Source organism: Xanthomonas boreopolis (genome assembly GCF_046529185.1).
Taxonomy (GTDB): domain Bacteria; phylum Pseudomonadota; class Gammaproteobacteria; order Xanthomonadales; family Xanthomonadaceae; genus Pseudomonas_S; species Pseudomonas_S boreopolis.
In genome coordinates, this window is the sequence record NZ_CP097162.1 from 733064 (window position 1) to 843682 (window position 110619).

The following is a 110619-nucleotide window of genomic DNA, read 5'->3' on the forward strand; positions in this document are numbered from 1 at the left end:
CAGCGCCTGCGCGCCGACCGCCGCTTCCAGGTCGGCGAACTCCGCCAGCAGTTGCACCGCGCGCTGGTAGTAGGCGGTGCCGGCGCTGGTCAGGCTGACCCGGCGCGTGGTGCGGTTGAGCAGGCGGGTACCCAGGCGCTGCTCGAGCGCCGCGACCTGGCGGGTGACGCTGGCGGTGGACCGGTCCAGCGCCTCGGCTGCGGCGCTGAAGCCGTTGCGTTCGGCGACCGCCACGAACACGCGCATCGCATCCAGGGTGTCCATTTGTTGCGCTTTTAGGAATAAACAATGGATGTAGCCGGTGTTTTATCAGAAAAGCGGCGGGAATAGCCTGCACGCACTTCCGAATGCCTCCCCTGGAGACGCCATGAATACCCCGGTCCGTTCAACGCTGCCCGCCTACGGTGTCGCCCTGCTGCGCGTTACCCTGGGCGGCCTGTTCCTGGTCCACGGCCTGACCAAGCTGCTGGTGTTCACGCCGGCCGGTACCGCCGGCTACTTCCGGTCGCTCGGCCTCCCGGGCGGCCTAGCCTACGTATCGATGGGGCTGGAGCTGCTGCTCGGCCTCACGATGGTGCTGGGCCTCTACGCGCGCTGGTTCGGCCTGCTCGGCGTGCCCCTGCTGCTGGGCACGATCGCGACCGTGCATGGCGCCAACGGCTTCGGCTTCGCCAATCCCGGCGGCGGCTGGGAGTACCCGGCGGTGTGGGCGATCGCCCTGGTGGTGCAGTTCCTGGTCGGCGACGGCGCGTTCGCGCTCAAGTCGCGCTGAGCACGTCGGTCCTGGTCCATGGAGACATCGATGCACGCCCTGCCTTCCCTGTACATCTCGCACGGCTCGCCGATGACCGCGCTGCGGCCCGGCCTGGTCGGTGAGCGGCTGGCCGAGCTGGCGGCGGCGCTGCCGCGCCCGCGCGCGATCGTGGTCGCCTCGGCGCATTGGCTGGGCCGGCGCCCGCTGGTCGGCGGCGCCGCGCGGCTGCCGACCATCCACGACTTCGGCGGCTTCCCGCCCGCGCTGTACGAGATCGAGTACCCGGCGCCGGGCGAGCCGGCGCTGGCCCGGCAGGTCCATCGCCTGCTGGAGCGGGCCGGCCTGCATCCGCAGCTGGACATGCAGCGCGGCCTCGACCACGGCGCCTGGGTACCGCTGCGCCTGCTGTATCCGCAGGCGGACATCCCGGTGGTGCCGCTCTCCATCCAGCCCGACCTCGGGCCGGCGCACCAACTGGCGCTGGGCCGCGCGCTGGCGCCGTTGCGCGACGAGGGCGTGCTGCTGGTCGGCTCCGGCTCGATCACCCACAACCTGCGCGACTGGCGCGGCGGCCGTGCCGACGGCGGGGAAGCCCCCTACGTACGCCCCTTCATCGAATGGGTGGAGCAGCGCCTGCAGGCCGACGACGTGCCCGCCTTGCTCGACTACCGGCGCCAGGCGCCGCATGCCGAGCGCGCGCATCCGACCGACGAGCACCTGCTGCCGCTGTACTTCGCGATGGGCGCGGCCGGCGGCGACGCGCTCGGCGCGCAGCGGATCGACGCCGGCATCGACATGGGCTTCCTGGCGATGGACAGCTACCGCTTCGACGGCGACCGGCCGCAACGCCGGATCGCGGCGGGAGCTTGACGATCCGCCTGCGCGGCGCGCATCCGCGCAGCCATGCATGAATGCGCGGTGTCGCTGCCCGGCGGCATCCGCGCGCGGCGGTTTCCATCGATCCCCGCGAGCCGTTATGTTCACGGGTGGCGCCGCCGCGTGCGGCGTCGCTCCCCGCGATGGCCCGCCGCGGCGTGCCGTCACCCGTCAAAGGCATACGCGCTCCAACATGCACTCGATCGACGTCGTCCTGGCGATGCTGCTGGCGGTGGCCGCCAGCGGTTACCTCATCCGCATCCTCCCGTTCTCGCTGCCCTTGCCGCTGGTGCAGATCGCGCTGGGCGCGGTGATCGCCGGCGTGTTCGACCGCGGCCACGAGCTGGAGCCGGAACTGTTCTTCCTGCTGTTCCTGCCGCCGCTGCTGTTCCTGGACGGCTGGCGCATCCCCAAGCAGGGCCTGTTCCGCGACAAGGGCGCGATCCTGGAGCTGGCGTTCGGCCTGGTGATCTTCACCGTGGTCGGCGCCGGCCTGCTGATCCACTGGATGATCCCGGCGATGCCGCTGGCGGTGGCGTTCGCGCTGGCGGCGATCATCTCGCCGACCGACCCGGTGGCGGTGTCCTCGATCACCTCGCGGGTGCCGATCCCGAAGCGGCTGATGCATATCCTGGAAGGCGAGTCGCTGCTCAACGACGCCTCCGGCCTGGTGTGCTTCCAGTTCGCGGTGGCGGCGGTGGTCACCGGCACGTTCTCGCTCGCCAATGCCTCGCTGACCTTCCTCTGGGTGGCCCTGGCCGGGCTGGCGGCCGGCGTGGCGGTCACCTTCGGCCTGAGCAGGGTGCAGAGCTGGATCTGGCGCCACTTCGGCGAGGAGCCGGGCTCGGCGATCCTGGTGAACCTGCTCACGCCGTTCGCCGCCTACCTGCTGGCCGAATGGCTGCACGCCTCGGGCATCCTCGCCGCGGTCGCGGCGGGCATCACGATGAGCTACGTGGAACTGCGCGGCAACGCGCCCGGCATCATGCGCGTGCAGCGCTGGGCGGTGTGGGACACGGTGCAGTTCACCTTCAACGGCATCATGTTCGTGCTGCTCGGCGAACAGTTGCCGGGCATCCTGGACGGCGCCGTGCACAGCGTGCGCGAGGCGGGCCACCTCAACCCCTGGTGGCTGGCGGTGTACGTGCTGGCGATCAGCGCGACGCTGGCGGCGCTGCGCTTCATCTGGGTATGGCTGTCGTTGCGCTGGAACCTGTTCAAGGCGCAGCGCCGCGGCGAACAGCGCGCGAGCCCGCCCTGGCGGGTGATGGTGGCGGCGTCGCTGGCCGGCGTGCGCGGCGCGATCACGCTGGCGGGCGTGCTGACCCTGCCGCTGCTGATGCCGGACGGTTCGCCGTTCCCGGCGCGGCAGCTGACGATCTTCCTCGCCACCGCGGTGATCCTGGTCTCGCTGGTGGTGGCCAGCATCGCGCTGCCGCGCCTGCTGAAGGGCCTGGAGCTGCCGGAGGAGCCCAACCACGAGCAGGAGGAGGACCTGGCGCGCACGGCGTCGGCGCGCGCGGCGCTGGAGGCGGTGGAGCGGCTGCGCCGGAAGTACGCGGACGACGAGGCCTTGGCCGAGCGCTACAACGCGGCCGCCACGCAGGTCAGCGCGCTGTACCAGCGCAAGCTCGGCGCGAGCGAGGATGCGGCCGAGCGCGACCCGGTGGAGGCGCGGGCGTACGAGCAGGCGGTGCGGGAGTTGCGCGGCGCGGGGTTGAAGGCGGAGCGCAACGAGTTGTTCAAGTTGGCGCGGGAGCGGCGGATTTCCGATGAATTGTCGCGGCGGTTGGTGCGGAACCTGGATCTGATCGAGGCGCGGCAGCGTAGTTAGGGAGGGGGCGTGTTGCTGCGGCGCGGCTGCGTTGTTGTTCGGGGAATACGGCGTTCTCTCTCCCTATCACCGTCCCCGCGCAGGCAGGGGTGAAGCGACGCTGGTTGCGAGCCATTGGCTCGCGTGGCGCTGAACGCCATCGGGCTATGTCCGATGGCCGGGGGCGAAGACCCAGCGACTTTTTCGCTATCTATCCGGTCCTCGTAATCTCTCTATCGTCATTCCCGCGAAGGCGGGAGGCGCTTTCCAGCAGCCGAACGGCTGATCATCCAGGGACGTTGCTTTTGGCCTTTTGGGCCTTTGGCAATAAAGCCAAAAGCTTTCGCCTTTGGCGAGTCACTTTTCTTTGCTTGTGCACGCGCGCCGCAGGAGCGGCGCCGCACGGCGGAGCCGGCCCGAAGGGCGCGGCACAAGGATGTGCCGCGTAAAGAAAAGTAACCAAAAGAAGCGCTTCACAGCAGCCGAACGGCTGATCAAGCACCCCCCGCCTGCGCGCCCTCCGCTGCGCTGCGGGTTCGCGGAGCCGGCGGGATTTTTCGACGCGACTCGCCCGCTATGCGGCCGAGCCCGGGGCATTCGCCGCGCGGCGAATGCCCGCCCGCCGGGGCGAAGCCGTGCTTCGCCTCTTCCGGCGAGCCCATGTGCGTCGCCCCGCGGGGTTTTCCCGCCAGCTCCGCCGCTTAGGAGGGGCCGCGCCGCAGCGATATTCGTAGGCCGTGGAGGTTGGCGCGCCGCCGCGCGGGGAGGTGTTACCCATCTCGTGAAAAATCACGAGCAACGGCAACAGCAACGGCAACAGCCGCTCCCCGGCTGTCGCCAGTCGTCTGATGAAGAACCAGACGGGACTTGGTCCCGCTCGCCATTCCGCCTAGCCTATGCGGCGACTTCGTCGTTCTTCCAGGGTTTTACGTGAATCCGATCGTTTCCATCCAGGGATTGAGCAAGACCTATGCCGGGGGCTTCCAGGCGCTCAGGCAGGTCGATCTGGACATCCGGCAGGGCGAGATCTTCGCGCTGCTCGGCCCCAACGGGGCGGGCAAGACCACGTTGATCAGCATCGTCTGCGGGTTGGTCAACCCGAGCACGGGGCGGGTGCTGGCCGATGGCCACGACATCGTGCGCGACTACCGCGCGGCGCGGGCGGCGATCGGGCTGGTGCCGCAGGAGCTGTCCACCGACGCGTTCGAGACGGTGTGGGCGACCATGCGCTTCAGCCGCGGGCTGTTCGGCAAGCCGCCCAATCCCGGTTACCTGGAGCAGGTGCTGCGCGAGCTGTCGCTGTGGGACAAGCGCGACAGCAAGATCTCCACGCTGTCCGGCGGCATGAAGCGGCGCGTGCTGATCGCCAAGGCGCTGGCGCACGAGCCCAAGATCCTGTTCCTCGACGAGCCCACCGCCGGCGTGGACGTGGAACTGCGCCACGGCATGTGGCAGATGGTGCGGCGGCTGCGCGAGCAGGGCACCACCATCATCCTGACCACGCACTACATCGAGGAAGCCGAGGAGATGGCCGACCGCGTCGGCGTGATCAACCGCGGCGAACTGGTGCTGGTCGAGGACAAGCACACGCTGATGCGCAAGCTCGGCAAGAAGCAGCTGGCGCTGACGCTGCAGGCGCCGCTGGCGCGGTTGCCCGAAGAGTTGCAGGGGCTGCCGCTGGAACTGGCGGCCGGCGGCGCTACGTTGGTCTACACCTTCGACGCGCAGGCCGAGGACACCGGCATCGCGCCGCTGCTGCGGCGGCTGGAGGCACTCGGCATCGACTTCAAGGACCTGCATACCAGCGAGAGCTCGCTGGAGGAGATCTTCGTCAGCCTGGTGCACGGGGCGCGCCGGCCGGAGGTGCGCGCATGAACCTGCATGCGATCGCGGCGATCTACCGCTTCGAGATGGCGCGCGCGTTCCGCACGCTGATGCAGTCGATCGCCTCGCCGGTGCTGTCGACCTCGCTGTACTTCGTGGTGTTCGGCGCGGCGATCGGCTCGCGCATGGGCGATGTCGACGGCATCGGCTACGGCGCCTTCATCATCCCGGGCCTGGTGATGCTCTCGCTGCTCGGCGAAAGCATTTCCAACGCTTCCTTCGGCATCTACATGCCGCGCTGGGCCGGCACGATCTACGAGGTGCTGTCCGCGCCGGTGGCCTGGTGGGAGATCCTGGTCGGCTACGTCGGCGCGGCGGCGACCAAGTCGGTGATCCTGGGCGTGCTGATCCTGGCCACCGCGCGCCTGTTCGTCGACTACGAGATCGCCCATCCGTTCTGGATGGCCGGATTCCTGGTCCTGACCGCGGCGACCTTCAGCCTGTTCGGCTTCATCATCGGCATCTGGGCCGACGGCTTCGAGAAGCTGCAGGTGATCCCGCTGATGGTGGTCACGCCGCTGACCTTCCTCGGCGGCAGCTTCTACTCGATCAACATGCTGCCGCCGCTGTGGCAGAAGATCAGCCTGTTCAACCCGGTGGTGTACCTGGTCAGCGGCTTCCGCTGGAGCTTCTACGGCAAGGCCGACGTGCACATCGCGGTCAGCACGGGGATGACGCTGGCGTTCCTGCTGCTGTGCCTGGGCATCGTCTGGGCGATCTTCCGCAGCGGGTACCGGCTCAAGCCGTGATGCGCGAACCCGGGGCGCCTTCGCGCCCCGGCGCCGCGCTTACTTGGCGGCCAGGAAGTACGGCTCGACCGTGCCCTTGAGCTTGAGCGTCATCGGGTTGCCGCGGCGGTCGCGCGCCTTGCCGGCCTGGACGCGGATCCAGCCTTCGCTGACCGAGTATTCCTCCACGTCGTCGCGCTCGATGCCGTTGAAGCGGACGCCCACGCCGCGCGCCAGCACGTCGGCATCGTGGAAGGGGCTCTGCGGGTTCACCGCCAGGCGGTCGGGAGGGGTATCGCTCATTCTGGATCTGCACGAAAGGGCCGTTGGGAGGGCGCAAGTTTAAACCGTGCGCCCCGGGGCGGCTTCCCCGATGCGGGCGCGAGGAGGAAAATCGCGGAGTTTCCCCTTGCGATGCCGCCCATGCCCGACAACAGCGCCGATTACGAAGAGTTCGACGAGCTGCCGTCCGATTTCGACGAGGACGACCACCCCGCGCGGGTCTGGAACCTGCTCGTGCTGATCAACCCGGGCGACGAGGAAGGCGCGCTGCGCCAGTTCGACGCCTGGCGCGAGGCCATGGGCGGCGAGGTCGCCGACGGCGGCGACGAGGCGTGGCTGTGGGCGCTGAAGGATGCGATCGACTGGCAGTCGGGCTTCTACGTGGACTGGAAGGACGTGGAATCGTTCGTGTCCGCCATGGACGAACTGGCCGCGCGCTGGAACCTGCGCATCGACTGGGGCGGCGACCTGGACGACGAGGACTTCGTCGCCGGGGTGGACGTGCCCGCGCTGATGGCCACCGCCTACGACCGCCTGCGCGAGCACGGCTATTCGCTGTGGAACTGGAACACCGGCGAGGACGCCTACGCGGGGTGGATCGCGCTCAGCCGCGACGACGAGGCGATGCTGGCGCTGACCTCGCTGCTGGGCGTGGAAGTGCGGCCCGGCAACGACGCGTTCTGAACGCGCGCCGCTAGCGCCACGCCTGCCGCAGTCCCGCGGCCTCGCCCAGCAGCGGGTCGCGCGCGGGAAGCGGTACCTGCCCGATCCGCGCGTCCGCGGCCGGGCGTTCCTCCGGCTCGCCGCGCATCAGGTCGGGTTCGCGGCCGCCCGGATAGGCGCCGACCACCTGGAATTCGGCGCTGGCGTCGAGGCGCTTGTGGCCCACGCCGGCCGGGATGACCAGCACGTCGCCGGCCTGGACCCGCACGGCGCGGCCTTGCTCGCCGCCGAGCTGCAGCGTGGCGGAGCCGGCGTGGACGCCGAGCACTTCGTGGGTGTTGCTGTGGTAGTGGTGGAACGGATAGATCGTCCAGCGCCAGGCGCCGGTCCAGCCGTTCTCGGCGAAGCGCCGTTCCAGCCAGGCGGCGCCGGCGTCGCCGCGCGCCGCGAACGCATCGCGGTACAGCAGCAGCGGCAGGCGGCTGTTGGGGATCGCACCGTCGTCGGCGAAATGCAGGTGCTCGGGCGCCGGCGGCGTCGCCGCGGCGGGAGCGGCGGCCATGGCGGCGCCCAGCAGGGCGGTGGGGAACGAGGCGGGCATTGCGACCTCCGCAGGCATTGTCGACCGGGAGGCCGAGGATGCCCTGGCCGGCGTCGCCGCGGTGTCGTCGGCCCCCGGGGTCGCGGCTACGGGTGCTCGCCGCGCGCCTGCGCGCGCGCATTGGCGATCAGCGCCTTGAGCCGGGCGCGGTCGGTGTGGCGGGAGATCGGGATGGCGCCGAACAGGATCGCCTGTTCGCGCATTTCCGCGGTCACGTCGTAGTGCGCGCCGCTGAGCTTGTTCTGGAAGGCGCGGCGGGGAATGCCCAGCCGCGCCGCCATCGCGTGCAGTTCGTCCAGCGTGTCGGCGAGCAGGTGCGCCCAGCGCTGGCCGCGCCAGGGGTGCACCGCATCGTCGATATAGACGGCCATCGCGCAGGTCAGGACGCCGGCTTGGCGTCTTCGCCCTCGGGGTGGGCGTCCTCGGTCCCGGTGGCGGCGTCCTCGCCTTCCCCGTCGCCTTCGACGCCCTCGAACTCGGCGACCAACCCGGCCAGGTATTCCTCGGCGCTCTTGCCTTCATCGGCGGCGAGGTCGTCGATCATCTGCTGCAGCTGCTCGGAGTAGTGCAGGCTGACGGTTTTGCCTTCCTTTTCCTGCACGTTGGCCAGGTGCTTGAGCATGGCCAGCATCGGCACCGGGTTGTCCGCGCTGCCCATGGTCTGGCCGCCGATGCCGAGCAGCCATTCGCCGCCGGCCTGCTGGCCGATCGCGGCCACCACGCGGCCCTCGCCGTCCTGCAGCACGGCATGGTTGGCGACCGGCTGCTCGCGGTCGAGCCGGGCGAACGGGCGCCTGGGCTGCTTCTTCTTGCGCTGGTCGCGCTTGGCCTTGGAATTGCGGGACACGTGAACCCTGATGTCGTGGCGGGCGGCCATTCTAGGCGTTCGCGACCGGGGCCGCAGGCGGCCTGCGCGCAGCGCGCTTGACTACAGGTGTAGACAGGCATAGTGTGTCTACACCTGTAGTCAAACCGGAGGCCCGCATGCCCCGCAAGACCATCGGCGACCAGGAACTGGCGCTGCTGCAGTACGTGTCCGAGCTCGGCGACGCTTCCGCCAGCGAGGTGGCGGGAGCGTTCGGCGAGCCGCGCGGGCTGGCGCGCTCGACGGTGCTGACCATGCTCGAGCGGCTTCGCGGCAAGGGCTACCTGCGCCGGCGCCAGGTCGGCGGGGTCTACCGCTACGCCTCCGCCGCGCGCCCGGACGACGTGGTGCGCTCGGCGGTGGGGCGCTTCGTCGCGACCACGCTGCAGGGATCGGTCTCGCCGTTCGTGGCCTGGATGTCCGAACGCCGCGACATCAGCCAGGACGAACTGGCCGAGCTGGAGGCGCTGGTCGCCACGCTGCAGTCGCGGCGCAAGGAGGACTGACATGGACGCGATGGCGGGATGGGCCGGGGTGGTGCTGGGACGGCTGGCGCTGGCGGTGCTGCAATCGCTGCCGCTGGCGGCGCTGGTGTGGATGCTGTGCCGCTGGCTGCCCCGGCTCGGCGCCGCCCGGCGTTGCTGGCTGTGGTGGCTGGTGAGCCTGCAACTGCTGGCCGGGTTGGTTTGGCCGGCGCCGGTGATGCTGCACTGGTTGCCGGCGCCTGCCGCCGCCGAGCCGGCCGTGGCGATGCCTGCCCTGCCGCCGATGCCGGCGGATGCGCTCTCCCTGCCGCCGGCATCGGCGCCGGTCGCGGCGGCCGGCACCGCCTGGTCCGGCCTGGTTCCCCTGGTGCTGTTGTCGATATGGGCCGTCGGTGTGCTGTGGATGGCATGGCGCAGCCTGCGCGACTGGCGCGCGGTGCGGCGGCGCATCGCCGAAGCCTCGCCGCTCGTGCCCGGGCCGGTGCAGCAGCGCTGCCGCGAACTGGCGCGCCGGTTGCGGGTCGCGCCGCCGGCGCTGCGCCTGAGCGGAGCGATCGATTCGCCGCAGCTCGTCGGCGTGCTGGAGCCGCACCTGCTGCTGCCGGCGCGAATGCTGCCGCTGCTCCCGGACGATGCCATCGACATGGCGCTGCGCCACGAACTGGCGCACCTGCAGCGCCGCGACCTGCTGTGGGGCTGGTGGCCGGCGCTGGCGCAGCACCTGTTCTTCTTCCATCCGGTCGCGCACCTGGCCGCGCGCGAGTACGCGCTGGCGCGCGAGGCCGCGTGCGACGCCGCGGTGCTGGCCGATCCGCGCGTGGCGCCGCAGGACTACGGCCGCCTGCTGCTGCAGTTCGGCGTGGCGCCGCGCGCGGTCGCCGTGGCCGGCGCCGCATCGCCCGATTTCGTCGCCCTCAAGAGGAGGCTCGTCATGTTGCAATCGCATGTTCCCGCCTGGCGCGTCGCCGGGCCGCTGCTGGTGGCGGTGGTCGGCGCGCTGGGCGTGATGCCTTACCGCGTCGTCGCGCAACCGGAACTCGATCCCGCGCAGCGGGCCAACCAGGCCGCCTCGTCCAGGCCCGCTGCCTCGCCGGCACCGGCACCGGCGGCGGCGATCGCCGCGCCCGCGCCGGCTCCCGAACCGGCGGCGCTGCCGCGGCCTCCCGCGCCGCCCGCCGCGCCCACCGCGCCCGAGGCGCCACCCATGCCGGAGCCCCCGGCGCCGCCGAAGCCGCCGCGTCCCGATGCCGGCATGTCGTTGATCGAGCTCGACGACGGCCGCGCGCTGGCCTGGGTGCTGATCGAGGATGGCCATACGCACGCGGTCGGCCAGTCGCCGGACGTGGCGGCGGCGCGCAGGCTGCGCGAGGGGAACGCGCCGGTCTGGTGGTTCCGCCAGGGCGATGCGCGCTACGTCGTGCGCGATCCGGGCACGATCGCCCGCCTCAAGCGCGCATACGAGCCGGTGACCGCGCTCGGCCGGCAGCAGGGCGAGCTGGGCCGGCAGCAAGGCGCGCTCGGCGGCAAGCAAGGCGAGCTGGGAGCGCAGATCGCCGCGCTGGCGGCGCGCCAGGCGCAGCTGGCGACCGGCGGCGGGCGCGACGCCGCCGGGCAGGAGGCGCTGTCGAGCCGGATCGAGGCGCTGGCCGAGCGCCAGCGCACGCTGGGCGAACAGCAGCGCGAACTGGGGGATCGCCAGTCGGCGATCGGCGAGCGCCAGAAGGCGGCCGTGGAAGGCCTGCTCGACGAAGCCAACCGCCTGGCGGCCGAGACCGTCCGCAACGGCACCGCGCAGCGCCTGTAGCCGCGCGCGCGGGCCTGCCGCGGTTTCAGTGCTGCGCGGGCGTGCCGGCTTCCCGCTGGGCACGGGCCGCGACTTCGGCGGCCCGCGCCAGCGACGCGGCCGCCGCCACCTGGCCGGCGGTCGAAACGGCGGCGCGATCCGCGCCGGTGCCGCTCGCGGCGACGGGAGCGGCAGGCCGGGCGGGTGGCGTGGAGGAGCCCTGCGACGGTTCCGGCGGCGGCGCGGGTGCATCGCCGCGAAGTTCGGGAACCCGGGTGTCCGCATCGGGCTGCGCCGGCCCCAGCGCGAGCGGCTGCCCGCTGCCTGCCAGCGCGGCCTGCTCGGCGGCGTGCGTCATCACCACGATGCTGATGCGGCGGTTGATCGGATTGTGCGGATCGGCCTTGTCGAACAGCACCGACGACGACAGCCCCACCACGCGAACCACCTTGGCGTCCTCCATGCCGCCGGCGACCAGCGTGCGCCGCGCGGCATTGGCGCGGTCCGCGCTCAGTTCCCAGTTGCCGTAGCCGGTGCCGGAGCTGTAGGCGGTGGTGTCGGTGTGGCCGGTGATGCTGATGTGGTTGGGCACCTGGTTGATGAAGCGCGCCAGCTCGCGCAGGATCGCGCTGGTGTAGTCCTTCAGCCGCGCGCTGCCGATGTCGAACATCGGGCGGTTCTGCTGGTCGACGATCTGGATGCGCAGGCCCTCGGGGGTCAGGTCCAGCAGCAGCTGGTCCTTGAACGGTTCCAGCGCCTGGCTGCGGCCGATCGCTTCCTGCAACTGCCGCATCAACGCCTCGAGGCGCCGTTTCTCCTGCTGGCGCTGCTGTTCCGGCGATTGCGGGTCGACCTTGTTCAGGGCGAAGTCGCGGCCCGGCCCGCGCGGGATCTCCATCGTGCCGCCGAGCTTGATCATCGAGCTGCTGGCGCCGCCCGGGCCGTTCATGCCGGGCGAAGGGGCCGGGCTTTCGCCCGCCAGCGGCGAGGGATTCCGGAAGTATTCGGAAATCGCCGCGCGTTGCCGGGGCGTGGTGGCGCCCAGCAGCCACAGCACCAGGAAGAACGCCATCATCGCCGTGACGAAGTCGGCGTAGGCCACCTTCCACGCGCCGCCATGATGGCCACCGCGGCGCGCCTTCCTGACGCGGCGGACGACGATCGTCGGTTTCTCGGCCATCGCGCTACTTGATCGTCTTCAGGTGGGCCTCGAACTGCGAGAAGCCCGGGCGCACGTCCGACGGCAACGTCTTGCGGGCGAACTCGAGCGCGATCTTGGGGTTGTAGCCGCGCAGGCAGGCCAGCAGGGCGGTCTTGACCGATTCGTAGATGCGCGCGTCCTGTTCGGCGCGCGCTTCCACCGCCGCCGACAGCGGGCCGATGAAGCCGTAGGCGAGCAGGATGCCCAGGAACGTGCCCACCAGCGCCCCGGCCACGTGCGCGCCGACCTCGGTGATCTCCCCGCCGATCGATCCCATCGTGATCACGATGCCGAGCACCGCGGCGACGATGCCGAAGCCGGGCAGGCCGTCGGACACCTTGGCCAGCGCGTGCGCGGGCGCCAGGGCCTCGTGGTGGTGCTTCTCCAGTTCCAGTTCCAGCAGCGGTTCCAGCTCGTGCGGCTCGATGTTGCTGCCGATCATCAGGCGCAGGCAGTCGGTGATGAAGTCGACCAGGTGCGGGTCGGCCAGCACCTTGGGATAGGTCTGGAACAGCGCGCTCTCCTGGGGCCGCTCGACGTGGTCCTCCAGCGCCATGAAGCCCTCGCGGCGGGCCTTGTTGAGCAGTTCGTAGACCAGGCTCAGCACGTCCAGGTAGTCCTGGCTCTTGTACTTGGGGCCCTTGAACACCGCGGGGACGGCGGCGAGCGTGGCCTTGACCGTCCTCGCCGGGGTGCCGACCAGGAACGCGCCGAACGCGGCGCCGCCGATGATGACCAGTTCGTAGGGCTGCCACAGCGCGGCGAGCTTGCCGTGCGCACCCACGTAGCCCCCCAGCACGCTGAGGATGACGACGACGAGTCCGGCGAGGATGAGCATGGCGGCAGCGGAAAACGGGGGGATCATCCCGTTTTCGGCGCTGCGCCTGCTTTCTGAAGCCCGGCGGCGCGATCGCCGCCGTCCCGGTTACCCGGCGTTGTTCCCGCCGGCGGGCGTGCACTTCAGCTTGTTGCCGCCGGTGGACAGCGTCGCTTCGCCCTGGTGTTCCCAGAACTCGTTGCCCTGCGTGTCGGCGTAGCGCGCGCCGGAGCCGGACTGCGCCGACGGCAGCTCCAGGGTCTTGCCGTCGATCTCGACGCGCACGGTCTGGGTGCCGTTGTCGAAGGTGGTGGTCGCGGTCTTGTCGCCGCAGTTCCAGCGCGTGGCCGCCGCGGCGGTGCCGGCGGCACCCGTGGCGGTACCGCCGGCGTCGTTCTTGGCGGTGTCCGGGCTCAGCGCCTCGTCGTTGGCCGGGCTGGTGGCGCCGGCGGTGCTGTCCGGGGTCTGCGGGGCGGCCGGATCGCCCGCGGCGCCCGGCGCCGTCGCCGGTGCGGCGTTGCTGGTGTCGGCGCCGCCCGAATCGGGGCGGCCGCAGCCGCTCAACGGCAGGACGCACAAGGCCGCGATCAGTAGCAGATGCTTGTTCATGGGCATTCTCCTGTGGGGATCGCGCCCCACCGTAGCGGCGGCACGGTAGCCGGGCGTGAATGCGCCCGGCCGCTTCTTCACGCCGGCTGCGCTTCGGCACCGCCGCGCTGCAGGGGATCCGGCAGGGGGCGGCCCTGTTCGGTGAAGCCGAGCGACACCGAGTTCAGGCAGTGGCGTTCGAACGTCGGCGGCGGGCCGTCCGGGAACACGTGGCCGAGATGGCTGCCGCAGCGCGCACAGGTGATCTCGGTGCGGATCATGCCGTGGCTGGTGTCGCGGACCTCGCGGATGTGCGCGGGGTCGTACGGGGCGAAGAAGCTGGGCCAGCCGGTGCCGGAGTCGAACTTGGCACTGGAGCGGAACAGCGGCAGGCCGCACAGCCGGCAGGTGTAGACGCCGTCCAGCTTGTTGTCGAGGAACACGCCGCAGAACGGCGCCTCGGTGCCGTGGTGCAGCAGCACGCGCTTTTCCTCGTCGTTCAGGCCGGCGACCAGGCGCTGGCGTTGTGCGTCGTCGGGAGGGGTCAGGTCGAACCGGGTCATGGTGTCCTCTGGGTCGCGCCGGCATGCACCGGCGGTGTCGATCATGGATGGGGTCGGGCGGCTATCATCCAAGCATCGCATCCGAACCGGAATCCCAGGAGCCGCGCCATGAAACAGCACGCCACCGGCCGCTTCGAGGTCAAGCTGCAGCCGCAGGCCAGCCGCCAGGTCGAAGGCAACACGCTGGCGCGGATGTCGCTGGACAAGGTGTTCAGCGGGGACCTGCAAGGCGAGGGCAAGGGCGAGATGCTGGCCGCGCGCACGGCGGTGGAGGGCTCGGCGGCGTACGTGGCGGCGGAAGCGTTCACCGGCAGCGTGCATGGCCGCAGCGGCAGCTTCCTGCTGGTGCATCGCGGCTGGATGGAGCAGGGCACCCAGAGCCTGCTGGTCAGCGTGGTGCCCGACTCCGGTACGGGCGAGCTGAAGGGCATCGCCGGCACGCTCGGGATCCGCATCGAGGACGGCGTGCACTACTACGACTTCGACTACACGTTGCCGGATGCCCGAGCCGCCCCCATGTAGTCGATCCCGTCCCCGGGAAATGCCATGAAACCGCTTTTCTGCCTGATGCTGGCCGGCCTGTTCGCCGCCGGCGCGGCGCATGCGCAAGGCTTGCAGAGCACGACGCCGGCCACGCAGAGCCGTTCCACCACGCGCGTGGAGCCGGTCCGCAGCCCTGCGCCGCCCCAGCGCCAACCCGTGCCGGCGCCGCCGCCGCGGCCCCTGGTCCCGCCGATCCCGAGTTCGCCCGACCAGCGTCCGCAGCCGCCGGTGCCGGTGCATGGCGCTTCGCGTACGCAGGACGCCGGCAAGGCGGCGGGCACGGTGCCGGCACCGGCGCCACCGGCGAAGGTGTACGACCGCAACGGCCGGTTGATCCCGGGCATGCGTCCCGCCGGCGCCAACCGCGTGCTCGACACGCGCACCGGTCGCTACTACGACACGGTGCCGAGCGGCGACGGCCAGCGGATCGTGCGTTGACCGGCGACGCGGGCATACAGGCTTCTGAATCGTTCAATCCGTTGGCGTGCGCTCAGCGCGGTGAAGCCGGCGCTGACCAAAGTTTTTCGCGTGGTTAACCGGAGCGGGGACAGCCTGTACGGGCGCGGGTCGGCTGGGTTTTCCCTGTCGCCTGTGCTCCTTCCACACAGAGAAATGCAGTCATGGCTAACCAGAACCAGCAGAATCGCGGCCAGCAGGGCGGTCAGCAGGACAAACGCGATCAGCATGGCCGTCAGCAGAACCAGCAGCAGTGGGACGACGAACAGAACCAGCGGGGCGGGCAGCAACAGCAGAAGCAGCAACGCGACCAGAACCAGAAGCAGCAGCGGTGATGGGATGTGAGGTGATGAAGTAGAAGGTGGCGGCGCGCTTCGGCGCGCCGCTTGCGTTTTGGGGTTGGGATCGTGGGTTGGGTTCGCTGTCGTCCTGCAGGTGTGGGACCGGCGTCGCCTTGGCCTTCCGTCGTTATCGCCTGAAGCAAGAGCTTTCGCCCTGCGGCGGGTTACCTTTCTTTGCTCGTGCACGCGCGCCGTCTCCGCCGCTACGGAGGGCCGCGCCGCAGCGACGTTCGCAGGCCATGGGGGTTGGCGCGCCGCGTGCGAGGAGGTGTTGCCCATCCAAAGCAACATCACGAGCAACGGCAATGGCGGTTGTTGCTCAATCGGCGATGGGTAGGCTCAGCGTTTCCTTGACTTCTTCCATCACGATGTAGCTCTTCGACTCGCGCACGTGCGGCAACGTCAGCAGGGTGCTGCCCAGGAGCTTGCGGTAGGAAGCCATTTCGTTGATCCGTGCCTTGATCAGGTAGTCGAAGTCGCCGGAGACCAGGTGGCATTCCAGGACGTTGGGCAGTTTCAGCGCGGCGCGGCGGAACTCCTCGAAGATGTCGCCGGACTTGTAGGCCAGGCTGATCTCTACGAACACCAGCAGGCTGGCCTTCAGGGCGTTCGGGTCCAGGCGTGCGTGGTAGCCGGTGATCACGCCCTCGCGTTCCAGGCGGCGCACGCGCTCGGTACAGGGCGTGGTGGACAGGCCCACGCGCTCGCCCAGTTCGGTGAAGGAAATGCGCCCTTCCTGCTGCAGGATGCGCAGGATCTTGCGGTCGGTCTTGTCCAGCTCGCGGCTGCGTGCGGCCATGTTCACGGTCTCCGGTCTGTTTCCGGTGAATTTTCCTGTGCTTCATGCGAAAGGCGGAAAATAGCACTGGCTTGGCGGGAATATACTGCCCCGAATTGCCGACCCATGGGGCTTGCCGTGGGAAATGATCTGGTCAGAGGTCCGCAATGCGCATACTGGTGCTGGGAAGTGGCGTGATCGGCACGACGAGTGCCTGGTACCTGCGCCAGGCCGGGTTCGAGGTCACCGTGGTGGACCGCCAGCCCGGCCCGGCGCTGGAGACGAGCTACGCCAATGCCGGGCAGCTCTCGTTCGGCTACACCTCGCCCTGGGCGGCCCCGGGCGTGCCGCTGAAGGCGGTCAAGTGGCTGTTCGAGGAGCACGCGCCGCTGTCGATCCGGCCGACCGGCGAGCTGCGCCAGTACGTGTGGCTGGCGCACATGCTGCGCAACTGCACCTCCAAGCGCTACGCGATCAACAAGGCGCGCATGGTGCGCATGTCCGACTACAGCCGCGACTGCCTGGACGAGCTGGTCGCCGCCACCGGCATCGCCTTCGAGGGCCGCCATCGCGGCACCACCCAGCTGTTCCGCACCCAGCAGCAGCTCGATGCGGCGGCGAAGGACATCGAGGTCCTGGCCCAGTACGGCGTGCCGTACCAGGTGCTGGCGCCGTCCGAAATCGCCCGCCACGAGCCCGGCCTGGCCGATGGCGGCGCCAAGATGGCCGGCGCGCTGCACCTGCCGCACGACCAGACCGGCGACTGCCGGCTGTTCACGCAGCGGCTGGCGCAGTTGGCGGCGCAGGCCGGGGTCGAGTTCCGCTACGGGCAGACGGTCGAGCGCATCGAGCACGAGGGCGGCCGCATCACCGGCGTGCGGATCGACGGCCGCCTGGAGACCGCCGACCGCTATGTGGTCGCGGCCGGCAGCTACTCCTCCGACCTGGTGCGGCCGCTCGGCCTGGCGCTGCCGGTGTATCCGCTGAAGGGGTTCTCGCTGACGATCCCGATCGTCGATGCCGCCCGCGCGCCGACCTCGACCATCCTCGACGAGAGCTACAAGATCGCGGTGACCCGCTTCGACGACCGCATCCGCGTCGGCGGCATGGCCGAGGTGGCCGGCTTCGACCTGTCGCTGAACCCGAAGCGCCGCGCCACGCTGGAGATGGTGGTCAACGACCTGTACCCCGGCGGCGGCGACCTGGCGCGCGCCGAGTTCTGGACCGGCCTGCGCCCGGCCACGCCGGACGGCACGCCGGTGGTCGGCGCCACGCCGTATTCCAACCTGTTCCTCAACACCGGCCACGGCACGCTGGGCTGGACGATGGCCTGCGGCTCCGGCCGCTACCTGACCGACCTGATGAGCTCGCGGCGTCCGCAGATCAGCAGCGAAGGCCTGGACATCTTCCGCTACCTGCCGGCCCGCCTGGCCCGCCCGCACCACGAGGCCGCTTCGTGCGCCCAGCCCACGCTCTGATCGATCTCGGCGCGCTGCGCCACAACTATCGCCTCGCGCGCCGCCTCGGCGGCGGCAAGGCGCTGGCCGTCGTCAAGGCCGACGCCTATGGGCACGGCGCGGTGCGCTGCGCGCAGGCGCTGGAAGGCGAGGCCGACGGCTTCGCGGTGGCCTGCATCGAGGAGGCGCTGGAGCTGCGCCAGGCCGGCATCCGCGCGCCGATCCTGCTGCTGGAGGGCTTCTTCGAGGCCGACGAACTGCCGCTGATCGCCGAGCACGACCTGTGGACCGCGATCGCCTCGCCCTGGCAGGTGCGCGCGCTGGCCGCGTTCAACAGCCCGCGCCCGCTCGGCATCTGGCTGAAGATGGACAGCGGCATGCACCGGCTCGGCCTGGACCCGGAGGATTTCCGCGAGGCCTGGCTGCGCCTGCGCGGCCTGCCGCAGGTCGGCTCGATCGTGCTGATGACCCATCTGGCGCGCGCCGACGAGCTGGACTGCAGCCGCACCGACGAGCAGGCGGTGGCGTTCGCGCTGGCCTGCCGCGGCATGCAGGCGGAGACCAGCCTGCGCAACTCGCCCGGCCTGCTCGGCTGGCCGGCGTTGCGCAACGACTGGTCGCGCCCGGGACTGATGCTGTACGGCGCCAATCCTTTCGGCCAGGAAACCGAACTGACCGCCCAGCTGCGCCCGGTGATGACGCTGTCGTCGCGCATCATCGCCACGCGCGAACTGGCGGTCGGCGAGCCGGTCGGCTATGGCGCGCGCTTCGTCGCGCAGCGCCCGACCCGCGTCGGCGTGGTGGCGATGGGCTATGCCGACGGTTATCCGCAGTTCGCGCCGAACGGCACGCCGGTGCTGATCGATAGCCGGCCGGGCGAGCTGATCGGGCGGGTGTCGATGGACATGCTGACCGTGGACCTCACCGACCACCCGCAGGCCGGCGTGGGGACGCCGGTGCAGCTGTGGGGCGATGCCCCGCGGATCGGCGCGCTGGCCGCGCGCTGCAATTCCAGCGCCTACCGGTTGCTGTGCGGCCTCAAGCGCGCGCCGCGGCACTACGTCGAATGACGATCCGCCGGCGCCGCGGACGCGACGCCGGCCACGCGGGCGCCGGCGCGGCTCAGCGCTCGGCGGTATAGCGGTCGTCGCGCAGTTCGCGGCGCAGCCAGTCGTCGATCATCCGCTTCTCGTAGCGCAGCGGATCGCTGTCGTTGAACGAGGTGCTGCTCATCAGGAAGGCGGTATCCACCAGCTTCTGCTCGCCCTGGTCGATGACCCGGCCGGAAGCGTCGGTGCGGGTCCAGGTGAACGACAGGCGCGGCGGATAGATGTCCTTGATGATGCGCACGTCGTCCAGGCGCGGTCCGTGCCACGGTTCGTAGTCGCCGGCGCGCTTGATGTCGGTGATGGTGACCTGCATCTGCTGGCCCTCCGGCAGGCGCTTGGCGGCCGCCTTCTGGAAGTAGCTGGCGAGGTCGTTCACCCAGTCGCCGCGCTCGGCTTCCCAGCGGTTGCGGCTGTAGCGGATGTCGGTGAACTGGGCCGGGTCGGTCCAGCTGACCTTGACCGGGCTGTCGGCGTTGCTGGCAAGCGCCCGCGGCGCCTGCGGGTCGGTGACCGAGCGCACGCGCGCATCGGCCGCGCCGGCGGTGGCGAGCGCGGCGAGCAGCACCGCGGCGGAAACGAAGGTCTTGTTCATGGTGTCCTCCAGGCCGGGACGATGGATCCAGTCTGCTCCGGTAAACGCACCGCCGCAACGACCGGCCGACCGCCCTCCGGGCGCCGTTGCCCGGCATTAATCCCGCTTCGAGAGCGATGACGGCGGGTTCACCGGGCATCGGCGTGCGCTTCACGGCCAGCACAGCACCATCGCGGCGAAACCGCCAGAGACGTCCCGCCATGAAGGCCCCGCCCGCGTTCCTGCCTCCTTCCGACTTCAAGCTCCAATTCATCGACTGGGCCAAACAGCATGGCCACAACCCGGAAACGGGGGCGGCGGCGTTCGTGGCATTGCAGAGCGACCGAGACCTGCGCGAGCGCCATCCCGCCCGCGGCGAGGGCGTGGACCTGCGCGCGGCCCTGCGCCGCGAGCTGGAGGCGCTCGCCGGGGAGGACGACGTGGCGGTGCAGTTCCCGCCGGTCTACGCCTATCGCGCCGCGGGCGGGATCGACTATCGCTACTCCCTGATGCTGGTGCTGGCCGAGGACTGCGTGGAGTGGACCGCGCGCGTCTGGCGGGGGCTGGACTACCAGGGGATGCTGGTCGGGCGGGGGCAGGGACCCCGGACCAACTACACCCGGCTGGCCCGGGTGGCGATCGAGCGCGAACTGGACCGGCCCGAGCCCGGCTACCTGAAGGAGTGAACGGCAGGCAAACGGGGCGCGATCCGCTGCGTGCCTTGTACTGCAAGCCTGCGATGGCGTTTTCCTGGCCATTCCCCGCTTGCGCGGTCGGTCCGGCTTGACGCGCCAGGGCGCTCTTTCCACCCTATGACGACATCGGTTGTGGCTTCATGCGCGTTCCGTCGCGCAACGACCTCGCCCCATCCAGGCCCGGAATCCCGCTTGAGCACGCCTCTTCCGTCTCCTGAAGTGCCGTCCACGCATGTCCCCCGGATACTGGAGGAGGGCGTCTATCGCGACATGTTCGCGAGCATGGACGCGGGCTTCTGCGTGATCGAAGTGGTGTTCGATGGCGAGCGCCCGGTCGATTACGTCTTCCTCGACATCAACGAGGCATTCGAGCGCCTGACCGGCCTGGACTGCCCGGTCGGCCGCTCGATCCGCTCGCTGCTGCCGGACATCGAGGACGAGTGGATACGGCGCTACGGCGAAGTGGTGAACACCGGCCAGCGGCTGCGCTTCGAGCTGGAGGCGCGCTCGCTGAAGCGCTGGTTCTCCGTGGATGCGTTCCGGGTCGGGCTGCAGGAGCAGCGGCGGGTCGGCGTGCTGTTCCTCGACATCACCGAGCGCAAGCGCATCGAGCGCGAGCTGGCCGAGAGCGAGGCGCGCTTCAGCGCGCTCGCCGACGGGCTGCCGATGCCGGTATGGGTGCTCGATGCGCATGGCGTGATGCGCTTCGTCAACAGCGCCTACGGCGATTTCTTCGGGATGGACATGGCCAGCGGCACCGTGCCGGCCTGGAGCGAGCTGCTGCATCCGGAGGACCTGCCGGTATTCCAGTTCGAGCTCGCCGCGGCGCTGGAGCAGCAGCACGGCATGCGCGCGCTGGTGCGCGCGCGCCGCCACGACGGGCGCTGGCGCTGGATCGAGATGAGCGCGATGCCGCGCTATTCCGCCGACGGCCGTTTCATCGGCCTGGCCGGCAGCAGCCCGGACGTGACCGAGCGCCGCGAGATCGAGCTGGCGCGCGAGCAATTGCTGGAATCGGAGCGCATCGCCCGCAACGAGGCCGAGAGCATGGCGCGGCTGAAGGACGAGTTCCTCGCCACGCTCTCGCACGAGTTGCGCACGCCGCTGACCACGATCCTCGGCTGGAGCGAACTGCTGCTGCAGCGCCTGGACGAATCCGATCCCAGCCACAAGGGCCTGTCGGTGATCGCCAGCAGCGCCAAGGCGCAGAAGCGGCTGATCTCGGACATGCTCGACCTGAGCAGCATGCTGCTCGGCAAGGTGCAGCTGGAGGTGGAGACGCTGGACCTGGCCGAGCAGTTGCGCGAGGCGATCGGCTCGCAGGAGCCGGTCGCCGAAGGCAAGGACCACGCCATCGGCCTGCGCGTGCCGGACGGGCCCTGCCTGGTGCTGGGCGATGCCACGCGCCTGCAGCAGGTGTTCTGGAACCTGCTTTCCAACGCGATCAAGTTCACCCCCGCGCACGGCAGCATCGAGGTTGCGGTCGCACGCGAGAGCGGCCACTTCGTGGTCAGCGTGCGCGACAGCGGCGACGGCATCGCGCCGGAATTCCTGCCGCACCTGTTCGGCCGCTTCCGCCAGGCCGACGGCACCACCACGCGCCGGCACGGCGGCCTCGGCCTGGGATTGGCGATCGTGCAGCAATTGGTGGAAATGCACGGCGGGCAGGTGAGCGCGGCCAGCGACGGGCCGGGCAAGGGCGCCACGTTCACGGTGCGCCTGCCCGAGTACACGCCCGACTGGCGCAAGCGCCCGCGCCGCGAACCCCGCCGCAACGTCGCCTCCGAGCAGGTCGTCGAGGCCAAGGCCTTGAATGGGCTGCGCCTGCTGGCGGTGGAGGACCAGCCGGACATGCGCGAGTACCTGCGCCGCCTGCTGGAGGAGCAGGGCGCCGAGGTCGCGGTGGCGGGCAACGCGACCGAGGCGCTGGAACTTCTGGACGACGGGGCGCACGCGCGCTTCGACGTGATGCTGACCGACATCGGCATGCCGGGCATGGACGGCTACGGGTTGATCCGCACCATCCGCGAGAACATGGGGCTGGACGCGACCGCGCTGCCGGCGGTGGCGGTGACGGCGCTGGCGCGCAGCGACGACCGCGACCGCGCGCTGGCTTCGGGGTTCCAGGGGCATCTGGCCAAGCCGTACAGCGTGGCGCAACTGGTGGCCGCGGTGCGCGATGCGCGCCAGCGCTAGCGCGTAGCGGGCCTGAGACGGCGCCGGTCCACGCCGGATCGCCGCGGGGCGGCGGCATCTCTTGCATGCGTGAATGCCGCCGCGGCCCGGACCCGCGGCTTGCTGCCGGGTTCACGGGCGCGCCTCTACGGTGCGACGGTCGAAGGCAGCAAGCGGACCGCATCGGGTCCGCAGGCCCGTCCAGGAGTCTCGCCATGAGCCGATATGCCCCCCACGTCTACACCGACCAGCGCCAGATCGCGATGATGGAGCAGTGGATGAAGCAGCTCGACGACGAGGCCCGGGTGGTGGTCACGCTCGACGACGGCACGCGCATCGCCGGCACGGTGGCGGTGCGCCCCACCGTGCAGAGCTACCTCGACGAGAACGAGCGGGAAGGCATGAACGGGGAACTGCGCCTGGACGCGCTGGACGCCAGCCAGCGGCCGCGCTGGATCTGGCTCGACCGCATCGTCGATGTCGCGCCGTTCCCGCTGGGGCACGATCCGCAGGTGATGCCGTGAGCGCGCGCACGCTTTGACGGGGCGTTTACGCTTGGGCGCGGCGCTGCCGGCATCATGCGGCGGGCAGGCGGATGTCGGCCTGGAGCGTGTGATGGTCTTCGGGATGAGATACGGTGGTCGCCCGCGGCACGGGCTCCGCGCCTGGGCACGCCCATGGCCGCTCCGCACCATTCCGCAATCCACACGACGCTGTAGGGGCAAAAACCGATGAAGTCCGTTGCGTTCGGCGCCACGCGCCACCTGCTCGCTTTGCTCGCTGCCGGCGGGCTCGCCGGGTGCGGCGATACCGCCAAGTACCCGGTGGAACAAGGCATCGGGCCCGACCCGGTGCTGCCGGAACCGGTCAAGCGGTTGATTCCGACCGTCAAGGTGGCGCCGGTGAAAGGCTGGGCCGACGGTGCCGCGCCGGTGCCGGCCGAGGACCTGCAGGTCAACGCCTTCGCGCGCGACCTGGACCATCCCCGCTGGCTGTACGTCCTGCCCAATGGCGACGTGCTGGTCGCCGAGACCAATGCGCCCGCGCGCCCGGACAAGGAGCCGTCGCTGAAGGATCGCATCGCCGGCGCGGTGATGAAGAAGGCCGGTGCGCGCACGCCCAGCGCCGAGCGCATCACGCTGCTGCGCGATGCCGACGGCGACGGCGTCGCCGAGACCCGCACGCAGTTCCTGACCGGGCTGTATTCGCCGTTCGGCATGGCCCTGGTCGGCGACCGGTTCTACGTCGCCAACGCCGATGCGCTGGTGCGCTTTCCCTACAAGGACGGCGACACGCACATTTCCGCGCAACCGGAGTTCGTCGCCAACCTGCCCGGCGGGATCAACCACCACTGGACCAAGTCGCTGGTGGCCAGCGCGGACGGCAAGCAGCTGTACGTGGGCGTGGGTTCCAACAGCAACATCGGCGAGAACGGCATGGACGCGGAACTGAACCGCGCCGCGATCCTGCAGGTGGACACCGACGACGGCGGCATCCGCGTCTATGCCAGCGGCCTGCGCAATCCGGTCGGCATGGCGTGGGAACCGTCCACGCAACGGCTCTGGACGGTGGTCAACGAGCGCGACGAGATCGGCAGCGACCTGGTGCCGGACTATCTCACCTCGGTGCGCGAGGGCGGGTTCTACGGCTGGCCCTACAGCTACTACGGGCAACACGTGGACGAGCGGGTGCAGCCGCAGGACCCGGAAAAGGTGGCCCAGGCGATCAAGCCCGACTATGCCCTGGGCGCGCACACCGCCTCGCTCGGCCTGAGTTTCTCCGGGAGCGCGCTGCTGCCGGCGCGTTTCCGCAACGGCGCCTTCATCGGCCAGCACGGTTCGTGGAACCGCAATCCGCCGAGCGGCTACAAGGTGATCTTCGTGCCGTTCGTGGACGGCAAGCCGCAGGGCATGCCGATCACGGTGCTGGATGGTTTCCTCGACGACGAGGGCGGCGCGCAGGGCCGGCCGGTCGGGGTGACGCTGGACAAGCGCGGCGCGCTGCTGGTGGCCGACGACGTGGGCAACGTGATCTGGCGGGTGACGCCCAAGCGGGCCGGAACGCCGTGATCCAGCCGCATCGGCCGGGCTGCGGCGGGAACCCGATGAGGGATCCGGGCGGCCCCGATGTCCCGCGCGAGGACTTCGGTCCCGATCGCGTGCAAAGGCGTTGCGTCCGTCCGCCACGCGGCCGACGACAGTCGTACCGGTAGCCCCGGTCGTTCGTCGGCGCGCGGTGGGCTACGACTGCCTCAACGCATCCGGCGATTCGGGCGTGGCCTCGAAGCGGCGCGCGTAGCCGCGCTCCTCGGCGATCCGCGCGATGTCCTCGTCGGGCATTTCCGGCGCGCCGTAGACGGCGTAGGCGATGCTGCCGTCCTCGCGCGTGCCGATCTGGTGCAGCCGATAGCGCGGGCGGCCGCTGCCGGTGTTGGCGGGGTAGTGCAGGGGCGGCGGCGCATCGTCCATGTCCATTTCGCTGTTGTCCACGACACCGCCGACGAACAGGGCTCGCATGATGTTCTCCGCAACGGACGAGTGCCCAGCCTAGGCAGGGCCGCATTCGCCGCAGGTCAAGGACGCGTACATAAATCCGCAAACGTGACCGGGCCCCCGGTCGTCACGGCGCGCGGTCGGCGCGGACGTGCACGGCGAGGGCGCTGGCGATCGCGTCGAGCTTGCCCCGGGCGGTCTTCGCCCCGAACAGGCCGAAGGTACGCGCGAGCAGCCGCAGGCCGAAGCCGGCGGTGTCGCCATGGCGGCGCGGGATGCAGTGCAGGTGGAGGTGCGGGATGTGCTGGTTCGCGGCGATGCCGTCGTTGAGCAGCAGGTTGCCGCCGCCGGCGGCGTAACCGCTGGCTTCCTGCGCGCCGAGCACGCGCTCGGCGAGCGCGAACAGCGTCTGGCGTGCGGCCAGGTCCAGTTCCGCGATCCTGCCGACGTGCCGCTTCGGGATGACCAGCGCGTGGCCTTCGCGGATCGGATGGATGTCCATGACCACCAGCCAGTCCGGGTCCTCGTGGACCACGCTCGCCGGCAGCCTGCCGCTGGCGATGCCGCAGAAGATGCACCGTGTCGCCGCCTGTCCGTTCATTCCACCCTCGCCTTGTCCGTGCTCCGATGCGTGCGCGCCGCCGGCGGTTTCGCCTGGAGGCGCGCGGCCAGGGCGGCGTAGTCGGTCTTGCCGTTGCTGTTGAGCGGGAGCGCGTCCAGCGCGTGGATCTCCGAAGGCACCATGTAGGCGGGCAGGCGCAGCTTCATCGCGGAGAAGGCCTCGCGCACGTCGAGTTGCGCGCGGACCACGAACGCCGCGATGCCGCTGGCGGCCTCCCCCGGATGGGCGAAGACCGGAACCACGGCCACCTGCGCCGGATGTTCCGGGGTGGAACAGGCCTCGCGCAAGTGCGCCTCGACTTCCTGCAGCTCGATGCGGTAGCCGCGCAGCTTGATCTGGCGGTCCGCCCGGCCGCAGAAGAGCGCGGTGCCGTCGGCCTCGATCCTGGCAAGGTCGCCGGTGCGGTACCAACGCGTCGCCTGCAGCCCGGCAAAGCGCGCCTCCACGAAGCGGGCCGCGGTCTGCTCCGGATCGCCCCAGTAGCCACGGGCCAGCTGCGCGCCGCCGAGCCAGAGTTCGCCGGTCTCCCCCGGTTCGCAGCGGCTGCCGTCGCCGCGCGTCGTCACGATCTCCATGCCGGCCAGGGGCGTGCCGATGGGCACCACGGTGCGTTCGCCGTCCTGCACGCCCACGCGGTGCGCAGTGCAGGCGATGGTGGCTTCGGTGGGGCCGTACAGGTTCTCGCAGCGGGCATGGGGGGCGGCCGCCAGCCAGGTCCTGGCCAACGGCCCGGGAAGCGCTTCGCCGCAGAACAGGGCGAGCTTCAGCGTGGGCAGCGCGCCGGCGTCCAGCAGCCGGTAGCGTTGCAGCGTGGCGGCCAGGGACGGTACCGAGAACCAGACGGTCAGGCGATGCTCGTTGACGAAGCCGGTCGGCATCATCAGCACGGACCGGGGAATGCTGTACAGGCACGCGCCCGCCGCCCAGGTGACGAACATGTCGTGCAGCGAGAGATCGAAGGTGGGCTCGAAGAACTGGGTGCAGCGCTGCCGTTCGTCGAGCTGCGGGTAGCGCGCGAGCACGGCCTCGACATAGGCGCACAGCGCCGCGTGGCCGACCGCCACGCCCTTCGGCTGGCCGGTGCTGCCGGAAGTGAACAGCACGTAGGCGATGTCGGCGTCCGCGACCGGGAGTTCCGACGCGGCGGGGGCGCTTGCCGCGAAGGGAAGCGGCGGCGGCGGGGAAACCTCGTCGAGGTCCGACTCCGGCGACATCACCACGACCGGGAAGGCGAGTCTGGCGAGCAGGCCGGGCAGGTGCTTGCGGCCGGGTTCGTCGCAGACCAGCACCGCCGGCCGGGTCCGCTCCAGGATGTTGGCCATGCGCGCCTCGGGGAAGCTGGCGCCGAGCGGGACGTGGATCTTGCCGGCGAGCATGCAGGCGAGCGGCGCGCAGTAGGCGGTGAGGCTGCGCTCGCCCAGGGTCGCGCAGACGGGGCCCTCGATGGCGCGCAGGCGCGCGGCGAGCTTCTGCGCGTGCGCCTGCAACGCGCGGTAGGTATGGGTCGTCCCGTCGACCCACAGCGCCGGCCGGTCGGGATGGCGGGCAGCGGAGCGCAGGAAGTAGTCGGCGGCGTGGAGCGTGTGCATGGAGGCTTACCTGGTCAGGCGGCGTATTGCCGGTCGGGCGCGAGATGCTGGCGCACGAGTTCCGCCACGCGCTGGTCGTAGTAATGGCTGAAGTGGTCGCCCTCCGCGTCCTGGTGCAGGCGGCCCTGGCGCAGGCCGTCGCACAGCGCCCGGCCCACGTCGGGATGGGTGACCGCGTCGCGGTCGCCGACGTAGACCAGGACCGGTTGGGTCACGTCGCGGGTCCAGGCATCCGGCCGTTCGGCGAACAGGGTGCGCATCATGTTGGCGTAGCGGTACAGCGACTCGGGCGTGCGGAACGGCAGGCTGGTCATGTACAGCAGGTAGGGATCGGTGCTGGTCAGGATGCCGCTCAGCATCCGGCTGTCGCCGGCATCGGAGGAGGCCGCGCCGTAGATGAGCTCGCAATACTTCTCCGCCATGCGGTAGTTGCCTGCGATCTTGTCGAACAGCGAGCGGATCCCGGTCTCGAAGCGGGTCACGCGGACCGTCTCCGAGGGCGGGATCGACACGCCGGGATTGAGCAGCAGCCCGGCACGGATGCGGTCGGGGAAGGCGGCCATCGCGCGCAGCGCGACTTGCGCGCCGCTGCTCCAGCCGACCACGCTGGCCGACTTCAGCGCCAGGGCGTCCTGGATGTCGATCATGTCCCGGGCATGCGCGAGCGAGCTGCAATCGCCCGGGTCGAACGGCTGCCCGGCATCGGGAACCCAGCGGCACTCCCAGGTCACCACGTGGAAGTGCCGGTGCAGGCGCTGCGCGAGCGGCAGCATGAACTCGGCCGGCATGCCATAGGCATTGGCGATGAGCAGCGGCGGCAGCCTGGGGCTGCCGTAGGAGAACACCTTCAGCGTGGCGCCGTCGCGGGCCGACACGGTCTGCGGGCGGAAGCCCACGCTGCCGACTTCCTCCTGCTGCAGTTCCTGCAGGAACGATGCCAGGTAGCGGTCGACGTCGTTCCAGTCGAGCTGCGGCTGGGGCGGCGCCTTGCGCGCGAACCGCTTCTCGCCCTTGTAGTAGCCGGCATAGAACCGCGTGCGCTCGTCGAACAGGTCCTGCAGCGGACTGCCCTGCTGGCTGCGCTCGGAAACGAAGGCCAGGCGGTCGGCGCCGGTCTTGCGATCGACCATGGCGATCAGCCCGGCCATGCTGACGCCTTCCGGGTTGCACAGGTGGAAGAAGCGCTGGTCGCCGAACCCTTCCGCGGACAGCCGGAGCATGTCGTACACGCATTCGTCGACCGGCGTCAGGTTCACGGTGGCGCGGGCGCTGCCGAGCAGTTCCAGCGGCTGCTTCAGTTTCGCGAGCGTTTCGCGGAGCCGGTAGACCTCCTTGGTGAACCCGTACACGCCGAACCGGGTGGTGCCGCTGTGATGGCTCGCGCGCGGCCCCATCACCACCGACGGGCGCAGGATCCGGTAGCTCAGCCGGTGGGCCTCGCAGAAGTCGACCACGCGGTTCTCGGCCAGGTTCTTGCTCTCCTCGTAGGCGTTGTTGTACTCGCGATCCGGGGCATGGCGCGCTTCCTCGATCACCCCCTGGGTCGCCCCGACGCTGTAGGCGGTGGAGATGTGCACGAACTCCGCCGGTCCGCCGTCGCGCGGATGGACCTTGCGGAAAAGCTCGAGCATGTTGGCGGTGCCGCCGATGTTCTGGTCGAAGATCTCGCGGCGGTGCCGGTCCTCGAACTTCAGGCTGGCCGCGCAATGCCAGAAATCGCGCACGCCGGCCGCCTGCAGCCGCGCCAGCGCGTCCGCGTCCAGCCCGCAGTCGGGCAGGGTGATGTCGCCGGTCACCACCCGCAGCCGGGTATCGAGCAGCTCCCGGGGCAGGGGCCTGGGGTACGAGGCGGCGCACTCGGCGAGATGGTCGTAGAGCCGCGCGCGCGCCTGGGCTTCCGACTCGCCGCGGACCAGGGCATGGACGATGCCCGGCCACTCGATCCTGCGCAGCAGGAAGTGGCCGCCGAGGAAGCCGGTCGCGCCCGTCACCAGGATCGCAGGCACCGCATGGGCGGGAACGAAGGGGCTGGGGTCTCTCACTTCGGGGCGCTGCATGGGAACTCCTTGTAGGTCGGCGCGATGGGTACTGCGGAAAACCTCCTCGCGCGGCCCCTTCATGGGACCGGCGTCCACGCTCTCCTCCCCAGCGCGCCTCCTCGGCGCGCGTTGCGCCCGTCAGGCACCGGCGAGGAAGTTGTCGCGCACGCGGGCGAGCGTGGACGTCCTCGGGATCAGGTCGGGCGTGACCGGGATCTCGCGGTCGATCAGCTCCTCGATGATCAGGATGTATTCCACGAAGTTGATCGAGTCGAGCAGCTTGCGCTCGAACAGATCGGTGTCGTCGTCGATGCGGGCGATGTCCGGATGCTTCTCGAGCAGCCACTCGCGCAGGGTCTCGATCCCCGATGCCTGGATGTTCAAGCGGGACTCCCTTCCAGTCTGATGCCGATCTCGCCCATGAACTTCAACGGGCGCCTCAGCAGGGCCGATGCGTGGTGCTCGCGCCGCGCCGGGTGCGCGAGCAGCTTGCGGCGCAGCGCCACGCCGCCTTCGATGCCGCTGTCGCGGTACATCGCCGGCTGGTACAGCGCCTCGATCGAGACCTGCACGAACCGTTGCAGGTGGGCGACGGCGGCCTCGCGTTCCCCGGGCGTGCTCGCGGAGAAGGCGATGTCCTTCGCCTGGGCCAGGATCGCGCGGCCGAACGTGATGTGGCGTGCCTCGTCGGCATGGTGGACCTGGTGGATCAGGCGGACGAAGGGCGAAACGCGCTCGTCGCCGCCGGCGACGACGTTGTAGTAGCCGCCGATCTCCTCGAACAGGAAGATGCGCGCGAACAGCAGGAAGAACTCCATCTGCATGCCGAAGCGCTCGTCGGCCAGGCCGACCTTCTTGCTGGAGTAGATCTTGCCGCCGTAACGGCGGCAGAACTCGCCGAAGAACCACAGGTGCTTGTTTTCCTCGTCGATGAAGTGGTGGATGTAGGCCTCGATGTTGGGCAGGTCGGGCGCGTAGAGCTGCGCGGAGAGCCGGTTGATCAGCTCGCGCTCGCCTTCCACGTTGAGGCTGAAGGCGTTGACGCACTCCCACTTCGAAAGACGCTTGAGCTGCGCTTCGGGCAGGCTGTCCATGTACTCCGTGCCATGCACGCTCAGCAATTCCGGGGACAGCCACCACTCGTCGTCCGGGATGGATTCGGGCCAGTCGATCTGCGAGAACGAATTGACGTGGCGCTCGCGGGAGAGCTGGACCAGCTTCTGCATCCGCGAGGCGAACACCGGGTCGTCGTCGATCCGCGTCAACGTGCCGGTGGAAGCGAGATTGGCTTGCGGAAGCATCCTGGCTCCTGTTCTGCGATGCAGGCTTGCAGCCTGTCGTGGAATTCCTTGCACGAGGCGCGATGCGCCGCGTCTGCCGCGGGGCCTAGCATACTTGGGGCAGCCGCGCGATCAAGCGGGCATGCGATGCGGTGGCGCGCTTTGGAGTCTTCACGCGGAAGCGCGCGGCGCAAATGGCGCGCCTGGCTGGCGTACGTGCTTCGTTTTCGTGATGGACAGCGCTTTTGGCGGGTGCGTTGCTTCAAGCTCTTCATCGCCGCTTGCGCGGCGACGAAGATATTTCAGCATCGAACCATCGTCGCCTGAATTCGCGCGGGTTCACTGCGCCGCGGCTTCGGCGCGCAATTCGCGGCGCAGGATCTTGCCCACATTGCTCTTGGGCAGCTCGGTGCGGAACTCCACGTACTTGGGCTGCTTGTATCCGGTCAGGTTGGCGCGCGCATGCGCTTTGACCTGCTCCTCGGTGAGGTGGGGATCCTTCCTGACGATCACGACCTTGACCGCCTCGCCGGACTTCTCGTCGGGCACGCCGAACGCTGCCACTTCCAGCACGCCGGGCATCAGGGCGATGACGTCCTCGACCTCGTTCGGATACACGTTGAAGCCCGAGACCAGGATCATGTCCTTCTTGCGGTCGACGATGTAGAAGAAGCCGTCGCCGTCCATGCGCGCCATGTCGCCGGTATGCAGCCAGCCCTGCTCGTCGATGATCCTGGCGGTCTCGGCCGGCTGCTGCCAGTAGCCCTTCATCACCTGGGGGCCGCGGATGCACAGCTCGCCGATCTCGTCCGTGCCCAGCACGTTGCCGTTGTCGTCCATCACGCAGGCCTCGGTGGACGGCACCGGCAAACCGATCGAGCCGTTGTACTCGGCGATGTCCATCGGGTTGATGCAGGCCGCCGGCGAGGTCTCGGTCAGGCCGTAGGCCTCGACGAGGGTGCAGCCGGTGACCTTCTTCCAGCGCTCGGCCACCGCGCGCTGCACGGCGGTGCCGCCGCCGAGCGAGAGCTTGAAGTTGGAGAAGTCGAGCTGGTCGAAGCCGGGCGTGTTAAGCAAGCCGTTGAACAGCGTGTTCACGCCGGTGATCGCGGTGAAGGGCACCTTGCCGAGTTCCTTCACGAACCCGGGCATGTCGCGCGGATTGGTGATCAGGTGGTTGCGCCCGCCGAACTTCATGAAGACCAGGCAGTTCGCCGTCAGCGCGAAGATGTGGTACAGCGGCAGCGCGGTGACGATGACTTCCTCGCCCATGCGGGCATTGGTCCCGATCCAGGCGGAGGCCTGCTGCATGTTGGCCACGAGGTTGCGGTGGGTGAGCATCGCCCCCTTGGACACGCCGGTGGTGCCGCCGGTGTACTGCAGGAAGGCGATGTCGCCCGAAGCGATGTCCACGTTCGGCAGCGGATGCCTGTCGCCCAGCGCCAGCGCCTCGCGGAAGCGGATCGCGCCCGGCAGGCGGTAGTCCGGCACCATCTTCTTCACATGCTTGAGCACGAAGTTGACGATGCTGCCCTTGGGGAACGGCAGCATGTCGCCCAGGCCGGTGGTGATCGCCTGCTTCACCTGGGTCTCGGCGATCACGTCCTGCACGGTCTTGCCGAAGTTGTCCAGGGCCAGGATGGCGCTGGCGCCGGAGTCGACGAGCTGGTGCTTCAGTTCGCGGGCGGTGTACATCGGGTTGGTGTTGACCACGGTCAGGCCGGCACGCAGGGCGCCGAACAGCGCGATCGGGTACTGCAGGCAGTTGGGCATCATGATCGCGAGGCGATCGCCCTTCTTGAGTTTCAGTTCGCCGGCGAGGTAGGCCGCGAACTGCCTGCTGTAGGCGTCGACCTCGGCGTAGGTGATGGAACGTCCCATGTGGGAGAACGCGGGACGGTCGCGGTATTTTTCGAGGGAGGATTGCAGGACAGATACGATGGACGGGTATTCGTCGGGGTCGATCTTGTGCGGCACGCCGGCGGGATAACTCTTCAACCACGGTTGCTCGAGAATCATTCTGTCCCCCTCCATGTAGTCGTGTTGCGGCTTATGGATTGCAGCTTCGTGCTGCGATCCGATTGGAGCATAGGGATTTGAAGCGTCGCAAGGCGATTTCGTGCTGCGCGGCAGCAGGCGGGCTGTTTTTTTCGCGTTTCCGCGATGCGTGCGCGGTGATATTGATGATGGGTTCCTTCATTAGTGGAGGAATTCGATGCCGGTGTCGTTTCTCCAGGACAAGGATTGCGGCTGCGCTGCGGACCAGAGATTCGTGGATGGAACCCGCGGATGAACATGTGGGAGGGACTTCAGTCCCGACGGGTTTTTCCCGGTGCGGTTTGAGTCGATTGTGTTTGCCTAGAGCAAAAGCTTTCGCCCTTTCGGGCGAGTCACTTTTCCTTGCTCGTGCACGCACGCCGCAGGAGAGGTCGGCGCGCCGCTGCGCGAGGAGGTGTTATCCAGGGCAAGATCAGGAGCAACAGCGACAGCAAAGACAAAACCAAGGAGGGCGCTGGCTCGGGGCAGATAGTGGGCCGGACAGCGGCCTTCGTCCGCAATCGATAGAATGTGCGGCTCCCCGTTGTCGTCGCCCGCAATGCCCGCCACGCAAGACGCTCCGCTCGAAACCCTGTTCCTGCCGTTCGCGCAAGGCGCATTGCGCTGGCCGGCCGGGCGCGTGCTGTTCCTGCGCGCGCGCGAGGGCTGGCCGCTGCGCCAGCATGCCGCCGCCGAGGGGCTGTTGTGCGAGCAGAGTTTCCGGCCGTTCGCCGATGCGCTGGAGCGGGGCGGTTGGACGGTGCTCGACGAGGCCGCGGTCGAGTCGGCCGGGGCGCGTTATCCGCTGGTGCTGGTGCTGCCGCCGCGGCAGCGCGACGAGGCGCGGGCGCTGTTCGCGCGGGCCGTGTCGTTGGCGGCGCCGGGTGGCGTCGTGCTGGCCTGCCAGGCCAACGATGAGGGCGCCAAGTCCGGCGAGAGCGACCTGCAGCAGTTGGCGGGCCTCGGCGGCAAGCTGACCAAGAACCATTGCCGCGTCTACTGGACCGCACCGCTGCAGGGGCGACATGACGGCGACCTGCTGGCGCGCTGGCTGGCGCTGGACGCGCCGCGCCCGATCCTCGATGGGCGGTTCAGCAGTCGCCCGGGCGTGTTCGCCTGGGATCGCATCGATGCGGCCTCGGCGCTGCTGGCCGGGCAGTTCCCGCCCGATCTGGCCGGACACGGCGCCGACCTGGGCGCCGGCTACGGGTACCTGTCCAGCGAGCTGCTGCGGCGCTGCCCGCAGGTGCGGGCGCTGGATCTCTACGAGGCCGAGGCGCGCGCGCTGGCCTTGGCGCGGACCAACCTGCGTTCGTTCGAGGACGAGGTGCGGCTCGGCTACCACTGGCACGACGTCACCGCCGGGTTGAGCGGGAGCTTCGATTTCATCGTCAGCAATCCGCCGTTCCACGCGCCGTCGCGCGAGGAGAGGCCGGACATCGGCCGGCGCTTCATCGAGGTGGCGGCCCGCGCGCTTCGGCCGGGTGGCCGGTTGCTGCTCGTCGCCAACCGGCACCTGCCCTACGAGCAGGTGCTGGGCGCGCAGTTCGACGCGGTGCAGGTGCTCGCCGAACGCGACGGTTTCAAGGCGATCGCCGCGGTGCGCGGGGCGCGCGCATGAAGCTGGTCAAGCACATCGCCAACCTCGGCTACGGCAGCCGCAGGCAGGTGCAGCAGATGTTCCGCGAGGGCCTGTTCACCGACGCGCAGGGCGAGGTGCTGTACGCCGACGACCAGGTGCCGCACGAGGCGATCCGCTTCGACGGCGAGGCGCTGGACCCGCCGCCGGGCTTCGCGCTGATGCTGCACAAGCCGGTCGGCTACACCTGCTCGACCAAGGACAGCGGCCGGCTGGTCTACGACCTGCTGCCGCCGCGCTTCCGGCTGCGCTCGCCGCTGATCTCGCCGGTCGGGCGGCTCGATCGCGACACCAGCGGCCTGCTGCTGATGACCGACGACGGCGCGCTGCTGCACCGGATCGTCTCGCCCAAGTCGAGGCTCGGCAAGGTGTACGAGGCAGAGCTGGCGCAGGACCTGCGCGGCGACGAGGCGGAGCTGTTCGCCAGCGGCACGTTGATGCTCGAGTCGGAAACCAAGCCGCTGCTGCCGGCGGAGCTGGAAGCGCTCGATGCCCGCCGCGCCCGCCTGACCCTGCACGAGGGGCGCTACCACCAGGTGCGGCGGATGTTCGCCGCCACCGGCAACCGCGTCGTCGCGCTGCACCGCAGCCGCATCGGCGGGCTGGGGCTGGGCGGCCTGCCCGAGGGACAATGGCGCGCGCTGGCGCAGGCCGATCTCGACGCGTTGTTCGCAGGAGAATCCACATGAACGCGGTTTTGCCGCTGCCGTCGTTGCCGAGGGCGGTGATCTTCGACATGGACGGGCTGATGCTCGATAGCGAGCGGGCGATCATCGAATGCCTGGCGCAGGCGAGCACGCTGCTGGGCGAGGACATCGCGCCAGACTACTGGCTCGGCATGGTCGGCAAGGGCGATGCGGCGTGCCGGGCGATGCTGGCCGAACGGATCGGGGAGGTGCGCGCCGATGCGCTGCTCGGCCGCGCCCGCGAGCTGTACGGCGATGTCGTCGAGCAGGGCATTCCGCACCGGCCGGGCATCATCGCGCTGCTGGAATGGCTGGCGGCGAACGGCATCCCGCGCGCAGTGGGCACCTCGACCCAGCGGCCGCTGGCGCTGCGCAAGCTCGAAGCGGCCGACCTGCTGTGGCGCTTCGACGCGGTCGCGACCAGCAGCGACGTGGAGCACGCCAAGCCGGCGCCGGACATCTACCTGCTGGCCGCGCGCAAGCTGGGCATCGCGCCCGAGCACTGCCTGGTGCTGGAGGATTCCCCGACCGGCGTGCAGGCCGCGCTGGCGGCGGGCATGACGCCGATCCAGATTCCCGACCTGGTGGCGCCCGACGAGGCGGTGCTGGCCTTGGGGCATCGCATCGTGGCATCGCTGGACGAGGCGCAGCGGTTGCTGGAGGAATGCCGGTCTGGATGAGGCCGGGACTCGGGTTTCGGGACTGGGGACTCGGCAAGGCGACAAGCCTGCTTCGATCGAGCGCTGTTTGTAGGAGAGGCTTCAGCCTCGACGGGCTTTACCTGAGAAGCCGGGACCCGGGACCGGGACCCGGAAAAGCAACAAGCCCGCTTCGGATCGAGTGCAGGTATGGGAGGGACTTCAGTCCCGACAGGCCTTGCCGGCCTTCTGTCGGGGCTGAAGCCCCTCCCACAAAAGAGCAAGAATCGGCGCAAAAAGCCTAAAAAAACACTTGGCAGGCAATCGAGGCCGAAGCTCCTGTTTTGGAGTCCCGAGTCCCGAGTCCCGAGTCCCGAGTCCCGAGTCCCGCACGTCCAAATACGAAGGGCCGGCTGCAGGCAGCCGGCCCTTCGTGAATCACCGCCCGCGGATCACGGCCAGTTGAGGTTGAACGACACGCCGACGATGCGCGGTTCGTTGTACACCGCGGCCATGTAGTTCTCGATCACGCCCTTGAGGTTCTTCTCGTTGGTGATGTTGCGCGCGAACGCGGCCACTTCCCAGGCGCCGTAGCCGCCGGTGTAGCCCACGCGCAGGCCGCCCTCGAAGCTGCCCTTGGCGTTGAACTCGGTGCTGTCGTACAGGACGAAGCTGGTGTAGCCCTGCTTGTTCCAGTCGGTGGCGACGAAGTACGAACCGCCGTCGTCGACCGGGATGTCGTAGCGGGCGCTCAGGTTGAGGTTGTACTTGGGCGCGTTCGGCAGCGGGTTGCCGTCGATCTGGGCGAAGGTGTTGGCGCCGACCTTGATCGTCGGGTCGTCGACCGTGCACACCACCACGCCGTTGAGGCCGCAGACCTGGGCGTACACGCGCTTGTCCTTGATCTCGCTGTGCAGCAGGCTCAGGCCGGCGCTGATCGCCAGGTTCGGCACCGGGCGCCAGTCGAGGTCGGCCTCCAGGCCGTAGGCCTTGGCCTTGTCGGCGTTGAACAGCACGCCGTTGCCGTTGGAGTCGTTGCCGTTGAGCTGGATGTCGTCGACCGTGTAGGTGAACGCGGTGGCGTTCAGGCGCAGGCGGTTGTCGAACAGGCTGCTCTTGATGCCCGCTTCCCACGACAGGATGGTTTCCGAGTCGGCGGTGGTGAAGTCGGCGTTGAACACCGCCGAGCGGCCCTGGATGGTCGGGCCGCGGAAGCCGCGGGCGACGCGCGCGTAGGCGCCGAACTCGGGGGTGAACTGGTACATCGCGCTCAGGTCCCAGCTCGGCTGGGTGTCGGCCATCTTCACGTCGCGGCGGCCGGTATAGGTGACGGTGCCGTCGGCGCGGTCGGCGGTCTTCAGCAGGCGCGTTTCCTTGGAGTCGCGGGTCTGGCGGACGCCGGCGGTCAGGGTCAGCTGGTCGGTGGCCTTCCAGCTGACCTGGCCGAACCCGGCCCAGGAAGTGTTGCTGTTGCGCAGGCGCACCCAGTTGTTCGGGTTGCGCGCGGCGCCTTCCAGGAAATAGGCGCGCTGGTAGAAATCGGTGGTGTCGCGGCCGTCGAACCAGAACGCGCCGACCTGCCAGGACAGCGGATCGGTCTCGTCGCTGGCCAGGCGCAGTTCCTGGGTGTACTGGTCGAGGTCGCGGATCTGGCCCATCGACTGGCCGTAGCCGTTCGGCACGCCGTTGACCGGGTAGTCGGCCGCGGCGCCGCCGTCGGTATCGCCGCGGCTGTAGCCGGAGGTGGTCTCGTAGGCGCTGATCGAGGTCAGCGAGACGTTGCCGAAGTCGTAGACCGCCTTGATCGAGCCGCCGTGGGTCTTGTAGGCCTGCGGGTTGTCGTGGGCTTCGTCGTAGGCGACCTTGTCGCGTGGCACGTCGACCTTGTTGGAGCCCTTCGTGAGCGCGCCGCGCAGGAACAGGGTGGAGGTGCCGTCGTAGTCGCGGGTGTGCGCCGAGGCCAGGATCGAGAACTCGTCGCTGGGCTTGAGCAGCAACTGCAGGCGCGCGTTGCGGTCGTCGTAGCCGCCCATCGCGTCCTTCTTGGGCGTGACCGTGCCGTCGGCGCTGGGGCCGCGGTAGGTGTTGTCGACCCAGTCGTCGCGGTGCTGGTACAGCGCCGAGACGCGGAACGAGAGCACGTCGTTGATCGGGCCGCCGAAACCGCCGTCGAGCGAGACGGTGTTGTAGCTGCCGTAGCTGGCGCTGACCCGGCCGGCGTACTCGTCGCTGGGCTTGATCGAGTCGAACTTGACGATGCCGGCGGTGGTGTTGCGGCCGAAGAGCGTGCCCTGCGGGCCGCGCAGCACTTCGACCTGGTCCAGGTCGTAGACCGGGTTGGACTTCAGCACGACGTGCTCGAGCACCACGTCGTCCTGGATGATCGAGACCGGCTGCGAGGCGCCGAGGTAGAAGTCGATGTTGCCCAGGCCGCGGATGTAGAAGCGCGGGAAGATGCGGCCGGTGGTCGTCTCGGCATAGAAGCTGGGCACGCGGCCGGACAGCGCCAGCAGGGTGTCGTCGCCGCCGGCGGTGATGTTGCGCATCGCCTCGCCCTGCATCACGCCGACCGAGACCGGGACCTCCTGCAGGTTCTGCTCGCGGCGCTCGGCGGTGACGGTGATCTGGTCGAGCGAGGTGGCCGTGTCGGCACCGCGCGGGGCGGCGTCCTGCGCCGAGGCGGCGGCCGAGGCCAGCAGCAGGCCGGCGCAGGCGCAGGCGAGCGCGTTGCGGCGCAGGGCCGGGCGAACGGGGGCGGCAGCGCCATGCGGCGCCGGGAGAACGGAGGGGTGCAACGGCATGGATCGGGTCCTTTGGTGCGCTGGCTGGGTTCCTTCCGGCCCTGCGCAAGGCCGGCGACCGCGCGGTGTCTTTCCGCGCCGCGGCACTGTATGTCGAAACCTTTGCGAAATGTTGACGGAATTTGAACGAATGGCCGCGCGCGCCATCCGATGGCGCGGAACGGCAACCGGCAGGCTCAGGCGTACTGCATCTTGCGGGTCATCCCGCCGTCGACGACGAAGTCCTGGCCGGTGACGAACCCGGACAGCCCGGGCGAGAGCAGGTATACCGCCAGCTGGGCGATGTCCGGCGGTGCGCCGACCCGCCCGGCCGGGTGCTGGGCATGGTCGCGGCGCGACAGCTTCGGCGTGCGCCGCCGCGCGGGGGCCTGCCAGTCGTCGGTGGCGATCCAGCCCGGCGCGATCGCGTTGACCCGCACCGCAGGTCCTTCGCTCAGGGCGAGCGCGTGGGTGAAGGCGAGCAGGCCGCCCTTGGCCGCGGCATAGGGCTCGCTGTGCGGCTCGGACTGGTAGGCGCGGGTCGAGAGGATATTGACGATCGCGCCGCTGCCCTCGGCTTCGCGCAGCGCGGGCAGGGCGTGCTTGCTGCACAGGAACGCGCCGTGCAGCGACGACAGCCGGCGCTGCCATTCGCTCCAGTCCAGCGCGTCCAGCGGCGGCACGTGCGGGTCGGCGATGCCGGCGTTGTTGACCAGCCCGTCGATGCGCCCGAACCGGGCCAGCGCGGCCGCGGCGAAGCGCGCGGCGCTGCGTTCGCTGGCCACGTCCAGCCTGGCGAACGCGCACCGCCCGGGCAGGTTCCACTCGCGCAGGCAGGCCTTGCCGGCTTCCGCGTCGAGGTCGCCGATCAGCACGCGGCCGCCGGCGCCGAGCACGGCCTGGGCGATGCCGCGGCCGATGCCCTGGGCGCCGCCGGTGACCAGGATCACCCGGTCCTGCAGCGGGGCGGCGGGCCAGGCGGATATGAGGGGCGTCAGTGACATGGGATTCCTCCGAACGGCAAGAGAGGCAGGCACGGAATGGCTGGCGGAACAACCCTGCAGGAGCGGCTGAGGCCGCTCCCGCGAAAGCCCCTTCTACGCACGACCGGGCGGGGCGGAATTCAGCGGAACAGCTTCTCCCAGCCCTCATGGCCGAGCTTGTCCAGCGTTTCGAGGTTGCGCTCCACGATCACGTCCGGGTCGGGGAACGCGGCGACGGCGCGCTCGACGCTGTCCTCGCGCAGCAGGTGCAGGGTCGGCCACGGCGAGCGGTTGGTGTAGTTGCCGATGTCGTCCGGCGCGGCGCCGGCGAACTGGTAGTCGGGGTGGAAGCTGGCCACCTGAAGCACGCCCTGCAGGTCCAGCGCCTCGACCGCCGCGTCGGCGTTGTCGAGGAAGTCGTTGTAGTCGAGGAAATCGCCCAGCACGTCCGGATGCACGATCAGCGTGGTGTCGATCCGCTCGGCCGGGGTATCGCGCAGCAGCACCAGTTCCTCGGCCAGCTGCTCCAGCAGCGCCTCGGGCGTGGTGGCGTCGCTGAGCACCAGCCGCACCTGGTCCTTGACGTAGACCGCCTTGGCGAACGGGCACAGGTTCAGGCCGATCACCGCGCGCTCGATCCAGCGGCGGGTATCGCCCAGGTAGTCGGGCCTGGCGGCGGGAGCGTCGTCGTGCTGCATCGCCCGCCTCAGTCGCGGAAGTTGTCGAACTGCAGCGGCACCTCGAACTCGGCCTTGCGCAGCAGGGCGATCGTCTCCTGCAGGTCGTCGCGCTTCTTGCCGGTGACGCGCAGCTTGTCGCCGTTGATCTGGCTGTCGACCTTGAGCTTGGCCTCCTTGATCCTGGCGGCGATCTGCTTGGCGACCTTCTGCTCGATGCCCTGCTTGACGGTGATCTTCTGGCGCGCGCCGGCGAGGTTGGTCTCCACGTCGCCGAATTCCAGGCAGCGGAAGTCGATGCCGCGCGCGCCCAGGCGCTGGCGCAGGATGTCGGTCATCTGCTTGAGCTGGAAGTCGCTCGGCGCCGACTGGGTGATCAGCTTGTCGTCCTCGAGCACGAACTTCGCGTCCACGCCCTTGAAGTCGAAGCGGGTGGACAGCTCGCGGTTGGCCTGGTCCACGGCGTTGGTCAGCTCGTGCTTGTCGACCTCGGAGACGATATCGAAGGAAGGCATGGCGTATTCCCGGGAAAAACGACGTCCAGTTTAGAACCGGGCGGCCGCCGTGGCGACCTGGGGCACCGCGCCGGCGCCCTGCGCACGCGTCCGGCCGGCGATGCGGTGCCTTCGCGGCCGTCGCCGGCGATAATGAGGCATGCCCAACACTCGTTCCCCTGTCCGCGCGGTCGCGTGGATGCTGGCCGCGGTCGCCAGTTTCTCGCTGATGGACGCCGCGATGAAGCTGCTGTCCGCGCATTACCCGCCGTTGCAGGTGACCATGCTGCGGGGCGGTGCCTCGCTGCCGTTCGTGCTGGCCTGGGTGCTGGCCAGCGCCGGCGTGCGCTCGATGGTGCCGGTGCGCTGGGGCCTGCACCTGCTGCGCGGCGCGCTCGGCATGGCGATGATCGGCTGCTTCGTGTACGGGCTGAAGCGCATGCCGCTGTCCACCGCCTACACGATCTACTTCGTCTCGCCGCTGCTGGTGGCGGCGCTTTCGGTGCCGTTGCTGGGCGAGCGGGTGGGGCCGCGGCGCTGGACCGCGATCGCCATCGGCCTGGTCGGCGTGATCGTGGTGCTGCGGCCGGGCGTCGACGGCATCATCTCGTTGCCCGGGCTGATGGTGCTGCTGGCGGCGGTGTCGTACGCGGTGGCCTCGGTCACGGTCAGCCTGCTCACCCGCACCGACACCTCGCAGTCGATGGTGGTGTGGTTCCTGCTGATCATGACGGTCGGCGCGGCGGTCCTGGCGATCCCGGTCTGGGTGCCGCTGCAGCCGGCGCATGCCGCGCTGATCGCCGGCATGGGCCTGGCCGGCGCGCTGGGCCAGGTCGCGCTGACCCGGGCGTTCCAGTCGGGCGAAGCCTCGATGGTGGCGCCGCTGGAGTACACCGGCCTGGTCTGGGTGATCGGCTGGGACTGGCTGCTGTGGCGCGTGCTGCCGGACCGGGCGACCTGGATCGGCGCGGCGATCATCGTCGCCAGCGGGCTTTACCTGCTGCGGCGCGAGCGGGTGCGGAAGGTGAAGCCGCTGCCGCCCCTGGACCATCCGTAGGCCGCCGGTCCGACGGAGCTCAGCGGCCGTCCGGCTTCCGTTGACGGCGGCCGCGGCGCGACGGCCGGCGTTTCGCGGACATCGCCTGCGCGGCCAGCCACAGGCCTAGCGCCGTGCACAGCAGGCCCAGCCCGCCCCAGATCAGTGGCGTGCCCCAGGTACCGACGAATCCGCCGACGATCGCCTGCTCCGGCGCGTCCGGGCGGTAGTAGACCTTGACCTCGGCACCGACCGCGGGCGATCGCTGCGTCGAGCAGGCCTCGCCGACGAACTGGACCGGCTGGCCGCGCGCGGTTTCGAACGCCACCTGCGGGCAGTAGTACTTGACGAGGCCGTCCTCTCGGGTGTTCAGCCAGCGCTCGCGCAGGGCGACGACCTTGCCGGTGGTGCGCAGGGCATCGTCCAGCGAGGCATAACGGCCCTTCACGATCAGCGCGGTCACCACCAGCACCGCCAGCCCCAGCGCCAACGGCGTGGCCCACAGCCAATGCGGGCTGATCTCGTAGTCCTTGCCGTCCGGTCCTGGCGCGCTCACGGTCCTGCCCCCTGGTCTGCCGGCCGTCACCCTAGCAGCCGGACCGGGGCGCCGTAACGAAGCCGCCGCCGGGCACGGTCCCGCGACGGGGCCGCGACCCTGGCCTGGCGGGGCGCCTGAGAACCAATGGGAATAAGATTCCACCTTTCGAAGCCCCCGGCGCCGGCCCTGCGCTGGTAGGCTTCACGCCCCCCCCGTTCCCCGACCCGGTTCCCAGCGCGGTGATCCAGTTCCAGCGCCTGCACAAGTCCTATTCCGTCGCCGGCCGCGAGGTCGTCGCCCTGCATCCGCTGGACCTGGAGATCCGGGCCGGCGAGGTGTTCGGCATCATCGGCCATTCGGGCGCCGGCAAGTCCACGCTGATCCGGCTGATCAACCGGCTGGAGGAGCCCAGCGGCGGGCGCCTGCTGATCGACGGCCAGGACGCCACGGCACTGGACCGCGACGGCCTGCGCGCGCTGCGCCGGCGGATCGGCATGATCTTCCAGCACTTCAACCTGCTGTCCTCGCGCACCGTGGCCGGCAACGTCGCCTTCCCGCTCGAGCTGGCCGGCACGCCGCGCGCCGAGATCGACGCGCGCGTGGCCGAGCTGCTGGGCACCGTGGGCCTGCAGGCGCATGCCGGCAAGTACCCGGCGCAGCTGTCGGGCGGGCAGAAGCAGCGCGTCGGGATCGCCCGCGCGCTGGCCACGCGTCCGCGGATCCTGCTGTGCGACGAGGCCACCAGCGCGCTCGACCCGCAGACCACCGCCGCGGTGCTGGCGCTGCTGGCGAAGATCAACCGCGAGCTGGGCCTGACGATCGTGCTGATCACCCACGAGATGGACGTGATCCGCCGCGTCTGCGACCGCGTCGCCGTGCTCGATGCCGGCCACCTGGTCGAGAGCGGGCCGGTGACGCAGGTGTTCCTGCATCCGCAGCACCCGACCACGCGCCGCTTCGTTTCCGAGGCCGAGCACGTCGACGAGGGCGAACTGCACCGCGATTTCGACGCGGTGGCCGGGCGCATCGTGCGCCTGACCTTCCTCGGCGGCGACACCTACCAGCCGCTGCTGGGCCGGATCGCGCGCGATACCGGCGTGGACTACAACATCCTGTCCGGCCGCATCGACCGCATCAAGGACACGCCGTACGGCCAGCTGACCGTCGCGCTGGTCGGCGGCGACATCGCCGCGGCGCAGGCGGGATTCGCCGCCGCCGGCGTGCACGTGGAGGAATTGCGCGCATGAACGCCCCGCTGATCGCCGCCGCGGACGGCTTCTTCCGCAACCTCGATGCCGCCAAGTGGGGCGAGATCGGCCGCGCCACGCTCGACACCCTGTCGATGCTGGCCGGTTCGCTGCCCCTGACCCTGCTGATCGGGCTGCCGCTGGGCGTGCTGCTGTTCCTCAGCGGTTCGCCGCAGCTGCGCCGCCGCCCGGTGCTGCACGGCGTGCTGGCGCTGGTGGTCAACCTGCTGCGCTCGGTGCCCTTCATCATCCTGATGATCGCGATGATCCCGCTGACGCTGGCGCTGATGGGCACCTCGCTGGGCGTGCGCGGCGCGATCCTGCCGCTGGTGGTCGGCGCCGCGCCGTTCTACGCGCGGCTGGTCGAGACCGCGCTGCGCGAGGTCGACCGCGGCGTGGTCGAGGCCAGCCAGGCGATGGGCGCGACCACCCGCCAGCTGGTGTTCAAGGTGCTGCTGCCGGAAGCGCTGCCGGGCCTGATCGCCGGCGCCACCGTGACCACGATCGCGCTGATCGGCTTCACCGCGATGGGCGGCGCGATCGGCTCGGGCGGACTCGGCGACGTCGCCTACCGCGAGGGCTACCTGCGCTCGCGCTCGGATGTCGCGCTGGTCACGGTCGTGCTGCTGCTGGTGCTGGTGCAGGTGCTGCAGATGCTCGGCGACCGGCTGGTGGCGCACTACAGCCGGCGTTGAGCCGGTTCGCCTGCGGGTCGATCCGCCCGTGGGAGCGGTTGAAACCCTTCCACAGGCAGTCTGTTTTGCTACGGTTTCCCACTCTCCCCCCTTGGAATCGCCGATGAAGACCTTCCTGCTCCGTCCGTTGTTGCTGGTCGCCTCCGCGCTGGCGCTGTCCGCCTGCGGCGGCGCGTCGTCCTCCAAGGGCGACACGCTCAGCGTCGCCGCCACCGCGGTGCCGCACGCCGAGATCCTCGACGTGGTCAAGCCGCTGCTGGAAAAGGAGGGCGTCAAGCTCGACGTGCACGTGTTCAACGACTACGTGCAGCCCAACGACCAGGTGGTGCAGAAGCAGATCGACGTCAACTACTTCCAGACCGAGCCGTACCTGGACGCCTACAACCGCGACCGCAAGAGCGACCTGGTGACCGTGGTCGGCGTGCACATCGAGCCGTTCGGCGCCTACTCGCGCCGCTACAAGTCGCTGGCCGAGCTGCCGCAGGGCGCGGACGTGGTGATCCCCAACGACCCGAGCAACAACAGCCGCGCGCTGATCCTGCTCGACAAGGCCGGGCTGATCAAACTGAAGGATCCCGCCAATGCGTTGTCGACCCAACGCGACATCGTCGAGAACCCCAAGGGCCTGAAGTTCCGCGAGCTGGACTCGGCGATGCTGCCGCGCGTGCTCGACCAGGTCGATCTGGCGCTGATCAACACCAACTACGCGCTCGATGCCGGCCTCAATCCCACCCAGGACGCGCTGGCGATCGAGAGCAAGGACTCGCCGTACGTGAACTACCTGGTCGCCCGCGCCGACAACAAGGACGACCCGCGCGTGCAGAAGCTCGCCAAGGCGTTGACCAGCCCGGAAGTGAAGGCCTTCATCGAGCAGAAGTACCACGGCGCGGTGCTGCCGGCGTTCTGATCCCGGGCGCGCGACCCGGTTTTCTCCGCGGAAGGCGTGCCCGTATGCGGGCAGCCGGCGCCGGCGCGCACCGCGGCGCCCGGCGTGGAACGGGCGTTCCGGGGCCGCCAAGAAGAAACGGGCCTTGCGGCCCGTTTCTTCCGAGATCGCGATGGACGATGCGGTCAGAACCGCGCGCCGATGCCGACGCCCACGGTCCACGGATCCAGCTTCAGGTCCTGGCCGGTGCCCTCGCCGCCGACGGTGACGTCCGGGCGCGCGTGCATGTAGCGCGCATCGGCACGGGCGAACCAGGTCGAGTTGATGTTCATGTCGACGCCGACCGTGCCGATCGCGCCCTTGGCCTTGTCCACGCCGACCCGGCCGTCGGCGCCCGCCAGCGCGTCGATCTTCTCGTTGCTGAACTTCGACTCGTAGTAGCCCACGCCGACGAACGGGCGGAAGGTGTTGTCGGCCTGGCCGAAGTGGTACTGCGCGCTCAGCGCGACCGGTTGCTGCTCGACCGTGCCGATCTTGCCGGCGTCGCTCTTGACGCGGTGGTTGAACTTGTCGGCCGCGCCCCACAATTCGACCGCCCAGTTGTCGTTGATGAAGTAGCTGGCGCTGATCGTGGGCGCGACATCGCCGTCGAGCTTCTTCACGCCCGTGGCAGGATCGCTCTTCGGCTGCAGGATCGTGGCGCTGCCGACGACGGCCCAGTGCTTGCCCGAAGCGGTTTCGTTGCTGACCGGGTTGCCGTAGATGTCCTGTTGCGCGGTGGCCGTATCCTGCGCGAACGCGGCAGGCGCAAAGGCGAGGGCAGTGACGGTGGCCAGGCTCAGGATGGAAATCGAACGCATGAGGTGACTCCTCTTTCTTCTCGTAGGCCCGTGGAGGTGGGCGCGGCACACCGTAGTCCGGCCGATATGAATCGATGCCGACCCCGGGCGGCACGCCGTCGTTTTCATTCAGCAATTCGCGGGAAAACCCGCGGCGTCGCTGGTTCCATGCCATTGCCGATGTTCATCCAGATGCAGCCATCGTGACGAAGAACACGCTCCTCCAAGGCTTGCCCGCGCAGCTCGACGCGCATTGCCGCGTGCTCGTGCTCGGTTCCATGCCCGGCGCGCAATCGCTGGCGCAATCGCGCTATTACGCGCACCCGCGCAACCGGTTCTGGCCGTTGATGGCGCGACTGCTCCGGTTCGATCCGGCGCTGGATTACCCGGCCAGGATCGCCGCGCTGAAACGTTCCGGCGTCGGCGTGTGGGACGTGATCGGGCAATGCGTCCGCAACGGCAGCCTCGATGCGTCGATCGACCGCGCGAGCATCGTGCCGAACCCGCTGCCGGAGCTGCTGGCCGCGTTGCCCGAGATATCGGTGGTGGCCTGCAATGGCGCGACCGCGGCGCAGGCGTGGCGCCGCCATATCGCACCGCAGCTGGCGGCGTCGCCGCGCGCGCCGGCGGTGCTGGCGCTGCCGTCCACCAGTCCGGCCAATGCGGCGTTCACGCTGGCGCGCCTGGAACGGGCCTGGAGCGCGCTGCTGCCGTACCTGCGCGGCTGAGCGCGGCGCTGCCGGAAGTCATGCCCGCCTTCGGCACGGGCGGCGGGCGGGCGGTCCCGGCAACATGCCGGGTAATGACCACGCGGAGCCGTGCCATGTTGCGATTCCTTGCCGTGTCCACCCTGCTGCTCGCCAGCCCGGCGCTTTACGCCGACACCCGCCTCGGCAATGTCCGCTGCGACGTCGAAAGCGACTACGACCTCACCCTCAACGATCGCAGCCTGATCCTGATCAAGCAGGACGGCGCGCCCCGGCGCATCGTGATGCGCCAGGGCCGGATGTTCGTCGACGACGCGTGGGTGGCGCTGTCGAAGGAGGACGGCGAGCGGGTCGCCGCATTCGAGCGCGAGACGCGCCAGACCGTGCCGCTGGCGCAGGAAGTCGGCCGGCAGGCGGCCGACATCGCGTTGACCGCGCTCGGCGAGGTCGCGGCCGGGTTCAGCCGCGATCCCGCCAGGACCCGCGACCAGCTCGGGCAGGTGCGCGACAAGCTCGACACGCGCCTGCGCCAGGACTTCAGCGGCGGCAAGTTCACCGAGGTGGACATCGACGGCGAGATCGGCTCGCTGGTCGAGGAGCTGCTGCCGCAGGTGATCGGCGATGCCGTCGCAGGCGCGGTGCAGGTCGCGCTGGCCGGCGGCGAACCGCGGTTGCGCTCGCTGGACGGGCTGGACGCACGCATCGAGAAGATCGTCGAACCGCAGGCGCGCAGGCTCGAACCGCTGGCCTTGCGCCTGTGCCAGCGCATGCAGGCGCTAGACGCCCTCGACAATGCGCTGGCGTATCGTCTCCCTTCGGGCGCACCGCTGGATCTGTTGCGCGTGGAACTGAAGTCGCGCGATGCCGGCGATGCCAAAACGGAATGAGGGCCATGCCATTTGCGCAGCTTTCCCGGCAATGGTTGGCGCTGCGCCCGCGGCCGGCCACAATAGGGGTTTCCCATCAGTTGCCGGAGTACCGTAATGGCCGAAATCAAGGAAGCACTTGTCCCCGATATCGGTGACTACAGCGATGTTCCGGTGATCGAAGTGCTGGTGTCGGTCGGCGACACGGTCAAGAAGGACCAGAGCCTGGTCACGCTCGAGTCCGACAAGGCGACGATGGAAGTGCCCTCGTCGGTGGCCGGCGTGGTCAAGGAGATCAAGGTCAAGGTCGGCGACACGCTGTCGCAGGGCAATGTCGTGGCGCTGATCGAAGCCGCCGAGGAAGGCGCCCAGCCGGCCGCGAAGGCCGCCGCCCCGGCGCCCGCGGCGAAGTCCGAGCCGGCCCCGGCTGCGCCGGCGAAGGCCGAGGCCGCCAAGCCCGCCTCCGGCGGCGTGGTCGAGGCGCGCGTGCCGGACATCGGCGACTACACCGACGTGCCGGTGATCGAGGTGCTGGTGTCGGTCGGCGACACGGTCGCCAAGGACCAGGGCCTGGTGACGCTCGAGTCGGACAAGGCGACGATGGAAGTGCCCTCGTCGGTGGCCGGCGTGGTCAAGGAGATCAAGGTCAAGGTCGGCGATGCGTTGTCGCAGGGCAGCATCGTCGCGCTGATCGAGGCCGAGGGCGCCGCCGCGGTGCCGACGCGCGGCGTGGCGTCCGCCGAGACCGGCGCCCAGGTCGCGCCGGTGGCGTACCCGGCCCAGCCCGACCGGCTCGCCGAGCGCGAGATCCGGCAGGAGCAGGCCGCCCCGGTGGCGGCGGCGCCGTCCGCCGGCGCGCCGAGCACCCCGCCGGTCACGTTCGACGCCGACAGCGTGCTGCCGTCGAAGGTCCCGTACGCCAGCCCGGCGGTGCGCGTGTTCGCGCGCGAACTGGGCGTCGACCTGAACCAGGTCAAGGGCACCGAGAAGGGCGGCCGCATCACCCGCGAGGACGTGCAGAAGTTCGTCAAGGCCGCGCTGAGCGGCCGCGTGCCGGCCGCGGCCGGCGGAGCCGCCGCGGCGGGCGGCGGCCTCAACCTGCTGCCGTGGCCGAAGGTGGACTTCGCCAAGTTCGGCGAGGTCGAGACCCAGCCGCTGTCGCGCATCAAGAAGATCTCCGGCGCCAACCTCGCCCGCAACTGGGCGATGATCCCGCACGTCACCCAGTTCGACCAGGCCGACATCACCGAGCTGGAAGAACTGCGCGTGCAGCTCAACAAGGAAGCCGAGAAGGCCAAGTCGGGCGTCAAGCTGACCATGCTGGCGTTCCTGATCAAGGCCAGCGCGGCCGCGCTCAGGCAGTTCCCCGAGTTCAACGCCTCGCTCGACGCGGGCGGCGAGAACCTCACGCTCAAGAAGTACTTCCACATCGGCTTCGCCGCCGACACGCCGAACGGCCTGGTCGTGCCGGTGATCCGCGACGTGGACAAGAAGGGCGTCAACCAGATCGCGCAGGAGACCGCCGAGCTGGCCAAGAAGGCGCGCGACGGCAAGCTCGGCCCGGCCGACATGAGCGGCGGCTGCTTCTCGATCAGCTCGCTCGGCGGCATCGGCGGCACCGCGTTCACGCCGATCGTCAATGCGCCGGAAGTGGCGATCCTGGGCGTGTCCAAGTCCTCGATCCAGCCGGTCTGGGACGGCAAGCAGTTCGCCCCGCGCCTGATGCTGCCGCTGTCGCTGAGCTACGACCATCGCGTCATCGACGGTGCGCTGGCCGCGCGCTTCACCACCTACCTGAGCCAGGTGCTGGCCGACATGCGGCGCGTGCTGCTGTAACGAGGCGCCGCGCCCGCTCCGGCGCCGCCTGGCGCCGCCCCTACACATGCTGCAATACCCGTCGCCGCGACCCGCCGGCGGGGCAATGAGGAGAATCCCATGGCGGAGATCGAGGTCAAGGTTCCGGATATCGGCGACTACAGCGACGTGCCGGTGATCGAAGTGCTGGTGGCCGTCGGCGACACCGTCGCCAAGGACCAGGGCCTGGTGACGCTGGAGTCGGACAAGGCCACCCTGGAGGTGCCGTCCTCGGCGGCCGGCGTGGTCAAGGCCCTGAAGGTCAAGGTCGGCGACACCCTGTCGCAGGGCGACGTGGTCGTGGTGCTGGACAGCGAGGGCGAGGCCGCCGCCAAGCCGGCGCCGGCCAAGGCCGAGGTCCCGACCAGCAAGCCGCCGGTGACCCCGTCGCACCGCGCGCCGGACCCGGCGGTGGTCGCGCAGGCGCTGCCGTCCAGCGGCCGCAAGGCCGACATCGAATGCCGCATGGTCGTGCTCGGTGCCGGCCCCGGCGGCTACACCGCCGCGTTCCGTTCGGCCGACCTGGGCATGGATACCGTGCTGGTCGAGCGCTACGCCTCGCTCGGCGGCGTCTGCCTCAACGTCGGCTGCATCCCGTCCAAGGCGCTGCTGCATGCCGCCGCGGTGATCGACGAGGTCGCGCATGCCGGCGATTTCGGCGTCGAGTTCGGCAAGCCGAAGATCGCGCTCGACAAGCTGCGCGAGTACAAGGAAAAGGTCGTCGGCACCCTGACCAAGGGCCTGGCCGGCATGGCCAAGCAGCGCAAGGTGCGCACCGTCACCGGCGTGGCGAAGTTCGTCTCGGCCAACGAGCTGGAGATCGCCGGCGCCGACGGCAAGACCCAGTTGCTGCGCTTCGAGCAATGCATCATCGCCGCCGGCTCGCAGGCGGTGAAGCTGCCGAACTTCCCGTGGGGCGACCCGCGCGTGATGGATTCCACCGACGCGCTGGAGCTGGCCGAGGTGCCCAAGAAGCTGCTGGTCGTCGGCGGCGGCATCATCGGCCTGGAGATGGCCACCGTGTACAGCGCGCTGGGCAGCCAGGTCACCGTGGTCGAGTTCATGGACCAGCTGATGCCGGGCGCCGACAAGGACCTGGTCAAGCCGTTGGCCGACCGCCTGAAGAAGCAGGGCATCGAGGTGCACCTCAAGACCAAGGCCGCCGGCGTCAGCGCCGACAAGAAGGGCATCACGGTCAGCTTCGAATCGGCCACCGAGGGCGAGAAGCCGGCGCTGGAGCAGGGCACCTTCGACCGCGTGCTGGTCGCGGTCGGGCGCGCGCCGAACGGCAAGAAGATCGATGCCGAGAAGGCCGGCGTGCAGGTCACCGAGCGCGGCTTCATCCCGGTCGACCGGCAGATGCGCACCAACGTGCCGCACATCTTCGCGATCGGCGACATCGTCGGCAATCCGATGCTGGCGCACAAGGCCACGCACGAAGGCAAGCTCGCCGCCGAGGTCGCCTTCGGCGAGAAGAAGGAATGGGTGGCGCGGGTGATCCCGTCGGTGGCCTACACCAACCCGGAAATCGCCTGGGTCGGCGTCACCGAGACCGAGGCCAAGGCCAAGGGCCTGAAGGTCGGCGTGGCCAAGTTCCCGTGGGCCGCCAGCGGCCGCGCGATCGGCATCGGCCGCACCGAGGGCTTCACCAAGCTGATCTTCGACGAGGAGACCCACCGCGTGATCGGCGGTGCCATCGTCGGCGTGCACGCCGGCGACCTGCTGGCCGAGATCGGCCTGGCGATCGAGATGGGCGCCGAAGCCGAGGACATCGGCCACACCATCCACGCCCACCCGACCCTGAGCGAATCGGTCGGCATGAGCGCCGAGGTCTACGACGGCACCATCACCGACCTGTACATCCCGAAGAAGAAGTAGGCGGAACGCTTCCGCCGGACGCGACGACGCCCCGCCTGCCGGGGCGTCGTCGTTCCTGGGGTGCCGGTCCCGGGCGGCGCGGGCATAATCGGCTTTCGACCACGCATGGAGCGGTGCGGATGCGACGGAAGATCGCGATGGCGTTCCTGGCCTGGGCGGGCACGGCCATGGCGCAACCGGCGGACGACCCGGCCCTCGTGGCGGCGCTCGCCCAATGCCCCGGGGCCGCGGAGTTCGTCCGCGTGCATGGCCATCCCTTGCAGCGCAAAGGCCCCGGCACGGAAACCGCGCCGCCGAGCGAGCCGGAACTCCGCCGGCAATTGCTGGACATGGAACGGATCGACCAGGAGGCCCGCAACGGCGATTGGTCGCAAGCGGCGGTGCAGCGGATGGCCGAGGTCGATGCGGCGAACCTTTCCAGGATCAAGCGCATCGCCGCCGACCACGGCGGGCTGCCGGACGTCGCCAAGGTGGGGGAGGACGGCCTGGCTGCCGCGTGGCTACTGGTGCAGCACGCGGACCGCGATCCCGGATTCCAGGCCGACGTGCTGGCGCGGCTGGCGCCTTTGCTCGACAGCGGACAGGTGACGCCCCGCCAGTTCGCGATGCTGACCGATCGCGTGCTGGCCGCGCAGGGCAAGCCGCAACGCTACGGCAGCCAGCTCCTGGCAGTGGACGGGAAGTGGGTTCCCAAGCCGATGGAGGCACCGGAACGGATCGACGAACGGCGCGCCGGGATCGGCGAGATGCCGCTGGCCGACTACATCTGCGTCGCCACGCACCTGATGCCTCCGCCCGCCGCGAATCCGTAGTCCGCGGGGCGCCCGCTGCCGGGCGCCCCGCTTCGCACCCCGCCACCGGTTCAGAAGGCCAGCGTGATGCCCGCCACCGGCCCCTTGAACTCCTGTTTCAGGCCGATGGTCGTCACGGCGTCCTCCTTGCGGTCGACGTCGAGCTTGAACCAGTCGTAGCCGACGAACACGCCGAAGTTCGGCGTGAAGCGGTACTCGACGATCGCGTTGGCGCGGCTCAGGTCGCCGTCGTAGTCGCCGAAGTCGCCCCAGTCGGTGTTGAGGTACTGGCCCTGGATGTTGAACAGCCAGCGTTCGCCCGGATGCGCGGTGAAGCGCAGGCCGACCACCGGCGCGGTGCCGTCCTCCTTCTCGTCGGCGAAGGTGCCGGTATAGAGGTCGCCGAGGTCGGCATAGCCCTTCGCGGACACCTTGGCCCACTCCGCGCCGATCTGCAGGCCGAGGCTGGCGCGGGGCGTGTCCACCACCGAGTAGTCGTAGACCAGGCTGGCCACCTGGTACTTCAGCTCGCCCTTGACGAAGCTGCCCGACGGCACCGTCACGCCGCCGTAGCTGACCGTCTCGCCGAGCGTCTCGCGGCGGTCCTTGTCGTACTTGAAGTAGTCGAAGATCAGGCGCTGGCGCTGGCTGATGCGGAACAGGCCATCCACGCGCGGCTCCCATTCCTTGCCGCCGAACGAGAAATCCTCCGAGCCGGACAGCGATCGCCCGTCGATCTCGGTGTCGCCGCGCAGCGTGTTGTCGTTGTCGATGTTCATCGCGCCCAGGCGCAGCTGGAAACGGTCGTCGCCGTCGGCGGCGTGGGCGAGCGGGATCGTCGCAGCGGCGAGCGCGCATGGCAGGACGAGGGCGAGCAGGTGTTTCATCGGGGGCTCCGTGTTCGATGGCGTGGGCGATCGCGCCCGGAGCCCCGACTATGCAAAGCGCGTTCGTCCAACATCCGTGAAGGTATGGTCTCCCGCTGCCCTCGCGTTCATGGCGGGGTCACGGCGGTGGACGCGTCGTCACGACGGGCCGAATGGAGGCGGATCCGCGCGCGGAGCCTTGCGGATCCCGCAAAAGGAAGCCCCGGTTGCCCGGGGCTTCACGGCCTGCCAAGGAGCTGTCGACGAGGAATGGAAGCAGGCCCGCAAGCTCAGACAGGCCGCTCCGGCAAAAGTTCCGCGCGAAAAAACGCTTACAACGAGCGGGTTTGGCGATTTTGCGCCGCAGCAAATCCATGACTTGTCCCGGTTGTCTCGCAAATTGCGGCATTGCTATAATTTCGCGGCTCGACGAGGCGCATCCGCGTCTTACCTCCATCTTCAGGTCAAAGGAACTCACGTGCTGAACCCCGTGGAAACGGGTCGGCGGCTTATGCTGCGCGCAGCGGTATATCCGTTGGTCGCGGTAGCTATAGCCAGTTTGTTGTTCCTTCTGGTGGGAGGCAGGTACGCGTTCGGCGTCGCGCTGACCGGCATCGCCACCGTCGCCGGTGGCTGGGTCGCGGCGCGTACGGCGCTGGGAGGCGGGGTCCAGGCCGCAGGCGCGGCGATGACCCGGCTGGTCCTGGCGATGGTGCTCAAGTGGGTGCTGGTGATCGTGGCGCTTGCGCTGGGCTTTGCCTGGTGGCGGCTGCCTGCAACGGCCCTGCTGGCGGGTATCGCCGTCGCGATGATCTTTCAGGTTCTGGCCCTGGCCAGACGTTGAACCAAATTCAAGTTAAAGGGCTCCGGACAACATGGCAGGCGAGGCACTGACCCCCACCTCCTACATCCAGCACCACCTGCACAACCTGACCGTTCCGCTCAAGGAAGGCAGCAAGTTCTGGGTGCTGCACGTCGATACGCTGGTGATGGCCGTGCTGATGGGCCTGCTGATGGTGTTCGCGTTCTGGCTGGCGACCCGCAAGGCCACCGCCGGCGTGCCGGGCAAGTGGCAGGCGTTCGTGGAGATCTGCCTGGAGTTCGTCGACCGCCAGGCCAAGGACACCTACCACGGCAGCAGCAAGCTGGTGACGCCGATCGCGATCACCCTGTTCTTCTGGATCCTCCTGATGAACCTCATCAAGATGATCCCGGCCGACTTCATCGTCGCCCCGCTGGGCTGGGTCGGCATCCACGCCTGGAAGCCGGTGCCGACCGCCGACGTCAATGCCACCCTCGGCATGTCGATCAGCGTGTTCTTCCTGATGGTGTTCTTCTCGCTGCGCTCCAAGGGCATCGGCGGCTTCGTCCACGAGTTCCTGACCGCGCCGTTCGGCAAGTGGATGATGCCGTTCAACCTCATCCTCAACATCGTCGAGTGGCTGAGCAAGCCGATTTCGCTGGCGATGCGACTGTTCGGCAACATGTTCGGCGGCGAGATCGTGTTCCTGCTGATCTGGGTGCTCGGCGGCGCCGGCGTGTTCGGCGCGATCGCCGGTGGCGCTTTCGGCTTCGGCTGGATGCTGTTCCACCTGCTGGTCATTCCGCTGCAGGCCTTCATCTTCATGATGCTGTCGATCGTGTACCTGAGCCTGTCGGAAGACAGCCACTGAGTTTCGCTGCACCCTTCATCCGCTTCATCACCCTTAAGCAACTTCGTTCCTGGAGAAAACCATGTACCTCGCCGTCCTGACCAACCTCGCCCAAGTCCAGAGCTCCACCGTCCTCGCCGTCGGCATCATGATCGGCCTGGCCGCGCTGGGTGCTGGTCTCGGTCTGGCCATCATGGCTGGTAAGTTCCTCGAGTCGGCTGCCCGCCAGCCGGAGCTGATCCCGGTGCTGCAGGTCCGCATGTTCATCACCGCCGGCCTGATCGACGCCGCGTTCATCATCAGCGTCGCCGTCGGCCTGCTGTTCGCCTTCGCCAACCCGCTGGTCGGCGAGTTCGTCTCGCGCCTGCCGCAGATCGGCGGCTGATCCAGCGATAGCGGGATGTGGCCGGAGCGCCTGGCGCGCTCCGGTCGCGGATGAAGGCCCGGCCTGCGCCGCCACGGCGGCGCGGCCACCCGTAACTATCGATTGAGCGACCCATGGACATCACCTTTACCATCATTGCCCAGGCGCTGGCCTTTGCTGGCCTGATCTGGATCGTGGCGACCAAAATCTGGCCGCCGCTGCTGAAGGCCATCGAGGAGCGCCAGCAGAAGATCGCCGAAGGCTTGGCCGCGGCCGATCGCAGCCAGAAGGACCTGGCGCAGGCGCAGGAAAAGGTCAACGAGGCCCTCAAGGACGCGCGCACCAAGGCCAACGAGATCATCGACCAGGCCCACGCGCGCGCCAACCAGATCGTCGAGGCCGCCAAGTCCGAAGCCATCGCCGAGGCGAACCGGCAGAAGGAACTGGCCCAGGCCGAGATCGAGGCGGCCGCCACCCGCGCCCGCGAGGAACTGCGCAAGCAGGTCTCCGCGCTGGCGGTGAGCGGCGCCGAGAAGCTGCTCAAGCGCGAGATCGATGCGAACGCGCACAAGGCGCTGCTCGACGAACTGGCCTCGGAGATCTGATCGATGAGCCAGGCTTTGACCCTTGCCCGTCCCTACGCGCGCGCCGCCTTCGCGGTCGCGCGCGGCGAGGGCGGCTTGGCCGCATGGTCGCAGGCGCTGCGCTTCTCCGCGCAGGTCGCCGCCGACCCGCGCGTGGCCGGGCTGCTGGCGAACCCGGAGCTCGACCGGTCGCAGGCGATCGCGTTGCTGGCCCCGGAAGCGGCCGGCGAGTCGTTCGTCCGCTTCCTCGGCGTGCTGGCGCAAGCCGGGCGCCTGGCGCTGCTGCCGGAGGTCGCCGGGCTGTACGACCAGCTGCGCGCCGAGGCCGAGCGCGTGGTCAAGGCCACCGTGACTTCGGCCGGCGAACTGTCGCAGGCCGAACTGGACAAGATCGTCGCGGCGCTGAAGAAGCGCTTCGGCCGCGAGGTGGAAGTCACCACCGCGGTCGATGCCTCGCTGATCGGCGGCGCGGTGATCGACGCGGGCGACGTGGTGATCGACGGCTCGCTCAAGGGCAAGCTGGCGCGCCTGCAGAACTCGCTCGCGAACTGAATTCACTTGAACGCACGGCCCTGGCGGCCGGCACCTAGGACTGAACGATGGCAACCACGCTCAACCCCTCCGAAATCAGCGAACTGATCAAGACCCGCATCGAGCAGGTCAAGCTGTCCGCTGAATCCCGCAACGAAGGCATCGTGACCAGCGTGTCCGACGGCATCGTGCGCATCTTCGGCCTGGCCGACGTGATGCAGGGCGAAATGATCGAACTGCCGGACAACACGTTCGCGCTGGCGCTGAACCTGGAGCGCGACTCGGTCGGCGCCGTGGTGCTGGGCGACTACGAGCACCTGCGCGAGGGCGACGTGGCCAAGACCACCGGCCGCATCCTGGAAGTCCCGGTCGGCCCGGAGCTGCTGGGGCGCGTGGTCAACGCGCTGGGCGAGCCGATCGACGGCAAGGGCCCGCTGGGCGCCAAGCTGACCGCGCCGGTCGAGCGCGTCGCGCCGGGCGTGATCTGGCGCAAGTCGGTCGACCAGCCGGTGCAGACCGGCTACAAGTCGGTCGACGCGATGATCCCGATCGGCCGCGGCCAGCGCGAGCTGATCATCGGCGACCGCCAGACCGGCAAGACCGCGATGGCGATCGACGCGGTGATCAACCAGAAGGGCACCGGCATCAAGTGCGTGTACGTCGCGATCGGCCAGAAGGCCTCGACCGTGGCGAACATCGTGCGCAAGCTCGAGGAGAACGGCGCGCTGGCCCACACCATCGTGGTCGCCGCGACCGCGTCCGAGTCTGCCGCGATGCAGTACATCAGCGCCTACGCCGGCTGCACCATGGGCGAGTACTTCATGGACCGCGGCGAAGACGCGCTGATCGTCTACGACGACCTGTCCAAGCAGGCCGTGGCCTACCGCCAGATCTCGCTGCTGCTGAAGCGCCCGCCGGGCCGCGAAGCCTACCCGGGCGACGTGTTCTACCTGCACTCGCGCCTGCTGGAGCGCGCCGCGCGCGTGTCGGCCGAGTACGTGGAGAAGTTCACCAACGGCGAGGTGAAGGGCAAGACCGGTTCGCTGACCGCGCTGCCGATCATCGAGACCCAGGCCGGCGACGTGTCCGCGTTCGTGCCGACCAACGTGATCTCGATCACCGACGGCCAGATCTTCCTGGAAACCGACCTGTTCAACGCCGGCATCCGCCCGGCCGTGAACGCCGGCATCTCGGTGTCGCGCGTCGGCGGTTCGGCCCAGACCAAGATCATCAAGAAGCTGTCGGGCGGCATCCGCATCTCGCTGGCCCAGTACCGCGAGCTGGCGGCCTTCGCGCAGTTCGCCTCGGACCTGGACGAAGCCACCCGCAAGCAGCTCGAGCGCGGCCAGCGCGTCACCGAGTTGATGAAGCAGAAGCAGTACGCGCCGATGTCGATCGCCAACCAGGCGCTGTCGATCTACGCCGTCAACGAGGGCTACCTGGACGACGTGCCGGTGGGCAAGGTGCTGGCGTTCGAGGAAGGCCTGCACGCCCACTTCGCCAATACCCAGGGCGCGCTGATCGAGAAGATCAACGCCACCGGCGCGTGGGACAACGAGATCGAGGCCGCCTTCAAGAAGGGCATCGAAGAGTTCAAGACCACCGGCAGCTGGTAACCCAGCGTGATTCGTGATTCGTGATTGGTGATTCGCAAAGGCGCTTGCCTGGCGGATTCCACCACGAATCACGTATCACGAATCACTAATCACGGCGAGCGAAGCGAGTATGGCAGGCGGACGCGAAATCAAAACCAAGATCAAGAGCGTGCAGAACACCCGCAAGGTGACGCGCGCGCTCGAAATGGTCTCGGCCTCCAAGATCCGCAAGGCCCAGGACCGGATGAAGACCTCGCGCCCGTACGCGCAGGCGATGAAGCAGGTGATCGGCCACCTGGCCCAGGCCAGCACCGACTACCAGCATCCCTTCCTGGTGGCGCGCGAGCAGGTCAAGCGCGTCGGCTACATCGTGGTCTCCTCCGACCGCGGCCTGGCCGGCGGGCTGAACAACAACCTGTTCCGCAAGATGCTCGGCGAAGTGCGCCAGTGGCAGGACAAGGGCGCCGAGGTCGACGTGGTGACCATCGGCCAGAAGGCCTCGACCTTCTTCCGCCGCATCAAGGTCAACATGGTCGGCAGCGTCACCCACCTGGGCGACACGCCGCACGTGGAGCAGCTGATCGGCGTGATCAAGGTGATGCTGGACGCGTTCACCGAGGGCCGCGTCGACCGCGTCTACCTGGTCTACAACCACTTCGTGAACACGATGACGCAGAAGGCCAGCTTCGACCAGCTGCTGCCGCTGCCTGCGTCGGAGGCGAAGGTGGCCCACCACGACTGGGACTACCTGTACGAGCCCGATGCCGCGACCGTGCTGGAGCACGTGATGACGCGCTACATCGAGTCGCTGGTGTACCAGGCGGTGCTGGAGAACGTGGCTTCCGAGCATGCCGCGCGCATGGTCGCGATGAAGGCGGCCAGCGACAACGCCAGCAAGCTGATCGGCACCCTGCAGCTGGTCTACAACAAGGCCCGCCAGGCCGCGATCACGCAAGAAATTTCCGAAATCGTCGGCGGCGCCGCCGCTGTCTAAGGCGCGCAGTCAAGTATTCATCTAGAGGATCCATCAATGAGTCAGGGCAAGATCGTTCAGATCATCGGCGCGGTCGTCGACGTCGAATTCCCCCGCGGTGAAGTGCCGAAGGTGTACGACGCGCTGAAGGTCGAGAACACCGCCATCACCCTGGAAGTCCAGCAGCAGCTCGGCGACGGCGTGGTGCGCGCGATCGCCCTGGGCTCGACCGACGGCCTGAAGCGCGGCCTGGTCGCCACCAATACCGGCAAGGCCATCGCCGTGCCGGTCGGCGCCGGCACCCTGGGCCGCATCATGGACGTGCTCGGCAACCCGATCGACGAAGCCGGCCCGATCGATGCCAGCACCACGTGGGAAATCCACCGCGACGCCCCGAGCTTCGACGAGCAGGCCTCGGCCACCGAGCTGCTGGAGACCGGCATCAAGGTGATCGACCTGATGTGCCCGTTCGCCAAGGGCGGCAAGGTCGGCCTGTTCGGCGGCGCCGGCGTCGGCAAGACCGTCAACATGATGGAGCTGATCAACAACATCGCCAAGGCGCACTCGGGCCTGTCGGTGTTCGCCGGCGTGGGCGAGCGTACCCGCGAGGGCAACGACTTCTACCACGAGATGGCCGAGTCCGGCGTCGTCAACCTGGAGGTCCCGAAGGACTCCAAGGTGGCGATGGTCTACGGCCAGATGAACGAGCCGCCGGGCAACCGCCTGCGCGTCGCGCTGACCGGCCTGACCATGGCCGAGTACTTCCGCGACGAGAAGGACGCCAGCGGCAAGGGCCGCGACGTGCTGTTCTTCGTCGACAACATCTACCGCTACACGCTGGCCGGTACCGAGGTTTCGGCGCTGCTGGGCCGCATGCCGTCGGCGGTGGGCTACCAGCCGACCCTGGCCGAGGAAATGGGCGTGCTGCAGGAGCGCATCACCTCGACCAAGACCGGTTCGATCACCTCGATCCAGGCCGTGTACGTGCCCGCGGACGACCTGACCGACCCGTCGCCGGCGACCACCTTCGCGCACCTGGACTCGACCGTGACCCTGTCGCGCTCGATCGCCTCGCTGGGCATCTACCCGGCGGTGGACCCGCTGGACTCCACCAGCCGCCAGATGGACCCGCTGGTGATCGGCGAGGAGCACTACAACACCGCCCAGCGCGTCCAGCAGACCCTGCAGAAGTACAAGGAGCTGAAGGACATCATCGCGATCCTGGGCATGGACGAGCTGTCCGAGGAGGACAAGCTGGCCGTGTCGCGCGCGCGCAAGATCGAGCGCTTCTTCAGCCAGCCGTTCCACGTGGCCGAAGTCTTCACCGGCTCGCCGGGCAAGTACGTGCCGCTGAAGGAAACCATCCGCGGCTTCAAGGGCATCGTGGACGGCGAGTACGACCACCTGCCGGAGCAGGCGTTCTACATGGTCGGCACGATCGACGAGGCCGTCGAGAAGGCCAAGAAGATGGCCGAGAAGGCCTAACAGCCGGGATTCGGGATTTGTGATTCGTGATTCGTAGGAGCGGTGTTCTTGGGGTGGCGAGGTCTTTGGCTTTCGCCAATCACGAATCCCGAATCACGAATCACGTTCCGAACGCAGTGAGGGACACATGAGCACCATCCGTTGCGACATCGTCAGCGCCGAGCAGGAGATCTTCCACGGCGAGGCGACCCTGGTCGTGGCCACCGGCGAGCTGGGCGAGCTGGGCATCGCGCCCAAGCACGCGCCGCTGATCACGCGACTGAAGCCGGGCAAGGTGGTCGTCACCACCGCCAGCGGCGAGCAGCTGGATTTCGCGATCTCCGGCGGCATCCTCGAGGTGCAGCCGCAGGTGGTGACCGTGCTGGCCGATACCGCCATCCGCGCCGAGGACATCGACGAGGCCGCGGTGCGCAAGGCCAAGGAAGAAGCCGAGCGCATCCTGGCCAATCGCGGCGAGGCGATGGACGTGGCCGAAGCCCAGGCCAAGCTGGCCGAGGCCGTGGTCCAGCTGCAGGCGCTGGAGCGCCTGCGCCGCACGCTCAAGCACTGAGCACCCGCCAGGCGCCCGTTCGCGGGCGAAACGGTTGTCGCGATGCCGGCCTTGCGCCGGCATCGTCGTTCAGGGCGCCGGCGTTCGCTGAGCGTTCGCACAACGCGGCAACGCACGGTGCAGGCGGAGCGGCGAGCAGGCGGGGCAAGATGGCGCGTCGCCGCACCCGCGGCATCCCCCGTTCCCGGAGATCGACGCCATGAACGTGCATTTCCCGCCATCGCGCAAGATCGCCGCGCTGGCCTTGCTGGCGCTTGGCCTGGGGCTGTCCGGTTGCGGGCAGGCGCGCGATGCGCCCACGGCGCTTTTGCCGTTGCTGGAGCGGTTGGCCGAGCGCAATGCGATCGGCGACCAGGTCGCGTTGAGCAAATGGGACAGCGGCAAGCCGGTGCTGGACGCCGCGCGCGAGGCGGCGGTGCTGCAAAGCGTACGCGAGCAGGCGCCGGCGCACGGGCTGGAGCCCGAACCGGCCGCACGCTTCTTCGCCGCGCAGATCGAGGCCAACAAGCTGGTGCAGTACCAGTTGCTGGAACGCTGGCATCGGATGGGCCATGCCCCCGATCGGCCCCGGCCGGACCTGGCGGCGCTGCGCGCCCGCCTGGACCGGCTGCAAGGCGAACTGCTCGATGCGCTGGCACGGAGCGCGTCGCTGCGGGCCAGGCCCGACTGCGCCTCGGCCGTCGCCCGGGAGGCGGCGGCGTACGCTCGGCAGAGGCGGCTCGACGACGTGCATCGTGTCGCGCTGGGCCGCAGCCTTGGCGATTTCTGCCAATGACCGCGGCGCTGGCGGGCGCGGCCTTCAGCGATAGACCAGATGCCGGTTGAGGAAGAACGAGACCACGGCCAGCGCGCCTTCGACCAACGGCTTGGCCAGCCAGGCCCATTGCAGGCCAAGCGAATGGGTGGTCACCGAGAGCAGCCAGGTGCTGACCGCGGTGAGCGCGATCCACACCAGGGCGAAGCGCTGCAGGCGCTGCCAGCCGAGCCGGGCGCCGTCCGCTTCGGCGAAGGTGTAGCGCCCGTTGAGCCAGAACCCGAGCATGGCCCCGCTGACGCGGCCGAGCAGGTTGCCGCCGGCCACCGGCATGCCCAGCGCCGTGGCGGCGACGAACACGGCCCAGTCGAGCAGCAATTGCAGCAGTCCGACGAGGATGAACTGGCCGCCCTGGCGGAGCAGTTTCATGCGATGCGTTCCAGGCGAGGGACGCCATGCTAACCGCGAAACCGTAGAATCCGCAGCAATCCATGGAGAAACGCCGCACATGAGCCTGCCCCTGCACGTGATCATCCTGGCCGCCGGCGAAGGCAAGCGCATGAAGTCCGCGCTGCCGAAGGTGCTGCAGCCGCTGGCCGGCAAGCCGATGCTGGCGCACGTGATCGACACCGCGCGCGAGCTGCAGCCGGCGGGCATCCACGTGGTCTACGGCCATGGCGGCGAGCAGGTGCGCGCGGCCTTCGCCGACCAGCCGGATCTGGTCTGGGCCGAGCAATCGCGGCAGCTCGGCACCGGCCATGCCGTGCGACAGGCGATGCCGGGCGTGCCCGACACGGCGACGGTGCTGGTGCTCTACGGCGACGTGCCGTTGATCCGGGCCGAGACGTTGCGGCGCCTGCTGCAGGCGCCGGGACGGATCGCGGTGCTGGTGGCGGACCTGGCCGACCCGACCGGCTACGGGCGCATCGTGCGCGACCTGGAGGGCAAGGTCGCGGCGATCGTCGAGCAGAAGGACGCGGACGAGGAACAGCGCCGCATCCGCACCGTCAACACCGGCATCGTCGCGGTCGATTCCACGGCACTGGCGCGCTGGCTCTCGGCCCTGTCCAACGACAACGCGCAGGGCGAGTACTACCTGACCGACATCTTCGCCAGCGCCGCGGCCGAGTTCACCCCGGCCGAGCTGGTGCACGTGGACGACCCGCAGGAAGTGGAAGGCGCCAACGATCCCTGGCAGCTCGCCCAGCTGGAGCGCGCCTGGCAGCTGCGCGCCGCGCGCGCGCTGTGCCAGGCCGGCGCGCACATGGCCGACCCGGCGCGGGTGGACCAGCGCGGCCGTGTGACGGTGGGACGCGACGTGCGCATCGACGTCGACGTGATCTTCGAAGGCGAGGTGGAACTGGCCGACGGCGTCAGCGTCGGGCCGTTCACGCGCTTGAAGGACGTCAAACTCGGTCCGGGCACCGAGGTGCGCGCGCACTGCGACCTGGAGGGCGTGACGACCGAGGGCGCCGCGCTGATCGGCCCGTTCGCGCGGCTGCGCCCGGGCACGGTGCTGGCCGACGGCGTGCACGTCGGCAATTTCGTGGAGACCAAGAAGGTCGTGCTGGGCGTGGGCAGCAAGGCCAACCACCTGACCTATCTCGGCGATGCGGTGGTCGGCAGCAAGGTCAACATCGGGGCCGGCACGATCACCTGCAATTACGATGGCGTGAACAAGTCGCGGACCACGATCGGCGACAACGCGTTCATCGGCTCCAATTCGTCGCTGGTGGCGCCGGTCGAGGTGGGCGAGGGCGCGACGCTGGGCGCCGGCACGGTGCTCACGCGCAGTGCCCCGGCAGGCAAGCTGACCGTGGCGCGCGCGCGCCAGCAGACCGTCGATGGCTGGCAGCGTCCCAGCAAGAAGTCCTGAGCCGCGGCTCGCGCGGGCCGACGAGCTGGACGCGCTGCTCGCGATCGAGCGGCGCGCCGGCGAGCTGCTCCGGGGCCACGAGGCCCATGCGGTGTTCGCCGGGCATTGCCTGGACCTGGCCAGCCTCCGGGCCGGCCTCGCACGCGGCCAGTTGTGGCGGGTGGAAGCCCGGGGCGAAGCGGTCGGCTACCTGCTGGGCGGCGAGCTCGACGGCGCCTTCCACGTGCTGCAGATGGATGTCGATCCCGGCCATGGCCGCCAGGGACACGGGCGAAGGCTGCTGCGGCATGCCTTGGCACGGGCGAGGACGCAAGGGTACCGCGAGGCGCTGCTGACCACGCTTGCCGACGTGCCGTGGAATGCCCCGTTCTACGCCAGCGAGGGTTTCCGGCCGCTGCCTTCCGGGCAGTGGGGGCCGGGCCTGCGCCGGGTGATGGCGGAGGAGGCCGCGCTCGGCTTCCCGATGCACCTGCGCGTGGCGATGTGGCGCCCGCTCTGACGCGCCGGGCCCGCTAGGCCGGCAGCAGCAGCGTCACGCACAGGCCGCCGTCCTGGCGGTTCTGCAGGGCGATGCGCCCGCCATGGGCTTCGACGATCTCGCGCGTAAGGGCCAGGCCGAGGCCGGTGCCGTTGCGCTTGGTCGAGTAGAACGGCATCAGCGCGTTCTGCAGCACCGCCTCGTTCATGCCGTTGCCGCGGTCGAGCACCTCGATTCGCAGCCATTGCGGCAGGCGGGTCAGGCGCAGTTCCACGTCCTCGTTCGGCGGCGTGGCCTCGGCGCAGGCCTCGTGGGCGTTCTTGAGCAGGTTCAACAGGGCCTGCTCCATCTGCACCACGTCGATGCGGCTGCGGATGTCGCCGGCGTCCTCGCGCAGGTGGAACGGGATGTGCTGGTGCAGCCGCGCCAGGAAGCCGGCCCAGTCGATCTCCTGCAGCTGCGGTTGCGGCAGCTTGGCGAAGCGCGCGTAGCCGCGGATGAAGCCCTCCAGGTGGCGGGCGCGCTCCTCGATGGTGCCGAACACCTCGCCCAGGCGTTCGGTCTTCTGCCGCTTGACCAGTTCGTTGCCGGAATGCGCCAGCGAGGCGATCGGGGCCAGCGAGTTGTTGAGCTCGTGGCTGATCACGCGGATCACCTTCTTCCAGGTCTGCACTTCCTGCCGCCGCAGCTCGGCGGTGAGGGTGCGGATCAACAACAGCTCGTGCTCGCGCCCGTTGAGGTGGAAGCTGCGGCGGGCGAGGTGGAACACCTGCTCGTCGTCCTCGTCGCCGTCCGGCTCGCGCACCGCGAACAGGCTGTCGCCGCCCCGCGCGAGCGCCTGGCGCAGTTCCTCGGGCATCTGCTCGAGCAACTGGTCGATGCGCTCGCCCTCCAGCCGGCGGCCGCCCTGCAGGAGCTTGCGCGCGGCGAGATTGGAGAAGGTGACGCGGCGGATGCCGTCGCCGCCCGCGGCGACCAGCAGCATCGCGACCGGCGTGTTCTGTACCATCGCATCCAGCATCAGCTCGCGCTGCACCAGGTTCTGGCGCTGCTGGCGCAACACCTCGCCCAGGTCGGCATGCGCCTGCACCAGCTGGCCGAGTTCGTCGTCGCCATGCCAGTGCACGCCGAAGTTGTATTCGCCGTCGCGATAGCTGCTGGTGGTGCCGGCGAGCGCGCGGAACAGCGAGCGCATCGGCGCGGTGGCGCGCCGCAGCACCCACCACATCAGGCCGAGCAGGACCACCGCCGAGATCGAGGCGACTTCCCAGCCGCGATCCAGCCAATAGGCCAGCAGCCACGGCATCGCCGCCGCCAGGCCGAGCACCGGCAGCAGCCTGAGGAACAGGTGCAGGGTGAAGGAGCGGACGCGCATTCCCATCACGGCGATTTGATGCCGTACCGGTCCATGCGCCGGTACAGCGCCTGGCGGCTCAGGCCGAGCTCGGCGGCGGCCTGGGCGATGACGCCGCGCGCGCGCGCCAGGGCCGCTTCGATGCGCTCGCGGTCGGGTTCCTCGGCATTGACGGCCGGGCGTACCAGGGCCGGACGGGGCAGGTTGAGATCGTCGGCCTCGATGCGCTCGCCGGTGGCGAGCAGGCTGGCGCGCTGCATCACGTTGCGCAGCTCGCGCACGTTGCCGGGCCAGCCATGGCGCTGCAAGGCGGCGCGCGCCTGCAGCGAAAGCGGCCTGTCGCCGCCGAGGAAATGCTCGGCGAGCGGCAGGATGTCGCCAGGCCGCTCGGCCAGCGCCGGCACGGCGATCTCCACGGTGTTGAGGCGGTAATAGAGGTCCTCGCGGAACGTGCCTTCGCGGATCATCGCGGTGAGGTCGGCGTTGGTGGCGCTGATCACGCGCACCTTGACCTGGCGCTCGCGGTTGGAGCCGAGCCGCTCGAACCGGCCGGTCTCCAGCACGCGCAGCAGCTTCATCTGCCCGGCCAGCGACAGGTTGCCGATCTCGTCGAGGAACAAGGTGCCGCCGTCGGCGGCCTCGAACTTGCCCTCGCGTGCCTTGTTGGCGCCGGTATAGGCGCCCGCCTCGGCGCCGAACAGCTCGGCTTCGATCAGCTCGGCGGGGATGGCGCCGCAGTTCAGCGCGACGAACGGACCGCGCTTGACCGACGAATTGGCCTGGATGATCTCGGCGATCTTCTCCTTGCCGGCGCCATTGGGGCCGGTGATCAGCACCGGCAGCTCGGAACGCGCGACCTGGCAGGCCAGGGCGATCGCGCGCTCGCTGGCCGGGTCGGCGAACACCGCGCCGCGCAGGTCGTAGCGCTCGGCCAGTTGCTGCCGGCTGCGCTCCTCGCGGTTGCGGCGGCGATCGAGCTCGCGCCGCGCCTCGGACAGCTCCAGCAGGTTGTTCACCGTCGCCAGCAGCTTGGTGTCGTCCCACGGCTTGGCGATGTAGTCGGCGGCCCCGGCCTTGACCAGCTCGACCGCGCTGTCCAGGTGGGTCCACGCGGTGAGCAGGATCACCGGCAGGTCCGGGTGGCGCCGGCGGATCTGCGCGAACAGCGCCTGGCCCTCCTCGCCGGAGGTGGTGTCGGCGGTGAAGTTCATGTCCTGGATCACCAGGTCGAACGGCTGCGCGTCCAGCAGCGCCAACCCGGCCTGCGGGCTGTCTGCGTACTGGCTTTCGATGTCGTGCAGCGAGAACAGCACTTCCAGCGCCGTGGCCACGGCGGCGTTGTCGTCGATGATCAGGACCTGGGACATGGCGGGTCAGCGCGGGCGGGACATCATCGTAACGGCTTGCTGGCCGTGATGGAGCGATGGCCGTAGCTGAGCACGCGAGTGATCGTCCAGCGTCCGTCGCGCAGCTGCCAGACCATCACGAAATCGGCCAGACCTTCGCACTTGCCGCTGGCCATACCGCAGAAGCGGTGTTCGCCCTGAGAGATCGCGCCGAAGTCGCGTATCGGATAAACCTTCAAGGTGCCGGGAATCAGCTCGCGGACGTAATGGCCGCACACGTATTGGCGGGTATTGGCGAGCATGGCTTCCCGGGTCCAGGTCACGCCGCCGGTGTCGTGGTAGAACTCGACGGCGGGATCGAAATAGCTGGCATGCTTCTCCAACTGCCCCGGTTCGGCGCAATGGTTGAAGGCGTCGAAGACTTCGCCGTCCAGGCGGGCGATGGTGGACGAGAGGTCGTTCGCGGCGGTGCCGGCGGCGGCTTGCTCGGCCCAGGCCGGGCAGCAGAGCAGGAACATGGCGGAGAACAGGGTGGCCCGGCGGTTGTTCATGGTTGTGCTGTCTTCGTCTCGGGGGCGGGACGTTCGTTCATTGTGGGAGCGGGGATCGTCGCGATGGAACCTAGCGGTGACGCCGCTCCTGCGAGCCATGAGGTTGGCTAGGCGCTGCGCGTGGCCACCGCCGGCGGGATCGCCGCGGCACGGCGCGCGGGCCACAGCACGGCGAGCTGGCCGAGCAGCCACAGCAGCAGCGCGCCGATCGGCAAGTACGCCAACGGCAGGCGCGGCAGCTCGTAGCGGTCCATCAGCAGCAGGTTGAGCGAGTAGGCGAGCAGCATGCCGAGCACGATGCCGATGCCGGCAAGCAGGAAGTTCTCGGTCTGGAAGTAGCGCAGGATCTGCTGCCGGGTGGCGCCGAGCGCGCGGCGGATGCCGATCTGCTTGGTGCGCTGCTGCACCCAGAAGCTGGCCAGGCCGACGATGCCCAGCGCGGTGATCAACAGCAGCAGGCCCGATACGCCGACCAGCAGCCAGGCCATGGCGCGGTCGTTGCGGTAGTAGCGCTCGCGCAGTTCCTGCAGGGTGGTGCTCGTCCGCGACGACACGATGCGCAGCGGGCCCTGCGCCATCAGCGTCTTCTTGGCCGCCGCCAGCACGGCCTCGCGCTGGCCGGGGTCGGCGACGTCGAGCAGGTAGACGCCACTGTCGTAGTCGGGCATGCCGGGAAAGATCATCGACTCTTCGTAGTTGCCGGTCTTGCGACTGTCGCGAGGCTGCGTCATGCGCGCGACCACGCCGACGATCCGGTGCGGCGTGTCGCCGAAGACGTAGATCGCCTTGCCTATGGCCTGGCCGTCCGGGAACAGGTGCTGGGCCAGGGGCTGGCTGAGGATGACCGCGGGGAACGAAAGCGCGTCGTCGTTGCCCTGGTTCAGGTCGGAGTACTCGCTGGCGTTGAAATCGCGTCCGGCGATCAGTTGCAGTCCCAGCGTGCGCAATCCATCCCGGCCGACCATGTAGTTGGTGGAGACCAGCGTGCTTTCCTCCTGGTTCGCGTCAAGCTTCACGCCGCTGTTCCACATCGAGTTGCCGAACGGGACCTGATTGATGATCGTGGCCGCACGCACGCCCGGCAGCGACCGCAGCGCCTCCAGATCGGCGCGGGTGATGGCCATGGCGTCGCCGTCGCGGTTGACTGCGTTGACCTTCAGCGCTACCAGATGCGCTTCGTTGGTGCCGGAAGGGCGTTGCATGTGACCGATGCGGTCGCCGATCAGGAACAGCGCGTTGCAGACGATCGCGCAGCTGGCCGCGATCTCGAGCACGATCAGCAGTGCGGCGAGCTTGTGCCGGCTCAGGGATGAGACGATGGGGCGGATGTCCATGGCGGTATACCTGTGCGTCCCTTGGGTGGATGGCGGTGGATGGAACGGGGCCTGCGCCGTCGCTTGCGCGGCGAAGGCCACCCGGGCTCATTGCGACTTGAGTTGCAGCGCCGGCGCGATCTGCATTGCCCGCAGCGCCGGCAGCAACCCGGCCGCCAGGCTGCTGGCGATGGCCAGGACGAAGGTGGTCCCCAGCATCGACAGGTCCATGTGCACCAGCGCGCCGTAGTCGGTGGGTTGCCTGCGCACCAGCCACAGGCCTATCCATGCCAGGACCAGGCCGAGGATGCCGCCGGCCAGGCCGACCATCGAGGCTTCGACCAGGCATTGGAACAGGATGTCCCGGCGTGCCGCGCCCAGGGCGCGACGGACGCCGATCTCGCCGCTGCGGCGCAGGAACTTGGCCAGCATCAGTCCCACTGTATTGAGCAGGCAGATGCCCAGGAAACCCAATGCCAGCCACAGCTGCAGGCGTACGTCCGTGGGCACCACCTGGTTGTGGTCCAGCCAACCCATTACGTCGTGCAGCGCCGTGTTGGCGGGACGCTGGAACCGGCCGCTGGCATGCTGCTGGGCGGCGTAGTTGGCGAGGTAGTTGCGGTAGTCCGTCGCCTGCGCGGGCGAATCCAGCTCCACCCAGTACTGGATCCAGCTGCAGTTGGCATGCAGGCCATAGTTGCCGTCCGGGTCGCTCGAATCCGCATCGTCCCAGCAATCGAGATTGCCACTGGTACTCAGGCGCAGGTCGCGCGAGGTGGAGAACGGCACGAACACCTCTTCCACGTCGCCATACTGCTGGTTGGTGAGGTCGTAGAAGCGCGGGTTGGGAGTCCAGTCGCCCAGCACGCCGACGATGCGCAGGCCGGTGCCGTTCACCTTGAGCATGCGGCCGACCGGATCGGCCGCCCCGTACAGCTTGTCCGCCAGCGACTGGCTGATCACCGCCACGCGCGCGCGCGCCTGGTCGTCGTCCGTGGTCCATGGGTTGCCATGTGCGAACGGCACCTCGAACATCGGGAAGAAATCGGCCGAGGTATAGCGGGCGCGCGCCGTGAACGGGGGCGTGCCGGCCGCTTCCGGCTCGATCGCCAGGCCGCCGCCGGACATCATCGCCTGACGCTTGCCGCGCTTCTCGCGCAGCAGCGTTTCCGCATCCAGCCGGGTCAGTTGCAGCGCCGGTTCGTCGCCGGGGCGATAGCCGGCCAGCGGGCGCGGATCCATCTGCGGGTAGAACAGACGGTCGCTCTTGCCCGGGATCGGGTCGCCCGACAGCACGTGGAACACCGTCAACGTGGTCATCGACGTGCCGATGCCGAGCGCGATCGCCAGCACCATCAGCGTGGTGAGGATGCGGTTACGGCGGAAGCTGCGCAGCGCGAGTTTCAGGTAGTAGGTGAACATGCCTGCTCTCCGGCCTCAGGCGCCGCGCGTGGCGACGGCGGGGGGGACCGCCGCGGCGCGGCGCGCGGGGCCGAGCACCGAGATCTGGCCGAGCAGCCACAGCAGCACCGCGCCGACCGGCAGGTAGGCCAACGGCAGGCGCGGCAGCTCGTATCGGCCCATCAGCATCTGGTTGAGCGAATAGGCCAGCAGCATGCCGAGCACGATGCCGATGCTCGCCAACAGGAAGTTCTCGGTCTGGAAGTAGCGCAGCACCTGGCCGCGGGTGGCTCCGAGCGCGCGGCGGATGCCGATCTGCTTGGTGCGCTGCTGCACCCAGAAGCTGGCCAGCCCGACGATGCCGAGCGCGGTCACCACCATCAGCGACACGCAGACCACGATCATCAGCCCGACCATGGCGCGGTCGTTTCGGAAATACTCGCCCCGGATCTCCTCGTAGGTACGCTGGCGCAGCACCAGGCGATTGGGATCCAGCCGCGTCAGCGTGTCCACCGCGGCCTTCAGCAGTTCCTGGCGGCGGCCCGGATCGGCCACGCGCAGGAAGTAGAAGCCCTCCGTATAAGGCAGGCGGACCGGCAGGATGATCGAGTCGCCCTTGCCGGAATCGGCGCCCCAGATGTTCGGGCGCGCCAGCGTCTCCACCACGCCGACGATGGTCAGCGGGATGTTGCCGGTGTAGATCGTCTTGCCGATCGCGGGGCCGTCGGGGAACAGCTTGCGTGCCAGCGACTGGGTGACGATCACCGCCGAGGACACCTTCTCCGGATGCTCGGCCAGCATCTTGTTGACCGCGCTGCCGAGCAGGATCTCGTCGGGAAGGAAATCGCGGCCGGCGACCAGGCGCAGGCCGAGCGTCTTCACCAGCGTGTCGCCCTGGTACTGGGCCGCATTGACGGTGTTGTTGGCCTGGTTGGGCACCAGCCCGAGCCCGGTGTTGTTGGAATTGTCGAAGAACGGCACCTGGTTGCCGACGACGGCGTCGGTCACGCCGGGGATGGCGCGCAGCGCGGCCAGGTCCTCGGCCGTGCGCGCATCCTTGTCGGCCTGCTCGCCGATGCCGGCGAGGCTGATCTCCAGCACCTGGTCCTCGACGAGGCCACTGGGTTCGCTGAGCTTGTCGATGCGCTGGCTGATCAGGAACATCGCGTTGCAGATGATGGCGCAGGTCAACGCGATCTCGACGACGATCAGCGCGGCGGCGGTCTTGTGGCGCGACAGCGCGGAAAGAACGGGACGGATGTCCATGGGAATCTCCTGGGCAGAGCGGGCTCTGCGCTACTGGCTCTTGAGTTGCAGGGCGGGCGCGACCTGCATCGCGCGCCAGGCGGGCAGCAGGCCGGCGAGCATGCTGGCGAACAGGGTCAACGCGATGGCGGTCAGCAGCATCGGCAGGTCCAGGTGCGCCAGCGAGGCGTAGTCCACCGGCTGCCGCCGTACCGCGGCCAGGCCGGCCAGGGCCAGGCCCAGGCCGAGCAGGCCTCCCACGGTGCCGACGCCGACGGCCTCGACTAGGCATTGCACGAAGATGTCGCGGCGGCTGGCGCCGAGCGCGCGGCGCACGCCGATCTCGCTGCTGCGGCGCAGGAACTTGGCCAGCAGCAGGCCGACGCTGTTGATCAGGCACACCGCCAGGAAGCTCATCGCCAGCCACATCTGCAGGCGCACGTCGCCCGGCACGACCTTGCGGTACTCCAGCAGCGTCATCACGTCGCGCAGACGGGTGTTGGGCGGCCGCTGGTAGCGGCCTGCCTGGCGTTGCTGGGCCGAGTAGTTGTCGAGGTAGGCCTTGTAGTCGGCCGCCTGCGAAGCGTCCTTCAGCTCGACCCAGTACTGTAGCCAGGTGCAGCTGGCTTCCAGCGCGGTGCCGTCGGTGCTGGGCGTGCCGTCGGCGGAGAAGCAGTTCATGTTGCCGCGGCGGGACAGCTTGACGTCCATCGCGGTGGAGAACGGCACGATCACCTGCTCGGTCTCGCCGTACTGGCCGTTGAACAGGTCGTAGAAGCGCGGGCTCGGCCGCCACTCGTCCATGACCCCGACCACGCGGTAGGCGTTCTTCTCGATGCGCACGGTCCGCCCGGTGCCGTCGGGCGTGCCGAACAGCTTCTCGCTGAGCTTGCGCGAGATGACCACCACGCGCGCGCGCGCCTCGTCGTCCGCGCTGCTCCAGCCGCGGCCATGCAGCATCGGCACCTCGAACATCGGGAAGAAATCGGCGGTGGCGAAGCGCAGCATCAGCTGGAACGGCTTGAGGGTGCTGCCCTCCGGTTCGATCGCGCCGAAGCCGCCGGTGGTGATGGTCTGGCGGAAGGCGCGCTTCTCGCGCAGCAACGCCTCGGCGTCGTAGCGGGTGAGCTGGCTTTCCGGCTCCTCGCCCTCGTGGTAGTTGGCGATCGGCTGCGGGTCGAGCTGCACGTTGAACAGGCGATCGCTCTTGGACGGGATCGGGTCGCCCGAGAGCACGTGGAACACCGTCAGCGTGGTCATCGACGCGCCGATGCCGAGCGCGATCGCCAGCACCATCAGCGCGGTCAGGACCTTGTTGCGCCGGAAGCTGCGCAAGGCGAGATTGGCGTAGTAGCCGAGCATGGCGGCCTCCTCAGGCACCCGTGGCGGAAACGGACGGCACCGGGCGCGGGCGCAGCAGCACGGCCTCGCGTTCCAGGTCGGTGGCCTGGCCGTCGACGATGTGGACATTGCGCTGCGCGCGCGCGGCCAGCTCCGGATCGTGGGTGACCATCACGATGGTGGTGCCCTGCGAGTTGATCTCTTCCAGCAGTTCCATCACGCCGCGCGCCATCTGCGAGTCCAGGTTGCCGGTCGGTTCGTCGGCGAGCAGCAGGCGCGGGCTGCCGGCCAGGGCGCGCGCGATCGCCGCGCGCTGCTGCTGGCCGCCGGACAGCTCGGCCGGGTAGTGCTTCATGCGCGAGCCGAGCCCGACCTTGCCCAGCGACTCCTCGATGCGCTGCTTGCGCTCGGACGCGGACATGCCGCGGTAGCGCAGCGGCACGTCGACGTTGTCGAACAGATTGAGGTCGGGGATCAGGTTGAAGCTCTGGAAGATGAAGCCGATCTTGCGGTTGCGCAGCCGCGAGCGCGCGTCGTCGCCGAGATGGCTCACGTCCTCGCCGTCGAGCAGGTACTGGCCGCTGGTGAAGGTCTCCAGCAGGCCGGCGATGTTGAGGAACGTGGTCTTGCCCGAGCCGGACGGCCCCGTGACGGCGACGAACTCGCCTTCGCGCACGTGCAGGTCGAGCGAGCGCAGCGCGTGGGTTTCGACCTGTTCGGTGCGGAAGATCTTGGAGACGGAGGTCATTTGCAGCATGGGTTGGTTCCTCTGCGGATGATGTGTGGTGTTTCGGGAGCCGGACTCGGGACAAAGCAAAAGCAGGAGCGGACTCGGCGTTTCCGGGACCGGGTCCCGGCTTTCAATGGATCGTCACCCGCTCGGCATCGCCGAACAGGTCGCTGCCGGAGACCACGACGCGGTCGCCGGGTTGCAGGCCGGAAATCACCTCGACCTCGCCGAGGCTGGCGGCGCCGAGCTGGACCGGGCGGCGCACCGCGCTGCGGCCGTCCATGACGTACGCATAACGTCCGCCGGACTGCTCGACGAACGGCCCGCGCTCGACCTTGAGCACGTTGCGGCGGGTATCCATCAGCACGCGCGCGCTCATGCGCTGGCTCTGGCGCAGGCCCGGCGGCTGCTTGTCGGAGAAGCGGATGCGCGCGGTGACCTCGCCGTTGACCACTTCCGGCGACACCGCCGAGATCGCGCCGGGGAACGGCTGCCCGCTGCCGCTGGTCAACTGAGCCGGCATGCCGATCGCCAGGTCGCGCGCGAAGCTTTCCGGCACCTTGATCTCGACCTCGAACTTGCTCAGGTCGACCACGCCCAGCACCGGCGCGTTGGCCGCGACCTGGGTGTGCTGCACCGCCTGGACCTGGCCGACCTGCCCGTCGAACGGCGCGCGCAGGGTCAGCGCGTCGACCTGGCGCTGGACCTCGTTCACCACCGCGCGCTGGCGATCGGCGAGCAGGCGCTTGTTGCGCGCGTCCAGGTCGCCGCTGTCGCTCTTGATCCGGGCCTCGCGCTGCGCGTTGTGCAGCTCGATGTCGGTCTTCTTGAGCGTGTCCTGGGCCTTGGCCAGGTCGACCTGCGGCACCGCGCCGGCGTCGTAGCCGCGCTGGTAGCGCTCCAGGTCGCGCGCGGCGGCCTGGCGGTCGATCTCGGCCTGGTCGATGATCTTGCGGCCCTCGGCCTTGGCGAGCGTGGCGTCCAGCGCGGCGCGGCTGGCCTCGGCCTCCAGGCCGGCCAGCGTGGCCTGCTCCTGCGCCAGCTTGCTGCGCAGCTCGGGGCTGTCGATCACCGCCAGCTCCTGGCCCTGCTTGACCACGTCGCCGGCGACCACTTTCAGGTCCACCGTGCCGGCCGAGATCGCGTACAGGATCGGGCTGTTGGCCGCGATCACGCGGCCGTCGGCGGCGATGTCGCGGACCAGGTCGCCGCGCTTCACCTCGGCGATGCGCACGCGCCCGGCGTCGAACGAGCGCGTGCCCGCGCTCCAGCCGGCCACCGCCCAACCGATGCCGGCCAGCACGACCAGGCCGGCCACCGCGGGCCAGAGCCAGCGGCGCCAGGCCACCTTCGAGGAGCGGGAGGAGAGGATCTGGTCCTGGGCGGAGGTGTCGCGGATCATCGGGAAGCGTCGTCCGGTGGGAGTCGTGTTTCGTTAAGCACACGGCGTGCCAATCGCAAGTGATTGAAAGGAAAGGATTTGTGCGCGGTGGGCGGAGTGTCCGGGTGTCCGCGGACACCGGCGGCGGACACCTGTCCGGGTAGCGTCACGGGCAGGACAGGATCGGACACGACTAGAATGCGTGCCTTTCCTCCGGGTGACTTGCTCTATGTGCGGTATCGTCGGCGCGATCGCAGATCGCGATGTGGTTCCGGTCCTGATCGAGGGCCTCAAGCGCCTGGAATACCGTGGCTACGATTCCTCCGGCCTCGCCGTGATCGACGGCGGGCGCATCCGCCGCGTGCGCCGCACCGGGCGCGTGGCCGAGATGGCAGGCGCCGCCCAGGCGGAGGGCTTCGCCGCCCCGGCCGGCATCGGCCATACCCGCTGGGCCACCCACGGCGGCGTGACCGAGGCCAACGCCCACCCGCACCTCAGCCACGGCGTGGTGCTGGTCCACAACGGCATCATCGAGAACCACGAGGAGCAGCGCGAGAAGCTGCTCGCGCTCGGCTACGCCTTCGAGTCGCAGACCGATACCGAGGTGATCGCCCACCTGATCCACTACCATCTCGCCCAGGACGGCGTCGACCTGCTGGCCGCGCTGCAGCGCACGGTCAAGCAGCTGCGGGGCGCCTACGCGCTGGCGGTGATGAGCCAGGACGAGCCGGACCGCATCGTCTGCGCGCGCATGGGCTGCCCGCTGCTGGTCGGCGTGGGCGAGGGCGAGAACTTCATCGCCTCCGACGTTTCCGCGGTGGTGCAGGCCACCCGCAAGGTGATCTTCCTGGAGGAAGGCGATACCGCCGAGATCCGCCGCGCCGGCGTGCGCGTGTTCGACGCCGGCGATGCGCCGGTCGAGCGCGAACTGCACCTGTCGGACGTGTCGCTGGCCTCGCTGGAACTCGGCCCGTACCGCCACTTCATGCAGAAGGAGATCCACGAGCAGCCGCGCGCGCTGGGCGACACGCTGGAAGCGGCGATCGACGCCGGCGGATTCCCGGCGGAACTGTTCGGCAAGCGCGCGGCCGAGGTGCTGGCCGGCATCGAGGGCATCCAGATCCTGGCTTGCGGCACCAGCTACTATGCCGGCCTGACCGCGCGCTACTGGATCGAATCGATCGCCAACCTGCCGTGCAGCGTGGAGATCGCCAGCGAATACCGCTACCGGCTGGCGTATGCGAACCCGAAGCACCTGGTCGTCACCATCTCGCAATCGGGCGAAACCCTGGACACGATGGAGGCGCTCAAGTACGCCAAGTCGCTGGGCCACCTGCACACGCTGTCGATCTGCAACGTGCCCGAGAGCGCGATCCCGCGCGCCAGCGAACTGGTCTGCTACACCCGCGCCGGTGCCGAGATCGGCGTGGCCTCGACCAAGGCGTTCACGACCCAGCTGGCGGTGCTGTTCCAGCTGGCGGTGGTGCTGGGCAAGCTGCGCGGGCGCGTCAGCGAGGCCAACGAGGCCGGCTACCTGGAGCAACTGCGCTTCCTGCCCGGCAGCGTGCAGCACGCGCTGAACCTGGAGCCGCAGATCCAGGTCTGGGCCGAGCGCTTCGCCTCCAAGGCCAACGCGCTGTTCCTCGGGCGCGGCCTGCACTATCCGATCGCGCTGGAAGGTGCGCTCAAGCTCAAGGAAATCTCCTACATCCACGCCGAGGCCTACCCGGCCGGCGAGCTGAAGCACGGCCCGCTGGCGCTGGTGGACGCGGCGATGCCGGTGGTGGTGATCGCGCCGAACGACAGCCTGCTGGAAAAGGTGAAGAGCAACATGCAGGAAGTGCGCGCGCGCGGCGGCGAGCTGTTCGTGTTCGCCGACCAGGACAGCAACTTCAGCGAGTCCGAAGGCGTGCACGTGATCCGCACGCCGCGCCACACCGGCCTGCTCAGCCCGATCGTGCACACCATCCCGGTGCAGTTGCTGGCCTACCACACCGCGCTGGCGCGCGGCACCGACGTGGACAAGCCGCGCAACCTGGCCAAGAGCGTGACGGTGGAGTAAGAGCGGCTAACAAAACTCAGGAAGAAGTCGTAGGCAGATGATCGGGCAGGCAAGCGGCAGTCACGCCAGATGGATGTCGATTCGAGTTTTGAATCGGATGCGCAGCTTGCCCATGCCTGCGAACCAAGCGTGAGCGCGTTCCACGACCCAGCGACAGCGCCCAGGCGGTCGTTGCGCTCGGTCCCCTTGCGAGCGATGCGTGGCGTGATGCCCCGCTCCTTGAGGTGATGGCGGCAACGGTCGATGTCGTAGGCCTTGTCAGTGTGCAGCTTGCCTGGCCATCAATCGGCTGCTTACGACCCATGGCGGGCGGCGCTGGGGAATAGGCGGCCGGCCTTCGGCACTGATTCGGTTGCTCCCGCCTGAGGCCACGAAGTCCATCATTGGAACGCCAGCGTCAGCGCCCGTAACGCTTCCCGCGAACGGCGGTCGCTGAGCGTGCTGTAGAGCATCACGTCCTGCGCGGGGATGCGTGGCAGCGAGAGGCTTCCTGTGATGTCGAGGGTGCCGGACGGCGCGGCGCGTTTCGCCATTACCGCCACGGCCAGCCCACCCGCGGCGGCCGCGCCCAGGATTGCGGCTCCCTTGCCGATGAAGACCTCGCGCCATGCGATGCCCGCCTTGTCGAGCGCGCCGACTGCGGCGGCGCGTACCCGACACGCCTCGCCCTGAGTCGCCAGCGGTAATGGCTGCCCGGCGCGTGGTTCCCAGCCCACTGCGGCGAACCACGAAAAGGACTCGACGAACACCGCCTTCCCCCGCTTGCGGCGGTCGTCCGGTCGCAGCACCAGCACCGCGTCCAACTCGCCCTGTTCATACGCCTGCATCAGGTCGGACGTGCCCGCCACGCGCATCTCGACCAGCAGATTCGGATCGTGGTCGCGCATGCGCCTCAGCAGCGACGGGAATTCGCCGCCGACCAGTTGCTGGTTGATGCCTATCGCCAGCCGGCGCTGCTCCACCTCGAAGGCCGCCGCTGCGCGGTCATGGGTCGAAATCAGTTCGCGCGCCATCCCCAGGAAGGCCAGCCCCTCGGTGGACAGGCGAACGTGCCGTGGCGTGCGTTCCAGCAGGCGCCGACCCAGCTGTTCTTCCAGCCGGCGCAGCCTGAGGCTGATCGCGGATTGGGTCATGCCCAGCACGTCGGCCGCCCGGGTGAAGCTTTGCAGGTCGGCCGCGAGTACGAAGGCCTTTACCGCATCGATGTCCATCGCCTTCATATGCATTAATTCGTTTTTGAAATGATAGATATATCTATAGATGCGTTTAGTTAATCATGCAACGGGCTTACGCTGGCATCCGGTCATTCCATCCGGGAGCGCGACAATGAAACACCTGAGCGGCATGCTGATCGCGATGCTTGCCGGGCTGGCGACACGCGATACCGTCGAAGCGGTCCCCCCATCCCCTCTGCAAGGAACATGGACCCTGGTTGCCGCAGACAAGATCCTGCCGGATGGCACGACAGTCCGGGATTACGGTGAGAGCCCGAAGGGCAGGCTCGTCGTCGACGCCAAGGGGCGGTATTCGCTGCAGATCTTCAAGTCAGAACGCCGGCGTTTCGCCAGCGACAGCAAGGCCGATGGCAGCGCCGACGAACTCAGGTCCGCCGTGATGGGCAGCAGCACCCACTACGGCACGGTGGAAGTCGACGACAGGCAGGGGCTGCTCGTTTTCTCGATCGAAGGCTCGTCCTTCCCCAACTGGGAAGGCACGGTGCAGAAGCGCCGCTACAGGCTCCGCGGTTCGGAATTGAACTATCAAGTGCCGCCGCGCGAGGACGGCAGCATTCCGCTCTCGGTGTGGCGCAGGCTGGACTGAGGCGCGTGCCCACGAGATTGCTCATTGTCCGCTGGAGACGCCATGCCTCATTTCGTCGTCGACTGTGCCATGGGGCTTCTTCGCCACCAAGACGAAGAAGAGATCATCATGCGCTTGCACAACACCATCAATGCGACCGGGTTGTTTGAGGAATCCGACATCAAGATCAGAGTCAATCCCTACGCGATCCACGCGGCCGGCGGCGTGCGCGAGGATTTCGTCCATGTCTTCTCCTGGATCATGCAAGGGCGCAGTCTCGAGCAACGCGCGAACCTGTCTCGGGTCATTGTCAGCGAACTTTCCGAACTATTCCCGCAGGTGCCTCGCATCGCGGCGAACATCGCCGAGTTCGAGAAGGCCACCTATTTCAACCGCACGATGCTGTAATCCGTTGCCGGACTTCCGCGCCATCCCCGTCAACGCTCCGCAACAGGAGGAACTTGACTAGGTGCGCCCAATCCGGCCCATATGCATGCCCGAAGCCCGTCACCTGAGGCTGTAGTCCAGCATGCGCTCGGCATTCCGTTATCGGTCGTTATCAAAACGTTATCGCTTGATGCCCATGCCCGCGCCCGGGTCGTTCGCCATGGGCATTCAGCGGTAGTTTCCATGCGGGTGCGATTCTCTGGATCCCTGCCGGTTCCACGACGAACCGTCCCACGGATGCCGGTAGTGGCCATCCGGGGCAGTCGTAGAATCGAGCCGGACGGGAACGGGATGCGGCCCGGCAAGCGGCCCGTTCGATGCGGTACCCGGCCTGCCGATGGTCGCCAGCGGCAAGCCCGTACGCCAGGCGTGCGCTGAAGGATCTTTTCCCCCACAGGGCGAGTATCGGCAGAGCACACTTCTTTGACTTCAGTGATCTGCAATCAGGAAACAAGAATGAACGTCCGCGAACTCCTGCAATCGAAGAAAGAAGCCGTCATCACCATCGACGCGGAAGACACGATCGGTGCGGCCGCGCACAAGATGAGCGCGAACCGGATCGCCGCCCTGGTGGTGACGAAGGACGGTGCCCCGGTCGGCATCATCTCGGAGAAGGACATCGTGCGGGTCCTCGCCGAGGACGGTCCGCAGGCGGGCCGGCGCGTGATCTCCACGCTGCCCTCGACCGGCCTGGAAGGCATCGCGCCGGAGGCGACCCTCAAGCAGGCGATGTCGCTGATGACGTATTCGCGGCGCCGCCACCTGATGGTCACCGAAGGTTCCAAGCTGGTCGGCATCCTCAGCCTGGGCGATATCGTGAAGAACCTGTTGGGCGAGCTCGAACTGGAGAAGGCGGTCCTGCAGGACATCTACATGGCCGCGCACTGACCGCCGGCGCGGGACCGCGGAAGGAAGCCGGGCATTGCCCGGCTTCGTCGCGCCAGGGCGGCACCGGTTCAGAACGTGACCTTCACCGAATCGGCGCTGTAACTGGCCGGGCCGTGGTACACGACCTCGATGTTGTTGCCGTCCGGGTCGAGCGCGAACGCGGCGTAATAGCCGGGATGGTAGTCGCGCTCGCCGGGCGCGCCGTTGTCGCGGCCGCCGGCGGCGAGCGCGGCCTTGTGGAAGGCGTCGACGGTGGCGCGGTCGCGGGCCTGGAAGGCCAGGTGATGGCGCCCGGTGAGCTCGCCCTGGGCGTCCTTGCTGTCGGCGCTGGAGACGAACAGCTCGTCGGCCCAGAAGTAGTTGTCGCCCTCGCCGGCGATCGGGATGCCGATCACGTCGAACACCGCCTGGTAGAAGCGGCGGCTGGCGGGCAGGTCCCTCACCACCAGTTGCAGGTGGTCGATCAGCCGCCCGCGATGCAGTTCCATGGTTTCCATGCGCTCTCCTCGTTGTCGTGAGGAGAGCACCTATACCACCTCGGGCCGCGGGTCCGCGTGACCGGCCCGCCCGGGTTCAGTCGCGCGAGGTGTTCGAGATGATCTCTACCCAGTAGCCGTCCGGATCCTTGATGAAGGCGATGTTCTTCATGCGGCCGTCGCTCAGGCGCTTCTGGTAGGGCACTTCCAGCGCGTCGAAGCGCGCGCAGGCGGCCTGCAGGTCCGGCACCGACACGCAGATGTGGCCGAAGCCGCGCGGATCGGAATTGCCGTTGTGGTAGACCGGCCCGTCCTGCTGCTCGGTGCCGTGGTTGTGGGTCAGCTCGAGCACGCCGGGGATGCCGGCCATCCACACGCGGCGCTGCGCGTCGTCCTCGGGGACCTGCACGGTCTCGGGCAGCAGGGCGAGGAAATACAGGCTGAACGCCGCCTCGGGGAAGTCGCGCCGGTCGATCAGGCGGAAACCGAGCACGCGGGTATAGAAGTCCAGCGATTTCACGCTGTCCTTCACGCGCAGCATGGTGTGGTTGAAGACGAAGCCGGCGGTCTCGGCAGGCGGCCGGGCGGCGACGCCGGGTTGTTGCTGGAGGGATTGCAAGGTCATTGCGCGGTCCTTGGTGGGAGGTTGCCGGAAGGCATGGCAGGGAGGGCACGGGGCCCGTGCGGTCTTGCCGATTTTACGGGAGCCGGCGGTCGCGGTTTGATGTAGAACAGAAGGCGTGGTCTTTCGTCGATGGAGGTGATCGCATGAGCGAGGCTTTCAGGAACGGCGCACCGGCCGAGCTGTGGCAGGCCCTGGTGCAGGAGGCCGGCGAGCGCGCCGGCCAGCGGCTCGACGAGTGGCGCGAGGCGCACCTGGTGTTCGTGCTGTTGCGCTACCAGCGCGAGGGGGAACTGCTGTCGCACACGCAGGCGCTGGCCTGGTTGCATGCGCATGCGCAGGCGGGGCAGTGGCGCAACGAGTGCTTGCAGCGAGTGGGCGACGAGTGCCTGCTGATCGCGGGAATGTTCCCGGCGCTGGCGCAGCGGCGGCGGGTCAGCGTGGATTATTTCATCGAGCTGGGGCGAGGGGCCTACCACGAGGTGGCCGAGCACAGTGGGCGGGAGACGTCGTCGTTCTACGGCATGCTCGCGCGTAGTTATCGGCAGTTGGTATTGGTGCTGCGGCAGCTGCGCAAGGTGCCGGGGCCGCTGGTCCTGGGGTCTTCTCCTGTGAGTTGAGCGTGTGGAGGCCGGGGAACTGGGACTCGGCAAAGTTCGAGATCGAGCCTCTCTCCCGCGTGCGGGAGAGGGATGAGGGTGCGGGGCGAAGCCTTCAAAAGTTCAGCTGCCCGAGGCTTCGCCCGTACCCTCATCCGCCCCTGCGGGGCACCTTCTCCCGTGTACGGGAGAAGGGAACGGCCGGCGCTCTGCAGAGGCCGGGACTCGGTTTAGCGACTGGGGACTCGGCAAAGCTCGAGAACGAGCCCCTCTCCCGCGTGCGGGAGAGGGGTTGGGGTGAGGGTGCGGGGCGAAGCCTGCGCAAGGTTCAGCTGCCCGAGGCTTCGCCCGTACCCTCATCCGCCCCTGCGGGGCACCTTCTCCCGTGTACGGGAGAAGGGAACGGCCGGCGCTCTGCAGAGGCCGGGACTCGGTTTAGCGACTGGGGACTCGGCAAAGCTCGAGAACGAGCCCCTCTCCCGCGTGCGGGAGAGGGGTTGGGGTGAGGGTGCGGGGCTGAAGCCTTCGCAAGGTTCAGCTGCCGAGGCCTCGCCCGCACCCTCATCCGCCCCTGTGGGGCACCTTCTCCGTGTACGGGAGAAGGGAACGGCCGGCGCTCTGCGGAGTGTGCGCCGCAGTGGCATTCGCAGGCCATGGAGGTTGGCGCGCCGCCGCCGAGGAGGTGTTACCCAATCCAAAGCAAAGTCACGACCAACTGCAATGGCCTTGGCTTCGCCACATCGCCTAGAACCAGACCCGTATGCCGGCGACGAAACGGCTGTCGCGCAGGGATTCGCCGTGTTCGCGGGCGGCATCGGCGCTGCCGCCGAAGCGGCGTTCGTGTTCCCAGCCGATGTAGGGGGCAAAGCGGCGGGCGATTTCGTAGCGCAGGCGCACGCCGGCTTCGAGGACGTCGCCGCCGTTGCGTCCGGCATCGCCGGCCAGGGCGAAGGTGGTTTCCAGCCGCGGCTGCAGGATCAGGCGGTTGGTGAGCAGTACGTCGTATTCGCCTTCCAGTTTCAGCAGGCCGTCGCCGCCGTTGCCGAAGTAGAGGGTGGCCGCGACCTCGAACTTGTAGGGCGCCATGCCCTGCACGCCGAGGGCCGCCCAGGTGCTGCCCTCGGGGCGGAACTGCTGGCGGACGCCGGCGAGCAGGTCCCACCACGGCGAGATCGCATGGCCGTAGAGCGCTTCCAGCTCCGAGGCGTGGGTGCGTCCGCTGTCGCGTTCGCCCTCGCTGCGCAGCCAGAGCCGGTCGATGTCGCCGCCGATCCAGGCGCTGGCTTCCCAGGCCTGGCCGCTGCCGGCATCGCGATTCCACCCCTCCAGGCGGTCGACCAGCACGTAGCTGTTGAGGCCGGGGGCGTGGCCGGCATGCGCCTGCAGCGCAGGGAAGGCGGCGGCGCGGTCGGCGTCGGTCACGGCCGGGATCGGCTCGCGCGGCGTGGCGGAAGCGTGGTCCATGCCGTCGTGGTTCATCGCGCCATGATCCGTCGCGACATGCTGCGATGGATCGTGTTCCGCGTCCGGTGCGGGCATGGGGTGTCCGGCGTCGCCGGCGTTGGCCTGCGGTCGCATCGCCGCGTGGTCGTGCCGGTGCTGGTCGTGCTGCTGGGCGAATGCGGGGATCGCCAGGGAGGCGAGCAGGGCGGTGGCGAGTGCGCGGGTCTTCATGCGCGTTCCTCCACGCGCACCTCGCGCATCATGCCCGACTCCATGTGGTAGAGCAGGTGGCAGTGGTAGGCCCAGCGCCCGAGTGCGTCGGCGCGCACGCGGTAGCTGCGGCGGGTGCCGGGCGGGATGTCGACGGTGTGCTTGCGGACCTGGAAGGCGCCATCGGCATCCTCCAGGTCGCTCCACAGCCCGTGCAGGTGGATCGGGTGCGACATCATCGTGTCGTTGACCAGCACGATGCGCATGCGCTCGCCGTAGTTCAGCCGCAACGGCTCGGCGCCGGCGAACGGGATGCCGTCGAACGACCAGGCGAACTTCTCCATGTGCCCGGTCAGGTGCAATTCGATCTCGCGGCCGGGATCGCGGCCGTCCGGGTCGTCGAATAGGCTGTGCAGGTCGGCATAGGCGAGCGCGCGGCGGCCGGTATCGCGCAGGCCGATGCCGGGATCGTCCAGGCGCGGCGAGGTCGCGCTGCTGCGCATGTCGACCAGCGGGTTGCGGTCCTCGCTGGCAGGATGGCGCGGCGCCTTCGCCGCCGGCATCGCATGCGCGGCATGGTCCATGCCCATGTTCGCCCCGCAGCCGCCCTCCATGCCCTTCATCGCGGCCATGCCATGGCCGGCGTGCGCCATGTCGTGGCCCATGTCCTGCATCGTCAGCAGCGGACGCGGGTCGTTCGCCGGCACCGGCGCTTGCAGTCCATGGCGCACCGCCAGGGTGCCGCGCGCATGGCCGGTGCGGCCCATGTCCTGCGCGTAGATCGTGAAGGCGTCCTGGCCGGCGGGCTCGACGATGACGTCGTAGGTCTCGGCGGTGGCGATGCGCAGTTCGTCCACCGTCACCGGGTGCACGTACTGGCCGTCGGCGGCGACCACGGTCATCTTCAGGCCGGGGATGCGCACGTCGAAGTAGGTCATCGCCGAGCCGTTGATCAGGCGCAGCAGCACCTTCTCGCCGGGGCGGAACAGGCCGGTCCAGTTGCCGGCCGGCGCGGTGCCGTTGAGCAGGTAGGTGTAGGTGTTCGCGTTGACGTCGGAAAGGTCGGTCGGGGTCATGCGCGTCCGCCCCCACATGCCGCGGTCGGCCAGCGTGGCGCGCAGGCCGTCCTCGCGCGCGTCGCGCAGGAAGTCGCCCACGGTGCGCTGGTAGGTGTTGTCGTAGGTCGGCATTTTCTTCAGCCGGCGGAACAGCGCGGCGGGGTCGAGGTCGGTCCAGTCCGACAGCAGCAGCACGTGTTCGCGGTCGAACCGGTACGGCGGCGGTTCGATCGGGTCGATGATCAGCGCGCCGTACAGCCCGGCCTGCTCCTGGAACATCGAATGGCTGTGGTACCAGTAGGTGCCCGATTGGCGCAGCTGGAAGCGGTATCGGTAAGCCTCGCCCGGCGCGATGCCGTCGAAGCTCAGTCCCGGTACGCCGTCCATGTTGGCGGGCAGCAGGATGCCGTGCCAATGGATGGAACTGTGCGCATCGCGCAGGGTGTTGGCGACGCGGATGTCGACGGTCTCGCCTTCGCGCCAGCGCAGCGTGGGCGCGGGCAGCGAGCCGTTGACGGTGATGGCCGGGCGCGCGCGGCCGGTGAAGTTCACCGCGGACTGGCCGATGCTGAGGGCCAGGTCGGTCGCGCGCAGCACGGGTACGGTGGCGGCATGGCTGGCAGCGAAGGCGGGCGGGCGCCACAGCCCGGTGCCCAGGGCGACGCCGCCCAGCGCCAGCCCTTGCACGAAACGGCGCCGGCCCAGGGCGGGGCGCTCGAAGGAATCGAATGACATGGTGTGCTCCATGACCCGCGCGCCGATGGCGGCGCAGGTCGACGTTGGTCTTCAAAGCCCCTCTCCCCGCGGGAGAGGATGGGGGTGGGGGTCCGGGGCGTCGCCCGTACCCTCATCGACCCCGCCGGGACAGCCCGCCTTCGCGGGGCAGGCGCTTCTCCCCGGCGGGGAGAAGGCGCGCATGTCAGGCGATGGGAGGCCGGATCGGGCGGTACGGGGCCGGATCGCCGTGGCGATCGTGCAGCACCCAGCTCGGCTGCGAGGCGCTGGCGGCCGGCAGGCGGATCGATGCAGGCAGCGCCAGCGTGGCGCTGCAATGCTGCAGGCAGTCGCAACTGCCGCTCTTGCAGCAGCTGTCGTGCTTCTGGCCGGCGGCCTGGTGCGGGGCGGCCGGGGCGTGGTCGTCGGCCATCGCGGCCATGCCGGGCATCGCCGCATCGTGGCAGGGCGCGCCGGGGGCCTCGGCCGGGGGCGGCATCGCCATGCCGGTCGCCGCCCAGGCGCCAGCGGTCGTGTTGGCGACCAGGCACAGGCACAGCAGCAGGCGGAGCAGGATCGGGGCCACGCGGGGTCCGGAGGACTGAACGCGCCAAGGATAGCACCGTGCCGGCGAGCGGCCGGAGCCGGCGGCCGGGCGTAGAATCGCCGGGTTCCCGCTGCTTCCGCTCCCCATGTCGCAACGCCAGTGGGTGGCCAACGCCATCCAGAAGATCGAGGCCGACTTCAACCGGTCCGCCGATACCCACCTGATCCCGATGGAGCTGCCGGGCTATCCTGGCATCGACCTGTATTTCAAGGACGAGTCCAGCCATCCGACCGGCAGCCTCAAGCACCGGCTGGCCCGCTCGCTGTTCCTGTACGCGCTGGCCAACGGCTGGCTGCGCGAGGGGCGGCCGGTGATCGAGGCGTCCAGCGGCTCGACCGCGGTATCGGAGGCGTACTTCGCGCGCCTGCTCGGCCTGCCGTTCATCGCGGTGATGCCGGCCAGCACCTCGCCGGAGAAGATCGCGGCGATCGAATTCCAGGGCGGGCGCTGCCACCTGGTCGAGCGCGCCTGCGACCTGAACGCGGATTCCGAGCAGCTCGCGCGCGAGACCGGCGGCCATTTCATGGACCAGTTCACCTACGCCGAGCGGGCCACGGACTGGCGCGCCAACAACAACATCGCCGAATCCATCTTCAAGCAGATGGCCGAGGAGCCGCACCCGGTCCCGGCCTGGATCGTCTGCAGCCCCGGCACCGGCGGCACCGCCGCCACGCTCGGGCGCTACGTGCGCTATCGCCGCCACGACACCCGCATCCTGTGCGCCGACCCGGAAGTGTCGGTGTTCTTCGACGGCTATCGCCGCGCGCTGGCCGGCGAGGACGACGCGGGCCTGGCGATCACCGGCGGTTCGCGGATCGAGGGCATCGGCCGGCCGCGCGTGGAGCGCAGCTTCATCCCCAGCTGCGTGGATGCGATGGTCAAGGTGCCCGACGACCTGTCGCTGGCGGCGATGCGCCATGTCAGCGCCACGCTCGGCCGGCGCGTGGGCGGCTCGACCGGCACCAACTTCGTCGGCGTGCTGCACGCGGCCGCGCGCATGCGCGACGAGGGCCGGCGCGGCTCGATCGTCACCATCCTGTGCGACAGCGGCGAGCGCTACGCGCACAGCTACTACGACCCGGCGTGGTACGGGCCGCGCGGCATCGACGTGGAACGCAGTGATGCGGCCATCGCCGCCGCGGTGGCCGGCGGCGAACTGCCGGCGCTGGCTTGTGCCGCGCTGGAATAAGGTGGTCACGATTTCCAGGCAGCTCCTACACGTTTTGCGTTTTTTCGTCATTCCCGCGAAAGCGGGAATCCAAGGATTTTTCTCTCACCGCATAAAAGCTAACGTCCTTGGATTCCCGCTTTTGCGGGAATGACGATTTCATAACTCCGTATCGACCGATTCCCCCGAGACCGCCATGACCAACCCCCTGCTCGATTTCTCCGGCCTGCCGCGCTTCGACGAGATCCGCCCCGAACACATCGGCCCGGCGATCGACCACCTGCTGGCCGAGGCCGAGGCGGCGGTCGAGCGCGCCGAGACCGTCGCGCCGGTGACCTGGGACGGCTTCGTGGTGCCGCTGGACGACGCCACCGAGCGGCTGTACCGCGCCTGGGGCCAGGTCGCGCACCTGCAGGCGGTGGCGAACACGCCCGAGCTGCGCGAGGCCTACAACGCCAACCTGCCCAAGATCAGCCGCTTCGGCAGCGCGCTGGGCCAGAACCTGGCGCTGTACGCGCAATACAAGCGGCTGGGCGAGTCGCCCGAATGGGAACGCTACGACGATGCGCGCCGCAAGGTGGTGGAGAACGCGCTGCGCGATTTCCGCCTCGGCGGCGCCGAACTGGGCGAGGCCGACAAGGCGCGCTTCGCGCGGATCCAGGAGGAACTGTCGGCGCTGTCGGCGAAGTTCTCGCAGAACGTGCTCGACGCCACCGACGCCTGGTCGTATGTGGTGAGTCCCTCGCAAGAGCGGCGCACGCCCCCGCACGCGGATGCCGCGGGCGCCGATGGCGAGGCGGAGCTGGCGGGGCTGCCGGCCGAGGTGGTCGCCGCGGCGCGCGCCGCCGCCGAGAAGGACGGCATGCCGGGCTGGAAGTTCACCCTGCAGGCGCCGAGCTACCTGCCGGTGCTCAGCTATGCCGACGACCGCGTCTTGCGCGAGCGCGTCTATCGCGCGAGCGCGGTGCGCGCCTCGGACCAGGGCGACGACCCCGCGCTCGACAACAGCAGCAACATCGCCCGCATCCTCGCGCTTCGCGCCGAACTGGCCGCGCTGCTGGGCTTCGCGAGCTACGCCGAGTATTCGGTCGCGACCAAGATGGCGGAAAGCCCGGCGCAGGTGCTGGGCTTCCTGCGCGACCTGGCCGCCCGCGCCAAGCCGTACGCGCAGCGCGATCGCGCCGAGCTGGAGGCGTTCGCGCGCGACGAACTCGGCCTGGACACGCTGGAGGCCTGGGACATCGCCTATGCCAGCGAGAAGCTCAAGCAGGCGCGCTACAGCTTCTCCGAGCAGGAGGTGAAGCAGTACTTCACCGAGCCGAAGGTGCTGGCCGGCCTGTTCGACGTGATCCACGCGCTGTACGGCCTGCGCGCGGAGCACGACCAGGCGCCGGTCTGGCACCCGGACGTGCGCTTCTACCGGCTGGTGGATGGCGACGGCCGGCTGGTCGGGCAGTTCTACCTCGACCTGTACGCGCGCGAAGGCAAGCGCGGCGGCGCCTGGATGGACGATTGCCGCAACCGCCGCGACAAGGCCGGCGGCGTGCAGACGCCGCTGGTCTACCTGGTGTGCAACTTCGGTCGCGGCAGCGACGGCCGGCCGGCCACCTTCCGCCACCAGGAAGTGATCACCCTGTTCCACGAGATGGGCCACGGCCTGCACCAGTTGCTGACCCGCGTCGGCGAACTGGGCGTGGCCGGCATCAACGGCGTGGAGTGGGACGCGGTGGAGCTGCCCAGCCAGTTCATGGAGAACTTCTGCTGGGAGTGGGAGCGCGTGCAGGCGATGACCGCGCACGTCGAGACCGGCGCGCCGCTGCCGCGCAACCTGTTCGAGCGCATGCTGGCCGCGCGCAACTTCCAGAGTGGCATGTTCACCGTGCGCCAGCTCGAGTTCGGGCTGTTCGACATGCAGCTGCACCACGGTTTCGATCCGGCGCAGGACGACGTGATGCGGTTGCTCGAGCGCGTGCGCGCCGAAGTGGCGGTGAACCTGCCGCCGGCCTGGGCGCGCTTCCCGCACCAGTTCAGCCACATCTTCGCCGGCGGTTATGCGGCCGGTTATTACAGCTACAAATGGGCCGAAGTGCTCAGCGCCGACGCCTATGCCGCCTTCGAGGAGGCGCCGGGCAGGCTCGCCGAGACCGGCGCGCGCTTCCGCCACGAGGTGCTGGCGCGCGGCGGCAGCCGCAGCGCCGCCGAGAACTTCCGGGCCTTCCGCGGCCGCGCGCCGAAGATCGACGCGCTGCTGCGGCACAACGGCATGGCATAGGGCGGCCGCGGGCCTGCCCGCGATCGCCCGGCCTCACACCCGCCCGAAGACCAGGGTCGCGTTGGTGCCGCCGAAGCCGAAGCTGTTGGACATCACCGTGTCCAGCTTCGCCTCGCGGCTTTCGCGCACGATCGGGAAGCCTTCCGCGCGCGGGTCGAGCCGGTCGATGTTGGCCGAGCCGGCGATGAAGCCGTCGCGCAGCATCAGCAGGCAGAAGATCGCCTCGTGCACGCTCGCCACGCCCAGCGAGTGGCCGGACAGGGCCTTGGTCGAGGACAGCGGCGGCACCGAGTCGCCGAACGCTTCGCGCACCGCCTGCAGCTCGGTGATGTCGCCCAGCGGCGTGGAGGTGCCGTGGGTGTTGAGGTAGTCGATCGGGCGCTGCACGCCCCGCATCGCCTGGCGCATGCAGCGCACCGCGCCTTCGCCCGAAGGCGCGACCATGTCGGCGCCGTCGGAGGTCACGCCGTAGCCGACCAGCTCGGCATGGATGCGCGCGCCGCGTGCCCTGGCGTGTTCGTATTCCTCCAGTACCAGCATGCCGCCGCCCGAACCGATCACGAAGCCGTCGCGCTCGGTGTCGTAGGGGCGCGAGGCCGCGCCAGGGCGATCGTTGGAGCCGGTGCTCACCGCGCCCATGGCATCGAACATCGCCGTGGTGGTCCAGTGCAGTTCCTCGCCGCCGCCGGCGAACATCACGTCCTGCGCGCCGTGGCGGATCAGGTCGGCCGCCGCGCCGATGCAATGCGCGGAGGTCGCGCAGGCCGCCGCGATCGAATAGCTCACGCCATGGATGCCGAACGCCGTGGACAACGCCGCCGACACCGTCGAGCACATCGTGCGCGGCACCATGTAGGGGCCGATCTTGCGCACGCCGCGCGCGCGCAGCAGGTCGGCCGCTTCCACCTGCCATTGGCCGGAGCCGCCGCAGGAGCCGGCGATCAGGCCGGTGCGCGGATCGCCGATCGTCGCCTCAGCCAGCCCCGCATCGGCGATTGCGTCGCGCAGCGCCAGGTAGGCGTAGGCCGCGGCGTCGCCCATGAAGCGCTTGAGCTTGCGGTCGATCAACGTGTCCAGGTCGAGTTCGACGCGGCCGCCGACCTGGCTGCGCAGGCCCATCTCGGCGTGGTCGGGCAGGAACCGGATGCCGGAACGGCCCTCGCGCAGCGCCTGCGACACGCTGTCCGGATCGTGGCCCAGGCAGCTGGCGATGCCCATCCCGGTGACGACGACACGGCGCATCAGAACGCCTCCGTCGAGCCGAACATGCCCACGCGCAGGTCCTTGGCGACGTAGATCTCGCGGCCGTCGACGAGCATGCGCGCATCGGCCTGCGCCATCGCCAGCTTGCGGTTGATCACCCGGGCGATGTCCACCTCGTAGCGCACCAGTTTCGCGTCAGGCAGCACCTGCCCGGTGAACTTGACCTCGCCGCAGCCGAGCGCGCGGCCCTTGCCGGGCACGCCGAGCCAGGTCAGGAAGAAGCCGGTGAGCTGCCACATCGCATCCAGGCCCAGGCAACCGGGCATCACCGGGTCGCCGATGAAGTGGCAGCCGAAGAACCACAGGTCCGGGCGGATATCCAGTTCCGCGTGCACGTGGCCCTTGCCGCGCGTGCCGCCGTCCTCGCGAATGTCGGTGATGCGGTCGAACATCAGCATCGGATCGTTCGGCAGGCGGCCGAACCCCGGGCCGAACAGCTCGCCGCGCGCGCTGGCCAGCAGCGCTTCGCGCGAGTACGCATGGGGGCGATTCATGATCAATCCTGCGGATGACGGGAGTCGAAGTCGCGCAGCGTGCATGAGGCGCCATCGTTCAATCAAACGTTTTATCCGTACCGCGGCGTAGCGTACGCGGGCGTGCGGCGGCCGTTTGCCGCGGGGCGGCAGGCGGTTTCATGTCCCGCCAGCGCGCTGGCGTAAGATGCGCGGCGGACATACGCCGCCGCAGGTTCGTTTCCCGATGCGCAAGATCATCCACGTCGACATGGACGCGTTCTACGCGTCCGTGGAACAGCGTGACGATCCGTCGCTGCGCGGCAAGCCGGTGGTGGTGGCCTGGCGCGGCGCGCGCTCGGTGGTGTGCGCGGCCTCCTACGAGGCGCGCAAGTACGGCGTGCGCTCGGCGATGCCGGCGGTGCGCGCCGAGCGGCTGTGCCCGGACGCGATCTTCGTGCCGCCGGATTTTCCCCGCTACAAGGCGGTGTCGCGGCAGGTGCGCGAGATCTTCCACCGGCATACCGACCTGGTCGAACCGTTGTCGCTGGACGAGGCCTATCTCGACGTGACCGAGGCCAAGAGCGGCATGGCGGTGGCGACCGAGATCGCACGGGTGATCCGGACCCAGATCTTCGAGGAGACCTCGCTGACCGCCTCGGCGGGGATCGCGCCCAACAAGTTCCTGGCCAAGATCGCCTCCGACTGGCGCAAGCCCAACGGCCAGTTCGTGATCCCGCCCTCGCGGGTGGAATCGTTCCTGACGCCGTTGCCGGTCGGCCGCATCCACGGCGTCGGCAAGGTCATGGAAGGCAAGCTGGCCAAGCTGGGGATCACCACGGTCGGCGAGCTGCGCGAACGGCCGCTGGAGGAGTTGCAGGCGCATTTCGGCAGCTTCGGGCAAGGGCTGTACAACCGCGCGCGGGGCATCGACGAGCGGCCGGTGCAGCCGCACCAGGAGGTGCAGCAGGTCTCGTCCGAGGACACCTTCGCGGAAGACTTGCCGCTGGACGCGCTGGCGCCGCACGTCGCGCGGCTCGGCGAGCGGACCTGGAACGCGGCGCGCCGTGCCGGCAGGCCGGGACGGACGGTGGTGCTGAAGTTGAAGACGTCGGCGTTCCGCATCCTCACGCGGAGCCATACGCCGGAGCGGCCGCCGCAGTCGATGGAGGAGTTCGTGCGGATCGCGCAGGCGCTGCTCGGGCGGGTGGATTTGCCGGAGCAGACGCGGTATCGGTTGGTGGGGGTCGGGTTGGGTGGGTTCTTCGGGGATGGGGGCGAGGAGGTGGTGCAGGAGCGGTTGTTTGACTAGGAGGTATGGCTGGAGGACGGAGGGCCGTTTGTTTGACGGGTTCGATTGCCGCTGTTTCGCCGCTTGAGTTGATATTTCTACCGTCGTCCCCGCGAAGGCAGTGACCCAGTCGTTGACGTTCTGTCTGTCTGGATCACGCGATCCCACTACTTAACACCATCCCTCTATCCCGCGAAGGCGGGAGGCGCTTTTCAGCAGCCGAACGACTGATCATCCAGGGAATTTTCCGCCCTCTACCCGACCCACGTTATCCTTCTACCGTCGTCCCCGCGCAGGCGGGGACCCAGTGTCTTTCCCATTCCGTATCCGACCAACGCTATCTCTCTGTCGTCATTTCCGCGAAGACGAGAAGCGCTGTTCAGCAGCCTAACGGCTGATCATCCAGGGACTTTGCTTTTGCTTTTTGGGCCTCTGGCAATAAAGGCGAAAGCTTTCGCCTTTCGGCGAGTCACTTTTCCTTGCTTGTGCACGCGCGCTGCAGGAGCGGCGCCGCACGGCGAAGCCCCCCGAAGGGGCGGCACAGGGATGTGCCGCGTAAAGAAAAGTAACCGAAAGAAGCGCTTCACGGCAGCCGAAGCGCTTCACAACAGCCGAATGGCTGGTCATGGCTGATCAAGCACCCCCCGCCTGCGCGCCCGCAACTGCGCTGCGGGTCCGCGGAGCCAGCGGGATTCTTCGACGCGACATCCTGTCACGGCGAAAAACGACATGCATCCATGCACGTCGCCCTTCGGGTTTTTCCGCCGTCTCTGCCACTTCGGAGAGGCCCCGGTAAGTCAAAGTCAAAAGCTCAAAGCAAAATCACGAGCAACACCAACACCTCTCTTCGCCGCAGGAGTACTTGGCGGCATAAAATGCGGACTCTCCTACTCTTTGGACTCGCAATGCCACTCTTCTCGCTGGTGATCTTCGATCTCGACGGCACGCTGGTGGACAGTGCGTCCGATATCGCCGAGGCGCTGAATCTCACGCTGGAACAGTGGGGCTTGCGGCCGGTCGAGGAGGCGACGGTGCGGGGCTGGATTGGCGAAGGCGTGCGGGTGCTGTTGGCGACCGCGTTGCGCGCGCAGGGACGCGAGGATGCGCTCGACCGGATCATGCCGGACATGATGCGCCACTATGGCGAATGCCTGCTGCATCGCCCGCATGCCTATCCGGGCGTGCGCGAAACGTTGGAAGCGTTGCGCGCGCGCGACGTCGCGCTGGCGGTGTGCACCAACAAGCCGATCCGCTTCGTCGCGCCGCTGCTCGATCATCTCGGCCTGCGCGACCGCTTCTCGGCGCTGCTCGGCGGCGATTCGCTGCCGCAGCGCAAGCCGGACCCGGCACCGCTGCGCCACCTCGCGGCGCAGTTCGACCAGCCCGTGGCGGGCTGCCTGATGGTCGGCGACTCGGCCACCGACGCCGCCGCGGCCACCGCGGCCGGCATGCCGCTGGCGATGGTGCGCTACGGCTACCTGCGCGGGTTCGATCCGGCGGCGTCCGGCGCGATCGCGGTCGTCGACGACCTGCGCGAACTGCTGACGCTGCCGCCACTGGGCGGAATCGCGGCCTAGCGGAAGTGGGCTGCGACCCTTTGGTCGCAGCCGGCCCGCGTGACCCGTGGGGAGCGGTAAACCGGGATTTCCCACGGTCTTTCCGGGCGCGGCCATATATCCAGATTTTGAGAATAATTCGCATTCATGCCACAATGGGGTGGATGAATGCGACGTAACGCACGTGCGTCGCCTGCCGCGACCGCGCGTCGCGCCTCCCCCCGATCTGCCTCAAGCCTTCGCCAGAGGTGATTCCTGCTGCCCTGACGAGAGGTTCTGCCATGTCCGTTGTCGACCGCCCGGTATCGCGCATCCGTTCCGGATCCTCCATTGGCCCCTCCCTGCGTCCGCTGGCGCTGGCCTTGTCTGCCGCGCTGCTCGGCGGCCTCAGTGCCGCGGCCGCGGCCGACGAGGCCGGCGACGCGACCACGCTGGACACCGTGCACGTCACCGCCGAGCAGATCGCCAAGCAGGCGTTGGGCAGCTCGGTCATCACCCGCGAGGACATCGAGCGCCGCCCGCCGGCCAACGACCTGTCCGAGATCCTGCGCACGATGCCGGGCGTCAACCTGACCGGCAACAGTGCCTCCGGCGCCTACGGCAACAACCGCCAGATCGACCTGCGCGGCATGGGCCCGGAGAACACCCTGATCCTGATCGACGGCCGCCGCGTCGGCTCGCGCGACTCGGTGCGCATGGGCGTGGCCGGCGAGCGCAACAGCCGCGGCGACACCAACTGGGTGCCGGCCGAGGCGGTGGAGCGGATCGAGATCCTGCGCGGCCCGGCCGCGGCGCGCTACGGCTCCGGTGCCGCCGGCGGCGTCATCAACATCATCACCAGGAAGCCGACCGGCGACCTGACCGGCTCGATGACGCTGTACGGCCTGGTGCCCGAGCACGGCGACGAGGGCGGCAGCCAGCGCGCCGGCTTCACTCTGAGCGGCCCGCTCGCGCGCGACTGGTCGTTCCGCCTGTACGGCAACCTCAACAAGACCGACGCCGACGCCGCCGACATCAACAGCGCTAACTCCAGCAGCGGCACCGCCGCGGCCGGTCGCGAGGGCGTGCGCAACAAGGACATCAACGGCCTGCTGCGCTGGGACCCGAGCGGGACCCAGACCGTCGAGCTGGAGACCGGCTTCAGCCGCCAGGGCAACATCTACGCCGGCGAGTACCTCAATTCCGCGACCACCTCGGTGAACCGGCTGATCGGCTCGGAGACCAACGTGATGATCCGCCGCGACGCGGCGATCACCCACCGCGGCAAGTGGGACTTCGGCACCTCGCGCGTGACCTTCTCCTACAACGACACCGACAACACCCGCCTCAGCGAGGGCCTGGCCGGCGGCCCGGAGGGCACCATCGCCGCCTCGCCGAGCTGGACCACCTCCAACCTGAAGGACTACGTGCTCGACGGCGAGTTGAACGTGCCCTCGGTGATCGGCGGCATGGACAACATCTGGACGTTCGGCTTCGAGTACCGCGACAGCGAGCTGGACGACCCGTACTCGATGTCGCAGTCGGCCACCGGCGTCAGCGGCATCGACTCCAGCAGCCGCGACGGCAAGGCCGACGCGCAGACCGCCGCGGTGTTCGCCGAGGACAACATCTACGTGAGCGAGCGGCTGACGCTGACCCCGGGCGTGCGCTACGACCACCACAGCCAGTTCGGCAGCAACTTCAGCCCCAGCCTCAACGCACAGTACAAGCTGGCCGCGGACTGGCTGCTGAAGGGCGGCGTGGCGCGCGCGTTCAAGGCGCCGAACCTGTACCAGTCCAACCCGAACTACCTGTACTACACCCGCGGCAACGGCTGCCCCGACTACTACACCGGCTCGGGCGGCTGCTACATCCAGGGCAACGCCGACTTGAAGCCGGAGACCAGCATCAACAAGGAGATCGGCGTCGAGTGGGTGCCGGACAACGGCTGGCACGCCTCGCTGACCTACTTCCACAACGACTACGACAACAAGATCGTCGCCGGCTACAGCGACTACTACCAGACCTCCGCCAGCGCCTACGTCTACCAGTGGGTGAACGCCTCCGAGGCGGTCGTGCAGGGCGTGGAGGGCAACGTCAGCGTGCCGCTGCTGGGCGAGCGCGGCAACGTGCTGACCTGGAACACCAACCTCACCTGGATGATCGAGAATGAGAACAAGGAGACCGACCAGCCGCTGTCGGTGATCCCGAAGTACACGATCAACACCTCGCTGGACTGGCAGGCGACCGATAAGCTGTCGTTCGCGCTGACCGGCACCTTCTACGGCAAGCAGGAGCAGGCCTCGCGCGACCGCAACAACGAACTGGTGTGCGGCACCGAGGACCTCGGCGCGTGCGACACGCTGGGCGCCTACCAGCTGTGGGGCGCCAGCGCGCGCTACCGCATCACCCGGCAGATCAGCTTCGGCCTCGGCGTCAACAACCTAGCCGACAAGCGCATCTTCCGCGAGGGCAGCCGCGCCAGCAGCGCCGGCGCGGCGACCTACAACGAGCCGGGCCGTTCCTACTGGGCCAGCCTGAACTTCGGCTTCTGAGGCGCGGCGGCTAAGCTGTCGCGGTAGTGGACAGACGATGCGGCCGAGCGGCCGCATCGCAACGGAGGAACGAATGAGCAAGACGGCATGGCGCCTGGCGCTGTGGTTCGGCCTGGCGCTGGCCGGCGTGCTGCCGGCGCAGGCGCAGCCGGACCTGTCGCGCAAGGTGGGCACGACCCTGGCCGACACCGGCTCGGCATGGTACCGGTTCGAGGAATTCCGCCTGGCTTCCGCGGACGGCGCGCGCCGCTACCGCGTGCGCATCGCGGTGCCCAAGCGCGCCGCACCGGCGCAGGGCTACCCGGTCGCCTACCTGCTGGACGGCAACGCCGCGCTGATGGAGCTGGACGAGCCGCTGCTGGCCTCGCTGGCCGCGGGCGGTTCGGCGCCGGCGATCGTGATGATCGGCTACGACAGCGACCTGCGCATCGACCCGGAGGCGCGCGCGTTCGACTACACCCCCGCACGCCGCGCCGACGGCGCGCCCGAGTTCGACGAGGTCGCGGCCGAGCGCCGCAGCGGCGGCGCCGATGCGTTCCTGCAACTGTTCGAGACGGCGATCAAGCCGCAGGTCGAGCAGCGCGTCCGCATCGACCACGACCGGCAGACGCTGTGGGGGCATTCCTACGGCGGGCTGTTGGTGCTGCATGCGCTGTTCACCCGCCCGCAGTTGTTCAACAACTACGTCGCGGTCGATCCGTCGCTGTGGTGGGGCGAGGGTTTCGTGCTGAAGGAAGCCGAGCGCGGCATGGCGGGCGTGGAGGCGTCGGCTCCGCACCTGCTGGTGATCGCCGGCAGCGGCGGCGATGCGCCGGGGCGGCGTCCGCCGCCGGGCGCGGCCGCAACCGCGCCGGCGCAGCTCAAGCAGCAGCAGGCGCGGCGCGGCAACGTGCCGCAAGACGCGGGGCTCCAACTGGTCCAGCGCCTGCAGGCGGCACGGCTGAAGGCGGAATACCGGGAATTGCCGGGGTTGAGCCACGGGCAGACGCTGGGCGCTTCGCTGGCGCCGGCGCTGAGGTTCGCGGCCGAGCCGCGCTGAGGCCGGTTCCCGTGCCTGGGAACCGCGTAGAGCGGAGCTTGCTCCGCTCTACAGGGGGGGCGAGGCTAGGGCGTGTCGCGCCCGTCTTCCGCATCGAGCGCCGCCAGCGGATCGCTCTCGCTCTCCTCGCCCGGGCGGTGCACGGTGACGACATCGCCGCCGAGCGGGCGCCCGCGCGGCGCGGGTTGCTCGGCGATGGCCTGCTCCAGTTCCGCCTGCAGTTGCTGCCGGCGCGGAGGGGGTACCTGTTGCCAATGGCAGCCGACCAGCGCGCCTTCCAGCGAGTACAGCAGGTTGAGGCTGGGCTTGAAGCCGGCCCGGCGCACCCTCAGGAACGCGCCGACCGCCCCGACCGCGGCCAGGTCGTCCTGCGTGCGCACGCCGACCTGGCGCAGCCAGGCGGCGCTCTTCGGGCCGATGTTGCGCAGCGGCTCGGTCATGCCAGCGCGTCGACGAACGCCTGCGCGACGGCTTCCAGCCCGCGCTGGTCTTCCTCGTCGAAGCGCGCCAGTTCCGGGCTGTCCAGGTCGAGCACACCGATCAGCGCACCGTCCTTGACCAGCGGGACCACCAGCTCCGAGCGCGAGGCCGAATCGCAGGCGATATGGCCCGGGAACGCGTCGACGTCGGCCACGCGCTGGGTCCGGCGGGTGCTCGCCGCCGCGCCGCACACGCCCTTGTCGAGCGGGATGCGCACGCAGGCCGGCAGGCCCTGGAACGGGCCGACCACCAGCTCGCGGCCGTCGTAGAAGTAGAAGCCGGCCCAGTTCAGCGCGGGCAGGGCATGGAAGATCAGTGCGGAGAGGTTGGCGGCGTTGGCGATGCGGTCCGATTCGCCATGGAGCAGTGCCTTCGCCTGCGCCAGCAGCTGCGCGTATTGTTCCGGCTTGCTGCCGGTCAGGGTGGAGGTCGCGAACATCCTCGAAGTCTAGCAGCGTGCGCCGCGGGCGGAGATGGACGCGGGCGCGACGGTTTATCCTGCGCGCCCCGTCCACGTGCCACCCCGGAGAGGTGCTGCAGATGTCGCTTTCCGCTTTCTACGTCACCGGTACCGATACCGGCATCGGCAAGACCCAGGCCAGCGCGGTGCTGCTGCATGCCTTGCGCGCGCGCGGCCGGCGCGCGGTCGGGATGAAACCGGTCGCCAGCGGCTGCGAATGGGACGACGGCGCCTGGCGCAACGAGGACGCGCTGGCGCTGCAGGCGGCGAGCGACCCGCGCCCGGATTACGCGCTGGTCAACCCGTATGCGCTGCCGGCGCCATTGGCGCCGGAGATCGCCGCCGCCGAGGCGGGCGTGACGCTGGGGCTGGAACCGATCCGGTCCGCGTTCGATGCGTTGCGCGCCCAGGCCGACAGTGTGGTGGTCGAAGGCGTCGGTGGCTGGGCCGCGCCGTTGAGCGCCACGCTGGACCAACTGGATCTCGTGCGCGCGCTGCGGCTGCCGGTGGTGATGGTGGTCGGGCTGCGGCTCGGCTGCATCAACCATGCGCGCCTGACCGCCGCGGCGATCGCCGCCGAAGGCGTGAACTGCATCGCCTGGATCGCCAACGAGATCGATCCGCACATGGCGCGGATCGACGAGAACTTCCGGCTGCTACGGCAGCGCCTGCCGATGCCGTGCTGGGGCCGCATCCCGTATGCGCCGGGCGCCGATCCGGCGGCGCTGGCGGCGGTCCTGGAGCCCGCAGGCGCGACGTGAGCCGCGATCCGGCGGCGTTCCCGGCGTGAATAAAAAGGCCCGGCAGAGGGAGGGATCTGCCGGGCCGGGTTGCATGGGGGGAGGGACCCATGCAAATACCGCTCAAATTGTCCTGTCGCTCAGCGGGCGGAACGGCCGGCCTTGCCGGGTTTGCGCGCCTGCGCGCGTCCCGAGGCATCCTCGAAGCGCTGCCGCGCCAGCTCGCCGATCGCTTCCGACGCCTTCAGGCTCATCCCGACGACTTGGTGCTGGGCCGAGGCCACGCGTTCGAAGTTGTCGCGGGCGAGCTGCAGGCCCTTCGGCCACAGCGCCTGGAGCGAATCCAGGTTGCGCGCGTCGGCAAACTCGCCCAGGAAGTCCGTGGTCGCGCTGACGTTCCTGCCGAACGCCTGCAACTGCAGGCCAAAGGCGCTTTCGGCGTTTTCCAGGGCCAACCGATTGGCACGGGACGCGATCGCGGCGAACTGCTGGGTATAGCGGTCGAAACCTTCGAACTGCGCGGACATCTTCAACCCCGAGGGACTGCGTTTGCCGGTGTTGCGATGCAGCATACACGTTTCCTGCTGCGATGCAACATGCTTTTGGCGGGCGCAGCGGATAGAGGCACTTTGCGTTGCCGATCAGTCAGTTGCGTGACAGGCAGATGACGGTCACGCGGCGCGACCGCGACCGCGCCCGGGAGCCGGCGGTCCGCGAAGCTCAGCCGCGATAGCGGCAGCCGGAGGTGCAGGTCTCGTGGACCACCACTTCGCTCAGCAGCGGCAGGGCCGGCTTGAGCCGCTCCCAGATCCACATCGCCAGCCGTTCGCTGGTCGGGTTGTCCAGGCCCTCGATCTCGTTGAGGTAATGGTGGTCCAATCGGTCGTAGATCGGCCGGAATGCCGCCTTGATGTCGCCGAAGTCCATCACCCAGCCGGTCTCCGCACCCGGCTCGCCGCTGACGTGCAGTTCGATGCGGAAGGAATGGCCGTGCAGGCGCGCGCACTTGTGGCCCGGCGGTACGTTGGGCAACCGGTGGGCCGCCTCGATGGTGAAGACCTTGAAGATATCCATCGCGCCATTGTAAGCCCCGCGGGCGCCGCCGCCGGCATGTGCCGCGCGGTGCCGGCGCTTGTCGCGATGCGACATATCGGTATGCGGATAGGTGATTTCGGTCAAGCGCGCGTGCATGGCTCACTGGCGGGCCTTCCACCCGGATCAACCGCTCGTGTCGTTCCCCACGCCTCGCCTGTCGTCCCTCGCGATCCCGTTCCTGTTGTTCTCGCCTTTCTCGCATGCGCAAGACAGCGCCGGCGGCAAGACCCTGGCCACGGTCACCGTCACCGGCTCCAACATCAAGCGCAGCGACAGCGAAGGTCCCAATCCGGTGCAAGTGATCGAGCGCCAGCAACTGGAGCGGTCGGGCAAGCAGACCGTGGCGGACGCGCTGCGCTCGATCTCGGCCAACACCGGCAACGCCACCAACGAGACCACCAACAACGGCTGGGCCTCGGGGTCGGCCGGCATCGGCCTGCGCGGCCTGTCGCAGAAGAACACGCTGGTGCTGCTCAACGGCCGGCGCCTGGCCAACTACGGGTTCCCGGCGAACGGGCTGGGCGACACCTTCGTCAACCTCAACGCGCTGCCGCTGGTGGCGGTGGAACGCATCGAGGTGCTGAAGGACGGCGCCTCGGCCGTGTACGGCTCGGACGCCGTGGCCGGCGTGGTCAACATCATCACCCGGGAGGACTTCCAGGGCGCCGAACTGGGCGTCAGCGGCGGCACCTCCGACGAAGGCGGCCTGGATACGCAGCGCGCCAAGTTCGTCGGCGGCATCGGCGACCTGGAACGCGACGGTTACAACGTGCTTTTCAGTTTCGACGCCTACAACCGCGACCGGCTCGACCAGGACCAGCGCAGCCTGACCCGTTCGGGCATCTACAGCGACCAGCCGGGCGGCCGCTGGAACGGCTGGTCGGCCAAGGGCGCGCGCTACCTGATCAACGGCGCATCGGTGCCGATGCTGGACGCCAATAGCCATTGCCCCGAAGGCACCGTGCTGACCGCCAGCGCGCCGATCGATGGCCTGGCCGGCAACACCTGCGCCTTCAACCAGGCGCCATACACCACGCTGATTCCCTCGACCAAGCGCTACCAGGCCTATGCGAACGGCACCTTCCGCCTGAGCGACAACGTCGAGGCCTTCGGCGAGGCGCTCTACAGCCACATCAAGGGCGTGTCGATCTTCGGTTCCAGCCCGTACTTCACGCTGGAAGGCGGGCGCTTCGCCCTCAATGCGCAAACCGGCCTGGCCGAACCGGTCTCCAACCTGCTGCCGGCCTCCAGCCCGTACAACCCGTACGGCACCGCGGTGCCGATCGAGTACACCTTCTTCAACCTGGGCCAGTCGCTGAAGATCAACTACTCGCAGTCCTACCGCTTCCTGGGCGGCGTGCGCGGCCGCGGCGAGCGCTGGGACTGGGAGGCGGCGGCGTTCACCGCGCGCAGCGACGAGGACGAGCGGGTCGCGGCCGGTTTCGCCAATCGCTGGACGCTGGCCGATGCGCTGGCCAGCGGCAGCTACAACCTGTTCAATCCCGCCGCCACGCCGCAGTCGGTCATCGATGCGATCAACCTGAGCACGTTGCGCCCGGCGCGCTCGAGCCTGAGCGGCGTGGACGCCAAGATCTCCGGTTCGCTGTTCGAACTGCCGGCCGGCCGCGTCGGCTTCGCCGCCGGTACGGAATGGCGCCGCGAGGAGCTGGTCTCGCGCAATCCCTGGCAGATCGACGCCGGCCTGCAGATCCGCCCAGCGATCGCCGAGGTCGATGGCGACCGCAAGGTCTCGGCGCTGTATGCCGAGTTCAACGTCCCGCTGCTGCCCTCGCTGGAGCTGCAACTGGCCGGGCGCGGCGACCACTACAGCGATTTCGGCAACGCGTTCTCGCCCAAGGCCAGCCTGCGCTGGCAGCCGTTCGACGCGCTGCTGGTGCGCGCGGCGGCCTCGCGTGGCTTCCGCGCGCCGTCGCTGTCGGAGAACTCGGCCAGCACCAACATCTCCTACGGCACGGTGGTCGATCCGCACGATCCGGACGTGCCCGGCTCGCGCCAGAGCCCGACCTTCTTCACCGTCGGCAACACCGACCTCGATCCCGAGCGCACGCGCAGCTACAACTTCGGCATCGTGCTCTCGCCCTGGGCCGATACCAGCCTGAGCGTGGACTGGTACAAGATCGAGCTGGACAACCTGATCGGTACCGGCAACACCACCACGATCGTGCAGGGCAACGACCCGAACGACGTGATCCGCGACGCGCGCGGCAAGCTGGTCGCGGTCTACAACCGCTACCAGAACCTCAGCGAGCTGACCACGTCCGGCCTCGACGTCGAACTGCGCCAGCGCTGGCGCACCGATGCCGCAGGCGATTTCGGCATCGCCAGCGCCTATACCCACGTGCGCGACTACCGGCGCCCGGCCACCGCCGGAGGACCGCTGGTGGACTACGCCGGCGGCAACCTGCTCGGCGTCTCGCTGCCGCGCAACAAGGCCACCACCACGTTCGACTGGACCTGGCGCGGCTTCACCGCCGCGGTGACCTGGTACTACACCGGCGGCTACGACCAGAAGGCCAGCGCCGCGGCCGCGGCGGTGCAATCGCACGTGGACGCCTACGACCAGTTCGACCTGTATCTGGGCTACACCGGTTTCGAGCGCTGGAACCTGTATGCCAAGATCGAGAACGTCGCCAACGAGGAGCCGCCGTACGATGCGTCGTTCCCCGGCATCCGCGCGCCGTACGACTTCACCCAGTACGACCTGCGCGGCCGCTACTTCACGGTCGGCTTCGACTACCGCTTCTGATCCCGCACATTCCGCTAGGAGCTTCCCGATGACGCCCGTTCCCCGCGCGCTGCTGTTGGCGCTGTCCCTTGTTCCCGTGCTCGCCGCCGCGCAACCCGCGCCGCTGCCCGGCTACGACGCCCCCTCGGCCGATGCGCAGCGCGCGCTGGAGACGCGCTTCGACGCACTGGTGAAGCAGGCCGACTACGCGGGCTGGCTCAAGCGATGGTCGTCGAGGCCGAACCAGGTCGGCGCGCCGCACAACCTCGAGAACGCGCGCGACCTCCAGGCGCGCTTCGAGGAATACGGCTGGGACGCGCGCATCGAGACCTTCGAGGTGCTGTGGCCTTCGCCGAAATCGTCCTCGCTGGAACTGCTCGGCGCGCGGCCCTACAAGGCACGGCTGAAGGAACCGTCGCTGCCCGGCGACGCGACTTCGACGCAGACCGAGGACGTGCTGCCGCCCTACGTGATCTACGCCGGCAACGGCGAGGTCGCCGGCGACCTGGTCTACGTCAACTACGGCATCGCCGAGGACTACGAGGCGCTCGCCCGCAACGGCGTGGACGTGCGCGGCAAGATCGTCATCGCCCGCTACGGCAAGGGCTGGCGCGGGCTCAAGCCGCGCCTGGCGCAGGAGCATGGCGCGATCGGCGCGATCATCTATTCCGATCCGCGCGACGACGGTTTCTTCCAGAACCTGGCCTATCCGGACGGCCCGGCACGCAACCAGTGGAGCGTGCAGCGCGGCTCGGTCGCCAACTTCGCGATCTATCCCGGCGATCCGCTGACGCCCGGGGTGGGCGCCACCGCCGGCGCCAAGCGGCTGAAGGTCGAGGAGGCCGGCAGCGTCCTCAAGATCCCGACCCTGCCGATCAGCTGGGGCGATGCGCAACCGCTGCTGGCGGCGCTGCGCGGCCCGGTCGCGCCGGAGGACTGGCGCGGCGCGCTGCCGATCACCTATCGCATCGGCGGCGACGGCAGCGCGCAGGTGCGGCTCAAGGTCGATGCGGAGTGGGGCCGCAAGACCATCTACAACGTCATCGCGACGCTGCGCGGCAGCGAATATCCGGACCAGTGGGTGGTCCGCGGCAACCATCGCGACGCGTGGGTGTTCGGCGCCTCCGATCCGCTGTCCGGCACCACGGCGCTGCTGGCCGAGGCCCAGGCCATCGGCGAACTGGCCAGGCAGGGCCAGCGGCCGAAGCGCACGCTGGTCTACGCCAGCTGGGACGGCGAGGAGGCCGGCCTGCTCGGTTCCACCGAATGGGCCGAGCAGCATGCCGACGAACTGCGCCGCAAGGCGGTGCTTTACGTCAACTCCGACGGCAACGGCCGCGGCTTCCTCAATGCCGGCGGCAGCCATGCGCTGCAGCGCCTGGTCAACGGCGTGGCCGCCGACCTGCGCGATCCCGACAGCGGCGTCAGCGTGCTCGAACGCCAGCGCGCCCGCGCCCGGCTGGACGCTTTGGCACCGGGCGCCAAGCCCGCGCAGAAGGACACCGGCAAGAAGGCCGCCGCCGGCGAAGACCTGCCGATCAAGGCGCTGGGCTCGGGCAGCGACTACAGCCCGTTCCTGCAGCACCTGGGGCTGGCGACGCTGGACCTGGGCTACGGCGGACAGGGCGATGGTCGCGGCGTGTACCACTCGCTCTACGACTCCTACGACTACTTCTCGCGCTACATCGACCCCAAGTTCGAGTACCTGCCGCTGCTGGCGCAGACCGCCGGGCGCGCGGTGCTGCGGGTCGCCAACGCCCCGGTGCTGCCGCAGCGGCCCGGCGACTTCGCCGATGCGGTGGACGGCTGGGTGAAGGAACTGAAGCAGCAGGCCGACGGCGACCGCGAATCCACGCGGGTACAGGCCGAACTGGTCCGCACCGGCGCCTATCGCGCCGTCGACGATCCCAACCGGCCGTTGCAGGCGCCCGCGCCCAAGGCGGACGTGCCGGCGATCGACTTCTCCCCGCTGGAACAGGCGGTGGCGCGCCTGCAGGCCAGCGGCAAGCGCTACGACAAGGCACTGGCCGAACGCGGCGCGGCCCTGGATGCGGCGACCCGCGGCAAGCTCAACGCCTCGTTGCAGCGCCTGGACCAGACCCTGCTGGCGGAAGAGGGCCTGCCGGGCCGGCCGTGGTACCGCAACCTGATCTACGCGCCGGGCCTGGCCACCGGCTACGAGGTCAAGACCCTGCCGGGCGTGCGCGAGGCGCTGGAAGACCGCCGCTGGGACGACCTGCGCCGCTACATCGGCCGCACCGCGGCGGTGCTGGATGCGTATCGCGCCGAGGTGGAGCGCAACACCGCGCTGATCGGCGGCTGACGCCCCTCATTTCCAAAGCGCAAAGCACCGTGGGAGCGGCTTTTGTGGGAGCGGCTTCAGCCGCGATGAGGCCTTCATGCGAATCCCTCGCAAAGGCTCGCACATCCATGTGCAGGGATCCAACGGGAAAGCTCCATCGCGGCTGAAGCCGCTCCCACAAAAAAAGCCGTTCCTGCAGATCAATCGAGATCCCGCTCGTGATCGAGCGCCTTCGCGGTACACGAAGGCGCCCACGGCGGAAGTTTTACCGGCCGGCGTTCGGCCGCTGCCCGCCCCCGTTGCCGCCGCCACGGCGACGGTCACCCTGGCCGTGACCCTGGCGCTCGCCCTGACGACGCGCGCCACCCGGACCATTGCCACCGGCCGGTCGCGCACCTGCATGCGCATGCCGCGGCGCCTCCCCGTGCGGACGGCGCGCATGCGCCTTGCGCGGCGGGCGCTGGCCGCCCGGCTGCTCGGCCTTGCCGGGCGCGCTGTTGCCCCAGCGGATCGGCACCTGCGGCTCGAAGCCCGGCACGTCGCGGATCTCCATGTCCTTGCCGAGCAGGCGCACGATCTGGCGCAGCAGCTTGGCCTCGTCCTGCGCGACCAGCGACACCGCTTCGCCGCTGGCGCCGTTGCGGCCGGTGCGGCCGATCCGGTGCACGTAGTCCTCGGCGACCATCGGCAGGTCGTAGTTGATGACCTTGGGCAGCTCGTTGATGTCGATGCCGCGCGCGGCGATGTCGGTCGCCACCAGCACGGTCACGCGCCCGGCCTTGAAGTCGCCGAGCGCGCGCAGGCGCTGGCCCTGGCTCTTGTCGCCATGGATCGCCGCGGTCTTGATGCCGGACTTGTCCAGGAACTTGGCCAGCTTGTCGGCGCCGTGCTTGGTGCGCGCGAACACCAGCGTCTGCAGGCGCGAGTCCTGCGCCAGCAGGTGCAGCAGCAACTCGCGCTTGCGGCCGCCGTCGACCGGGTGCACGCGGTGGGCGATGGTCTCGGCCACGGTGTTGCGCGGCGTCACCATCACCTCGCGCGGATGGTGCATGAACTCCAGCGCCAGTTGCTTGATCGGCTCGGCGAAGGTCGCCGAGAACAGCAGGGTCTGGCGGTTCTGGCGCGGCAGCTTGGCCAGGATGCGCTTGATCGACGGCAGGAAGCCCATGTCGAGCATGCGGTCGGCCTCGTCCAGCACCAGCACCTCGATCCCGGACAGGTCGACGCTGCGGCGCTCGATATGGTCGATCAGCCGGCCCGGGCAGGCGATCAGCAGGTCCACGCCGCGGCGCAGCGCATCGAGCTGGTTGCCCATGCCGACGCCGCCGTAGATCACCGTGCTGGGGATGCGCAGGTACTTGGAGTAGCCGCGCAGGCTGTCGTGGACCTGGGTGGCCAGCTCGCGGGTCGGGGTCAGGATCAGCGCGCGCGGCTTGCGCGGGCCGTTGACCGCCTGCGGCGTGGTGCCCAGGTGCTGCAGCAGCGGCAGGCCGAACGCGGCGGTCTTGCCGGTGCCGGTCTGCGCGCCGGCCAGCAGGTCGTGGCCTTCCAGCACCAGCGGGATCGCCTGGTGCTGGATCGGGGTGGGGGTTTCGTAGCCCTGCTCGGCGAGCGCACGCAGCAGGAAGGGCGCAAGGCCCAGGGATTCGAACGACATTGGATGACTCCGGTGTGCCCCGCGCAGGCCGTGGGCCGTTACGCGAAAGGCGTGGGCGACTCGGAGCGTTCCCGTGAACCGCGCTGCGAGGATCGTTGGCAGCCGGCGCCAGGGGCGCGGCCGGTATGCATGAACGAAAGGCGTCGGGTGGGGCGGGCGGACCGGGGACCGGTGCGCCGGCGGTCCCTGAGGGAAACGGACGGCCGCTTGCAGACCTATGCAGTGTAACCGTCTTTGTGGCAATGCACAAAAAGCGTCGCCGGGACACCCATGCGGCGACGGCAAGCCCTTGATCGGCCACGCCCGGTCCCGGCCGTGCCGGGCATGACGTTTCATGTGCAACCATTTCCCCGGGCGCATCCGTACAATCGGGCGTTCATGCCAACCAGGGTGGAGCGATGAAGCTGGGTTCGTTGAAGGAAGGGGGCCGCGACGGCACGTTGGTGGTGGTTTCGCGCGACCTGGCCCGGGCGGTACGGGCCACCGGCATCGCCGCGACGCTGCAGCAGGCGCTGGAGGACTGGGCCCGGCTGGCGCCGCGCCTCGAAGCGCTGGCCGCCGACCTGCAGGCCGGCCGCGCCGAAGGCGCCTTCGCGCTCGACATGGCCGCCTTGGCCGCGCCGCTGCCGCGCGCCTACGAGTTCGTCGACGGCAGCGCCTACCTGCCGCACGTCGAACGGGTGCGGCGCGCGCGCGGTGCCGAGGTGCCGGCCAGCTTCTACACCGACCCGCTGATGTACCAGGCCACCAGCGCCGGCTTCTACGGCCCGCGCGACCCGGTGCAGGTGCCGAGCGAGGACTACGGCATCGACCTGGAGGCGGAGATCGTCGTGGTCACCGACGACGTGCCGATGGCGGTGTCGCCGCAGCAGGCCGCCGCGCACATCCGGCTGGTCGGCCTGGTCAACGACGTCTCGCTGCGCAACCTGATCCCGGACGAGCTGGCCAAGGGTTTCGGCTTCCTGCAATCCAAGCCGCGTTCGGCGCTGTCGCCGGTGTTCGTCACCCCGGACGAACTCGGCGAAGCCTGGCGCGGCAACAAGCTGCACCTGCCGCTGGTGACCCACGTCAACGGCGCCTGGTTCGGCGCGCCGGAGGCGGGCGAGGACATGCAGTTCGACTTCGCGCAGCTGGTCGCGCACGCCGCCAGGACGCGCCCGCTGGCCGCCGGCACGATCGTCGGCTCCGGCACCATCGCCAACCACGACACCTCGCGCGGCGCCTCGTGCTTCGCCGAGCGGCGCGTGGTCGAGGCCCTGCGCGACGGCAAGCCGAGCACGCCGTTCATGGCGTTCGGCGACGTGGTCCGGATCGAGATGTTCGACCGCGAGGGCGCCAGCATCTTCGGTGCGATCGAGCAGCGCATCGAACGGCCCGCCAGCGCCTGAGGCCGCCATGACCGCGACGCTGGAACTGTTCACCTACTGGCGCTCCAGCGCAGCCTACCGCGTGCGCATCGGCCTGAACCTCAAGGGCTTGCCGCACGCGCTCACGCCGGTGCACCTGCTGCGCGACGGCGGCCAGCAGCACGCCGCCGGCTATGTCGCCCTCAACCCGCAGCACCTGGTGCCCACGCTGCGCCATGGCGAGCGCGTGCTCGGCCAGTCGCTGGCGATCCTGGAGTACCTGGACGAGGCCTTCCCGGGCACGCCCCGGCTGCTGCCGTCCGATCCGGAGGGGCGGGCCCGCGTGCGCGCGCTGGCGCAGGTGGTGGCCTGCGACGTGCACCCGCTCAACAACCTGCGGGTGATGCAGTACTTCGAGCGCGAGTGGGAGATCGGGGCGGCGCGCCGGGACGAATGGATGCGGCACTGGATGCGCGCCGGCTTCGAGGCGCTGGAAGCCCTGCTCTCGGGCCATGCGGAAACCGGGCGCTTCTGCCATGGCGACGACCCGGGGCTGGCCGACGCCTGCCTGGTGCCGCAGCTGTACAACGCGCGCCGCTTCGGGGCGGACCTGGCGCCGTATCCCACCCTGCTGCGGATCGAGCAGGCCTGCCTCGCGCTGGACGCTTTCGATCGCGCCCGACCCGAGCGGCAACCGGACGCTATGCTCTGAATGCCGGGACCCGGGACTCGGCAAAGCAAGATCAAGATCGAAAGCCCCTCTCCCGCGTGCGGGAGAGGGGTTGGGGTGAGGGTACGGGCGAAGCCTTCGTAAAGTTCAACGCATGAGGCTTCGGCCGCACCCTCATCCGCCCCTTCGGGGCACCTTCTCCCGTGAACGGGAGAAGGGAATAGCAGGAGCTCTGCGGAGACCGGGACTCGGGACTCGGGACAGAGAGCCGGTAAAGCCCGTCGGGACTGATGGCCCAAGGCCACCCGGAGTCCCTCCCACAACAGCATTTCATCCGAAGCAGGCTTGTCGCTTTTCCGAATCCCGAATCCCGAATTCAGACGAACCCGTGACTGATCTTCGGCGCCTCGACGCTCTCGTAGTCCGCGTACGGGTCGTGCTCGCCGCTCGCGCCCTCGGACAGGCGGAACTTCAGGGCCAGCCCGTCGCGCGAGTCGGCGGCGCGCAGCGCTTCTTCCTGCTCGATCTGGCCGTTCTTGGTCATGCGGAACAGGCACTGGTCGAAGGTTTCCATGCCTTCCTCCAGCGATTCCTCCATCGCCTGCTTGATCTCGTGCACCTGGCCGCGCCGCAGCAGGTCGCGGATCATCGGCGTATTGAGCAGGACTTCCGAAGCCGGCAGGCGCCGGCCGTCCACGCCCTTGATCAGGCGCAGCGACACCACCGCGCGCAGGTTCAGCGCCAGGTTCATCAGCACGTTCTTGTGCGCGCTCTCGGGGAAGAAGTTGAGGATGCGCTCGATGGTCTGGTCGGCGTTGTTGGAGTGCAGGGTGGCCAGGCACAGGTGGCCGGTCTCGGCGAAGGCGATCGCCGCCTCCATCGTCTCCGCGTCCAGGATCTCGCCGATCAGGATCACGTCCGGCGCCTCGCGCATCGCGTTCTTCAGCGCATTGTGGAAGGCGTGGGTGTCCAGGCCGACCTCGCGCTGGTTGACGATCGACATCTTGTGCTTGTGCAGGTACTCGATCGGGTCCTCGATGGTGAGGATGTGCCCGGTCGTGGTGCTGTTGCGGTGGTCGATCATCGAGGCCAACGCGGTCGACTTGCCCGAGCCGGTCGAGCCGACCACCAGCACCAGCCCGCGCGGGGTCATGATGATGTCTTTCAGCACCTGTGGCAGATTCAGCTCCTCGATGCTCGGGATCCGGCTGCGGATCGCGCGGATCACCATGCCGACCTCGCCGCGCTGCTTGAACACGTTGACGCGGAAGCGGCCGGCGTCGGGCAGGGCGATGGCCATGTTGAGCTCCAGGTCGCGCTCGAACTGCGGCACCTGGCCCTCGTCCATCAGCGAGTAGGCGATCTTCTTGACCATCCCCGGCGGCAGGCCGGTGTTGCCCAGCGGGTACAGCTTGCCCTCGATCTTGATGTACACCGGCGCGCCGGTGGTCAAGAACATGTCCGAGGCGTTCTTTTCGGTCATCAGCTTCAGGAAATAGCCGATATCCATGCGCAATGTTTCCCCAACGAACTGTCGCGTCCCGTTGCAAGCGCGCGGCAGGCTTCCGACAATGGCCGTGTTCGATTGACTCGCTACGGCTCCCCAATGACGGCTAGCTTCGCACAAATGCGGCGATCCCTGTATGTGACCGCCTGCGCACTCGCATTCGCCCTGCCCGCTTTCGCGCAGGTGGCGCCGCCGGAACTGGCGGTCGCGGAACAGGCGGTGCAGCAGGCCACCCAGGCCGACGCCGACCAGTACGCCCCGGACCTGGTGAACCTGGCCCGGCAGGAGCTGATGCAGGCCCAGCAGGCGGCGATGGACCGCGGGGAGCGCAAGCAGGTGCCCCGGCTGGCCGCGCGCGCGGCCGCCGACGCCGACCTCGCCCGCGTTCGCAGCGAGGAGGCCGTGGCCCGCGCCCAGCTCGAGCAGCGCCGCGCCGAGGTGGCCCGGCTGCAGAGCAGCCTGGCCGGGGAGGGCGATCGATGAGACTGCGCCCCTTGCTCGTCGCCGGACTGGCGCTGCTGCCGCTGCTGGCGGTCGCGAAGGACGATCCCGAGGTGATCGCCCTGAACAACCGCCTCACCGCGCTGCAGGCCAATCCGGATACCGCCGACGTCGCCCGCTTCGAGCGCCTGCAGGCGCAGCAGGCGATCAATGCCTTCGCCGAGGCCAAGCGCCGCGATCGCGACGAAATGCGTTTCCTGGCCGACCGCCGCGTGGAAATCGCCGAGACCGCGGCCCGGACCGCGCTCGCGCGGCGCCAGCTGGAGCAGGTGGAGGGCACCCGCAGCGAGCTGCTGATCGAAGCCAGCCGCCGCGAGGCCGCGCGCGCGCGCCAGGAGGCCGAGCGGCTGCGCATGCAATCGCAGATGCAGGCCGAGGAGGCCGAACGGCTGCGCCAGCAGGCCGAGGCCGAGATGCTGGCCCGGCAAGACGCCGAGCAGGCGCTCAGCAGCGTGGCGAGCCACCAGACCGCCAAGTTGAGCGCGGCCCAGCAGAAGGCGGCCCAGCTCGCGCGGGAAGAGGCCGAGCTGACCTCCGGCGCCAAGCTGCCGCCGTCGAAGTTCGAGTCGCGCGGGGAGGTGTTCACCGTGCCCGCCGGCGCGTTCGATGGCGGGCAGGCCACCTTGTCGGGGGAGGGGAGCGGCCAGGCGAAGGCGCTGGCGGAATACCTGCAGATCGGCAAGAAGGGCCGGGTCAACATCGTCGGCTATGCCGCCGACGCCGCCGGGGCGCAGAAGCGCGCCGAGGCCCTGCGGGATGCCCTGGTTGCCGCCGGGGTGAGCGCCAACCGGCTGCAGGTGAGCGCGGGCAAGGGCGGCGGCAAGGGGCGCTCGGCCGAAGTGGTCGTCCTTCCTTGATAATTCACTGATTTTTAATGGATTTTTAGTTCCGTTCAGGCGGCCGGCAGGCGCCGGTCGCCCTGA

107 protein-coding genes and 2 pseudogenes (1 of these 109 running past the window's edge) are annotated in these 110619 nt (G+C 69.2%); 59 read left to right on the forward strand and 50 right to left on the reverse strand.

Going from position 1 to position 110619, the window contains the following annotated elements:
• Positions 1 to 264: the beginning of a LysR family transcriptional regulator gene (locus tag M3M27_RS03305; RefSeq protein ID WP_434027149.1), read on the reverse strand. It extends 630 nt beyond the left edge of the window; only the first 264 of its 894 coding nucleotides appear in the window; it begins with the start codon at positions 262 to 264; the stop codon falls past the left edge of the window.
• A gap of 103 nt (positions 265 to 367) precedes the next feature.
• Between M3M27_RS03305 and M3M27_RS03310 the strand changes: the two genes are divergently transcribed.
• The 5 genes from M3M27_RS03310 to M3M27_RS03330 all read left to right on the forward strand — a co-directional run bounded on the left by M3M27_RS03310 (position 368) and on the right by M3M27_RS03330 (position 6076).
• Complete coding sequence (locus tag M3M27_RS03310; protein ID WP_434027150.1) at positions 368 to 772, forward strand: DoxX family protein; 405 nt, start codon at positions 368 to 370, stop codon at positions 770 to 772.
• A 30-nt stretch (positions 773 to 802) separates the two neighbouring features.
• Positions 803 to 1624: a DODA-type extradiol aromatic ring-opening family dioxygenase gene (locus M3M27_RS03315; protein ID WP_434027151.1), complete on the forward strand. Its 822-nt coding sequence runs from the start codon at positions 803 to 805 to the stop codon at positions 1622 to 1624.
• A 199-nt stretch (positions 1625 to 1823) separates the two neighbouring features.
• Complete coding sequence (locus M3M27_RS03320) at positions 1824 to 3464, forward strand: Na+/H+ antiporter (protein ID WP_434027152.1); 1641 nt, start codon at positions 1824 to 1826, stop codon at positions 3462 to 3464.
• 909 nt (positions 3465 to 4373) lie between these two features.
• Complete coding sequence (locus M3M27_RS03325) at positions 4374 to 5318, forward strand: ABC transporter ATP-binding protein (protein WP_140727341.1); 945 nt, start codon at positions 4374 to 4376, stop codon at positions 5316 to 5318.
• The gene (locus M3M27_RS03330) at positions 5315 to 6076 is read left to right on the forward strand and encodes an ABC transporter permease (RefSeq protein WP_140727339.1); all 762 of its coding nucleotides are present in this window, start codon (positions 5315 to 5317) and stop codon (positions 6074 to 6076) included. The genes M3M27_RS03325 and M3M27_RS03330 overlap by 4 nt, the downstream gene beginning before the upstream one ends.
• 39 nt (positions 6077 to 6115) lie before the next feature.
• Here M3M27_RS03330 and M3M27_RS03335 read toward each other — a convergent pair whose 3' ends face one another.
• Positions 6116 to 6358, reverse strand: coding sequence for a DUF3297 family protein (locus M3M27_RS03335; RefSeq protein ID WP_140727337.1), 243 nt, complete (start codon positions 6356 to 6358; stop codon positions 6116 to 6118).
• A gap of 120 nt (positions 6359 to 6478) precedes the next feature.
• Between M3M27_RS03335 and M3M27_RS03340 the strand changes: the two genes are divergently transcribed.
• Positions 6479 to 7021, forward strand: a complete 543-nt coding sequence (locus M3M27_RS03340) for a DUF6630 family protein (protein WP_140727335.1) — start codon at positions 6479 to 6481, stop codon at positions 7019 to 7021.
• A 10-nt stretch (positions 7022 to 7031) separates the two neighbouring features.
• On the opposite strand, the gene M3M27_RS03345 is transcribed toward M3M27_RS03340, so the two are convergent.
• From M3M27_RS03345 to M3M27_RS03355, 3 genes and pseudogenes are all read right to left on the reverse strand, one after another.
• On the reverse strand, positions 7032 to 7601 hold the full coding sequence (locus M3M27_RS03345; RefSeq protein ID WP_256661975.1) for a cupin domain-containing protein: 570 nt from the start codon (positions 7599 to 7601) through the stop codon (positions 7032 to 7034).
• Between the two features lie 86 nt (positions 7602 to 7687).
• Positions 7688 to 7972, reverse strand: coding sequence for a DUF4031 domain-containing protein (locus M3M27_RS03350; RefSeq protein ID WP_140727330.1), 285 nt, complete (start codon positions 7970 to 7972; stop codon positions 7688 to 7690).
• A gap of 23 nt (positions 7973 to 7995) precedes the next feature.
• Positions 7996 to 8448, reverse strand: a pseudogene (locus M3M27_RS03355) (hypothetical protein); the annotation flags it as partial.
• Between the two features lie 137 nt (positions 8449 to 8585).
• On the opposite strand from M3M27_RS03355, the gene M3M27_RS03360 reads away from it, so the two are divergent.
• Together M3M27_RS03360 and M3M27_RS03365 are read left to right on the forward strand one after the other, a co-directional pair.
• Complete coding sequence (locus M3M27_RS03360) at positions 8586 to 8972, forward strand: BlaI/MecI/CopY family transcriptional regulator (protein ID WP_140727328.1); 387 nt, start codon at positions 8586 to 8588, stop codon at positions 8970 to 8972.
• A gap of 1 nt (position 8973) precedes the next feature.
• The gene (locus M3M27_RS03365; protein WP_434027153.1) at positions 8974 to 10755 is read left to right on the forward strand and encodes a M56 family metallopeptidase; all 1782 of its coding nucleotides are present in this window, start codon (positions 8974 to 8976) and stop codon (positions 10753 to 10755) included.
• Between the two features lie 25 nt (positions 10756 to 10780).
• Here M3M27_RS03365 and motB read toward each other — a convergent pair whose 3' ends face one another.
• The 4 genes from motB to msrB form a co-directional block, all read right to left on the reverse strand.
• Entirely contained in the window at positions 10781 to 11914 is a 1134-nt protein-coding gene (gene motB, locus M3M27_RS03370; protein ID WP_434027154.1) for a flagellar motor protein MotB, read from the reverse strand.
• 4 nt (positions 11915 to 11918) lie between these two features.
• Positions 11919 to 12773, reverse strand: a complete 855-nt coding sequence (gene motA, locus M3M27_RS03375) for a flagellar motor stator protein MotA (RefSeq protein WP_140727322.1) — start codon at positions 12771 to 12773, stop codon at positions 11919 to 11921.
• 87 nt (positions 12774 to 12860) lie between these two features.
• Entirely contained in the window at positions 12861 to 13361 is a 501-nt protein-coding gene (locus M3M27_RS03380) for an MliC family protein (RefSeq protein ID WP_140727320.1), read from the reverse strand.
• A 77-nt stretch (positions 13362 to 13438) separates the two neighbouring features.
• A complete protein-coding gene (gene msrB, locus M3M27_RS03385) occupies positions 13439 to 13903 on the reverse strand; it encodes a peptide-methionine (R)-S-oxide reductase MsrB (RefSeq protein ID WP_140727318.1) in 465 nt (154 codons plus the stop codon).
• A gap of 108 nt (positions 13904 to 14011) precedes the next feature.
• Between msrB and M3M27_RS03390 the strand changes: the two genes are divergently transcribed.
• From M3M27_RS03390 to M3M27_RS03400, 3 genes are all read left to right on the forward strand, one after another.
• Positions 14012 to 14425 (forward strand): DUF3224 domain-containing protein, encoded by a 414-nt coding sequence (locus M3M27_RS03390; RefSeq protein WP_140727316.1) that lies wholly within the window; start codon positions 14012 to 14014, stop codon positions 14423 to 14425.
• A gap of 24 nt (positions 14426 to 14449) precedes the next feature.
• Entirely contained in the window at positions 14450 to 14884 is a 435-nt protein-coding gene (locus tag M3M27_RS03395; RefSeq protein ID WP_218569832.1) for a hypothetical protein, read from the forward strand.
• Positions 14885 to 15066: 182 nt separating this feature from the next.
• Entirely contained in the window at positions 15067 to 15237 is a 171-nt protein-coding gene (locus M3M27_RS03400) for a lana protein (RefSeq protein ID WP_140727314.1), read from the forward strand.
• 325 nt (positions 15238 to 15562) lie between these two features.
• Here M3M27_RS03400 and M3M27_RS03405 read toward each other — a convergent pair whose 3' ends face one another.
• Entirely contained in the window at positions 15563 to 16042 is a 480-nt protein-coding gene (locus M3M27_RS03405; RefSeq protein WP_434027155.1) for a winged helix-turn-helix transcriptional regulator, read from the reverse strand.
• Between the two features lie 146 nt (positions 16043 to 16188).
• Here M3M27_RS03405 and M3M27_RS03410 point away from each other — a divergent pair, with 146 nt between their 5' ends.
• Positions 16189 to 17499: a D-amino acid dehydrogenase gene (locus M3M27_RS03410; protein ID WP_434027156.1), complete on the forward strand. Its 1311-nt coding sequence runs from the start codon at positions 16189 to 16191 to the stop codon at positions 17497 to 17499.
• Positions 17478 to 18548 carry an alanine racemase gene (gene alr / locus M3M27_RS03415; protein ID WP_434027157.1) on the forward strand — a complete coding sequence of 357 codons (1071 nt, stop codon included), beginning with the start codon at positions 17478 to 17480 and terminating at the stop codon, positions 18546 to 18548. Before M3M27_RS03410 ends, alr begins: the two co-directional genes overlap by 22 nt.
• 52 nt (positions 18549 to 18600) lie before the next feature.
• On the opposite strand, the gene M3M27_RS03420 is transcribed toward alr, so the two are convergent.
• Positions 18601 to 19179: a DUF3016 domain-containing protein gene (locus M3M27_RS03420; RefSeq protein ID WP_434027158.1), complete on the reverse strand. Its 579-nt coding sequence runs from the start codon at positions 19177 to 19179 to the stop codon at positions 18601 to 18603.
• A gap of 200 nt (positions 19180 to 19379) precedes the next feature.
• Between M3M27_RS03420 and M3M27_RS03425 the strand changes: the two genes are divergently transcribed.
• From M3M27_RS03425 to M3M27_RS03440, 4 genes are all read left to right on the forward strand, one after another.
• On the forward strand, positions 19380 to 19844 hold the full coding sequence (locus M3M27_RS03425; protein WP_140727304.1) for a hypothetical protein: 465 nt from the start codon (positions 19380 to 19382) through the stop codon (positions 19842 to 19844).
• Between the two features lie 201 nt (positions 19845 to 20045).
• Positions 20046 to 22049: a hybrid sensor histidine kinase/response regulator gene (locus tag M3M27_RS03430; protein WP_434027159.1), complete on the forward strand. Its 2004-nt coding sequence runs from the start codon at positions 20046 to 20048 to the stop codon at positions 22047 to 22049.
• A 194-nt stretch (positions 22050 to 22243) separates the two neighbouring features.
• Positions 22244 to 22552, forward strand: a complete 309-nt coding sequence (locus M3M27_RS03435) for a DUF3247 family protein (RefSeq protein WP_140727300.1) — start codon at positions 22244 to 22246, stop codon at positions 22550 to 22552.
• A 207-nt stretch (positions 22553 to 22759) separates the two neighbouring features.
• Positions 22760 to 24097 (forward strand): PQQ-dependent sugar dehydrogenase, encoded by a 1338-nt coding sequence (locus M3M27_RS03440; RefSeq protein ID WP_434027160.1) that lies wholly within the window; start codon positions 22760 to 22762, stop codon positions 24095 to 24097.
• 171 nt (positions 24098 to 24268) lie between these two features.
• On the opposite strand, the gene M3M27_RS03445 is transcribed toward M3M27_RS03440, so the two are convergent.
• The 7 genes from M3M27_RS03445 to M3M27_RS03475 all read right to left on the reverse strand — a co-directional run bounded on the left by M3M27_RS03445 (position 24269) and on the right by M3M27_RS03475 (position 32069).
• Positions 24269 to 24544, reverse strand: coding sequence for a hypothetical protein (locus tag M3M27_RS03445; RefSeq protein WP_140727296.1), 276 nt, complete (start codon positions 24542 to 24544; stop codon positions 24269 to 24271).
• Positions 24545 to 24647: 103 nt separating this feature from the next.
• Entirely contained in the window at positions 24648 to 25121 is a 474-nt protein-coding gene (locus M3M27_RS03450) for an HIT family protein (RefSeq protein ID WP_434027161.1), read from the reverse strand.
• A complete protein-coding gene (locus tag M3M27_RS03455; protein ID WP_434027162.1) occupies positions 25118 to 26731 on the reverse strand; it encodes an amino acid adenylation domain-containing protein in 1614 nt (537 codons plus the stop codon). Before M3M27_RS03455 ends, M3M27_RS03450 begins: the two co-directional genes overlap by 4 nt.
• A 14-nt stretch (positions 26732 to 26745) precedes the next feature.
• On the reverse strand, positions 26746 to 28788 hold the full coding sequence (locus tag M3M27_RS03460) for an alpha/beta fold hydrolase (protein ID WP_434027163.1): 2043 nt from the start codon (positions 28786 to 28788) through the stop codon (positions 26746 to 26748).
• A gap of 120 nt (positions 28789 to 28908) precedes the next feature.
• Positions 28909 to 29154 (reverse strand): hypothetical protein, encoded by a 246-nt coding sequence (locus M3M27_RS03465; protein ID WP_434027164.1) that lies wholly within the window; start codon positions 29152 to 29154, stop codon positions 28909 to 28911.
• Positions 29151 to 30071, reverse strand: coding sequence for a diiron oxygenase (locus tag M3M27_RS03470; protein ID WP_434027165.1), 921 nt, complete (start codon positions 30069 to 30071; stop codon positions 29151 to 29153). The genes M3M27_RS03465 and M3M27_RS03470 overlap by 4 nt, the downstream gene beginning before the upstream one ends.
• A 318-nt stretch (positions 30072 to 30389) precedes the next feature.
• Positions 30390 to 32069 carry a long-chain fatty acid--CoA ligase gene (locus M3M27_RS03475; protein ID WP_434027166.1) on the reverse strand — a complete coding sequence of 560 codons (1680 nt, stop codon included), beginning with the start codon at positions 32067 to 32069 and terminating at the stop codon, positions 30390 to 30392.
• A gap of 577 nt (positions 32070 to 32646) precedes the next feature.
• Here M3M27_RS03475 and M3M27_RS03480 point away from each other — a divergent pair.
• From M3M27_RS03480 to M3M27_RS03490, 3 genes are read left to right on the forward strand one after another with little or no spacing between them, the layout of a single operon-like run.
• A complete protein-coding gene (locus M3M27_RS03480) occupies positions 32647 to 33708 on the forward strand; it encodes a class I SAM-dependent methyltransferase (protein ID WP_434027167.1) in 1062 nt (353 codons plus the stop codon).
• Positions 33705 to 34415, forward strand: coding sequence for a pseudouridine synthase (locus M3M27_RS03485; RefSeq protein WP_434027168.1), 711 nt, complete (start codon positions 33705 to 33707; stop codon positions 34413 to 34415). The genes M3M27_RS03480 and M3M27_RS03485 overlap by 4 nt, the downstream gene beginning before the upstream one ends.
• Complete coding sequence (locus M3M27_RS03490) at positions 34412 to 35092, forward strand: HAD family hydrolase (protein WP_140727278.1); 681 nt, start codon at positions 34412 to 34414, stop codon at positions 35090 to 35092. Before M3M27_RS03485 ends, M3M27_RS03490 begins: the two co-directional genes overlap by 4 nt.
• A gap of 410 nt (positions 35093 to 35502) precedes the next feature.
• Here M3M27_RS03490 and M3M27_RS03495 read toward each other — a convergent pair whose 3' ends face one another.
• The 4 genes from M3M27_RS03495 to M3M27_RS03510 all read right to left on the reverse strand — a co-directional run bounded on the left by M3M27_RS03495 (position 35503) and on the right by M3M27_RS03510 (position 40005).
• Positions 35503 to 37851, reverse strand: coding sequence for a TonB-dependent receptor (locus tag M3M27_RS03495; RefSeq protein WP_434027169.1), 2349 nt, complete (start codon positions 37849 to 37851; stop codon positions 35503 to 35505).
• Positions 37852 to 38027: 176 nt separating this feature from the next.
• Entirely contained in the window at positions 38028 to 38834 is an 807-nt protein-coding gene (locus tag M3M27_RS03500) for an SDR family oxidoreductase (protein WP_434027170.1), read from the reverse strand.
• Positions 38835 to 38953: 119 nt separating this feature from the next.
• Positions 38954 to 39511 carry a DUF1415 domain-containing protein gene (locus tag M3M27_RS03505; protein ID WP_140727272.1) on the reverse strand — a complete coding sequence of 186 codons (558 nt, stop codon included), beginning with the start codon at positions 39509 to 39511 and terminating at the stop codon, positions 38954 to 38956.
• Positions 39512 to 39519: 8 nt separating this feature from the next.
• Entirely contained in the window at positions 39520 to 40005 is a 486-nt protein-coding gene (locus M3M27_RS03510; RefSeq protein ID WP_140727270.1) for a YajQ family cyclic di-GMP-binding protein, read from the reverse strand.
• A gap of 139 nt (positions 40006 to 40144) precedes the next feature.
• Between M3M27_RS03510 and M3M27_RS03515 the strand changes: the two genes are divergently transcribed.
• Positions 40145 to 41041 (forward strand): DMT family transporter, encoded by an 897-nt coding sequence (locus M3M27_RS03515; protein WP_434027171.1) that lies wholly within the window; start codon positions 40145 to 40147, stop codon positions 41039 to 41041.
• Positions 41042 to 41060: 19 nt separating this feature from the next.
• Here M3M27_RS03515 and M3M27_RS03520 read toward each other — a convergent pair whose 3' ends face one another.
• Entirely contained in the window at positions 41061 to 41576 is a 516-nt protein-coding gene (locus M3M27_RS03520; RefSeq protein ID WP_177497886.1) for a DUF3592 domain-containing protein, read from the reverse strand.
• A gap of 221 nt (positions 41577 to 41797) precedes the next feature.
• Between M3M27_RS03520 and M3M27_RS03525 the strand changes: the two genes are divergently transcribed.
• The 3 genes from M3M27_RS03525 (at position 41798) to M3M27_RS03535 (ending at position 44407) form a co-directional block, all read left to right on the forward strand.
• On the forward strand, positions 41798 to 42805 hold the full coding sequence (locus M3M27_RS03525) for a methionine ABC transporter ATP-binding protein (RefSeq protein ID WP_140727264.1): 1008 nt from the start codon (positions 41798 to 41800) through the stop codon (positions 42803 to 42805).
• Positions 42802 to 43500: a methionine ABC transporter permease gene (locus tag M3M27_RS03530; protein ID WP_140727262.1), complete on the forward strand. Its 699-nt coding sequence runs from the start codon at positions 42802 to 42804 to the stop codon at positions 43498 to 43500. The genes M3M27_RS03525 and M3M27_RS03530 overlap by 4 nt, the downstream gene beginning before the upstream one ends.
• 103 nt (positions 43501 to 43603) lie before the next feature.
• A complete protein-coding gene (locus tag M3M27_RS03535; protein WP_140727260.1) occupies positions 43604 to 44407 on the forward strand; it encodes a MetQ/NlpA family ABC transporter substrate-binding protein in 804 nt (267 codons plus the stop codon).
• A 164-nt stretch (positions 44408 to 44571) separates the two neighbouring features.
• Here the strand turns inward: M3M27_RS03535 and M3M27_RS03540 are convergent, their stop codons facing one another.
• The gene (locus tag M3M27_RS03540) at positions 44572 to 45246 is read right to left on the reverse strand and encodes an OmpW/AlkL family protein (protein WP_140727257.1); all 675 of its coding nucleotides are present in this window, start codon (positions 45244 to 45246) and stop codon (positions 44572 to 44574) included.
• A 152-nt stretch (positions 45247 to 45398) separates the two neighbouring features.
• Here M3M27_RS03540 and M3M27_RS03545 point away from each other — a divergent pair, with 152 nt between their 5' ends.
• The 5 genes from M3M27_RS03545 (at position 45399) to M3M27_RS03565 (ending at position 51342) form a co-directional block, all read left to right on the forward strand.
• On the forward strand, positions 45399 to 45953 hold the full coding sequence (locus tag M3M27_RS03545) for a DNA-deoxyinosine glycosylase (RefSeq protein WP_434027948.1): 555 nt from the start codon (positions 45399 to 45401) through the stop codon (positions 45951 to 45953).
• Between the two features lie 95 nt (positions 45954 to 46048).
• Positions 46049 to 46819, forward strand: coding sequence for a DUF2884 family protein (locus M3M27_RS03550; RefSeq protein WP_434027172.1), 771 nt, complete (start codon positions 46049 to 46051; stop codon positions 46817 to 46819).
• Between the two features lie 96 nt (positions 46820 to 46915).
• On the forward strand, positions 46916 to 48634 hold the full coding sequence (aceF, locus tag M3M27_RS03555; RefSeq protein WP_434027173.1) for a dihydrolipoyllysine-residue acetyltransferase: 1719 nt from the start codon (positions 46916 to 46918) through the stop codon (positions 48632 to 48634).
• A gap of 99 nt (positions 48635 to 48733) precedes the next feature.
• Entirely contained in the window at positions 48734 to 50530 is a 1797-nt protein-coding gene (lpdA, locus tag M3M27_RS03560; RefSeq protein WP_434027174.1) for a dihydrolipoyl dehydrogenase, read from the forward strand.
• 119 nt (positions 50531 to 50649) lie between these two features.
• The gene (locus tag M3M27_RS03565) at positions 50650 to 51342 is read left to right on the forward strand and encodes a DUF6624 domain-containing protein (RefSeq protein WP_434027175.1); all 693 of its coding nucleotides are present in this window, start codon (positions 50650 to 50652) and stop codon (positions 51340 to 51342) included.
• Between the two features lie 50 nt (positions 51343 to 51392).
• Here the strand turns inward: M3M27_RS03565 and M3M27_RS03570 are convergent, their stop codons facing one another.
• Entirely contained in the window at positions 51393 to 52208 is an 816-nt protein-coding gene (locus M3M27_RS03570) for a hypothetical protein (protein WP_140727237.1), read from the reverse strand.
• Between the two features lie 457 nt (positions 52209 to 52665).
• Between M3M27_RS03570 and M3M27_RS03575 the strand changes: the two genes are divergently transcribed.
• From M3M27_RS03575 to M3M27_RS03620, 10 genes are all read left to right on the forward strand, one after another.
• Entirely contained in the window at positions 52666 to 53031 is a 366-nt protein-coding gene (locus M3M27_RS03575; protein ID WP_140727403.1) for a hypothetical protein, read from the forward strand.
• Between the two features lie 31 nt (positions 53032 to 53062).
• Positions 53063 to 53860 (forward strand): F0F1 ATP synthase subunit A, encoded by a 798-nt coding sequence (atpB, locus tag M3M27_RS03580; RefSeq protein WP_140727234.1) that lies wholly within the window; start codon positions 53063 to 53065, stop codon positions 53858 to 53860.
• A gap of 61 nt (positions 53861 to 53921) precedes the next feature.
• Positions 53922 to 54224 carry a F0F1 ATP synthase subunit C gene (atpE, locus tag M3M27_RS03585; RefSeq protein ID WP_140727231.1) on the forward strand — a complete coding sequence of 101 codons (303 nt, stop codon included), beginning with the start codon at positions 53922 to 53924 and terminating at the stop codon, positions 54222 to 54224.
• A gap of 113 nt (positions 54225 to 54337) precedes the next feature.
• Complete coding sequence (locus M3M27_RS03590) at positions 54338 to 54808, forward strand: F0F1 ATP synthase subunit B (protein WP_140727227.1); 471 nt, start codon at positions 54338 to 54340, stop codon at positions 54806 to 54808.
• Between the two features lie 3 nt (positions 54809 to 54811).
• Entirely contained in the window at positions 54812 to 55339 is a 528-nt protein-coding gene (locus M3M27_RS03595) for a F0F1 ATP synthase subunit delta (RefSeq protein WP_434027176.1), read from the forward strand.
• A 47-nt stretch (positions 55340 to 55386) separates the two neighbouring features.
• Positions 55387 to 56934: a F0F1 ATP synthase subunit alpha gene (gene atpA / locus M3M27_RS03600; RefSeq protein WP_140727221.1), complete on the forward strand. Its 1548-nt coding sequence runs from the start codon at positions 55387 to 55389 to the stop codon at positions 56932 to 56934.
• A 109-nt stretch (positions 56935 to 57043) separates the two neighbouring features.
• Positions 57044 to 57907: a F0F1 ATP synthase subunit gamma gene (gene atpG / locus M3M27_RS03605; protein ID WP_434027178.1), complete on the forward strand. Its 864-nt coding sequence runs from the start codon at positions 57044 to 57046 to the stop codon at positions 57905 to 57907.
• Between the two features lie 36 nt (positions 57908 to 57943).
• Complete coding sequence (gene atpD / locus M3M27_RS03610) at positions 57944 to 59371, forward strand: F0F1 ATP synthase subunit beta (RefSeq protein ID WP_434027179.1); 1428 nt, start codon at positions 57944 to 57946, stop codon at positions 59369 to 59371.
• A gap of 127 nt (positions 59372 to 59498) precedes the next feature.
• Positions 59499 to 59921 carry a F0F1 ATP synthase subunit epsilon gene (locus M3M27_RS03615; protein WP_140727212.1) on the forward strand — a complete coding sequence of 141 codons (423 nt, stop codon included), beginning with the start codon at positions 59499 to 59501 and terminating at the stop codon, positions 59919 to 59921.
• 199 nt (positions 59922 to 60120) lie between these two features.
• Entirely contained in the window at positions 60121 to 60696 is a 576-nt protein-coding gene (locus M3M27_RS03620; protein WP_140727207.1) for a chorismate mutase, read from the forward strand.
• Positions 60697 to 60720: 24 nt separating this feature from the next.
• Here M3M27_RS03620 and M3M27_RS03625 read toward each other — a convergent pair whose 3' ends face one another.
• A complete protein-coding gene (locus M3M27_RS03625; protein ID WP_434027180.1) occupies positions 60721 to 61104 on the reverse strand; it encodes a GtrA family protein in 384 nt (127 codons plus the stop codon).
• Between the two features lie 79 nt (positions 61105 to 61183).
• Between M3M27_RS03625 and glmU the strand changes: the two genes are divergently transcribed.
• Both glmU and M3M27_RS03635 read left to right on the forward strand, forming a co-directional pair.
• Positions 61184 to 62551: a bifunctional UDP-N-acetylglucosamine diphosphorylase/glucosamine-1-phosphate N-acetyltransferase GlmU gene (gene glmU / locus M3M27_RS03630; RefSeq protein ID WP_434027181.1), complete on the forward strand. Its 1368-nt coding sequence runs from the start codon at positions 61184 to 61186 to the stop codon at positions 62549 to 62551.
• The gene (locus tag M3M27_RS03635; RefSeq protein ID WP_434027183.1) at positions 62520 to 63050 is read left to right on the forward strand and encodes a GNAT family N-acetyltransferase; all 531 of its coding nucleotides are present in this window, start codon (positions 62520 to 62522) and stop codon (positions 63048 to 63050) included. The genes glmU and M3M27_RS03635 overlap by 32 nt, the downstream gene beginning before the upstream one ends.
• A 13-nt stretch (positions 63051 to 63063) precedes the next feature.
• Here M3M27_RS03635 and M3M27_RS03640 read toward each other — a convergent pair whose 3' ends face one another.
• From M3M27_RS03640 to M3M27_RS03680, 9 genes are all read right to left on the reverse strand, one after another.
• Positions 63064 to 64404 (reverse strand): sensor histidine kinase, encoded by a 1341-nt coding sequence (locus M3M27_RS03640; protein ID WP_140727194.1) that lies wholly within the window; start codon positions 64402 to 64404, stop codon positions 63064 to 63066.
• 5 nt (positions 64405 to 64409) lie between these two features.
• Entirely contained in the window at positions 64410 to 65750 is a 1341-nt protein-coding gene (locus M3M27_RS03645; protein ID WP_434027184.1) for a sigma-54-dependent transcriptional regulator, read from the reverse strand.
• 23 nt (positions 65751 to 65773) lie between these two features.
• Positions 65774 to 66280 carry a nuclear transport factor 2 family protein gene (locus M3M27_RS03650; RefSeq protein ID WP_434027185.1) on the reverse strand — a complete coding sequence of 169 codons (507 nt, stop codon included), beginning with the start codon at positions 66278 to 66280 and terminating at the stop codon, positions 65774 to 65776.
• A 107-nt stretch (positions 66281 to 66387) separates the two neighbouring features.
• A complete protein-coding gene (locus M3M27_RS03655; protein ID WP_434027186.1) occupies positions 66388 to 67614 on the reverse strand; it encodes an ABC transporter permease in 1227 nt (408 codons plus the stop codon).
• Between the two features lie 87 nt (positions 67615 to 67701).
• The gene (locus M3M27_RS03660) at positions 67702 to 69015 is read right to left on the reverse strand and encodes an ABC transporter permease (protein WP_434027187.1); all 1314 of its coding nucleotides are present in this window, start codon (positions 69013 to 69015) and stop codon (positions 67702 to 67704) included.
• Positions 69016 to 69030: 15 nt separating this feature from the next.
• A complete protein-coding gene (locus M3M27_RS03665; protein WP_434027188.1) occupies positions 69031 to 70260 on the reverse strand; it encodes an ABC transporter permease in 1230 nt (409 codons plus the stop codon).
• 30 nt (positions 70261 to 70290) lie between these two features.
• Positions 70291 to 71601 carry an ABC transporter permease gene (locus tag M3M27_RS03670; RefSeq protein ID WP_140727171.1) on the reverse strand — a complete coding sequence of 437 codons (1311 nt, stop codon included), beginning with the start codon at positions 71599 to 71601 and terminating at the stop codon, positions 70291 to 70293.
• A gap of 10 nt (positions 71602 to 71611) precedes the next feature.
• Entirely contained in the window at positions 71612 to 72337 is a 726-nt protein-coding gene (locus M3M27_RS03675) for an ABC transporter ATP-binding protein (protein WP_140727166.1), read from the reverse strand.
• Positions 72338 to 72440: 103 nt separating this feature from the next.
• Positions 72441 to 73712 (reverse strand): efflux RND transporter periplasmic adaptor subunit, encoded by a 1272-nt coding sequence (locus M3M27_RS03680; protein ID WP_140727163.1) that lies wholly within the window; start codon positions 73710 to 73712, stop codon positions 72441 to 72443.
• A gap of 208 nt (positions 73713 to 73920) precedes the next feature.
• On the opposite strand from M3M27_RS03680, the gene glmS reads away from it, so the two are divergent.
• Complete coding sequence (glmS, locus tag M3M27_RS03685; protein WP_434027189.1) at positions 73921 to 75753, forward strand: glutamine--fructose-6-phosphate transaminase (isomerizing); 1833 nt, start codon at positions 73921 to 73923, stop codon at positions 75751 to 75753.
• Between the two features lie 63 nt (positions 75754 to 75816).
• On the opposite strand, the pseudogene M3M27_RS03690 reads toward glmS, so the two are convergent.
• Positions 75817 to 76031: pseudogene (locus M3M27_RS03690) on the reverse strand (IS5/IS1182 family transposase); the annotation flags it as partial.
• A 102-nt stretch (positions 76032 to 76133) separates the two neighbouring features.
• Positions 76134 to 76973: a LysR family transcriptional regulator gene (locus tag M3M27_RS03695; RefSeq protein ID WP_140727157.1), complete on the reverse strand. Its 840-nt coding sequence runs from the start codon at positions 76971 to 76973 to the stop codon at positions 76134 to 76136.
• Positions 76974 to 77079: 106 nt separating this feature from the next.
• Here M3M27_RS03695 and M3M27_RS03700 point away from each other — a divergent pair, with 106 nt between their 5' ends.
• The 3 genes from M3M27_RS03700 (at position 77080) to M3M27_RS03710 (ending at position 78888) form a co-directional block, all read left to right on the forward strand.
• Positions 77080 to 77574 (forward strand): lipocalin-like domain-containing protein, encoded by a 495-nt coding sequence (locus tag M3M27_RS03700; protein WP_140727154.1) that lies wholly within the window; start codon positions 77080 to 77082, stop codon positions 77572 to 77574.
• 42 nt (positions 77575 to 77616) lie between these two features.
• The gene (locus M3M27_RS03705) at positions 77617 to 77961 is read left to right on the forward strand and encodes a 5-carboxymethyl-2-hydroxymuconate Delta-isomerase (RefSeq protein WP_434027190.1); all 345 of its coding nucleotides are present in this window, start codon (positions 77617 to 77619) and stop codon (positions 77959 to 77961) included.
• Positions 77962 to 78456: 495 nt separating this feature from the next.
• On the forward strand, positions 78457 to 78888 hold the full coding sequence (locus M3M27_RS03710) for a CBS domain-containing protein (RefSeq protein WP_140727147.1): 432 nt from the start codon (positions 78457 to 78459) through the stop codon (positions 78886 to 78888).
• Positions 78889 to 78956: 68 nt separating this feature from the next.
• On the opposite strand, the gene M3M27_RS03715 is transcribed toward M3M27_RS03710, so the two are convergent.
• Complete coding sequence (locus M3M27_RS03715) at positions 78957 to 79385, reverse strand: VOC family protein (RefSeq protein WP_140727142.1); 429 nt, start codon at positions 79383 to 79385, stop codon at positions 78957 to 78959.
• A gap of 76 nt (positions 79386 to 79461) precedes the next feature.
• Positions 79462 to 79989 (reverse strand): lactoylglutathione lyase, encoded by a 528-nt coding sequence (gene gloA, locus M3M27_RS03720; RefSeq protein WP_434027191.1) that lies wholly within the window; start codon positions 79987 to 79989, stop codon positions 79462 to 79464.
• A gap of 143 nt (positions 79990 to 80132) precedes the next feature.
• On the opposite strand from gloA, the gene M3M27_RS03725 reads away from it, so the two are divergent.
• Complete coding sequence (locus M3M27_RS03725) at positions 80133 to 80606, forward strand: hypothetical protein (protein ID WP_140727136.1); 474 nt, start codon at positions 80133 to 80135, stop codon at positions 80604 to 80606.
• 723 nt (positions 80607 to 81329) lie between these two features.
• Here M3M27_RS03725 and M3M27_RS03730 read toward each other — a convergent pair.
• From M3M27_RS03730 to M3M27_RS03740, 3 genes are all read right to left on the reverse strand, one after another.
• Entirely contained in the window at positions 81330 to 82259 is a 930-nt protein-coding gene (locus tag M3M27_RS03730) for a copper resistance protein B (RefSeq protein ID WP_434027192.1), read from the reverse strand.
• Complete coding sequence (locus M3M27_RS03735) at positions 82256 to 84031, reverse strand: copper resistance system multicopper oxidase (RefSeq protein ID WP_434027193.1); 1776 nt, start codon at positions 84029 to 84031, stop codon at positions 82256 to 82258. Before M3M27_RS03735 ends, M3M27_RS03730 begins: the two co-directional genes overlap by 4 nt.
• 184 nt (positions 84032 to 84215) lie before the next feature.
• Positions 84216 to 84596, reverse strand: a complete 381-nt coding sequence (locus M3M27_RS03740; RefSeq protein ID WP_140727125.1) for a CopL family metal-binding regulatory protein — start codon at positions 84594 to 84596, stop codon at positions 84216 to 84218.
• Between the two features lie 106 nt (positions 84597 to 84702).
• Here M3M27_RS03740 and M3M27_RS03745 point away from each other — a divergent pair, with 106 nt between their 5' ends.
• Together M3M27_RS03745 and M3M27_RS03750 are read left to right on the forward strand one after the other, a co-directional pair.
• Positions 84703 to 85806 (forward strand): PLP-dependent cysteine synthase family protein, encoded by a 1104-nt coding sequence (locus M3M27_RS03745; RefSeq protein WP_434027194.1) that lies wholly within the window; start codon positions 84703 to 84705, stop codon positions 85804 to 85806.
• 175 nt (positions 85807 to 85981) lie between these two features.
• Positions 85982 to 88057, forward strand: a complete 2076-nt coding sequence (locus M3M27_RS03750) for a M3 family metallopeptidase (protein ID WP_434027195.1) — start codon at positions 85982 to 85984, stop codon at positions 88055 to 88057.
• Positions 88058 to 88090: 33 nt separating this feature from the next.
• Here the strand turns inward: M3M27_RS03750 and fabB are convergent, their stop codons facing one another.
• Positions 88091 to 89299, reverse strand: coding sequence for a beta-ketoacyl-ACP synthase I (fabB, locus tag M3M27_RS03755; protein WP_434027196.1), 1209 nt, complete (start codon positions 89297 to 89299; stop codon positions 88091 to 88093).
• On the reverse strand, positions 89299 to 89814 hold the full coding sequence (fabA, locus tag M3M27_RS03760; protein WP_434027197.1) for a 3-hydroxyacyl-[acyl-carrier-protein] dehydratase FabA: 516 nt from the start codon (positions 89812 to 89814) through the stop codon (positions 89299 to 89301). Before fabA ends, fabB begins: the two co-directional genes overlap by 1 nt.
• Before the next feature lie 205 nt (positions 89815 to 90019).
• Between fabA and dinB the strand changes: the two genes are divergently transcribed.
• The 4 genes from dinB to M3M27_RS03780 all read left to right on the forward strand — a co-directional run bounded on the left by dinB (position 90020) and on the right by M3M27_RS03780 (position 96192).
• A complete protein-coding gene (gene dinB / locus M3M27_RS03765) occupies positions 90020 to 91084 on the forward strand; it encodes a DNA polymerase IV (protein ID WP_434027198.1) in 1065 nt (354 codons plus the stop codon).
• An 884-nt stretch (positions 91085 to 91968) separates the two neighbouring features.
• A complete protein-coding gene (gph, locus tag M3M27_RS03770) occupies positions 91969 to 92640 on the forward strand; it encodes a phosphoglycolate phosphatase (protein ID WP_434027199.1) in 672 nt (223 codons plus the stop codon).
• A 260-nt stretch (positions 92641 to 92900) separates the two neighbouring features.
• Entirely contained in the window at positions 92901 to 95153 is a 2253-nt protein-coding gene (locus M3M27_RS03775) for a TonB-dependent siderophore receptor (protein WP_434027200.1), read from the forward strand.
• 73 nt (positions 95154 to 95226) lie between these two features.
• Positions 95227 to 96192: an alpha/beta hydrolase gene (locus M3M27_RS03780; RefSeq protein WP_434027201.1), complete on the forward strand. Its 966-nt coding sequence runs from the start codon at positions 95227 to 95229 to the stop codon at positions 96190 to 96192.
• Positions 96193 to 96257: 65 nt separating this feature from the next.
• Here M3M27_RS03780 and M3M27_RS03785 read toward each other — a convergent pair whose 3' ends face one another.
• The gene (locus tag M3M27_RS03785; protein ID WP_434027202.1) at positions 96258 to 96632 is read right to left on the reverse strand and encodes a TfoX/Sxy family protein; all 375 of its coding nucleotides are present in this window, start codon (positions 96630 to 96632) and stop codon (positions 96258 to 96260) included.
• Complete coding sequence (locus M3M27_RS03790; protein ID WP_140727080.1) at positions 96629 to 97111, reverse strand: GAF domain-containing protein; 483 nt, start codon at positions 97109 to 97111, stop codon at positions 96629 to 96631. Before M3M27_RS03790 ends, M3M27_RS03785 begins: the two co-directional genes overlap by 4 nt.
• A 101-nt stretch (positions 97112 to 97212) precedes the next feature.
• Here M3M27_RS03790 and bioD point away from each other — a divergent pair, with 101 nt between their 5' ends.
• Entirely contained in the window at positions 97213 to 97893 is a 681-nt protein-coding gene (gene bioD, locus M3M27_RS03795) for a dethiobiotin synthase (RefSeq protein ID WP_434027203.1), read from the forward strand.
• 119 nt (positions 97894 to 98012) lie between these two features.
• On the opposite strand, the gene M3M27_RS03800 is transcribed toward bioD, so the two are convergent.
• Together M3M27_RS03800 and queD are read right to left on the reverse strand one after the other, a co-directional pair.
• Complete coding sequence (locus M3M27_RS03800) at positions 98013 to 98399, reverse strand: phasin family protein (RefSeq protein WP_434027949.1); 387 nt, start codon at positions 98397 to 98399, stop codon at positions 98013 to 98015.
• A gap of 193 nt (positions 98400 to 98592) precedes the next feature.
• Positions 98593 to 98946 (reverse strand): 6-carboxytetrahydropterin synthase QueD, encoded by a 354-nt coding sequence (gene queD, locus M3M27_RS03805; protein WP_140727074.1) that lies wholly within the window; start codon positions 98944 to 98946, stop codon positions 98593 to 98595.
• 154 nt (positions 98947 to 99100) lie between these two features.
• Between queD and M3M27_RS03810 the strand changes: the two genes are divergently transcribed.
• Positions 99101 to 101734, forward strand: a complete 2634-nt coding sequence (locus M3M27_RS03810) for a TonB-dependent receptor (protein WP_434027204.1) — start codon at positions 99101 to 99103, stop codon at positions 101732 to 101734.
• A gap of 28 nt (positions 101735 to 101762) precedes the next feature.
• Positions 101763 to 104036: a transferrin receptor-like dimerization domain-containing protein gene (locus tag M3M27_RS03815; RefSeq protein ID WP_434027205.1), complete on the forward strand. Its 2274-nt coding sequence runs from the start codon at positions 101763 to 101765 to the stop codon at positions 104034 to 104036.
• A 244-nt stretch (positions 104037 to 104280) separates the two neighbouring features.
• Here M3M27_RS03815 and M3M27_RS03820 read toward each other — a convergent pair whose 3' ends face one another.
• Entirely contained in the window at positions 104281 to 105672 is a 1392-nt protein-coding gene (locus tag M3M27_RS03820; protein WP_434027206.1) for a DEAD/DEAH box helicase, read from the reverse strand.
• A gap of 398 nt (positions 105673 to 106070) precedes the next feature.
• Here M3M27_RS03820 and M3M27_RS03825 point away from each other — a divergent pair, with 398 nt between their 5' ends.
• Together M3M27_RS03825 and maiA are read left to right on the forward strand one after the other, a co-directional pair.
• On the forward strand, positions 106071 to 107060 hold the full coding sequence (locus M3M27_RS03825; protein WP_434027207.1) for a fumarylacetoacetate hydrolase family protein: 990 nt from the start codon (positions 106071 to 106073) through the stop codon (positions 107058 to 107060).
• Positions 107061 to 107067: 7 nt separating this feature from the next.
• Entirely contained in the window at positions 107068 to 107730 is a 663-nt protein-coding gene (maiA, locus tag M3M27_RS03830; RefSeq protein ID WP_434027208.1) for a maleylacetoacetate isomerase, read from the forward strand.
• 334 nt (positions 107731 to 108064) lie between these two features.
• Here maiA and M3M27_RS03835 read toward each other — a convergent pair whose 3' ends face one another.
• Positions 108065 to 109198, reverse strand: a complete 1134-nt coding sequence (locus M3M27_RS03835) for a PilT/PilU family type 4a pilus ATPase (protein ID WP_177497883.1) — start codon at positions 109196 to 109198, stop codon at positions 108065 to 108067.
• Between the two features lie 96 nt (positions 109199 to 109294).
• Between M3M27_RS03835 and M3M27_RS03840 the strand changes: the two genes are divergently transcribed.
• Positions 109295 to 109678, forward strand: a complete 384-nt coding sequence (locus M3M27_RS03840) for a DUF4398 domain-containing protein (RefSeq protein ID WP_140727051.1) — start codon at positions 109295 to 109297, stop codon at positions 109676 to 109678.
• Positions 109675 to 110553 (forward strand): hypothetical protein, encoded by an 879-nt coding sequence (locus tag M3M27_RS03845; RefSeq protein WP_434027209.1) that lies wholly within the window; start codon positions 109675 to 109677, stop codon positions 110551 to 110553. Before M3M27_RS03840 ends, M3M27_RS03845 begins: the two co-directional genes overlap by 4 nt.
• The last annotated feature ends 66 nt before the right edge of the window (positions 110554 to 110619 follow it).

Excerpts from the sequence above, each read along its gene's own strand:
- M3M27_RS03310 (WP_434027150.1), top strand. The coding sequence starts at position 368 with ATGAATACCCCGGTCCGTTCAACGCTGCCCGCCTACGGTGTCGCCCTG.
- M3M27_RS03315 (WP_434027151.1), top strand. The coding sequence starts at position 803 with ATGCACGCCCTGCCTTCCCTGTACATCTCGCACGGCTCGCCGATGACC.
- M3M27_RS03320 (WP_434027152.1), top strand. The coding sequence starts at position 1,824 with ATGCACTCGATCGACGTCGTCCTGGCGATGCTGCTGGCGGTGGCCGCC.
- M3M27_RS03330 (WP_140727339.1), top strand. The coding sequence starts at position 5,315 with ATGAACCTGCATGCGATCGCGGCGATCTACCGCTTCGAGATGGCGCGC.
- M3M27_RS03335 (WP_140727337.1), bottom strand. The coding sequence starts at position 6,358 with ATGAGCGATACCCCTCCCGACCGCCTGGCGGTGAACCCGCAGAGCCCC.
- M3M27_RS03340 (WP_140727335.1), top strand. The coding sequence starts at position 6,479 with ATGCCCGACAACAGCGCCGATTACGAAGAGTTCGACGAGCTGCCGTCC.
- M3M27_RS03345 (WP_256661975.1), bottom strand. The coding sequence starts at position 7,601 with ATGCCCGCCTCGTTCCCCACCGCCCTGCTGGGCGCCGCCATGGCCGCC.
- M3M27_RS03350 (WP_140727330.1), bottom strand. The coding sequence starts at position 7,972 with ATGGCCGTCTATATCGACGATGCGGTGCACCCCTGGCGCGGCCAGCGC.
- M3M27_RS03360 (WP_140727328.1), top strand. The coding sequence starts at position 8,586 with ATGCCCCGCAAGACCATCGGCGACCAGGAACTGGCGCTGCTGCAGTAC.
- M3M27_RS03365 (WP_434027153.1), top strand. The coding sequence starts at position 8,974 with ATGGACGCGATGGCGGGATGGGCCGGGGTGGTGCTGGGACGGCTGGCG.
- motB (WP_434027154.1), bottom strand. The coding sequence starts at position 11,914 with ATGGCCGAGAAACCGACGATCGTCGTCCGCCGCGTCAGGAAGGCGCGC.
- motA (WP_140727322.1), bottom strand. The coding sequence starts at position 12,773 with ATGCTCATCCTCGCCGGACTCGTCGTCGTCATCCTCAGCGTGCTGGGG.
- M3M27_RS03380 (WP_140727320.1), bottom strand. The coding sequence starts at position 13,361 with ATGAACAAGCATCTGCTACTGATCGCGGCCTTGTGCGTCCTGCCGTTG.
- msrB (WP_140727318.1), bottom strand. The coding sequence starts at position 13,903 with ATGACCCGGTTCGACCTGACCCCTCCCGACGACGCACAACGCCAGCGC.
- M3M27_RS03390 (WP_140727316.1), top strand. The coding sequence starts at position 14,012 with ATGAAACAGCACGCCACCGGCCGCTTCGAGGTCAAGCTGCAGCCGCAG.
- M3M27_RS03395 (WP_218569832.1), top strand. The coding sequence starts at position 14,450 with ATGAAACCGCTTTTCTGCCTGATGCTGGCCGGCCTGTTCGCCGCCGGC.
- M3M27_RS03400 (WP_140727314.1), top strand. The coding sequence starts at position 15,067 with ATGGCTAACCAGAACCAGCAGAATCGCGGCCAGCAGGGCGGTCAGCAG.
- M3M27_RS03405 (WP_434027155.1), bottom strand. The coding sequence starts at position 16,042 with ATGGCCGCACGCAGCCGCGAGCTGGACAAGACCGACCGCAAGATCCTG.
- M3M27_RS03410 (WP_434027156.1), top strand. The coding sequence starts at position 16,189 with ATGCGCATACTGGTGCTGGGAAGTGGCGTGATCGGCACGACGAGTGCC.
- M3M27_RS03420 (WP_434027158.1), bottom strand. The coding sequence starts at position 19,179 with ATGAACAAGACCTTCGTTTCCGCCGCGGTGCTGCTCGCCGCGCTCGCC.
- M3M27_RS03425 (WP_140727304.1), top strand. The coding sequence starts at position 19,380 with ATGAAGGCCCCGCCCGCGTTCCTGCCTCCTTCCGACTTCAAGCTCCAA.
- M3M27_RS03435 (WP_140727300.1), top strand. The coding sequence starts at position 22,244 with ATGAGCCGATATGCCCCCCACGTCTACACCGACCAGCGCCAGATCGCG.
- M3M27_RS03440 (WP_434027160.1), top strand. The coding sequence starts at position 22,760 with ATGAAGTCCGTTGCGTTCGGCGCCACGCGCCACCTGCTCGCTTTGCTC.
- M3M27_RS03445 (WP_140727296.1), bottom strand. The coding sequence starts at position 24,544 with ATGCGAGCCCTGTTCGTCGGCGGTGTCGTGGACAACAGCGAAATGGAC.
- M3M27_RS03450 (WP_434027161.1), bottom strand. The coding sequence starts at position 25,121 with ATGAACGGACAGGCGGCGACACGGTGCATCTTCTGCGGCATCGCCAGC.
- M3M27_RS03455 (WP_434027162.1), bottom strand. The coding sequence starts at position 26,731 with ATGCACACGCTCCACGCCGCCGACTACTTCCTGCGCTCCGCTGCCCGC.
- M3M27_RS03460 (WP_434027163.1), bottom strand. The coding sequence starts at position 28,788 with ATGCAGCGCCCCGAAGTGAGAGACCCCAGCCCCTTCGTTCCCGCCCAT.
- M3M27_RS03470 (WP_434027165.1), bottom strand. The coding sequence starts at position 30,071 with ATGCTTCCGCAAGCCAATCTCGCTTCCACCGGCACGTTGACGCGGATC.
- M3M27_RS03475 (WP_434027166.1), bottom strand. The coding sequence starts at position 32,069 with ATGATTCTCGAGCAACCGTGGTTGAAGAGTTATCCCGCCGGCGTGCCG.
- M3M27_RS03480 (WP_434027167.1), top strand. The coding sequence starts at position 32,647 with ATGCCCGCCACGCAAGACGCTCCGCTCGAAACCCTGTTCCTGCCGTTC.
- M3M27_RS03485 (WP_434027168.1), top strand. The coding sequence starts at position 33,705 with ATGAAGCTGGTCAAGCACATCGCCAACCTCGGCTACGGCAGCCGCAGG.
- M3M27_RS03490 (WP_140727278.1), top strand. The coding sequence starts at position 34,412 with ATGAACGCGGTTTTGCCGCTGCCGTCGTTGCCGAGGGCGGTGATCTTC.
- M3M27_RS03495 (WP_434027169.1), bottom strand. The coding sequence starts at position 37,851 with ATGCCGTTGCACCCCTCCGTTCTCCCGGCGCCGCATGGCGCTGCCGCC.
- M3M27_RS03500 (WP_434027170.1), bottom strand. The coding sequence starts at position 38,834 with ATGTCACTGACGCCCCTCATATCCGCCTGGCCCGCCGCCCCGCTGCAG.
- M3M27_RS03505 (WP_140727272.1), bottom strand. The coding sequence starts at position 39,511 with ATGCAGCACGACGACGCTCCCGCCGCCAGGCCCGACTACCTGGGCGAT.
- M3M27_RS03510 (WP_140727270.1), bottom strand. The coding sequence starts at position 40,005 with ATGCCTTCCTTCGATATCGTCTCCGAGGTCGACAAGCACGAGCTGACC.
- M3M27_RS03515 (WP_434027171.1), top strand. The coding sequence starts at position 40,145 with ATGCCCAACACTCGTTCCCCTGTCCGCGCGGTCGCGTGGATGCTGGCC.
- M3M27_RS03530 (WP_140727262.1), top strand. The coding sequence starts at position 42,802 with ATGAACGCCCCGCTGATCGCCGCCGCGGACGGCTTCTTCCGCAACCTC.
- M3M27_RS03535 (WP_140727260.1), top strand. The coding sequence starts at position 43,604 with ATGAAGACCTTCCTGCTCCGTCCGTTGTTGCTGGTCGCCTCCGCGCTG.
- M3M27_RS03540 (WP_140727257.1), bottom strand. The coding sequence starts at position 45,246 with ATGCGTTCGATTTCCATCCTGAGCCTGGCCACCGTCACTGCCCTCGCC.
- M3M27_RS03550 (WP_434027172.1), top strand. The coding sequence starts at position 46,049 with ATGTTGCGATTCCTTGCCGTGTCCACCCTGCTGCTCGCCAGCCCGGCG.
- aceF (WP_434027173.1), top strand. The coding sequence starts at position 46,916 with ATGGCCGAAATCAAGGAAGCACTTGTCCCCGATATCGGTGACTACAGC.
- lpdA (WP_434027174.1), top strand. The coding sequence starts at position 48,734 with ATGGCGGAGATCGAGGTCAAGGTTCCGGATATCGGCGACTACAGCGAC.
- M3M27_RS03565 (WP_434027175.1), top strand. The coding sequence starts at position 50,650 with ATGCGACGGAAGATCGCGATGGCGTTCCTGGCCTGGGCGGGCACGGCC.
- M3M27_RS03570 (WP_140727237.1), bottom strand. The coding sequence starts at position 52,208 with ATGAAACACCTGCTCGCCCTCGTCCTGCCATGCGCGCTCGCCGCTGCG.
- atpB (WP_140727234.1), top strand. The coding sequence starts at position 53,063 with ATGGCAGGCGAGGCACTGACCCCCACCTCCTACATCCAGCACCACCTG.
- atpE (WP_140727231.1), top strand. The coding sequence starts at position 53,922 with ATGTACCTCGCCGTCCTGACCAACCTCGCCCAAGTCCAGAGCTCCACC.
- M3M27_RS03590 (WP_140727227.1), top strand. The coding sequence starts at position 54,338 with ATGGACATCACCTTTACCATCATTGCCCAGGCGCTGGCCTTTGCTGGC.
- M3M27_RS03595 (WP_434027176.1), top strand. The coding sequence starts at position 54,812 with ATGAGCCAGGCTTTGACCCTTGCCCGTCCCTACGCGCGCGCCGCCTTC.
- atpA (WP_140727221.1), top strand. The coding sequence starts at position 55,387 with ATGGCAACCACGCTCAACCCCTCCGAAATCAGCGAACTGATCAAGACC.
- atpG (WP_434027178.1), top strand. The coding sequence starts at position 57,044 with ATGGCAGGCGGACGCGAAATCAAAACCAAGATCAAGAGCGTGCAGAAC.
- atpD (WP_434027179.1), top strand. The coding sequence starts at position 57,944 with ATGAGTCAGGGCAAGATCGTTCAGATCATCGGCGCGGTCGTCGACGTC.
- M3M27_RS03615 (WP_140727212.1), top strand. The coding sequence starts at position 59,499 with ATGAGCACCATCCGTTGCGACATCGTCAGCGCCGAGCAGGAGATCTTC.
- M3M27_RS03620 (WP_140727207.1), top strand. The coding sequence starts at position 60,121 with ATGAACGTGCATTTCCCGCCATCGCGCAAGATCGCCGCGCTGGCCTTG.
- M3M27_RS03625 (WP_434027180.1), bottom strand. The coding sequence starts at position 61,104 with ATGAAACTGCTCCGCCAGGGCGGCCAGTTCATCCTCGTCGGACTGCTG.
- glmU (WP_434027181.1), top strand. The coding sequence starts at position 61,184 with ATGAGCCTGCCCCTGCACGTGATCATCCTGGCCGCCGGCGAAGGCAAG.
- M3M27_RS03635 (WP_434027183.1), top strand. The coding sequence starts at position 62,520 with ATGGCTGGCAGCGTCCCAGCAAGAAGTCCTGAGCCGCGGCTCGCGCGG.
- M3M27_RS03640 (WP_140727194.1), bottom strand. The coding sequence starts at position 64,404 with ATGCGCGTCCGCTCCTTCACCCTGCACCTGTTCCTCAGGCTGCTGCCG.
- M3M27_RS03645 (WP_434027184.1), bottom strand. The coding sequence starts at position 65,750 with ATGTCCCAGGTCCTGATCATCGACGACAACGCCGCCGTGGCCACGGCG.
- M3M27_RS03650 (WP_434027185.1), bottom strand. The coding sequence starts at position 66,280 with ATGAACAACCGCCGGGCCACCCTGTTCTCCGCCATGTTCCTGCTCTGC.
- M3M27_RS03655 (WP_434027186.1), bottom strand. The coding sequence starts at position 67,614 with ATGGACATCCGCCCCATCGTCTCATCCCTGAGCCGGCACAAGCTCGCC.
- M3M27_RS03660 (WP_434027187.1), bottom strand. The coding sequence starts at position 69,015 with ATGTTCACCTACTACCTGAAACTCGCGCTGCGCAGCTTCCGCCGTAAC.
- M3M27_RS03665 (WP_434027188.1), bottom strand. The coding sequence starts at position 70,260 with ATGGACATCCGTCCCGTTCTTTCCGCGCTGTCGCGCCACAAGACCGCC.
- M3M27_RS03670 (WP_140727171.1), bottom strand. The coding sequence starts at position 71,601 with ATGCTCGGCTACTACGCCAATCTCGCCTTGCGCAGCTTCCGGCGCAAC.
- M3M27_RS03675 (WP_140727166.1), bottom strand. The coding sequence starts at position 72,337 with ATGCTGCAAATGACCTCCGTCTCCAAGATCTTCCGCACCGAACAGGTC.
- M3M27_RS03680 (WP_140727163.1), bottom strand. The coding sequence starts at position 73,712 with ATGATCCGCGACACCTCCGCCCAGGACCAGATCCTCTCCTCCCGCTCC.
- glmS (WP_434027189.1), top strand. The coding sequence starts at position 73,921 with ATGTGCGGTATCGTCGGCGCGATCGCAGATCGCGATGTGGTTCCGGTC.
- M3M27_RS03695 (WP_140727157.1), bottom strand. The coding sequence starts at position 76,973 with ATGAAGGCGATGGACATCGATGCGGTAAAGGCCTTCGTACTCGCGGCC.
- M3M27_RS03700 (WP_140727154.1), top strand. The coding sequence starts at position 77,080 with ATGAAACACCTGAGCGGCATGCTGATCGCGATGCTTGCCGGGCTGGCG.
- M3M27_RS03705 (WP_434027190.1), top strand. The coding sequence starts at position 77,617 with ATGCCTCATTTCGTCGTCGACTGTGCCATGGGGCTTCTTCGCCACCAA.
- M3M27_RS03710 (WP_140727147.1), top strand. The coding sequence starts at position 78,457 with ATGAACGTCCGCGAACTCCTGCAATCGAAGAAAGAAGCCGTCATCACC.
- M3M27_RS03715 (WP_140727142.1), bottom strand. The coding sequence starts at position 79,385 with ATGGAAACCATGGAACTGCATCGCGGGCGGCTGATCGACCACCTGCAA.
- gloA (WP_434027191.1), bottom strand. The coding sequence starts at position 79,989 with ATGACCTTGCAATCCCTCCAGCAACAACCCGGCGTCGCCGCCCGGCCG.
- M3M27_RS03725 (WP_140727136.1), top strand. The coding sequence starts at position 80,133 with ATGAGCGAGGCTTTCAGGAACGGCGCACCGGCCGAGCTGTGGCAGGCC.
- M3M27_RS03730 (WP_434027192.1), bottom strand. The coding sequence starts at position 82,259 with ATGAAGACCCGCGCACTCGCCACCGCCCTGCTCGCCTCCCTGGCGATC.
- M3M27_RS03735 (WP_434027193.1), bottom strand. The coding sequence starts at position 84,031 with ATGTCATTCGATTCCTTCGAGCGCCCCGCCCTGGGCCGGCGCCGTTTC.
- M3M27_RS03745 (WP_434027194.1), top strand. The coding sequence starts at position 84,703 with ATGTCGCAACGCCAGTGGGTGGCCAACGCCATCCAGAAGATCGAGGCC.
- M3M27_RS03750 (WP_434027195.1), top strand. The coding sequence starts at position 85,982 with ATGACCAACCCCCTGCTCGATTTCTCCGGCCTGCCGCGCTTCGACGAG.
- fabB (WP_434027196.1), bottom strand. The coding sequence starts at position 89,299 with ATGCGCCGTGTCGTCGTCACCGGGATGGGCATCGCCAGCTGCCTGGGC.
- fabA (WP_434027197.1), bottom strand. The coding sequence starts at position 89,814 with ATGAATCGCCCCCATGCGTACTCGCGCGAAGCGCTGCTGGCCAGCGCG.
- dinB (WP_434027198.1), top strand. The coding sequence starts at position 90,020 with ATGCGCAAGATCATCCACGTCGACATGGACGCGTTCTACGCGTCCGTG.
- gph (WP_434027199.1), top strand. The coding sequence starts at position 91,969 with ATGCCACTCTTCTCGCTGGTGATCTTCGATCTCGACGGCACGCTGGTG.
- M3M27_RS03775 (WP_434027200.1), top strand. The coding sequence starts at position 92,901 with ATGTCCGTTGTCGACCGCCCGGTATCGCGCATCCGTTCCGGATCCTCC.
- M3M27_RS03780 (WP_434027201.1), top strand. The coding sequence starts at position 95,227 with ATGAGCAAGACGGCATGGCGCCTGGCGCTGTGGTTCGGCCTGGCGCTG.
- M3M27_RS03785 (WP_434027202.1), bottom strand. The coding sequence starts at position 96,632 with ATGACCGAGCCGCTGCGCAACATCGGCCCGAAGAGCGCCGCCTGGCTG.
- M3M27_RS03790 (WP_140727080.1), bottom strand. The coding sequence starts at position 97,111 with ATGTTCGCGACCTCCACCCTGACCGGCAGCAAGCCGGAACAATACGCG.
- bioD (WP_434027203.1), top strand. The coding sequence starts at position 97,213 with ATGTCGCTTTCCGCTTTCTACGTCACCGGTACCGATACCGGCATCGGC.
- M3M27_RS03800 (WP_434027949.1), bottom strand. The coding sequence starts at position 98,399 with ATGTCCGCGCAGTTCGAAGGTTTCGACCGCTATACCCAGCAGTTCGCC.
- queD (WP_140727074.1), bottom strand. The coding sequence starts at position 98,946 with ATGGATATCTTCAAGGTCTTCACCATCGAGGCGGCCCACCGGTTGCCC.
- M3M27_RS03815 (WP_434027205.1), top strand. The coding sequence starts at position 101,763 with ATGACGCCCGTTCCCCGCGCGCTGCTGTTGGCGCTGTCCCTTGTTCCC.
- M3M27_RS03820 (WP_434027206.1), bottom strand. The coding sequence starts at position 105,672 with ATGTCGTTCGAATCCCTGGGCCTTGCGCCCTTCCTGCTGCGTGCGCTC.
- M3M27_RS03825 (WP_434027207.1), top strand. The coding sequence starts at position 106,071 with ATGAAGCTGGGTTCGTTGAAGGAAGGGGGCCGCGACGGCACGTTGGTG.
- maiA (WP_434027208.1), top strand. The coding sequence starts at position 107,068 with ATGACCGCGACGCTGGAACTGTTCACCTACTGGCGCTCCAGCGCAGCC.
- M3M27_RS03835 (WP_177497883.1), bottom strand. The coding sequence starts at position 109,198 with ATGGATATCGGCTATTTCCTGAAGCTGATGACCGAAAAGAACGCCTCG.
- M3M27_RS03840 (WP_140727051.1), top strand. The coding sequence starts at position 109,295 with ATGACGGCTAGCTTCGCACAAATGCGGCGATCCCTGTATGTGACCGCC.
- M3M27_RS03845 (WP_434027209.1), top strand. The coding sequence starts at position 109,675 with ATGAGACTGCGCCCCTTGCTCGTCGCCGGACTGGCGCTGCTGCCGCTG.